This is a genomic window from Nocardioides sp. QY071 (assembly GCF_029961765.1).
In the GTDB taxonomy this organism is placed as follows: Bacteria; Actinomycetota; Actinomycetes; order Propionibacteriales; family Nocardioidaceae; genus Nocardioides.
On record NZ_CP124681.1, the window covers coordinates 5498269 to 5587277 of the forward strand.

102 protein-coding genes, 1 pseudogene and 1 riboswitch (1 of these 104 running past the window's edge) are annotated in these 89009 nt (G+C 72.6%); of the genes and pseudogenes, 44 read left to right on the forward strand and 59 right to left on the reverse strand.

What is annotated here, in order from left to right:
• The 6 genes from alr to QI633_RS26485 form a co-directional block, all read right to left on the reverse strand.
• Positions 1 to 400, reverse strand: partial view of an alanine racemase gene (gene alr / locus QI633_RS26460; RefSeq protein ID WP_282427652.1) — the start only. The gene continues 716 nt to the left of window position 1, outside the view; the window shows 400 of its 1116 coding nt (coding positions 1-400); its start codon is at positions 398 to 400; its stop codon lies beyond the left edge, outside the window.
• Between the two features lie 29 nt (positions 401 to 429).
• A complete protein-coding gene (locus tag QI633_RS26465) occupies positions 430 to 1053 on the reverse strand; it encodes a M15 family metallopeptidase (RefSeq protein WP_282427653.1) in 624 nt (207 codons plus the stop codon).
• A 78-nt stretch (positions 1054 to 1131) separates the two neighbouring features.
• A complete protein-coding gene (locus tag QI633_RS26470; RefSeq protein ID WP_282427654.1) occupies positions 1132 to 3720 on the reverse strand; it encodes a DUF4153 domain-containing protein in 2589 nt (862 codons plus the stop codon).
• Positions 3721 to 3724: 4 nt separating this feature from the next.
• Complete coding sequence (locus QI633_RS26475) at positions 3725 to 4441, reverse strand: response regulator transcription factor (RefSeq protein WP_282427655.1); 717 nt, start codon at positions 4439 to 4441, stop codon at positions 3725 to 3727.
• Between the two features lie 64 nt (positions 4442 to 4505).
• Positions 4506 to 5723 (reverse strand): MFS transporter, encoded by a 1218-nt coding sequence (locus tag QI633_RS26480; RefSeq protein WP_260805692.1) that lies wholly within the window; start codon positions 5721 to 5723, stop codon positions 4506 to 4508.
• Positions 5724 to 5868: 145 nt separating this feature from the next.
• Positions 5869 to 6489: a superoxide dismutase gene (locus tag QI633_RS26485; protein ID WP_141796614.1), complete on the reverse strand. Its 621-nt coding sequence runs from the start codon at positions 6487 to 6489 to the stop codon at positions 5869 to 5871.
• Between the two features lie 152 nt (positions 6490 to 6641).
• A riboswitch (cobalamin riboswitch) is annotated at positions 6642 to 6849 on the forward strand.
• 52 nt (positions 6850 to 6901) lie between these two features.
• Between QI633_RS26485 and QI633_RS26490 the strand changes: the two genes are divergently transcribed.
• The 3 genes and pseudogenes from QI633_RS26490 to QI633_RS26500 form a co-directional block, all read left to right on the forward strand.
• The gene (locus QI633_RS26490; protein WP_282427656.1) at positions 6902 to 7891 is read left to right on the forward strand and encodes an ABC transporter substrate-binding protein; all 990 of its coding nucleotides are present in this window, start codon (positions 6902 to 6904) and stop codon (positions 7889 to 7891) included.
• Positions 7891 to 8952: an iron chelate uptake ABC transporter family permease subunit gene (locus tag QI633_RS26495; RefSeq protein ID WP_141796613.1), complete on the forward strand. Its 1062-nt coding sequence runs from the start codon at positions 7891 to 7893 to the stop codon at positions 8950 to 8952. Before QI633_RS26490 ends, QI633_RS26495 begins: the two co-directional genes overlap by 1 nt.
• A gap of 2 nt (positions 8953 to 8954) precedes the next feature.
• A pseudogene (locus QI633_RS26500) lies at positions 8955 to 9702 on the forward strand (ABC transporter ATP-binding protein); the annotation flags it as partial.
• Between the two features lie 21 nt (positions 9703 to 9723).
• On the opposite strand, the gene QI633_RS26505 reads toward QI633_RS26500, so the two are convergent.
• A complete protein-coding gene (locus tag QI633_RS26505; protein WP_282427658.1) occupies positions 9724 to 10602 on the reverse strand; it encodes a sigma-70 family RNA polymerase sigma factor in 879 nt (292 codons plus the stop codon).
• A 157-nt stretch (positions 10603 to 10759) separates the two neighbouring features.
• Between QI633_RS26505 and QI633_RS26510 the strand changes: the two genes are divergently transcribed.
• Complete coding sequence (locus tag QI633_RS26510; protein WP_260805691.1) at positions 10760 to 11239, forward strand: carboxymuconolactone decarboxylase family protein; 480 nt, start codon at positions 10760 to 10762, stop codon at positions 11237 to 11239.
• 6 nt (positions 11240 to 11245) lie between these two features.
• Here QI633_RS26510 and QI633_RS26515 read toward each other — a convergent pair whose 3' ends face one another.
• Together QI633_RS26515 and QI633_RS26520 are read right to left on the reverse strand one after the other, a co-directional pair.
• Entirely contained in the window at positions 11246 to 11803 is a 558-nt protein-coding gene (locus QI633_RS26515; protein ID WP_141796610.1) for an ester cyclase, read from the reverse strand.
• 34 nt (positions 11804 to 11837) lie between these two features.
• Positions 11838 to 12005, reverse strand: a complete 168-nt coding sequence (locus QI633_RS26520) for a hypothetical protein (protein WP_282427659.1) — start codon at positions 12003 to 12005, stop codon at positions 11838 to 11840.
• On the opposite strand from QI633_RS26520, the gene QI633_RS26525 reads away from it, so the two are divergent.
• A complete protein-coding gene (locus QI633_RS26525; protein ID WP_282427660.1) occupies positions 12004 to 12381 on the forward strand; it encodes a DoxX family protein in 378 nt (125 codons plus the stop codon). The genes QI633_RS26520 and QI633_RS26525 overlap by 2 nt on opposite strands.
• On the opposite strand, the gene QI633_RS26530 is transcribed toward QI633_RS26525, so the two are convergent.
• The 7 genes from QI633_RS26530 to QI633_RS26560 all read right to left on the reverse strand — a co-directional run bounded on the left by QI633_RS26530 (position 12382) and on the right by QI633_RS26560 (position 17440).
• Positions 12382 to 12885: a CAP domain-containing protein gene (locus QI633_RS26530; RefSeq protein ID WP_282427661.1), complete on the reverse strand. Its 504-nt coding sequence runs from the start codon at positions 12883 to 12885 to the stop codon at positions 12382 to 12384.
• Between the two features lie 90 nt (positions 12886 to 12975).
• Positions 12976 to 13365, reverse strand: coding sequence for a VOC family protein (locus QI633_RS26535; protein WP_141796598.1), 390 nt, complete (start codon positions 13363 to 13365; stop codon positions 12976 to 12978).
• Positions 13362 to 13658 (reverse strand): metalloregulator ArsR/SmtB family transcription factor, encoded by a 297-nt coding sequence (locus QI633_RS26540; protein WP_141796597.1) that lies wholly within the window; start codon positions 13656 to 13658, stop codon positions 13362 to 13364. Before QI633_RS26540 ends, QI633_RS26535 begins: the two co-directional genes overlap by 4 nt.
• Before the next feature lie 42 nt (positions 13659 to 13700).
• A complete protein-coding gene (locus tag QI633_RS26545) occupies positions 13701 to 15122 on the reverse strand; it encodes a cytochrome P450 (RefSeq protein WP_282427662.1) in 1422 nt (473 codons plus the stop codon).
• Positions 15122 to 15619 carry a GNAT family protein gene (locus tag QI633_RS26550; RefSeq protein WP_282427663.1) on the reverse strand — a complete coding sequence of 166 codons (498 nt, stop codon included), beginning with the start codon at positions 15617 to 15619 and terminating at the stop codon, positions 15122 to 15124. The genes QI633_RS26545 and QI633_RS26550 overlap by 1 nt, the downstream gene beginning before the upstream one ends.
• Before the next feature lies 1 nt (position 15620).
• The gene (locus tag QI633_RS26555) at positions 15621 to 16859 is read right to left on the reverse strand and encodes an MFS transporter (RefSeq protein WP_282427664.1); all 1239 of its coding nucleotides are present in this window, start codon (positions 16857 to 16859) and stop codon (positions 15621 to 15623) included.
• A 2-nt stretch (positions 16860 to 16861) separates the two neighbouring features.
• Positions 16862 to 17440, reverse strand: coding sequence for a TMEM165/GDT1 family protein (locus QI633_RS26560; RefSeq protein ID WP_141796594.1), 579 nt, complete (start codon positions 17438 to 17440; stop codon positions 16862 to 16864).
• A gap of 416 nt (positions 17441 to 17856) precedes the next feature.
• Between QI633_RS26560 and QI633_RS26565 the strand changes: the two genes are divergently transcribed.
• Both QI633_RS26565 and QI633_RS26570 read left to right on the forward strand, forming a co-directional pair.
• Positions 17857 to 18372, forward strand: a complete 516-nt coding sequence (locus tag QI633_RS26565) for a helix-turn-helix transcriptional regulator (RefSeq protein ID WP_282427665.1) — start codon at positions 17857 to 17859, stop codon at positions 18370 to 18372.
• Positions 18369 to 18944 carry a hypothetical protein gene (locus QI633_RS26570; RefSeq protein ID WP_282427666.1) on the forward strand — a complete coding sequence of 192 codons (576 nt, stop codon included), beginning with the start codon at positions 18369 to 18371 and terminating at the stop codon, positions 18942 to 18944. Before QI633_RS26565 ends, QI633_RS26570 begins: the two co-directional genes overlap by 4 nt.
• Here the strand turns inward: QI633_RS26570 and QI633_RS26575 are convergent.
• Positions 18881 to 19240: a metalloregulator ArsR/SmtB family transcription factor gene (locus QI633_RS26575; RefSeq protein WP_282427667.1), complete on the reverse strand. Its 360-nt coding sequence runs from the start codon at positions 19238 to 19240 to the stop codon at positions 18881 to 18883. The genes QI633_RS26570 and QI633_RS26575 overlap by 64 nt on opposite strands.
• A gap of 104 nt (positions 19241 to 19344) precedes the next feature.
• Between QI633_RS26575 and QI633_RS26580 the strand changes: the two genes are divergently transcribed.
• Together QI633_RS26580 and QI633_RS26585 are read left to right on the forward strand one after the other, a co-directional pair.
• Positions 19345 to 20673 carry an NAD(P)-binding domain-containing protein gene (locus QI633_RS26580; RefSeq protein ID WP_282427668.1) on the forward strand — a complete coding sequence of 443 codons (1329 nt, stop codon included), beginning with the start codon at positions 19345 to 19347 and terminating at the stop codon, positions 20671 to 20673.
• Positions 20674 to 20758: 85 nt separating this feature from the next.
• Positions 20759 to 21187, forward strand: a complete 429-nt coding sequence (locus QI633_RS26585) for an OsmC family protein (protein WP_160158132.1) — start codon at positions 20759 to 20761, stop codon at positions 21185 to 21187.
• A 13-nt stretch (positions 21188 to 21200) separates the two neighbouring features.
• On the opposite strand, the gene QI633_RS26590 is transcribed toward QI633_RS26585, so the two are convergent.
• Positions 21201 to 21887: a helix-turn-helix domain-containing protein gene (locus QI633_RS26590; RefSeq protein ID WP_282427669.1), complete on the reverse strand. Its 687-nt coding sequence runs from the start codon at positions 21885 to 21887 to the stop codon at positions 21201 to 21203.
• Between the two features lie 47 nt (positions 21888 to 21934).
• Here QI633_RS26590 and QI633_RS26595 point away from each other — a divergent pair, with 47 nt between their 5' ends.
• Together QI633_RS26595 and QI633_RS26600 are read left to right on the forward strand one after the other, a co-directional pair.
• Positions 21935 to 22612 carry an aquaporin gene (locus QI633_RS26595; protein WP_282427670.1) on the forward strand — a complete coding sequence of 226 codons (678 nt, stop codon included), beginning with the start codon at positions 21935 to 21937 and terminating at the stop codon, positions 22610 to 22612.
• The gene (locus tag QI633_RS26600; RefSeq protein ID WP_141796586.1) at positions 22609 to 23013 is read left to right on the forward strand and encodes an arsenate reductase ArsC; all 405 of its coding nucleotides are present in this window, start codon (positions 22609 to 22611) and stop codon (positions 23011 to 23013) included. The genes QI633_RS26595 and QI633_RS26600 overlap by 4 nt, the downstream gene beginning before the upstream one ends.
• A gap of 1 nt (position 23014) precedes the next feature.
• Here QI633_RS26600 and QI633_RS26605 read toward each other — a convergent pair whose 3' ends face one another.
• Positions 23015 to 24022: an enoyl-CoA hydratase/isomerase family protein gene (locus tag QI633_RS26605; RefSeq protein ID WP_282427671.1), complete on the reverse strand. Its 1008-nt coding sequence runs from the start codon at positions 24020 to 24022 to the stop codon at positions 23015 to 23017.
• 33 nt (positions 24023 to 24055) lie between these two features.
• Here QI633_RS26605 and QI633_RS26610 point away from each other — a divergent pair, with 33 nt between their 5' ends.
• Complete coding sequence (locus QI633_RS26610; protein WP_282427672.1) at positions 24056 to 24676, forward strand: hypothetical protein; 621 nt, start codon at positions 24056 to 24058, stop codon at positions 24674 to 24676.
• A gap of 10 nt (positions 24677 to 24686) precedes the next feature.
• Here QI633_RS26610 and QI633_RS26615 read toward each other — a convergent pair whose 3' ends face one another.
• Positions 24687 to 26165, reverse strand: coding sequence for a SulP family inorganic anion transporter (locus tag QI633_RS26615; protein ID WP_282427673.1), 1479 nt, complete (start codon positions 26163 to 26165; stop codon positions 24687 to 24689).
• Between the two features lie 68 nt (positions 26166 to 26233).
• On the opposite strand from QI633_RS26615, the gene QI633_RS26620 reads away from it, so the two are divergent.
• Positions 26234 to 26605 (forward strand): MerR family transcriptional regulator, encoded by a 372-nt coding sequence (locus QI633_RS26620; RefSeq protein WP_141796582.1) that lies wholly within the window; start codon positions 26234 to 26236, stop codon positions 26603 to 26605.
• Between the two features lie 9 nt (positions 26606 to 26614).
• Here the strand turns inward: QI633_RS26620 and QI633_RS26625 are convergent, their stop codons facing one another.
• Both QI633_RS26625 and QI633_RS26630 read right to left on the reverse strand, forming a co-directional pair.
• On the reverse strand, positions 26615 to 27061 hold the full coding sequence (locus QI633_RS26625) for a carboxymuconolactone decarboxylase family protein (RefSeq protein ID WP_160158131.1): 447 nt from the start codon (positions 27059 to 27061) through the stop codon (positions 26615 to 26617).
• Positions 27062 to 27132: 71 nt separating this feature from the next.
• Positions 27133 to 27612 carry an Rrf2 family transcriptional regulator gene (locus QI633_RS26630; RefSeq protein WP_282429329.1) on the reverse strand — a complete coding sequence of 160 codons (480 nt, stop codon included), beginning with the start codon at positions 27610 to 27612 and terminating at the stop codon, positions 27133 to 27135.
• A gap of 80 nt (positions 27613 to 27692) precedes the next feature.
• Here QI633_RS26630 and QI633_RS26635 point away from each other — a divergent pair, with 80 nt between their 5' ends.
• Together QI633_RS26635 and QI633_RS26640 are read left to right on the forward strand one after the other, a co-directional pair.
• A complete protein-coding gene (locus QI633_RS26635; RefSeq protein ID WP_282427674.1) occupies positions 27693 to 28295 on the forward strand; it encodes a TetR/AcrR family transcriptional regulator in 603 nt (200 codons plus the stop codon).
• A 63-nt stretch (positions 28296 to 28358) separates the two neighbouring features.
• On the forward strand, positions 28359 to 29615 hold the full coding sequence (locus QI633_RS26640; RefSeq protein ID WP_282427675.1) for an NAD(P)/FAD-dependent oxidoreductase: 1257 nt from the start codon (positions 28359 to 28361) through the stop codon (positions 29613 to 29615).
• Here the strand turns inward: QI633_RS26640 and QI633_RS26645 are convergent.
• The 3 genes from QI633_RS26645 to QI633_RS26655 all read right to left on the reverse strand — a co-directional run bounded on the left by QI633_RS26645 (position 29590) and on the right by QI633_RS26655 (position 32724).
• Positions 29590 to 29925, reverse strand: coding sequence for a YnfA family protein (locus QI633_RS26645; protein WP_282427676.1), 336 nt, complete (start codon positions 29923 to 29925; stop codon positions 29590 to 29592). The two genes, QI633_RS26640 and QI633_RS26645, sit on opposite strands and share 26 nt — an antisense overlap.
• Before the next feature lie 108 nt (positions 29926 to 30033).
• On the reverse strand, positions 30034 to 32424 hold the full coding sequence (locus QI633_RS26650; protein ID WP_282427677.1) for a PQQ-binding-like beta-propeller repeat protein: 2391 nt from the start codon (positions 32422 to 32424) through the stop codon (positions 30034 to 30036).
• 69 nt (positions 32425 to 32493) lie between these two features.
• Positions 32494 to 32724, reverse strand: coding sequence for a hypothetical protein (locus QI633_RS26655; protein ID WP_141796575.1), 231 nt, complete (start codon positions 32722 to 32724; stop codon positions 32494 to 32496).
• 120 nt (positions 32725 to 32844) lie between these two features.
• On the opposite strand from QI633_RS26655, the gene QI633_RS26660 reads away from it, so the two are divergent.
• From QI633_RS26660 to QI633_RS26675, 4 genes are read left to right on the forward strand one after another with little or no spacing between them, the layout of a single operon-like run.
• Positions 32845 to 33651 carry an ATP-binding cassette domain-containing protein gene (locus tag QI633_RS26660; RefSeq protein WP_282427678.1) on the forward strand — a complete coding sequence of 269 codons (807 nt, stop codon included), beginning with the start codon at positions 32845 to 32847 and terminating at the stop codon, positions 33649 to 33651.
• A gap of 7 nt (positions 33652 to 33658) precedes the next feature.
• Entirely contained in the window at positions 33659 to 34420 is a 762-nt protein-coding gene (locus QI633_RS26665) for an ABC transporter permease (protein ID WP_282427679.1), read from the forward strand.
• 12 nt (positions 34421 to 34432) lie between these two features.
• A complete protein-coding gene (locus tag QI633_RS26670; protein WP_282427680.1) occupies positions 34433 to 35200 on the forward strand; it encodes a MerR family transcriptional regulator in 768 nt (255 codons plus the stop codon).
• A 24-nt stretch (positions 35201 to 35224) separates the two neighbouring features.
• On the forward strand, positions 35225 to 35743 hold the full coding sequence (locus tag QI633_RS26675; RefSeq protein ID WP_282427681.1) for a hypothetical protein: 519 nt from the start codon (positions 35225 to 35227) through the stop codon (positions 35741 to 35743).
• On the opposite strand, the gene QI633_RS26680 is transcribed toward QI633_RS26675, so the two are convergent.
• Entirely contained in the window at positions 35712 to 36224 is a 513-nt protein-coding gene (locus tag QI633_RS26680) for a VOC family protein (RefSeq protein WP_141796570.1), read from the reverse strand. The two genes, QI633_RS26675 and QI633_RS26680, sit on opposite strands and share 32 nt — an antisense overlap.
• A 127-nt stretch (positions 36225 to 36351) precedes the next feature.
• On the opposite strand from QI633_RS26680, the gene QI633_RS26685 reads away from it, so the two are divergent.
• Entirely contained in the window at positions 36352 to 36717 is a 366-nt protein-coding gene (locus QI633_RS26685) for an MmcQ/YjbR family DNA-binding protein (protein WP_141796569.1), read from the forward strand.
• A 14-nt stretch (positions 36718 to 36731) separates the two neighbouring features.
• On the opposite strand, the gene QI633_RS26690 is transcribed toward QI633_RS26685, so the two are convergent.
• Complete coding sequence (locus tag QI633_RS26690; RefSeq protein WP_282427682.1) at positions 36732 to 37502, reverse strand: TetR/AcrR family transcriptional regulator C-terminal domain-containing protein; 771 nt, start codon at positions 37500 to 37502, stop codon at positions 36732 to 36734.
• Positions 37503 to 37571: 69 nt separating this feature from the next.
• Between QI633_RS26690 and QI633_RS26695 the strand changes: the two genes are divergently transcribed.
• A complete protein-coding gene (locus QI633_RS26695) occupies positions 37572 to 37973 on the forward strand; it encodes a VOC family protein (RefSeq protein ID WP_141796567.1) in 402 nt (133 codons plus the stop codon).
• Positions 37974 to 38004: 31 nt separating this feature from the next.
• Here the strand turns inward: QI633_RS26695 and QI633_RS26700 are convergent, their stop codons facing one another.
• The 3 genes from QI633_RS26700 to QI633_RS26710 all read right to left on the reverse strand — a co-directional run bounded on the left by QI633_RS26700 (position 38005) and on the right by QI633_RS26710 (position 40156).
• Positions 38005 to 38568: a GNAT family protein gene (locus QI633_RS26700; protein ID WP_282427683.1), complete on the reverse strand. Its 564-nt coding sequence runs from the start codon at positions 38566 to 38568 to the stop codon at positions 38005 to 38007.
• Entirely contained in the window at positions 38565 to 39461 is an 897-nt protein-coding gene (locus QI633_RS26705) for a LysR substrate-binding domain-containing protein (RefSeq protein ID WP_282427684.1), read from the reverse strand. Before QI633_RS26705 ends, QI633_RS26700 begins: the two co-directional genes overlap by 4 nt.
• 299 nt (positions 39462 to 39760) lie before the next feature.
• Entirely contained in the window at positions 39761 to 40156 is a 396-nt protein-coding gene (locus QI633_RS26710; RefSeq protein WP_282427685.1) for a hypothetical protein, read from the reverse strand.
• Between the two features lie 124 nt (positions 40157 to 40280).
• On the opposite strand from QI633_RS26710, the gene QI633_RS26715 reads away from it, so the two are divergent.
• Entirely contained in the window at positions 40281 to 40823 is a 543-nt protein-coding gene (locus QI633_RS26715) for a TetR/AcrR family transcriptional regulator (protein ID WP_282427686.1), read from the forward strand.
• A gap of 46 nt (positions 40824 to 40869) precedes the next feature.
• Positions 40870 to 41214, forward strand: coding sequence for a hypothetical protein (locus QI633_RS26720; RefSeq protein WP_282427687.1), 345 nt, complete (start codon positions 40870 to 40872; stop codon positions 41212 to 41214).
• Positions 41215 to 41223: 9 nt separating this feature from the next.
• On the opposite strand, the gene QI633_RS26725 is transcribed toward QI633_RS26720, so the two are convergent.
• Entirely contained in the window at positions 41224 to 41763 is a 540-nt protein-coding gene (locus QI633_RS26725) for a DinB family protein (RefSeq protein ID WP_282427688.1), read from the reverse strand.
• Positions 41764 to 41779: 16 nt separating this feature from the next.
• The gene (gene dnaB, locus QI633_RS26730; RefSeq protein WP_141796558.1) at positions 41780 to 43189 is read right to left on the reverse strand and encodes a replicative DNA helicase; all 1410 of its coding nucleotides are present in this window, start codon (positions 43187 to 43189) and stop codon (positions 41780 to 41782) included.
• 455 nt (positions 43190 to 43644) lie between these two features.
• On the opposite strand from dnaB, the gene QI633_RS26735 reads away from it, so the two are divergent.
• On the forward strand, positions 43645 to 44991 hold the full coding sequence (locus QI633_RS26735) for an MATE family efflux transporter (RefSeq protein WP_260805684.1): 1347 nt from the start codon (positions 43645 to 43647) through the stop codon (positions 44989 to 44991).
• A complete protein-coding gene (locus QI633_RS26740; RefSeq protein WP_282427689.1) occupies positions 44988 to 45548 on the forward strand; it encodes a hypothetical protein in 561 nt (186 codons plus the stop codon). The genes QI633_RS26735 and QI633_RS26740 overlap by 4 nt, the downstream gene beginning before the upstream one ends.
• On the opposite strand, the gene QI633_RS26745 is transcribed toward QI633_RS26740, so the two are convergent.
• The 6 genes from QI633_RS26745 to QI633_RS26770 form a co-directional block, all read right to left on the reverse strand.
• Positions 45538 to 46179 (reverse strand): hypothetical protein, encoded by a 642-nt coding sequence (locus QI633_RS26745; protein WP_141796555.1) that lies wholly within the window; start codon positions 46177 to 46179, stop codon positions 45538 to 45540. The two genes, QI633_RS26740 and QI633_RS26745, sit on opposite strands and share 11 nt — an antisense overlap.
• 97 nt (positions 46180 to 46276) lie before the next feature.
• Positions 46277 to 46723 carry a 50S ribosomal protein L9 gene (gene rplI, locus QI633_RS26750; RefSeq protein WP_141796554.1) on the reverse strand — a complete coding sequence of 149 codons (447 nt, stop codon included), beginning with the start codon at positions 46721 to 46723 and terminating at the stop codon, positions 46277 to 46279.
• A 28-nt stretch (positions 46724 to 46751) separates the two neighbouring features.
• On the reverse strand, positions 46752 to 46988 hold the full coding sequence (gene rpsR / locus QI633_RS26755; protein ID WP_141796553.1) for a 30S ribosomal protein S18: 237 nt from the start codon (positions 46986 to 46988) through the stop codon (positions 46752 to 46754).
• 100 nt (positions 46989 to 47088) lie between these two features.
• Positions 47089 to 47661, reverse strand: a complete 573-nt coding sequence (locus QI633_RS26760; RefSeq protein ID WP_141796552.1) for a single-stranded DNA-binding protein — start codon at positions 47659 to 47661, stop codon at positions 47089 to 47091.
• 126 nt (positions 47662 to 47787) lie between these two features.
• Positions 47788 to 48075, reverse strand: coding sequence for a 30S ribosomal protein S6 (gene rpsF / locus QI633_RS26765; protein ID WP_139623520.1), 288 nt, complete (start codon positions 48073 to 48075; stop codon positions 47788 to 47790).
• Between the two features lie 160 nt (positions 48076 to 48235).
• The gene (locus QI633_RS26770; protein WP_160158129.1) at positions 48236 to 50233 is read right to left on the reverse strand and encodes an FHA domain-containing protein; all 1998 of its coding nucleotides are present in this window, start codon (positions 50231 to 50233) and stop codon (positions 48236 to 48238) included.
• 65 nt (positions 50234 to 50298) lie between these two features.
• Between QI633_RS26770 and QI633_RS26775 the strand changes: the two genes are divergently transcribed.
• The gene (locus tag QI633_RS26775; protein ID WP_141796550.1) at positions 50299 to 51096 is read left to right on the forward strand and encodes a deoxyribonuclease IV; all 798 of its coding nucleotides are present in this window, start codon (positions 50299 to 50301) and stop codon (positions 51094 to 51096) included.
• A gap of 9 nt (positions 51097 to 51105) precedes the next feature.
• On the opposite strand, the gene QI633_RS26780 is transcribed toward QI633_RS26775, so the two are convergent.
• A complete protein-coding gene (locus tag QI633_RS26780) occupies positions 51106 to 51780 on the reverse strand; it encodes a hypothetical protein (RefSeq protein ID WP_141796549.1) in 675 nt (224 codons plus the stop codon).
• A 58-nt stretch (positions 51781 to 51838) separates the two neighbouring features.
• Here QI633_RS26780 and QI633_RS26785 point away from each other — a divergent pair, with 58 nt between their 5' ends.
• Entirely contained in the window at positions 51839 to 52360 is a 522-nt protein-coding gene (locus QI633_RS26785) for a hypothetical protein (protein WP_282427690.1), read from the forward strand.
• On the opposite strand, the gene QI633_RS26790 is transcribed toward QI633_RS26785, so the two are convergent.
• Both QI633_RS26790 and QI633_RS26795 read right to left on the reverse strand, forming a co-directional pair.
• Positions 52357 to 53367: an IS481 family transposase gene (locus QI633_RS26790; RefSeq protein ID WP_282427691.1), complete on the reverse strand. Its 1011-nt coding sequence runs from the start codon at positions 53365 to 53367 to the stop codon at positions 52357 to 52359. The two genes, QI633_RS26785 and QI633_RS26790, sit on opposite strands and share 4 nt — an antisense overlap.
• A gap of 135 nt (positions 53368 to 53502) precedes the next feature.
• The gene (locus QI633_RS26795; protein ID WP_282427692.1) at positions 53503 to 53910 is read right to left on the reverse strand and encodes a hypothetical protein; all 408 of its coding nucleotides are present in this window, start codon (positions 53908 to 53910) and stop codon (positions 53503 to 53505) included.
• 81 nt (positions 53911 to 53991) lie between these two features.
• On the opposite strand from QI633_RS26795, the gene QI633_RS26800 reads away from it, so the two are divergent.
• Both QI633_RS26800 and QI633_RS26805 read left to right on the forward strand, forming a co-directional pair.
• A complete protein-coding gene (locus QI633_RS26800) occupies positions 53992 to 55122 on the forward strand; it encodes a peptidoglycan bridge formation glycyltransferase FemA/FemB family protein (RefSeq protein ID WP_282427693.1) in 1131 nt (376 codons plus the stop codon).
• A gap of 3 nt (positions 55123 to 55125) precedes the next feature.
• Positions 55126 to 56202 carry an alanine racemase gene (locus tag QI633_RS26805; RefSeq protein WP_282427694.1) on the forward strand — a complete coding sequence of 359 codons (1077 nt, stop codon included), beginning with the start codon at positions 55126 to 55128 and terminating at the stop codon, positions 56200 to 56202.
• A 39-nt stretch (positions 56203 to 56241) separates the two neighbouring features.
• Here QI633_RS26805 and QI633_RS26810 read toward each other — a convergent pair whose 3' ends face one another.
• The 4 genes from QI633_RS26810 to QI633_RS26825 are packed head-to-tail and all read right to left on the reverse strand — an operon-like array spanning position 56242 to position 61325.
• A complete protein-coding gene (locus QI633_RS26810; RefSeq protein WP_282427695.1) occupies positions 56242 to 57678 on the reverse strand; it encodes a glycosyltransferase 87 family protein in 1437 nt (478 codons plus the stop codon).
• 3 nt (positions 57679 to 57681) lie between these two features.
• Positions 57682 to 59934 carry a transglycosylase domain-containing protein gene (locus QI633_RS26815; RefSeq protein WP_282427696.1) on the reverse strand — a complete coding sequence of 751 codons (2253 nt, stop codon included), beginning with the start codon at positions 59932 to 59934 and terminating at the stop codon, positions 57682 to 57684.
• A 24-nt stretch (positions 59935 to 59958) separates the two neighbouring features.
• Entirely contained in the window at positions 59959 to 60462 is a 504-nt protein-coding gene (locus QI633_RS26820) for a sigma-70 family RNA polymerase sigma factor (RefSeq protein WP_282427697.1), read from the reverse strand.
• Complete coding sequence (locus QI633_RS26825) at positions 60459 to 61325, reverse strand: hypothetical protein (RefSeq protein WP_282427698.1); 867 nt, start codon at positions 61323 to 61325, stop codon at positions 60459 to 60461. The genes QI633_RS26820 and QI633_RS26825 overlap by 4 nt, the downstream gene beginning before the upstream one ends.
• Positions 61326 to 61512: 187 nt before the next feature.
• On the opposite strand from QI633_RS26825, the gene QI633_RS26830 reads away from it, so the two are divergent.
• Both QI633_RS26830 and QI633_RS26835 read left to right on the forward strand, forming a co-directional pair.
• Positions 61513 to 62106: a PadR family transcriptional regulator gene (locus QI633_RS26830; protein ID WP_141796542.1), complete on the forward strand. Its 594-nt coding sequence runs from the start codon at positions 61513 to 61515 to the stop codon at positions 62104 to 62106.
• Positions 62107 to 62180: 74 nt separating this feature from the next.
• Positions 62181 to 63266 (forward strand): inositol-3-phosphate synthase, encoded by a 1086-nt coding sequence (locus QI633_RS26835; protein WP_141796541.1) that lies wholly within the window; start codon positions 62181 to 62183, stop codon positions 63264 to 63266.
• A gap of 200 nt (positions 63267 to 63466) precedes the next feature.
• Here the strand turns inward: QI633_RS26835 and QI633_RS26840 are convergent, their stop codons facing one another.
• Both QI633_RS26840 and QI633_RS26845 read right to left on the reverse strand, forming a co-directional pair.
• A complete protein-coding gene (locus QI633_RS26840; protein ID WP_141796540.1) occupies positions 63467 to 64435 on the reverse strand; it encodes an endonuclease/exonuclease/phosphatase family protein in 969 nt (322 codons plus the stop codon).
• Positions 64436 to 64465: 30 nt separating this feature from the next.
• Positions 64466 to 64948 (reverse strand): SRPBCC family protein, encoded by a 483-nt coding sequence (locus QI633_RS26845; RefSeq protein WP_282427699.1) that lies wholly within the window; start codon positions 64946 to 64948, stop codon positions 64466 to 64468.
• 140 nt (positions 64949 to 65088) lie between these two features.
• On the opposite strand from QI633_RS26845, the gene QI633_RS26850 reads away from it, so the two are divergent.
• Positions 65089 to 65859, forward strand: a complete 771-nt coding sequence (locus QI633_RS26850) for an SDR family NAD(P)-dependent oxidoreductase (protein WP_282427700.1) — start codon at positions 65089 to 65091, stop codon at positions 65857 to 65859.
• 7 nt (positions 65860 to 65866) lie between these two features.
• Here QI633_RS26850 and QI633_RS26855 read toward each other — a convergent pair whose 3' ends face one another.
• Complete coding sequence (locus QI633_RS26855; RefSeq protein ID WP_141800795.1) at positions 65867 to 67309, reverse strand: CCA tRNA nucleotidyltransferase; 1443 nt, start codon at positions 67307 to 67309, stop codon at positions 65867 to 65869.
• Positions 67310 to 67399: 90 nt separating this feature from the next.
• On the opposite strand from QI633_RS26855, the gene QI633_RS26860 reads away from it, so the two are divergent.
• The 8 genes from QI633_RS26860 (at position 67400) to QI633_RS26895 (ending at position 77160) form a co-directional block, all read left to right on the forward strand.
• Positions 67400 to 69649, forward strand: a complete 2250-nt coding sequence (locus tag QI633_RS26860; RefSeq protein ID WP_282427701.1) for a DUF6049 family protein — start codon at positions 67400 to 67402, stop codon at positions 69647 to 69649.
• Positions 69646 to 71337: a murein biosynthesis integral membrane protein MurJ gene (murJ, locus tag QI633_RS26865; protein WP_260805681.1), complete on the forward strand. Its 1692-nt coding sequence runs from the start codon at positions 69646 to 69648 to the stop codon at positions 71335 to 71337. The genes QI633_RS26860 and murJ overlap by 4 nt, the downstream gene beginning before the upstream one ends.
• A gap of 64 nt (positions 71338 to 71401) precedes the next feature.
• Positions 71402 to 73318 (forward strand): protein kinase family protein, encoded by a 1917-nt coding sequence (locus QI633_RS26870; RefSeq protein ID WP_282427702.1) that lies wholly within the window; start codon positions 71402 to 71404, stop codon positions 73316 to 73318.
• The gene (gene sigM / locus QI633_RS26875; protein WP_260805680.1) at positions 73308 to 74006 is read left to right on the forward strand and encodes an RNA polymerase sigma factor SigM; all 699 of its coding nucleotides are present in this window, start codon (positions 73308 to 73310) and stop codon (positions 74004 to 74006) included. Before QI633_RS26870 ends, sigM begins: the two co-directional genes overlap by 11 nt.
• A 43-nt stretch (positions 74007 to 74049) precedes the next feature.
• Positions 74050 to 74841, forward strand: coding sequence for a hypothetical protein (locus QI633_RS26880; protein ID WP_141796535.1), 792 nt, complete (start codon positions 74050 to 74052; stop codon positions 74839 to 74841).
• 95 nt (positions 74842 to 74936) lie between these two features.
• Positions 74937 to 75920 carry a thioredoxin-disulfide reductase gene (gene trxB / locus QI633_RS26885; protein WP_141796534.1) on the forward strand — a complete coding sequence of 328 codons (984 nt, stop codon included), beginning with the start codon at positions 74937 to 74939 and terminating at the stop codon, positions 75918 to 75920.
• Between the two features lie 49 nt (positions 75921 to 75969).
• The gene (gene trxA, locus QI633_RS26890) at positions 75970 to 76299 is read left to right on the forward strand and encodes a thioredoxin (protein WP_141796533.1); all 330 of its coding nucleotides are present in this window, start codon (positions 75970 to 75972) and stop codon (positions 76297 to 76299) included.
• 111 nt (positions 76300 to 76410) lie between these two features.
• Positions 76411 to 77160 (forward strand): hypothetical protein, encoded by a 750-nt coding sequence (locus QI633_RS26895; RefSeq protein WP_282427703.1) that lies wholly within the window; start codon positions 76411 to 76413, stop codon positions 77158 to 77160.
• Here QI633_RS26895 and QI633_RS26900 read toward each other — a convergent pair.
• A complete protein-coding gene (locus tag QI633_RS26900) occupies positions 77147 to 77800 on the reverse strand; it encodes a GNAT family N-acetyltransferase (protein ID WP_282427704.1) in 654 nt (217 codons plus the stop codon). The two genes, QI633_RS26895 and QI633_RS26900, sit on opposite strands and share 14 nt — an antisense overlap.
• Positions 77801 to 77864: 64 nt before the next feature.
• Here QI633_RS26900 and QI633_RS26905 point away from each other — a divergent pair, with 64 nt between their 5' ends.
• From QI633_RS26905 to QI633_RS26920, 4 genes are read left to right on the forward strand one after another with little or no spacing between them, the layout of a single operon-like run.
• A complete protein-coding gene (locus QI633_RS26905; RefSeq protein WP_141796530.1) occupies positions 77865 to 79079 on the forward strand; it encodes a pyridoxal phosphate-dependent aminotransferase in 1215 nt (404 codons plus the stop codon).
• A gap of 59 nt (positions 79080 to 79138) precedes the next feature.
• The gene (locus QI633_RS26910; protein ID WP_141796529.1) at positions 79139 to 79918 is read left to right on the forward strand and encodes a lysophospholipid acyltransferase family protein; all 780 of its coding nucleotides are present in this window, start codon (positions 79139 to 79141) and stop codon (positions 79916 to 79918) included.
• A gap of 11 nt (positions 79919 to 79929) precedes the next feature.
• Entirely contained in the window at positions 79930 to 80598 is a 669-nt protein-coding gene (locus tag QI633_RS26915) for a response regulator transcription factor (RefSeq protein ID WP_141796528.1), read from the forward strand.
• A 2-nt stretch (positions 80599 to 80600) separates the two neighbouring features.
• Positions 80601 to 81821, forward strand: coding sequence for a HAMP domain-containing sensor histidine kinase (locus tag QI633_RS26920; protein WP_141796527.1), 1221 nt, complete (start codon positions 80601 to 80603; stop codon positions 81819 to 81821).
• On the opposite strand, the gene QI633_RS26925 is transcribed toward QI633_RS26920, so the two are convergent.
• The 10 genes from QI633_RS26925 to rpmH form a co-directional block, all read right to left on the reverse strand.
• On the reverse strand, positions 81767 to 82303 hold the full coding sequence (locus tag QI633_RS26925) for a hypothetical protein (protein ID WP_141796526.1): 537 nt from the start codon (positions 82301 to 82303) through the stop codon (positions 81767 to 81769). The genes QI633_RS26920 and QI633_RS26925 overlap by 55 nt on opposite strands.
• 172 nt (positions 82304 to 82475) lie before the next feature.
• Positions 82476 to 82943, reverse strand: coding sequence for a GNAT family N-acetyltransferase (locus QI633_RS26930; RefSeq protein ID WP_282427705.1), 468 nt, complete (start codon positions 82941 to 82943; stop codon positions 82476 to 82478).
• 122 nt (positions 82944 to 83065) lie between these two features.
• Entirely contained in the window at positions 83066 to 84106 is a 1041-nt protein-coding gene (locus tag QI633_RS26935) for a ParB/RepB/Spo0J family partition protein (protein WP_282427706.1), read from the reverse strand.
• Positions 84103 to 84951, reverse strand: coding sequence for a ParA family protein (locus tag QI633_RS26940; RefSeq protein WP_282429330.1), 849 nt, complete (start codon positions 84949 to 84951; stop codon positions 84103 to 84105). Before QI633_RS26940 ends, QI633_RS26935 begins: the two co-directional genes overlap by 4 nt.
• 251 nt (positions 84952 to 85202) lie before the next feature.
• Positions 85203 to 86009, reverse strand: coding sequence for a 16S rRNA (guanine(527)-N(7))-methyltransferase RsmG (gene rsmG, locus QI633_RS26945; RefSeq protein ID WP_260805679.1), 807 nt, complete (start codon positions 86007 to 86009; stop codon positions 85203 to 85205).
• Positions 86010 to 86031: 22 nt separating this feature from the next.
• A complete protein-coding gene (locus tag QI633_RS26950) occupies positions 86032 to 86535 on the reverse strand; it encodes a R3H domain-containing nucleic acid-binding protein (RefSeq protein WP_141800792.1) in 504 nt (167 codons plus the stop codon).
• A 59-nt stretch (positions 86536 to 86594) separates the two neighbouring features.
• Positions 86595 to 87671 carry a membrane protein insertase YidC gene (yidC, locus tag QI633_RS26955; RefSeq protein WP_141796521.1) on the reverse strand — a complete coding sequence of 359 codons (1077 nt, stop codon included), beginning with the start codon at positions 87669 to 87671 and terminating at the stop codon, positions 86595 to 86597.
• A 3-nt stretch (positions 87672 to 87674) separates the two neighbouring features.
• Entirely contained in the window at positions 87675 to 87998 is a 324-nt protein-coding gene (gene yidD, locus QI633_RS26960) for a membrane protein insertion efficiency factor YidD (RefSeq protein WP_141796520.1), read from the reverse strand.
• Positions 87995 to 88399 (reverse strand): ribonuclease P protein component, encoded by a 405-nt coding sequence (rnpA, locus tag QI633_RS26965; protein WP_282427707.1) that lies wholly within the window; start codon positions 88397 to 88399, stop codon positions 87995 to 87997. Before rnpA ends, yidD begins: the two co-directional genes overlap by 4 nt.
• A 43-nt stretch (positions 88400 to 88442) precedes the next feature.
• The gene (gene rpmH / locus QI633_RS26970; RefSeq protein ID WP_075018668.1) at positions 88443 to 88580 is read right to left on the reverse strand and encodes a 50S ribosomal protein L34; all 138 of its coding nucleotides are present in this window, start codon (positions 88578 to 88580) and stop codon (positions 88443 to 88445) included.
• Between the last annotated feature and the right edge of the window lie 429 nt (positions 88581 to 89009).

An 89009-nucleotide genomic window follows, 5' to 3' on the forward strand; every position in this document is an offset into this window, starting at 1 on the left:
TGGGCTCGGCGCCGTCGCGCGCCATGCCGGCGTCGACATGGAGGTGGATCCGCGCCTTGCCGGGCGCGGCGGCGACCGCAGCGAGGTGGGCGAGGCTCGGGACGGCGACGTCGACGTCGTGGACGACGGCCGCGGGGAAGTCGGCGTCGACCGGGTTGAGCCAGCTGAGGACAGGTACGACGAGGCCCGCCTCGCGCAGCGCGAACGCCTCGGCGAGGCTGGTGACCCCGAGCCGGGTGGCGCCGTGGGCGAGCGCGGTCCGGGCGACGTCGGCCGCACCGTGGCCGAACCCGTCGGCCTTGACCACGGCCATCAGCTCGCCGGTGGTGCGGGCCGCGAGGGTACTGGTGTTGCGCGCGACGGCGGCCAGGTCGACGGTGAGCCGGGGCGTCGTGGTCATGGCCGCACGCGGGGCCACGGCGAGCCCGCTCACGCCGCGACCGCCGACGCGAGCGGGCCGTACAGCGCGTGCGGCGCGTCGGTGAGCAGTGCCCAGTACCGGTCGCCGAAGCTCCAGTGCCACCACTCCGTCGGATAGTTCACCAGCCCCTGGGAGCGCAGCACCCGCGCCAGCAGGGTGCGGTGGGCCCGCGCGTCCTGGCCGATCCCCGCGGCCGCGAACCAGCACCGCCCGTCGCTCTCCTCGGGGGTCGCGTCGATCGGCGTACCGAGGTCGAGCTCGTCGCCGGTGATGTCGACCAGCGTGAGGTCGACCGCCGCCCCCGCCACGTGCGGCGCCACGTCGACCGGCGCCACGAACCGGCTGGTCAGCCGCTCGAGCGCCTTGTCCCCGATGCCCGGGTGCAGCGCGGCCAGCTCGGCGCCGTACGACGCCACGATGGCGCGCTGCTCCTCGACCGGCCGGAACCCCTCGACCACCCGCAGCCGGATGCCGGCCGGCAGCAGCCGGTCGGCCGCGACCAGCCGGTCCGCCAGGTCCGCGCGGACCAGGGCGCCGGCGGGCGAGAGGTCGTGCGGGACGCGCACCAGCGGCTCGCCGCACTCGGCCACGGGAACCGCACGGACGCGGGGATCGGACAGCAGGATCGTCATGTCGTCCACGCTAGGAATCGGCCGCTCCGGCCGCCTCCGCCTGAGGTGCCGGGTCGCGGTCCTCAGGTGCCGGACGGGTCAGTCCGTGGACGTGGGGCAGGGCAGGTCGGGATCCAGGGCGATCGTGCCGGTGCCCTCCAGCGCGTGGTCGGCCCGGGCCCGCCCCAGGTTCCACTCCAGCCAGTCGTCCCCACCGACCTCGCGGCCCGCGAGCGCGCAGACCCGGTCGTTGCCGGTGAGCTCGGCGAGCACCGGGACGGCGTCGTCGGAGAGGTCGCGGAGGTAGAACCAGTCGACGCGACCGGTCTCGTCGTACCGGTCCAGGTTGTGGCGGGCGATCCAGGCGTCCGGGTTGACGAGGGCCAGACCGAGCAGGCCGACGACGCCGCTGATCAGCGCGAACCGGGCGAGCCAGGCGCCACGCAGCCCGATGCCGCTGACCACGACGGCGAGCACCAGGACTCCGAGCCAGCCCTCGAAGACATCGACGAGCAGGCGCAGCCGGGTGAAGCCGTAGGCCTCCTGGTAGACGTCCATCCGGTACAGCGCGGACGCGACGACGACCAGGGTCTCGGCGCACAGCGCGCCGAGCGCGACCCGCAGCCAGAGCCGGTCGGAGGCCGTCTCGCGCGGGGCCTTGCGGCCGGCGACGGCGATCACGAGCAGGGTGAGGGCGGTGGCCACGGTGAGCTGGGCGAAGCCCTCGTGGACGTACTCGGCGTACGTCAGGCCGGTCGTGCGCTGCAGGTAGGCGTGCCCGCCGAAGACGACCGTCGCCTGCGCGACGAGGAAGACCGCGAAGACGGCGACGACGACGAGGACCGGGGCGAGCCACTCGTAGCGGCGCGCCACCGAACGGGGGCCGGTGGTGGCGCGGTCGACGCGCGGCGGGTTGAGGGAGAGGTACGCCGCGGCGAGCACCGTCCCGCCGACGGCGACGGTCACGAAGGCCCGCAGCACGAAGGTGTCGATGGTGAGGTCGGGCAGCAGCGCGTCGACCCACTCCGCGACGAGGGCGTCGGCGGAGGCGAACAGCGCGCCGAAGACGACCAGCCCGAGCACGGACCAGACCAGTGTGCGCAGCAGCGCCGCGCCGTGCCCGACGACCGGGATCGCACCGATCGTCCGCCCCAGCCACGGCATCCCGCGCAGCCCGGCGACCGGCCACATCAGGCCGGACAGCAGGAACCCGCCCAGGCTGCGCCCGCGGGTCACGCCGATCACGCACACGCCGCCCCCGGCGAGCAGGCAGAGCACCACCACCCATTCGGCGGCGCGTACGACGGACGTCGCGGCGAGCAGCACGCACAGTCCCGCGCAGGCCACCGTGAACGGGTCGCGTCGGTCGCGGCTGGCGCCGAGCACGACGGCACCGGCGGCGAGGAGGACCAGGAAGGTGCCGATGCCCAGCGCCCGCTCGGGCAGGACCAGACCGCCGAGCAGGCCGGCACCGAGCGCGCCGAGCAGCAGGGCCGGGCGGGCCGGGACACCGCGCTCGGGCCAGAAGCCGCCGAGCAGGTCGTCGGTGATCGACGGGGGTGGGGAGACCGGGGCGGGCGACGGGGCGGGCGATGGGGCGGTGGGAGTGGACACGGGTGCCTCCTGGATCGGTACGGCGGCCGGTCGGGCCGCGGGTTCGAGCGGCAGGTCGACCCGGACCCGGGCGCCGCTGCTCCCGTCGGCCGGGTCGAGGAAGCCGATGGTGCCGCCGTGCAGGTCGGTGACCCACCGCGCGATGGCGAGACCGAGCCCGGTGCTCCCCGTCCCGGCGGACGCGGCGAGGGTGCCGAACGGCTCGAAGACGCGCTCGCGGTCGGCCGCGGGGATGCCGGGGCCGGAGTCGCGGACCTCGATCCGGTACCGCTGCCCCGCGACCTCGGCCCGCACGACGACGGACCCGCCGGAAGGACTGTGCCGCGAGGCGTTGTCGAGCAGGTTGGCGACCAGCTGGTGCAGGCGGGCCGGGTCGGCGGTGACGACGAGCCCGGGTGGGGTGACGCGCACGTCGTACGTCACGCCGCGCCCGAGCGCCTCGGCCTCCGCGACCGCGTCCATCAGCAGCGTGGCGAGCGGGACGGGGCGGGCTGCGAGCGGCGCCCGGCCGGCGTCGACCCGGGCGAGGTCGAGCAGGTCCTCGACCAGCCGGCTCATCCGCTCGGCCTGGGTGAGCGCCGTGGCCAGCACCGCCGGATCGTCGGGTGCGACGCCGTCCACCACGTTCTCGAGGACCGCCCGCAGCCCGGCGAGCGGGGTGCGCAGCTCGTGGCTGACGTTGGCGACCAGCTCGCGCCGCTGGCGGTCGACGCCGGCGAGGTCGCGGGCCATCGTGTTGAACGCGCGGGCCAGCTCGCCGACCTCGTCGCGGGCGGTGTCGGGGACGCGGACGGCGTAGTCGCCGGTCGCCATCCGCCGGGCCGCGGCGGTCATCTGCCGCAGCGGAGAGGTCATCCCGACCGCGAGCAGCTGCGTCAGCGCCAGCGCGAGACCGATGGTGACGGGGATCGTCAGCCAGGTGGGGACGCCGTCGGAGCGGCCGAGGGCCGCGACCAGCGCGGCGACCGTGGCGCTGGCAGCGACGAGCAGGCCGAGCTTGACCTTGATCGAGCGGACGCCGACCAGCGGCTGTGCCCTCCGTTCGCCCGCGCCCCCTACGTATTGGTCGCTCATCGGGCTATTCCTCGACCAATCCGTAGGGGGTGCGGAACGCCGGCACCTCGAGCGCATAGCCCACCCCGTGCGCCGTACGGACCAGGTCGGCGCCGACCTTGGCCCGCAGCCCCTTCACGTGGCTGTCCACGGTGCGGGTCCCGGTCGCACCGGCCCACCCCCACACCTCGGCGAGCAGCTTCTCGCGGGTCACGACGGCACCCGGCGTCGCCGCGAGGCACAGCAGCAGGTCGAACTCGGTCGGCGTGAGCCGCACCTCCTCGTCGCCGCGCCACACCCGCCGGGCAGGTGCGTCGACCCGCAGGTCACCCAGCTCCAGCGCCTTGCGGCCGGCCAGCTCCGTGGCGCGGTCCACGCGCCGCAGCAGCGCAGCCACCCGGGCGACCAGCTCGCGCATCCGGAACGGCTTGGTCAGGTAGTCGTCCGCCCCGACCCCGAGCCCGACCAGCACGTCGGCCTCGTCCGCGCGGGCGGTGAGCATCAGCACCGGCACCGGCCGGTCGGCCTGGATCCGGCGGCACGCCTCGTGCCCGTCGTAGCCGGGCAGCATCACGTCGAGCAGCACCAGGTCCGGCGCGTGCTCGGCGTGCGCCGCCACCGCGCCGGGACCGTCGAAGGCGCGGACGACGTCGTACCCCTCGGCCTGGAGGCGGTCCGCGACCGCCTGGTTGATGACCGGGTCGTCCTCGACGACGAGGACCAGGCGGCGCACGCTCTCCATGTCTCCGAGGCTAGGGGCCTCGGCGGGCGGGATGCGGGGACGACGTGTGGAGGTTTCGTGCAGATCAGCCGGCGAGCTCGTCCTCGACGTACCGGTCACCGGTGGCGTAGAGCCCGCACAGGTAGAGCGGCACGCACAGGCCGAGCAGCAGGAGCACCGACGGAGTCCAGGTCCCCGTCGCGGCGTGCAGGGCGCCGACGCCGAACGGGCCGGCGGCGGCCATCAGGTAGCCGGTGGACTGGGTGAAGCCGGACAGTGCGGCGGTGCCCTCGGGAGTCCGGGCACGCAGCCCGATCATGGTCAGCACCAGCGGGAAGGTGCTGGTGCCGCAGCCGATCGCGAGCGCCCACAGCCAGCCGAGGGGTCGCGGGTCGGCGAGGAAGCCGAGGTACCCGACCGGGTAGCAGGCGATCAGGGCGGTCAGCAGCCAGCGCTGGTCGCGCATCCGGCCGGCGAGGATCGGGATGAGCAGCGAGAGCGGGATGCTGGCACCGGTCACGACGCCGAGCAGGATCCCGGACGCCTCCGCGGAGTAGCCGGCGTCGCGGCACATCTGCGCGAACCAGCCGAAGATCGCGTACGCCTGCAGCGACTGCAGGCCGAACGCGCCCGCCATCGCCCACCCGAGCCGGGTGCGGGCGATGGCGCCGACCCCGAGCGAGCGGGTACGACGCCCCTCGTGGAGGTCGTGCCGGATCAGCCCGATCCACGGCAGCACCGCGATCCCCGCCGTCACCGACCACGCGACCAGGCCACGGGTGTAGTCGACCTGGTCACCGCTGCCGGACGCGATCGGCACGCTGAGCGCCGACGACGCCGTGAGCCCGACCGCCATCGACGTCGTGTAGACCGCCGTGACCTGCCCGACGCGGGCGGGGAAGTGCAGCTTCACCAGCGACGGCATCAGGACGTTGGCGGTGGCGGCGCCGGCGAGCGCGGTGAAGGAGAGGACGAGGAACAGCCAGCCCTGGTGGACGTGCCCGCGGGCCCACAGGCACCCGGTGAGCAGCAGCAGGCCGATCAGGGCGACCCGGTGCAGCCCGATCCAGGACGCCAGCCTCGGTGCGGCCCCGCCGACCACGGCGAAGCAGATCACCGGCAGCGTGGTGAGGATCCCGGCCTCCGTGCTGCCGAGTGGGACGCCGGCCCGGATCTCCTCGAGCAGCGGGCCGACGCTGGACGCGGCCGGACGCAGGTTGAACGCGAGGACCACGATCCCGAGGACGACGAGCAGGCGCTGGAGGCGGCTGTCCTGGGCGGCGTCGGCGGAGGTGGCTGTCACGGAGTCATGGAACACCAGGCGTCGGATGTCCATTCCGGCGGGTTCACCTGCCGTACGTCGCCCGCCGCACCAGCACCTCGAACCGGACCGCGGTCGGCGCCGCCCCCTCCGTTGGTCGGTGGGCCCCGGCGTCCCTCAGCCCGCATCAGGCGATCAGTCCGGGGGTCTGGGCGACCGCGGCCTCGAAGCGGCGCTGCACGTCGGCCCAGTTGACGATGTTCCACCACTGCTGGACGAAGGTGGCCTTGTCGTTGCGGTACTGCAGGTAGTAGGTGTGCTCCCACATGTCGAGCATGAGCAGCGGGACCATGCAGATCGGCACGTTCCCCTGGTGGTCGAAGTGCTGGATGATGTAGGGCCGCTGGGCCAGCGTGTCCCAAGTGAGGACCGACCAGCCGGAGCCCTGGACGCCCAGCGCGTTGGCCTGGAAGTGGGCGCGGAACCTGTCGAAGCCACCGAAGTGCTCCTCGATCGCCTGCGCCAGCTCGCCGGTCGGCTTGTCGCCGCCGTCGGGTGACATGTTGGGCCAGAACACGGAGTGGTTGACGTGGCCGCCGAGGTGGAACGCCAGGTTCTTCTCGAGCGTCGAGAGGCTGCCGAAGGACTCCTGCTCGCGTGCCTCCGCGAGCTGCTCGACGGCGGTGTTGATGCCGGTGACGTAGGCGTTGTGGTGCTTGCCGTGGTGCAGCTCCATGATCTCGCCCGAGATGTAGGGCTCCAGGGCGGCGTAGTCGTAGGGCAGGTCGGGCAGCGCATAGACGGACATGTCGCAAGCCTTTCGCTATTGCAAGTTATTTGCAACAATCGGACCGGGACTTGCTACCCCTGCGGGGCGTCCCCCACCACTCGCCCGGGCGGGCACGAGGTGGGGGCGCCCCGCGTCCGTCCAGAACCCCCGGAGCGGCCGGGAGCGCCCGTGCTAGCGTCCGCCCTGCCAGTCGTGCTCACGAGCATCGTGAGTCAGGGAACCCGGTGGAAGTCCGGGACTGACGCGCAGCGGTGAGGGTGACGGGCGGGGCAGCACGCCACTGGCGACGCACGGCAGACACTCGGCCGGCGTTGCTGGGAAGGCGCTCCGTCCGGTCGATCCCGAGTCCGAAGACCTGCTGGCCGTGGATCCTCCAGGGTCCGCGTCACCCACCCACACAGGCTTCGCGCAAGAGCCTCGGACCGAAAGAGTGACCGTGACGTTCCGTCGTACCCGCTTCCTGGCTGCCCTCGCCGCACTCCCCCTGCTCATCACCGCCTGTGCCGGCGCCCCCGAGGCACGGGAGAGGATCGCCACCGCCGCCGGCTTCCCCGTCGAGGCGAGCGGTTGCGGCTTCACTGCCACCGTCGCCGCGCCGCCCGAGCGCGCGGTCACCATGAACCAGGGCGCCACCGAGGTGATGCTGGCGCTCGACCTGTCCGACCGGATGGTGGGGACGGCGTACCTCGACGACGCGGTGCCGGAGAAGTGGCAGGAGACGTACGACGCGGTGCCGGTGCTGTCGAAGGAGTACCCCGACCACGAGACGCTGCTCGCCGCGAAGCCCGACTTCGTCTACGGCTCCTACGCCAGCGCGTTCGCCGCCGAGTCGGCCGGGACGCAGGACGAGCTCGCGGACCTCGGGATCGGCTCCTTCCTGTCCCTGTTCGGCTGCGGCGAGAACCGGCCGAGCGCCGACGTCTCGTTCGACTCGGTCTGGGACGAGATCGAGACGGTCGCCGACGTCTTCGGCGTTCCCGAGCGGGCCGCCGCCCTCGAGAGGGAGCAGCAGGGACAGCTCGACGAGCTGGCCGCGACGAAGCCGGGCGCCGGCCTGGACGTGTTCTGGTACGACTCCGGCGACAAGACGGCGTTCGCCGGCACCGGCGACGGCGGCCCACAGCTGATCCTCGATGCCGTCGGCGCGACCAACGTCTTCGCCGACGTCGAGGGCGGCTGGGCCGACGTCAGCTGGGAGGAGGTCGTCGCGGCCGACCCCGACGTGATCGTGGTGGCCGACGCGGGCTGGTCGAGCGCCGAGGAGAAGATCGCGCTGCTCGAGAAGGACCCGGTGCTCAAGAGCCTGCGGGCCGTCCAGGCGGAGGCGTACGTCGTGCTGCCCTTCTCCGAGACCACGCCCGGCGTCCGGCTCGCCGACGGTGCGGTGTCGGTCGGCACGCAGCTCGCCGAGCTCGGCTGATGCTGCGGCCGGTCCGTCCCGCGCGGAGCCGGCCGGGCGCCGGCCTCGTGGTGGGCACCGCGCTGGCCGCGCTGCTCGCGGTGTCCGTCGTCGTCGCCGTCGGCATCGGCTCGGTCCACGTCCCATCCGGCGACGTCGTCGACGTCGTGCTCGCTCGGCTGGGGCTCCCGGTGGACGGCGTGACGGTGATCGATGACCGGATCGTGTGGCAGCTGCGCCTGCCCCGGGTCGTCGGCGCCGCCGCCACCGGGGCCGGGCTCGCGATCGCCGGCGCGGTGCTCCAGTCACTGACCCGCAACGACCTGGCCGACCCGTACCTGCTGGGCATCTCCGGCGGCGCGACGGTCGGCGCGGTCAGCGTGATCGTGCTCGGCGTGAGCGTGGCCGGACTGGCAGGAGGTGCCGCGCTCGGCGCCGGCGCCTTCGTCGGCGCCCTGCTGGCACTGGCGCTGGTGCTCGTGCTGGCGACCGGCCGCACGGGCGACCTGCCGCCCCCACGCACCGTGCTGGCCGGTGTCGCGATCGGGCAGATCTGCGCGGCGTACACGTCCTTCGTCGTGATGGTCAGCGGCGACCACGACTCCGCCCGCCGCGTGCTCGCCTGGACGATGGGCTCACTCGCCGGCGTCCGCTGGCAGAGCGCGACCCTCCTGCTCGTGGTCGCCGTCCTCGCGCTGGTCGCGATCCTCGCTTGCTCCTCGGACCTGGACGCCTTCGCGTTCGGCGACGCCGCGGCATCGTCGCTGGGTGTCTCGGTGCGGCGCGCGCGCTGGCTGCTGATGGTCGGTACCGCGCTGCTGACCGCCTGCCTGGTGGCCCACACGGGTGCGATCGGCTTCGTGGGACTGGTCGTCCCGCACGTCGTACGGCTGGTCGTGGGGCCGCTGCACCGCCGGCTGCTGCCGCTCAGCGCGCTCGCGGGTGCCGTGCTCCTGATCTGGGCAGACACCGCGGCCCGCTCACTGCTCGACGGCCAGGAGATCCCGATCGGCGTGGTGACGGCGGTCCTCGGCGCACCACTGTTCGCCTACCTGCTGCGCCGGGAGTCGAGGTCGCAGTGAGCCTGCGCGCCGAGGACCTGACCTGGGGTGTCGCCGGCCGGACGATCGTCCACGACGTCGACCTCGACTGCCCCGAGGGCACCGTGACGGGTCTGCTCGGACCCAACGGATCGGGGAAGACCTCGCTGCTGCACGTGCTGGCCGGCCTGCGCCGACCAGGCGGCGGCACGGTCGAGCTCGCCGGCGAGGACGTCCACCGGATGCCGGCCCGCTCCCGTGCCCGGCGGATCGCCTTCCTCGAACAGCACGCCTCGACGACGCTGCCACTCACCGCCCGTCAGGTGGTCGAGCTGGGCCGGATCCCGCACCGCGGCCGGTGGCCGGCGGCACGCGACGAGGGCGCAGCCGAGATCGCGGCGGCGATGCGGCTCGGTGGGGTGGCGCACCTGGCCGAGCGCACCTGGTCCACGCTCTCCGGCGGCGAGCGGCAGCGGGTCCAGCTGGCGCGGGCCCTCACCCAGCGACCCGACCTGCTCGTCCTCGACGAGCCGACCAACCACCTCGACCTGGCCCACCAGATCGACCTGCTCGCCACCGTCCGGGCGCTCGGCCTGACGACCATCGCAGCCCTGCACGACCTCGACCTGGCCGCGGCGTTCTGTGACCGTCTGATCGTGCTGCGCGAGGGCCGGGTGGTGGCCGCGGGGCCGCCGGCCGACGTACTGACCGCGGAGCTGGTCCGCGACGTGTACGGCGTCGAGACCACCGTCGCGCGCCACGACCACTCGGGCCGGCTGCACGTGGTCTGGCACGACCCGCGGGCGGCCCGCGTCAGGGTGCCGTGACCTGAGCAAGCACGTCGGGGTCGGTCCAGGTGTCGACGCCGACGATCCGGCCCTCGGCCACGGTGAACGCCATGACGCTGAACAGCTCGTCGTGCAGCGTGATGACGACGCCCGCTCGCCCGTTGACGAGCACCGGGTGCACGAACCGGTCGGGGTGGGCGAACATGAGGGCGTTGCGGGCGATCGTCTCGGCGCCCTCGTAGGTCACGACGCCGCCGCGCAGTGCACCCAGGTCGGAGTGCAGCACCGCATCGGGGGCGAGGATGCCGAGCAGCCGCTCGAAGTCGCCGGCGTGTGCCGCGGCGAAGAACGCGTCGACCACCTCGCGCTGGCGCGACGGGCTGTCCGGGCGGACGGTGTCGGTGCCGCGGACCCGGCGCCGAGCGCGGCTGGCGAGCTGGCGGGTCGCTGCGGGGGTGCGCTCGACGATCGGCGCGATCTCCTCGAACGGGACGCCGAACAGGTCGTGGAGCACGAACGCGATCCGCTCCGCCGGGGCCAGCTGGTCGAGCACCACCAGCAGCGCCAGCCCGACCGAGTCGGCGAGCAGGGCCTGCTCCTCGGGCAGCGCGCCGTCGTACGGCGTCACGACGGGATCGGGCAACCGCTCGACCCGCTCCTCGAGGGAGTCCTCGCGACGGGTCGCGCGGGAGCGCAGGGTGTTGAGCGCGATCCGGCCGACGACGGTGGTGAGCCAGCCGCCGAGGTTGTCGATCTCGGCGGCGTCGGTGCGGTGCAGTCGCAGCCAGGCCTCCTGGACCGCGTCCTCGGCCTCGGTGGCCGAGCCGAGCACGCGGTGGGCGACCGTGAGCAGGTGACGGCGGTGCTGCTCGAAGGCCGCGGCCAGGGTGACGTCGTCGTTCACGGATGGTCCTCTCCTCAGGGGTCGTCTCTCTGACCCCGAGCGGGCCGTGGATGTGACAGCCCCGATCTTTTCGCAGTCTCTCGCGGATCCCGGTCACACTCGGCCGCCGCCGCGGGTCAGGGAGGCGAACAACCCACCACGATCCGAGGAGAACACGATGACCACCATCGAGCCCCGCATGGCCAACCCCGCCCAGGTCCTCCCCGACGCCTTCAAGGGCATCGGCAGCCTGCTGACCGCCGTCGCAAAGGGCGGCGTCCCGACCTCCACCCTGGAGCTGGTCGCCCTGCGTGCCAGCCAGCTCAACGGCTGCAGCGCCTGCGTCCAGGGCCACCTCGACGCGCTCCAGGGCGCCGGCGAGTCCGTGGACCGCATCGTCGGCGTCGCGGCCTGGGGCGAGTCGCCGTACTTCGACGAGGCCGAGCGCGCCGCCCTCGCCCTCACCGACGCCCTCACCCGGCTCGCCGACAGCCACGACCCGGTGCCGGACGAGCTGTGGCGCGAGGTGACCAAGCACTACGACGAGAAGCAGGTCTCCGCACTGCTGCTGCAGATCGCGACGCTCAACCTGTTCAACCGGGTCAACGTCGCGGTCCGCGAGCGGGCGGACGCGCCGAGCTGGAAGCAGGCCGGCTGAGCAGGCTCAGCCGAGGTCGGGCGGCACCGTCTCCGTGAGCCGGGGATCGGGGTCGCCCGACGCCATGCCCAGCGCCCCCGCCACGACGCGGCCGAGGGTGAGCAGGTCGCCGGGCTTGCGCTTGTCGAGCCCGGCGACCAGCTGCTTGAGGATGGTCAGCTGGTCGAAGTAGATCCGCTCCGCGACGAGGTTCTCGTCCTCGTCGAAGACGAAGTACGCCGTCATCCGGGTCCGGTGCGCGGACCCGGTCGGCGGCATCCTCCCGAGCGGGCCGAGGTGGGTTCCCGTCAGCCAGAACTCCACGACCACAGCGTCGTGGGTGTGCCGCAGCGCGATGATCTCGTGGTCCTGGTCCGGAAAGGCGACCCGCGTGTCGTGGTAGTAGCCGCGCACCTCGTCGTCGCCGTCGTGGACCGTCATCGACGCGATCAGCTCGTAGTGCGGGTGCGGGAAGGTCGACAGGGTAGCGTCCCAGTCCTGGCGCACCTCGTCGTGGAAGTGGTCGAGCACCAGCTTCTCGCGGGCCTCGAGGACCTCGACGGGCGGCAGTGTGAAGCGGGACATCGGCGACTCCTGGCGGTCCTGGGCGGCGGGGCGGTCAGCGTACGCCGGTGCTCCCGACCGAAGAGGCCAGCAGCCGCACGACCTCGCGCGGCTCGTCGACCCAGAACCCCACCCGCTCGGCCACCCGCGCACCGCGGTGGGCGACCAGGGTGGCCCGCCGGTCCGTGGGGTGCTGTTCGAGGGTTCTAGGGTCGGGCCCCATGAACCTCGTCGTGTGGATCGCCACCGGCCTGTTGGCCGCGCTGTTCCTGGTCTCGGGTACGTCGAAGCTGGCCCGGTCGAAGGAGCAGCTCGCCGCCGATCCGCGGATGGGCTGGGCCGAGTCGACGCCCGCCGGCCTGATCAAGCTGATCGGCGCGAGCGAGGTGCTCGGTGCCCTCGGCATGGTCCTGCCCGGCGCGCTCGAGGTCGCGACCGGCCTGGTCCCCGCCGCCGCCATCGGCCTGGCCGTGATCATGCTCGGCGGCATCGTCGTCCACGCCCGCCGCGGCGAGCCGCAGAGCATCGCGATGAACGTCGTCCTGCTCGCCCTGGCCGTCTTCGTCGCGGTCGAGCGGATCGGCCCGCAGGCCTTCTGATCACCCGGCAGGCGCCTGGAAGATCACGCTGACGTAGACGACCCCGCGCCCGTCACGCCACGCACCCACCGCCGCCTGGCGGTACGACGGCCGCACGATCACCTCGTGGTGCGACGGCGAGTTCATCCAGGCGCGGACCACGACGGCCGGGTCACCGAAGCCCTTGCCGCGCGCGATGATCTCGCCGACCCGGCGCCCGCCACAGTGGCCGAAGACCTTGCCCAGCCCGGGGTAGTGCACCATCTCGTCACGCACCGCCATCCTCCGCGACCGCGACTCGGCGAGGTCGTCGACGCAGTCGGAGGCGGTCAGCCCGTGCAGTCCGCGGCGTGCCCGGCGCCGGTCGATCGCCGCCAGCACGGCGGACTCGTAGGCGTCCCCCATCGGTCGCACCTGCCGGTCGGGGGCGGACGCCGAGGCCTCCCGCGGGCCGGCGGCGACGAGCGCGCTCGTGACGATGAGCAGCGCGAGGACCGCGCGAACCGCGCGGGCGATGGCACGCATGGGGACACCTCCGAGTCGGTGTGGTCCCTCCACGCTGGTGCTTGACCACCGTCGGCGTCAACCGCGGCGTCCACGCTCGCGGCGACGGGATCAGGGCTTCATCGCGAGGATCTGGACGAGGTTGCCGCAGGTGTCGTCGAGCACGGCGACGTACGCGTTGCCGATGTCGGTGGGCGGCTGCGTGAACCGCACCCCCAGCGCCGTCAGCCGGGCGTGCTCGGCCTCGACGTCGTCGACGGCGAACTGGGCGAGCGGGATGCCGTCGGCGACCAGCGCGTCGCGGTACGGCTTGACCGCCGGGTGGCCGGACGGCTCGAGCAGCAGCTCCGGCCCGTCCGGGGCATCCGGCGAGACGACGGTGAGCCACGCGGCGTCGCCGAGCGGGATGTCGTGGCGGACCTGGAAGCCGAGGACCTCGGTGTAGAACTTCCGCGCAGCGGCCTGGTCGTCGACGAAGATGCTGGTCAGGTTGATCCTCATGGGGTGTCCTCCGGGTCGGTCGGGGTGGCGGCCCAGCGCTCGGCGATGGCCGCGAGCGGGGTGCGGTCGAAGTGGTGCAGCTTGGTGCGGCCCTGGCGCTCGGTGGTGACCAGGCCCGCCTCCTCGAGCACCGCGAGGTGCTGGGAGATCGCCTGCCGGCTGGACCCGATCCCGTGCCTCATGGCCAGGACCGTGCAGATCTCGAACAGCGACCGGCCGTCACGCTCGGCCAGGGCGTCGAGGATGAGGCGCCGGGTCTCGTCGTCGAGGGCCCGGAACACGTCGGCGGTCATGGCGCGACGATAGGCAAGTCATTGCTTGCATGTCAACGCCGGTCATCGGCGCAGCGCGACCGCCCGGACCCGGCCGCCGCGACCGGGGATCATCGTCACGTTGCGGTGGATCGGCCGTTCCGGCGCGGGATCGTCGAGGACCAGGTCGGCCCGCCGCACGATCTCGGGTACGACGATCCGCAGCTCCTCCATCGCCAGCGCAGCTCCGAGACAGCGGCGCGTCCCGCCACCGAACGGCAGCCACTCGTGCGTGCCCGGCCTGCGGCCACAGAACCGCTCGGGCGCGAACCGGAAGGGGTCCGGGTAGAGGTCGTCGCGGTGGTGGAGCAGCAGGATCCCCACCAGCAGGCGGCTGTCAGGCGGCACCACGACGTCCCCGAGCTGCCACGGCACCCGCACCCGCCGCCCGATCAGGGGAACGACGGGGCGCACCCGCATCGACTCGGTGATCGTCGCCTCGACGTACCCGTCCGGGTCCTCGCCCGAGCGCACCACGTCGCGCAGGCGGTCGTCGGCGGCCGGCGTCCGCAGCAGCCGCTCGAAGGTCCAGGCGATCGAGTTCGCCGTCGTCTCGTGGCCGGCGAGGACCAGGGTCAGCAGCTCGTTGCGCAGCTCGAGGTCGGTCAGCGGTGCGCCGTCCTCGTCGCGGACATCGAGCAGCAGGCCGAGGATGTCGTGCCGGGCGCCCGGCTCGTGGGCCGCGCGACGCGCCGCGATCACGTCGTACATCGCCGTGTCGAGGCGCCGCACGATCCACTTCTGCGGCCCGACCGACTCCTCGCGGTCGAGGTTGAGCAGCTCGGCGAGCTGGGCGAGCGGACCGACCGAGAGCCGCAGCGTCTGGCGTACGACGTGCCGCAGCCGCGCCTCCTCCGGCGCGGCCCGATGGTCGATCCCGAAGACGCCGCTCATGATCACGTCGAGCGTGATCGCCTGCGTGGTGGCGGCCAGCGGGAAAGCCGTAGCCGTGGTCCAGCGGTCGAGATGGCGCCGGGTCGCGGCCTCGATCTCCGCTCGGTAGCGGGCGATCGCGTCGCCGTGGAAGGACGGCATCATCAGCTTGCGGCGGCGCCGGTGCTGGTCGCCGACGGCGGTGAGCACCGACAGCCCGAGGATCGGGCGCACCGGCGACTCGCCCGCGAGCGAGGGCGCCACGTCGGGGTGGGCGGCGAACAACGAGCGGACGTGCTCGGGGTGCCGGGTCACCACGACCGGTCGCGGGTCGAGCAGGCTGGCGAACGAGAACGCCTCGCCGAGGCCGGCGCCGGCGAAGAGCTCCCCGCCGAGGTCGGCGGTGATCCGCAGGCTCTGCCGCAGCCGGTTCGGGTGCCCGGTCGGTACGGCGGCCGGGCCGGTGGCGCCGGGCGCCAGCGGCCCCGCGGTCGAGGACTCCGGTGGGACGGGGTCGAGCGCGCCCCCGGTGGCGGGCCGTGCGTACCAGGGATCCGGACGGCCGCGGCGCATCAGTCCGTCCGCCCGGCCCAGTCCGCGCGCAGGATGCTGTAGGAGTAGCAGTCGTGGAAGGCGCCGGCGCGCCACTGGGCGCCGCGGACCGTGCCCTCGCGGGTGAAGCCCGCCTTCTCCAGGGCGCGCTGCTCGGCGAGGTTCTCCACGTCGGTGCTGGCCTCGACGCGGTTGACGTTGGTGTGCCGGAAGAACAGGTCGACCAACGCCCGCTGAGCCGCCGTCCCCGCGCCGCGGCCGCGCGCCTCCGGACGCAGCCCGATGCCGATCATCGGGTTACGCGACTCGGGCATCGGGCTCCACTGCTGCCAGATCCAGCTGACGCTGCCGAGCAGCAGGCCGTCGGTGTCGCAGACGGCCATCCCGCCGGGCTCGCGCAGCACCGGGGAGTAGGGCTCGGTGCGGGGCACCCGCGGCCCGAAGTCGTCGAACGGTGCCTCGCCGACCGCCAGCAGCGGCAGGTCCTCGGCCACGACGGGCCGCAGCACGACCTCCATCTCATCTCCTCCGGGTCGTCCGCCACAGCAGCACCGCCGCGACCACCTGCAGCACGCCGATCACCACCGCGAGCAGCCTCACGTGGTGGTCGACGAGCGCGCCCGCGACGGCACCGCCGACGAGGGCACCGATGCCCTGCACGGCGGCGAACACACCGTACGCCGTCGCCCGGCGCCCGGCCGGGACCAGATCGGCGACGTACGCCTTCACAGTGGAGTCCTGCACACCGGTCGCCGCACCCCACACCACGACGCCGGCGAGCACCAGCACGAGCTGGTCGGCGAAGACGCACAGCGGCACCGCTGCGACCAGGACGGGTACGACGAGCAGGACCCGCCCGCCCCAGCGGTCGAACATCCCGCCGGTCGCCAGCGCGGCCAGCGCCTCGACACCCATCGCGAGCGCGTAGACGAGCGGGACCGCGGCCGCGGCGACCAGGCCGGCCTCGACGAAGCGGTAGGACATGACACCGAAGGTCATCAGGCCGGCGGTGGTGAGCGCCGCCGACAGCGAGAACAGGTGGAAGGTGCGCGGCAGGTCGGCGCCGACCGCGGCCGCACGGACCTCGGCCCAGGCGCTGCGCGGCTTCCCTGCGGCCGGGAGGTCGGCGGCGTCCGGGTCGGCCCGGGTCGCGATCGGCGCCCGGCGACGCAGCTGGGCGAGCAGCAACATCGCCAGCGCACCGGGGACCGCGAGCACCGCGAAGCCGGGCCACAGCAGCCCGGTGAGGGCGGCGATCCCGGCCAGCAGCAGCGGTCCGGTGAATGCGCCGACCTGGTCGAGCGCCTTGTGGACCGCGAACCCCTTCCCGCGCCCGGTCGAGGTCGCCATCCGCGCCAGGAGCGCGGACTTGGCCGGGCTGCGGACCGCCTTGCCGGTGCGCTCGAGCACGATCAGCGTCGCGGCGACCGCGAGCCCGGCGCTCCCGAGGAACGGCGTGACGGCCAGCAGCGGCACACAGACCGCGGTCATGGCGTACCCGACGACGGTCAGCCGCCAGTGCCGGTTGCTCCGGTCCGCCCACGGCCCGGTGACCAGGCGGAACATCAGTGCCACCGCCTCGCCGGCGCCGGTGACCAGGCCGACCGTCAGCGCCGACGCACCGAGGCTGCCGAGGAACGGGCCCGCCATGGCCCGCATGCCCTCGTAGACCATGTCGGCCGCGAGGCTGACCAGCCCGAACGCGAAGACGGTGCGCCAGGGCGTCCAGACGGGGCGATCCCGCAGGGTGGACCTCACCCTCAGATCCAACCAGCCCCACTGGCGATCAGCACGAGGCCGAAGAGCGCGAAGAGCGCGGCGGCGCCGTACGTGATGACCTTCTCGGGCAGCTGCCTGCCGAGGACCGCACCGACGCCGATGGCCAGCGCGTCCGCCGCGACCATGCCGAGGGTCGAGCCGAGCCAGGTGCCGAACCAGCCCTCCTGGGTGGCGAGGGTGATCGTCGCCAGCATGGTCTTGTCGCCCAGCTCGGCGAGGAAGAAGAACACGGCGACGACGAGGACGGCGCGGCCGGTGGCGCTGGCGGCCTTGCGCTCGTCGTCCTCGGTCAGCTCGTCGCCGCGCAGCGTCCACAGCGCGAAGCCGAGGAACGCGATGCCCGCGCACACCTCGATCGTGCCCTGGTAGTCGGCGAACGCGTCACCGATCGCGTAGCCGATGCCGACCGACACGAGGTGCACGACGGCGGTCGCGGCGGTCAGGCCGATCAGCACGTCGCGGGCGCGGTAGCGGGTGGCGAAGGTCATCGCCATGAGCTGGCTCTTGTCGCCGAGCTCGGCCACGAAGATCACCGCGGTGCTCAACAAGAACGCGTACATCAGGTTTCCTCTCCGGCACCCGGCCGAGGATCCCGTCGCGATGACGTGCCTTCGACCAGGCACGTCCGTTTCACAACAGGTCGCACAACTGGTCGAAAGTCTCGTCCGCCACCTTTCGGTGGCCTGCTGTGCCGGGCCCGCACGCGGTCCAGTGTGTCGACACAGCCGTTGAGGACTACTCCCCTTCGTGCCTCCAGCCTAAGGGGGCGCCGGGCCGCCCGACGAATCCGGCTCGCCGTCGGAGCCCTGTCGGAGCCCTGTCGGAGCCCTGTCGGAGCCCTGTCGGAGCCCTGTCGGAGCCCTGTCAGGCGGCTGTCGGGTGGGTGGCGGGCGGGTGGCGGGTGCCTGTCGTGGTCCCCGGCCGCGCGGTCGACCACGGTTGAATCTCCACGACCGACGCACGAAAGGCGATCGAGATGAACGAACCGAGGATCCGGGACCTCCGCACCGCACGGGGCTGGAGCCAGGAGCGGCTGGCCGAGGCGAGCGGGGTCGCCGTACGCACCATCCAGCGGCTCGAGGCCGGCAACGACGCGAGCCTCGAGACGCTCTCGCTCGTCGCGACCGCGCTCGAGGTGAGCGTGCGGGACCTGTTCGCGTCGGTGGAGAGCGACCGGCTCGGCATCGCCGTCGACGGCCTCGACCAGCGCATCGCCGACGAGCGGGCCGCCCGGGCGAGGGCCGAGCGTGCCCAGCGCGGCTGGCGCTACCTGTACGTCGCGCTCGGGGTCGTCGTCACCGCCGTCGCGATCATCGCGGTCGGCTCGCCGTCGAGCTCGGGCGAGGTGATCCTGCTGGTGCCGGCGTACTGGATCGGCGGACTGCTGGCCCTGCGGTTCCTCGAGCGGTCGGTGCTCGGACCGCGCCTCGACGCCCGCTTCCCGCTGACGGCGCGCGAGGCGCACGGGGCGCACGGGCAGGAGCGCTCGTGAGCGCGCGAGTACGTCGCGCCGCCGGCACGACCGTCCCCGTCGCGCTGCTCCTGTACGCCGGCTGCCGTTGGCTGGACGGCCGCGACCACCACCACGGTCCGGGGCTGTGGTGGAACCTGGGCCACGCCGCGTTCCTGGCCTCGTGGGTCGGGTTCGCGATCCTCGCGGTCGCCATGGCGAGGCCGTCCCGGCCGTCCGGGCGCGCCCGCGGGGCCGGTATCGCGACCCTCGCAGGCATCGGGGCGTTCACCTGGGTGACGCTCACCGACCTGTTCCCCGGCCTGCCCGACCTGCCGGACCCGCTCCGCCTCGTCGGCCCGCTGCTCTTCCTCGGCGGGCTCGTCACGCTGCTCGCCGTCACGGCCCGAGCGCAGCAGCACCGCCGGTGGTGGGCGTTCCCGCTCCTGGCCGTCGCCGCGACGCTCACCGTCTCGGCGAACCTGGACCTGCTGCCCGTCGCCGCCGTGCTGTTCGGCGCGGCGCTCCTGCCGGCCTGGCGCTACCGCCGTCAGCTGCCGACCGGCGCCAGCGCGCCCGCCAAGGAGCGCAGCGCCTCGGGGGCGACGCGGTAGTAGGCCCAGCGGCCGCGCTGCTCGCGGGTGGCCAGGCCCGCGTCGACCAGCAGCTTCATGTGGTGGGACACGGTCGGCTGGCTCAGCCCGACCGGCTCGGTCATGTCGCAGATGCACGCCTCCCCGTCGGGGGCGGCCGCGATCAGCGACAGCAGCTTGACCCGGGTCGGGTCACCCAGCGCCTTGAACATCCGCGCGAGCGTCGCGGCGGCCTCGTCGCTGACGCGTCCCCCGGTGACCGGGGAGCAGCAGGCCGCGAGGTCGTCGGGCTGGAGGACCGGCAGCGATGAGGTCATGGCTCCATTCTGCATCACCCATTGACATCTGTCGATGAATGCCTAGAGTGATCCCATCGAAGAACATCGATGGACCATCGATGGAACAGGATCGAGGAGTGACGATGAACGAGCTGCCCGTCGTGGTGATCGGCGCCGGCCCCCAGGGCCTGGCGGCCGCGGCCCACCTGCTGGAGCGCGGCCTGGAGCCACTGGTGCTGGAGGCGGGCGCCGGCCCGGCTGCGGCGGTCGCCGAGTGGGGTCACGTGCGGCTGTTCTCCGCGTGGCCCGAGCTCGTCGACGCCGCCTCGGCACGACTGCTCGCACCGACGGGATGGACGGCCCCGAGCACGGGCTACCCCACCGGCGCGCAGTGGATCGAGGGCTACCTCGCTCCGCTTGGAGCAGCACTCGGCGACCGGGTGCGGTACGACGCCCGGGTCACCGGCGTCTCCCGCAAGGGCCGCGACCGGCTGGTCGACGCCGACCGGGACGCGCAGCCGTTCACCGTCCACGTCACCGACGCGACGGGCCACGAGTCCCGTCTCGAGGCCCGCGCGGTGATCGACGCGTCCGGCACCTGGCGGCTGCCCAACCCCGCCGGCGCGGACGGCATCCCCGCCCTGGGCGAGCGGGCCGCCGCGGACCTGCTGACCTCGGCCGTGCCGGACCGCGCCCACCCCGAGCGGTACGCCGGCCGGCACACCGTCGTCATCGGGTCCGGCGACTCGGCCTTCAACGCGATCCACGAGCTGGTCCAGATCGCCGAGGCGCACCCGGGCACCCGGATCACCTGGGCGATCCGGCGCGCGGTCGGCACCGGCACCTTCGGCGGCGGCGCCGCCGACCAGCTCCCCGAGCGCGGCGCCCTCGGCCAGCGAGCCCGGCGTGCCGTCGAGTCCGGAGCGGTCGAGCTCGTCACCGGCTTCCGGACAGCCGAGATCAGGACGCAGGACGGGCAGGCCATCGTCCTCGCCGAGGACGGCCGCGCCCTGCCGCCGGCCGGTGCGGTCGTCGTACTGACCGGCTTCCGCCCCGACCTGTCCTTCCTGTCCGAGATGCGCCTGGACCTCGACCCCACCCTGGAGGCCCCGCGCCGGATCGCGGCCGAGATCGACCCCAACATCCACTCCTGTGGTTCGGTGCAGGCGACCGGCGCCGCCGACCTCGCCCAGCCCGAGTCCGGCCTCTACCTGGTCGGCATGAAGTCCTACGGGCGGGCGCCGACCTTCCTCGCCCTGACCGGCTACGAGCAGGTCCGCAGCGTCGTCGCGGCGATCGCGGGCGACCACGAGGCGGCCGCGCGGGTCGAGCTGGTGCTGCCCGACACCGGGGTGTGCGGCGGCGCCGGGGTGTTCGACGACCCGGCGAGCGCGGGCGGCGGCTGCTGCGCCCCGGCCGCCCCGGCCCCGGTCGAGCTGCTCGAGATCGGCCGGGCTCCGGCCGGCGCCTGAGCGGAGCGCTCCTCGCCATGGGTACTGCCCGGCGCAGGACCGAGGTCCCTACCGCCACGGCGGTCCGGCGAGGAGCCTGACCTGTGTGAGCGCACCGACCGAGTACCACGTCCACGCGACGACGAACACCGACCGGGCCCGCGTCACCGTGGGCGGCACCGACCTCACGGTCGACGCGAGCTGGCCTCCCGGCGAGCCCGGCACGCCCGGACCGGCCGAGCTGCTGGCCGCGGCCTTCGCGACCTGCCTGCTGAAGAACCTCGCCCGCTGTCGCGAGCTCGTCGGGTTCGGGTACGACGAGGCAGAGGTCGAGGTGACCGCCCGGCGCCAGGACGCGCCGCCCAGGTTCGTCGAGGTGCGCTACCGGCTCCGCATCGTCACCGACGAGCCCACACGCCGGGTGGACCTCGTGCACCAGAACCTGCGGAAGTTCGGGACGGTCTACAACACGCTCGCCGCCGTGTGCGACGTGGACGGCACGGTCGAGGCCGTCGGCGCGCCGGCCTCGATCTGAGCCCGCCGCGCGGTCAGGACGGCCGCGCCAGGAGCGGTGCGAGGACCTCGACCCGGCGGGCGAGTTCGTCGTGCGCGAGGTCGAACGCGGCCCGGGTGCCCGCGGCCACGGGGTCGGGGACCGACCAGTGCAGCGCGGCGTCGGTGCCGAGCTCCTCGTGGGCGAGGTCGCAGACGGTGACGAGGAGGTCCTCGCCACCGGTCGGCGTACCGATGGCGGAGAGGTGCTGGGGCGCGACGTCGGGCAGGTCGAGGTGGTGGCGGCGAGCGGTCGCGCGCGCGGCGGCGGCGACCCTGGTCGCGGGCCGGGTGCCGGCCGAGGTCACCGGGATCGCGCTGGCGCGGCGCCACAGGGCGGCGGCGAGGTGGGAGCGGGCGGTGTTGGCCGTGCAGACGAACACGACACGTCCCGGGCGGGCGAGCGACGGCCCCGGCGCGGGTACGACCGTCCCGGGGACCAGGCGCCAGTAGCTGCGGCGGCCGTCGCCCTCGGAGCGGTGGCGGGTCACGACCCCGGCGCCCTCGAGCACCTTGAGGTGGTGGGCGAGCAGGTTCGAGGGCGTGCCGAGGCGCACGGAGAGCTCCGACGACGCGGCGTCGCCGACGCTCAGCAGGTCGACGACCCGGAGCCGAGTCGGGTCGGCGAGCGCGGCGTGGACCGCGACCCGGCGATCCAGATCGAGACTTTGCTCAATGTTCATTGTCTCAAGTTTGACTGAGTGATCTCGCCGCGGTCAAGATGTGCGACGTGAACCTCCCCCCTCTGGCCCGCCGCGCCCTCGCCGAGCTGCTCGGTACGGCGTTCCTGGTCGCGGCCGTGATCGGGTCCGGGATCGCCGCGACCCGCCTCTCCCCCGGCGACACCGGCCTGCAGCTGCTGGAGAACAGCCTCGCCACCGGCGCCGCCCTGGTCGCGCTGATCATCGCGTTCCAGCCGGTCTCCGCGTCGTTCAACCCGGTCGTGACCCTGGTCGAGCGCGCTCTCGGCCGGATCGGCAGCGCCGACGCGACGGCGCTCGTCGGCGCCCAGCTGGTCGGCGGCTGCCTCGGCGCGGTCGCGGCCAACCTCATGTTCGACCTCGACGCGGTCGACATCTCCGGCCACACCCGCGACGGCGGCGGCGTGCTGCTCGCCGAGGCGGTCGCCACGTTCGGCCTGGTCCTCGTGGTGTTCGGGGCGCTGCGCTCGGACCGGATCGAGACAGTCGCGTACGCCGTCGGCGGCTACATCGCGGCGGCGTACTGGTTCACCAGCTCCACCAGTTTCGCCAACCCGGCCGTGACGATCGCGCGGACCCTGTCCGACACCTTCGCGGGCATCGCGCCGTCGTCGGTGCCGGCGTTCGTGCTGCTCCAGGTCGTCGGTGGCGCCCTCGCCGCGCTCGCCCTCCACGTCCTCCACCCCGCTACCGAGGAGTCCCGATGACCGCCACCGTCCCACCGACCGTGCTGTTCGTCTGCGTCCACAACGCCGGTCGCTCGCAGATGGCCGCCGGCTTCCTGCAGCACCTCGCCGGCGACCGCATCGAGGTGCTGTCCGCCGGGTCCCAGCCGGCCGACCAGGTCAACCCGGTCGCCGTCGCGGCGATGGCCGAGGAGGGCATCGACATCGCGGCCGAGCAGCCGAAGGTGCTCACCGAGTCCGCTGTCCGCGAGGCCGACGTGGTGATCACCATGGGCTGCGGCGACGAGTGCCCGTTCTTCCCCGGCAAGCGCTACGAGGACTGGGTCCTCGACGACCCGGCCGGCCAGGGCATCGACGCCGTCCGCCCGATCCGCGACGAGATCCGGCGCCGGGTCGAGGCGCTGGTCGCGGAGCTGGTCTGACTCAGTCGGGCACCGGGCTCGACCACACCGGCGCGTGGTCCTTGTCGACCAGCACCGACCGCACGCCCTCGACGAAGTCGGCGCTGCGGATCATCTCCGCCGCGGTCACCAGCTCGGCCCGCAGGCACTCCTCGAGCGAGCGGCCGCGGCCCTCGACGAGGAGGCGGTCGGTGATCGCCAGGCTGTACGGCGACGCCGCCTCCAGCGCCGCGAGCGTCTGCGCCGCCCAGGCCGACGCCGCCCCACCATCCCCGACCAGCCGCGCCAGCCGCTCGGAGATGCCGGCGAGGTCGGGCGAGCTGAACACCCACTCCAGCTCGGGCCGCACCGGCGCCAGCGACCCGGCCGGTCCCGGGGAGGAGGGTGCCAGCTCGCGCAGCAGCTGCTCGAGCGGGCCGTCGTACGCGGCGATCAGGTCGGGAAGGCGGGCCAGGTCCGCGGCCGAGCAGGCGTGGGTGGCGAGGCCGAGGGCGAGGGCGTCCGCCGCGCCGATGCGCGCACCGGTCAGGCCGAGGTAGCGGCCGGTGTGGCCGGGGAGGCGGGGCAGGAAGTGGGAGCCGCCGACGTCGGGGAAGAAGCCGATCTTGGTCTCCGGCATCGCGAAGGAGGCCTGCGGCGAGACCACGACGAAGGTGCCGTGCACCGACAGGCCCATCCCGCCGCCCATGCAGATGCCGCCGACCAGCGCCACGACGGGGACCGGATAGCTGCCGAGCAGCGCGTTGACGGCGTACTCCGTCTCGAAGAAGCGCATGCTCTCGTCGTGCCGCTCGGCCAGCGAGTTCTCGCGGACCCTGCGGATGTCGCCCCCGGCGCAGAACGCGCGGTCCGAGGCACTCTCCACGACGACGGCGCGCAGCCCGGCGTCACGCCACTCCTCGAGCGCGGCGTGGATCCGCTCGACCATCCCGAGGGTGATCGCGTTGAGCGCCCGCGGGCGGTCCAGCACGATCCGGCCCACCGGCCCGAGGCGTTCGATGCGTACGTCGTCAGTGTCGCCCTGCTGCACGTCCTCGAGTCTCCCAGTGGGAGGCTGGACCCTGTGAACGGGGAGCAGCTGGCGGACTGGCTCGAGGGGCTCGGCCTCGCCGACCACCTGGCCGCGGCCGGGCTGCCGACCTTCGAGCGCGACCTCGGTGGCGTGGTGCGCTGGCACGACCCGGCCACCGGCGCTCCACTGAGCGCGGAGCAGCTCACCGACCTCGACCGCATGCTGCACCAGGACGGCGACGACCCGGCGCACGCCGTACCCCTGGCGCTGGTGCAGCTGCGCCGCCAGGCCCAGGTACGCAGCAGCCTGCTGGCCTCGCCGACCCACACCTACGCGAGCCTCGCCGAGGTGCGCGGGGTGTCGGAGAACGCTGCCCGGTTCGCGGTGCACAAGGCGGCCGAGCGCAGAGCCCTGCTCGTGGTGCCCCACGACGGCGCCGTGCTGGTGCCGGCGTTCCAGCTGGCCGGCGACGGCGAGCTGCGGCCCGAGCTGGCGGCCGTCCTCGAGCCGCTGCTCGCCTCGACGATGGACCCGTGGCAGGTGTGGGCATGGCTCACCCAGCCCGCCGGGCTGCTCGGCGGACAGATCCCCCACGAAGCCGCGCGGGACGACGACGAGGTCGCCATCGTGCGGCACGCCGCGGTCCGCCTCGCCGAGCGCGCGAAGGCCTGACCCGCTCCGGTCAGTGGCCCGCGAGGTGCCCGGTCAGACGATCGTGGAACGCCGCGCTCACGTCGTTCAGGCCCTCGATCTCGACCACCGTGCCCTTCCGGGCGTACTTGGTGCTCACGGCGTCGAGGGCGGCAACGGTCGAGGCGTCCCACACGTGGGAGCCCGACAGGTCGATGACGACCCGGTCGGGGTCCTCGGCGTACGCGAACTGGGAGTAGAGGTCGTTGCTGGAGGCGAAGAAGAGTTCGCCGCTCACCCGGTAGCGGGCGGTCGCGGTGCCGTCGGCCGACTCGACGAGCTCGCGCTCCACGCTCACCAGGTGCGCGACCCGCCGGGCGAAGAGCACCATCGCGACCAGCACACCGACGACGACACCGATCGCCAGGTTGTGCGTCGCGACCGTGACCACGACGGTCGCCAGCATGACGGCAGTCTCGGACCTCGGCATCCGGCGCAGCATCCGCAGCGAGTGCCAGTCGAAGGTGCCGACCGACACCATCACCATGACAGCGACCAGCGCCGCCATCGGGATCAACGCGACGACGTCGCCGAAGCCGACGACCAGCACCAGCAGGAACACGCCGGCGAGGAAGGTCGACAGCCGGGTGCGGGCGCCGGAGACCTTCACGTTGATCATGGTCTGGCCGATCATCGCGCAGCCGCCCATGCCGCCGAAGAAGCCGGTGATCACGTTGGCCGCGCCCTGGCCCAGGGCCTCGCGGGTCTTGTCGGAGTGGGTGTCGGTGATGTCGTCGACGAGCTTCGCGGTGAGCAACGACTCGAGGAGACCCACGACGGCCATGGCGAGGGCGTACGGCGCGACGATGCGCAACGTCTCCACCGTGAAGGGGACGTCGGGGACGAACCAGGCGGGCAGGCTGTCGGGGAGGCGTCCCTCGTCCCCGACGTCCGGCACGTCGACCGCCGCGACCAGCGTGAAGGCGGTCAACGCCACGATCGCCACGAGGGGTGCCGGGACGACGGAGCTGATCCGCGGGAAGCCCACGATGACGGCGATCCCTACGGCCGTGAGCGGGTAGACCGCCCAGGGCACGTCGAGGAGGTGGTCGAGCTGCGCTTCGAAGATGAGGATCGCCAGGGCGTTGACGAAGCCGACCATCACCGAGCGCGGGATGAACCTCATCAGCCGTGCCACGCCCAGGCCGGCGAGCACGAGCTGGAGCACACCACCGAGCAGGACCGTGGCGATCAGGTAGTCGTAGCCGTGGTCGCGCATCACCGGGGCGATCACCAGCGCCACGGCTCCGGTCGCGGCCGAGATCATGGCCGGGCGGCCGCCGAGGAACGAGATCGCGACCGCCATCGTGAAGGACGCGAACAGCCCGATCCGCGGGTCGACGCCCGCGATGATGGAGAACGAGATCGCCTCCGGGATCAGGGCCAGCGCCACGACGAGACCGGCGAGCACCTCGGTGCGCAGCAGCCGCGGCGACCGGAGCGCGGCACGGACGGACGGGGAGTCACTCACGGTCGCCGGACTCTACTCTCACGTTACGTGAGAGTAGGCATCGTGGGACCGTGCGGGAGGATCGGCGCATGATGCAGATCGGCGAGGTCGCCACGCGGACCGAGCTCTCGCTGCGCAGCCTGCGCCACTGGGACGAGGTCGGGCTGCTCCGCCCGTCGGGCAGGTCCGAGGGCGGCTTCCGGCTCTACACCGAGGACGACGTCGAGAAGATCTTCGTGATCCGGCGGATGAAGCCGCTCGGCTTCACGCTCGACGAGATGAGCGCCGCGATGCGCGACCTCGAGGTCCTGCGCGACCCGGGTGCCGCCGGCCGTCACGACGCCGCCCGCGCGCGCCTGGACGCGGTCCTCGCCGACGCCACCGCGCGCCGCGCCCGCCTGGAGACGCAGCTCGCGATGGCCGACGAGTTCCTCGACCAGCTCGCCCGGCAGCTCGGCTGAGCTCGAACCTCACTCCGGGGCGAGCGATCCCTCCGGCTGCAGGTGGGTGGTGATGCCGGACATGTTCCAGGTGTTGATGGTGCCCACGGCCACGATCAGGTCGGCCCGCCGCTCCTCGCCGAGCAGCCGGCCGGCCTCGGCCCACAGCTCGTCGTCGACCGCGTCGATGCCGCCGGTGAGCCGCTCGGTGAAGGCGAGGGCCACCCGCTCGGTCTCGTCGAAGAACGGGCTCTCCTGCCAGGCGGCGACGCCGTGGAGCTTGCGGCTCGGCGTACCGCGGCGCTCGAGGTCGCTGGCGTGCATGTCGACGCAGTACGCGCAGCCGTTGAGCTGCGAGGCGCGCAGCTTGACCAGGTCGTAGAGCACCGGGCCCAGCGACTTCTTCAGCCGGTTGTCGAGGGCGAGCAGCGCCTGGAAGGTCTCCGGGGACGCTTCGTGGGTGCGGGTGCGGGTCATTGGTGTTCCTTTCATGGATATCTATTGTCCAGTTCTGGGCAGGAGCGAACGGCGCTCAGCCTGGATCAGGCTCAGGTACGGGCGAAGTGCCGCCGGGCGTCGGCTGCGACGCTGCGCGGCGTCGCGGCCGCGAGGTCGAGGACCGAGGTGGCGGCCAGCTCGCGGCGCCAGGCGAGCTCGGCACCGCGCATGGCGTGGGCGATGCCGCAGGGCTTGGCGAACTCACGGGCCGGGCGGTCCTGGTTCATCCCGCGCTGCCGGATCTCGGTGCAGGCGAAGGCCTCGTCGGGGCCCTCGATCGCCGCGACCACGTCCATCAGGGTGATCCGGTCGGCCGGTCGGGCCAGCCGGACGCCGCCGTTCTTGCCGGGCACCGACTCGGTGATGCCGGCCCGGGTCAGGGCCTGCACCTGCTTGACGAGGTACGGCGCCGGCAGCTCGTAGGCCTCCGCGAGCCGCGCGACCGGGACGGGCGCGGGACGTCCCTCGTCGCCCTGGAGCCAGTGCAGCAGCACGCAGACGTGGGCGGCCCACTCGACGCCCTCGTTCATCCGCACGACCGTGCCTCCTTTATCTGGATACAGAATATCCATGTATCGGTCCGCGAGGCAACCGGCGGTACGGTGCCGACGTGGCGTACATCAGGGCAGCGGACCGGCAGGAGCAGATCGTCGCGGCCACCATCCGGGTGCTGGAGGCCGGCGGCGTGTCCGGTACGACGATGCGCGCGGTCGCCGCCGAGGCCGGCATGCCGCTCGGCACCCTGCACTACACGTTCCCCTCGCGCGACGAGCTGCTGCGCACCGTGATCACCCGGGTCGTGGACGACACCTCCGCCGCCCTGCGGGAGGCGCTGGACCTCGAGCAGGGCGTCGAGCACGCGCTGCGCCAAGGCGTCAGGACCTTCTGGGACAGGCTGCTCGACGGCGGGACCGGCGTGCAGGTCATGCAGTACGAGCTCGCGATGTACTCCGCGCGCAGTGACGCCGGCGGTCTCGCCCGTCTGGAGTTCGCGCGCTACACCGACCTGCTCACCGAGCTGTGCTCCGAGGCCGCGGCCTTCGCGGGCGAGGAGTGCGCGGTACCTCCCGACGTGCTGGCCCGACTCGTCCTCGGCGTCGTGGACGGCCTGGTCCTGCAGCACATCGCGAACCCCGACCTCGCGCGCTCGGAGCGCGACCTCGCGCACGCGCTCGACATGCTCGTCGCCCTCGCGGCACCCCGGCGGCGCTGACCTCCCTCTTGCGCGACGGCCCGGGGAGGCCTACCGTTGCCCGAAATTCGGACGGACGTCCGAGTGGGATGCGAGGAATCATGGACGCACAGGTCGTGGTCGTCGGAGCAGGACTGTCCGGGCTGGTCGCCGCGCGCGAGCTGGTCCGCGGCCCTCGGCTCCCGCCTCGACCTCGGCGGCACCTGGATCGGCCACGACCACCACCGGATCCGCGCCCTGGCCGAGGAGCTCGGAGCCACCCCGTTCCCCATGCACACCGGCGCCCTCCCCCTCCTGGCCGACGGCGAGCGACGGCTCTCCCCCGCCGGCCCCTGGTTGGCCCCCGCCCTCGCCGCGCTGTCTGCCCTCGCCGTCGCAAGCCGGCGCCGGCGCCCGCACCCCAGCCGCCGTCGTACGACGCTCGCCGACCGGCTCCGCCGCGTCCCGGGCCGGCGCTCCCGGCGGCTGCTCGAGGTGCTCGCCGAGGTCTCCTGGACCACCGACCCCGACCGGCTCTCGACCAGCACCGTCGGCGACCTGGTCCGTCTGCAGGGCGGGCTGCGGACCATGCTGTCGACGAAAGGCGGCGCCCAGGACACTCTCGTCGTCGAGGGCATCGGCACCCTCGTCGAGACCCTCGCCGCCGGTCTGGGCGACCGGGTCCGGATCGGCTGCCTGGTCGAGCGGGTCACCCGCCGCGCCGACGGAATCACCCTGGACACGACCATGGGCCCGGTCCGCACAAGCGCCGTCGTCATCACCGCGCCGCCGCCAACTGCCGCCCGGATCGTCCACGAGCCCCCGCTCCCCGCCGCCCGCACCGCCCTCGAGCAGGGCACCGAGATGGGCACCGTCCACAAGGCGGTCGCGGTCTACCAGCGGCCCTTCTGGCGCAGGAGCCGCGGCGGCGAGCTGATCCTGCTCGGCAGCCCCGGCGGCGCGGTCTTCGACACCTCACCGCCCGACGGCCCCGGGCACCTCACCTTCCTCGCCGGCGGTGCCGACGCCCGTGCCCTCGACGCGCTCGACCCGGCTGCCCGTCGTACCGCGATCCTGGACGCGCTCGCGCCCCACCTCGGCGAGGAGGTACGCCGACCGGCCGGGTGGCACGAGAAGTCCTGGCACCTCGACGAACACGCCGGTGGCGGGTACATCGCCCTGCCGCTGCCCGGCACCACCGTCGCCTGGCCGACGGCGACGCCGGCGCTCGGCGGCCTGCACTGGGCCGGCGCGGAGTCGGCCGAGGAGCACCCGGGCTACCTGGACGGCGCGGTCGAGTCAGGCCTGCGCGTCGCGGCGGAGGTGCTCGACGAGCTCAGCCCGACCGCGGCGCGTACATGATGATCGCCACGCCGAGCAGGCAGACCAGGGCGCCCGCGACGTCGTACCGGTCGGGCCGGAAGCCGTCGAGCGCCATCCCCCACAGCAGCGAGCCGGCGACGAAGACGCCGCCGTACGCCGCCAGGATCCGGCCGAAGTGCGCGTCCGGCTGGAGGGTCGCGACGAAGCCGTAGAGCCCGAGCGCGATCACGCCGGCGCCGATCCACAGCCAGCCGCGGTGCTCGCGCACGCCCTGCCAGACCAGCCACGCGCCGCCGATCTCGGCGACCGCGGCCAGCACGAACAGGGGGATCGAACGAACCAGGTCCACGCGCCCGATCCTCGCAGGAAGTCGGGCGATCACTTGTAACTAAGTGTTACAGCACGGTTTTCCACAACATGAGCCCCACCTGTCCCAAATCCCGTACGTAACACTTAGTTACAAGCGAGGCTGGGTCGCCAGGACCTGCCGCGCCAGCGCGATCGCCTGCTGCTCGAGGGCGGCGGCTGAGGAGCCCTCCCGCTGCACGAACACCACGACGCCGAGGTTGCGGTCCCGGACCAGGACCCGGGCCGCGCTCCAGAACCGGCTGACCCCGTCGTCGCGCAGCAGCCAGGTCTTGTCCCAGCCCTGCACGCGCGCCTGGTCGCCGAGTCCCGGGACCGGGGCCTGGCGGTCGGCGTACCCGGTGGCGCCGGCGGTGTAGCGGAACGCCTGGCGGGCCAACCGAGTGCCGGGGGTGCCGGACAGCGTGCTCGACGGCACGGCGTACATCCCGATCTGGACAGCATCGTTGTCGCCACTGCCGTCGGGAGCCTGCCACGCACAGCCCGCCACCCGGCGCTGGTCGTCGGCGCCGGGTCGCAGGTCCCTGCCGCGCAGGCCGGAGACCGCCGACGAGGTCGCGAGCACCTTGCACAGGTCGGGGCGCGGTCGCAGGGCCGGGGTCGCCGGCGCCTCGACGGCAGGGCCGCTCGCCTCCAGGCCCGCCGCGTCCAGGACCTCCACCACGGCCGCCCAGGCGCCGTCCTCCAGGCGGTAGGCGGCCAGGGAGCCGCTGGTGTCGGTGGCCCGGGCGGTGACCTCCACGTCGACGTGGACGACGACATTGGCGACCCGGACCAGCAGGCTGACGTTGCCGTCCCGACCGCCGATCCCGGCGCCCTGGACGAGATAGGCCTCGTCGCCGACGCCGGGGAGCTCGGCCTCGCGCTTGGCGAGCGGCGCGTCGGGGTCGTAGTCGCCCGCGACCATGGACTTCTCCCGGATCACCTTCACCCGCACCTGCGCCTGCTCGGTCGCGGTCGCCTTCTCGACGTCCCCGACGGCCTTGGTCGGCGTACCGACGTAGGTCTCGATGTGGAGCTCACGGTCCGTGCCTCGGGGCTCGGCCCGCTCGACCCAGTCGCAGCCGGCGGGACGCGGCAGGTCGAGGCGGTGGAACCCGAGCGTCGTGAGCGTCTCGTCGCTGACCGGGCAGTCCTCGACGTCGTCAGGACGGACCTCGCCGTCCTGCCAGCCGTCCTCGTCGATCTCGCTGGGGTAGGCCGGGTCGTCCCAGGAGAGGTCGACGTCGCCGGAGACGTGGGGGCCCTTCCCGGGCGCCGGGAGGCGGTACGCCGCCACGCCGGTCTCGGTCGACGCGAGCAGCAGGTCGCCGACCGTGCCCAGGACGCTGCGCCCCTCGATCCGGCCGAGCACCTCGACGTCGGTGACGTCGTCGGGAGCGTGCCGGGTCACGACCGTCGGCGTGGGACCGTCCACGTGCATCAGGTCGCTGGCGACGACCAGGCCCTTGTCGAGGCCGACGAGGCTGCCGCTCTCGGGGAAGCCGCTCCACAGCGTCGGGGCGCCCGCCGGGTCCAGCCCGGCCGCCCGGCCGGTGGTCGCCCCGAGCGGGGTCGGGTACCCGTTGCCCAGCACGATGACGCCGTCCACCGAGCCGAGGGAGCGCAGCTCGCTCCTCCTCTCGTCCGGCAGCTGTCCCCCGGTGGGCGCGATCAGCTCGCCGGTCGCCGGGTCCACCCGCCAGGCCAGCCGGTGTCCCTTCACGGAGAGCTCGATCACGAGCGGGTCGGCCGAGAGGATCTGCCCGAGATCGCCGTCGGTGAACCGGCGCCGGAAGGCCCGCTCGCCGGTGTCGGCGTCGTACAGCGTCAGGAACGAGCGCGAGCCGAAGTCCGGCGTCTCGAGCTGCGCGATCCACTGCCCGTCGACGGCCCACCGGTCGCAGGAGAACCCGTCACTGCCGACGACCTCGATCCGGTCGAGCGGCTTGCCGGTGCGCAGGTCGTAGCGCCGCATCGGACCGCACACCACGGGCTTGACGCTGACCGTGCTGTCGCCGACGGCGACCAGCCGGTCCCAGACCGGCGAGCGGCTCCCCACACCACCGATGCGCCGCTTCCAGACCACCGCGCCGGTGGCGGCATCCACAGCCGCCAGGGTGGGGCACCGGTCACTGCCGGTGTCCTTGCCGCCGGGCTTGTAGCCGATCACGAGCAGCCCGTCCTGCGCCCGCTCGGGGAAGGCGCACACCGCCGCAGCGGGCACTCGCCACCGCTCCTGGCCGGTGGCCGCGTCGAGACCGACCAGCCCCTTGCTCTCCGGCTGCCTGCTCTCCACGACGACGACGTCGTCGGCCCGCAGCAGCCCGCCGTTGCCGACGCCCCGGACGGCGTCGCTGGTCCAGGCCTGCGCGAGAGCGGGTACGACGGGCCCGCCGGCCGGCTTGCTGGCCGGCTCCTCGTCGCTGCTGCACGCCGCGAGCGCGCCCAGCGCGAGGCTCGCCGCCAGGCCGCTGATCCAGGTCCTCCGCCACGTCGTCACGACAGGGGCAGTTCCCCCGCGGAGGGCGGCCGAATCCCGGGCGGGGCTCACCAGTGGGTCAGCGGTGGCTCAGAAGTAGCCGCCGGGCCGCTCGGCGGTGTCACCGGGACGGATGCCGTCCTGCCAGTCGATGATGGTGCTGCGCGCGTCGAGATCGACGTCGGGGTTGGCCCGGATGAACTCGTGGACCACCCGCTCCGGGTCGACCCGCTCGCGGTTGACGATCAGCCGGCCGTAGGCGACCAGCTCCCGCACCGTGAACGTCCGCACCACATCGCCGTAGCCCTGAGCCCGAGTCATGGCAGCACGGTACCTCCGGTCCTCGCCGGACCGTCACCGAGCGTCGTACGACGGCTCACCAGAAACTTCTCCGGATTCGGGCTTGACCTTGACGCAACGTCAACCCCGCACGCTTCTTGCATGACCAACGCAACCACTCCCCCGCAACGCCACGCGGCGGCCATCCGGGTCACCGGCGTGGAGAAGTCCTTCGGCGACCTCGCGGTGCTCCAGGGCGTCGACCTCGAGGTCGCGCCGGGCAGCATCTTCGCGCTGCTCGGCTCCAACGGCGCCGGCAAGACGACGCTGATCCGGATCCTCGCGACGCTGCTGAAGGCGGACGCCGGTACGGCGAGCGTGCAGGGCTTCGATGTCGCGACCCAGCCCGACCGGGTGCGCGAGTCCTTCAGCCTGACCGGGCAGTTCGCCGCGGTCGACGAGATCCTGACCGGCCGCGAGAACCTCGTGCTGGTCGGCCGGCTGCGCCACCTCCCCGACCCGGGGAAGGTCGCCGACGACCTGCTCGCCCGGTTCTCGCTGGCCGACGCCGGCGACCGTCGCGCGAGCACCTACTCCGGCGGCATGCGCCGGCGCCTCGACATCGCGATGAGCCTGATCGGCGACCCGCCGGTCATCTTCCTCGACGAGCCGACCACCGGGCTGGACCCGCAGGCCCGGATCGAGGTGTGGCAGGCGGTGCGCGACCTGGCCGCGAGTGGCACCACGGTGCTGCTCACCACCCAGTACCTCGAGGAGGCCGAGGAGCTGGCCGACCGGATCGCGATCCTGCACCGCGGCCGGATCATCGTCGAGGGCACCCTCGCCGAGCTCAAGCAGCTGCTCGGGCCGGCCAAGGTCGAGTACGTCGAGAAGCAGCCGACGCTCGAGGAGATCTTCCTCGCGCTGGTCGGCGACAAGCCCGTCTCCCCCGCCGGCACGGACAAGTGAGGACCCCATGAGCACCCACGTCGTCAGCGACACCCGTACCCTGCTCGGCCGGTCACTGCGCCACATCCTGCGCAGCCCGGACACCATCATCACCACCGCGATCACCCCGATCGCGATGCTGCTGCTCTTCGTCTACGTGTTCGGCGCGGCGATCGACAGCGGCGACGGGACCTACGTGAACTACCTGCTCCCCGGGATCCTGCTGATCACCGTGGCGTCGGGGATCGCCTACACGTCGTACCGGCTGTTCCTGGACCTGCAGGGCGGCATCTTCGAACGCTTCCTGTCCATGCCGATCGCCCGGTCCGCGGCACTGTGGGGCCACGTGCTGACCTCGCTGGTGGCCAACGCGATCTCCGTCGTGCTGGTCGTCCTGGTCGCCCTGCTGATGGGCTTCCGGTCCGGCGCCGGGATCCTCGCCTGGCTCGGCGTGGCCGGCATCCTGGTCCTGTTCACGCTGGCGCTCACCTGGCTCGCGGTGATCGCCGGGCTGGCCGCCAAGTCGCCCGACGGCGCCGGCGGGTTCGCCTACCCGATCATCTTCCTGCCGTTCGTCAGCTCGGCCTTCGTACCGACCGAGGGTATGCCCGGCCCGGTGCGCTGGTTCGCGCAGAACCAGCCGGTCACCTCGATCGTCGACACGCTGCGCGGCCTGCTCACCGAGCAGGCGGTCGGCGACGACGCGTGGGTCGCGCTGGCCTGGTGCGTCGGCCTGCTCGTGCTGGCCCACGCCCTCGCGATGCGCGCCTACCGCCGCCGCTTCGCGTGACAGGCTGATGCGGTGCTGACGATCGGACAGCTGGCGTCGTACGCCGGGGTGACCATCCGGACGGTGCGCCACTACCACCAGGTCGGGCTGCTGCCGGAGCCGGAGCGGGACCGCTCCGGCTACCGGTCCTACGACGCCGCCGCGGTCGTGCGGCTGATCCGGATCCGCACCCTGGCCGACGCCGGCGTACCGCTGGCCCGGGTCCAGGAGCTGCTCGACGCCGACATCGACACCTTCGGCGTCGCGGTCGAGGAGATCGACCGGCGGCTGCGGGCCGAGATCCGAGAGCTGCAGCAGCACCGGAAGCGGATCGCGCAGCTCGGCTCGGGCGACACCCTCGCCGTACCGGAGGAGGTGGCGGGCTATCTCGCCCTGGTCCGCGCGATCGGCGTCCCCGAGGAGATGCTGGAGGCCGAGCGCGACGCCTGGATCCTCATCGCGGCGCGCTACCCGGACCAGATCGGCGCGTTCATGGCCGACAAGCGGGCCCAGCTGGAGGACCCCCGGACGGTCCGGTTCTACCAGCTCATCGGCGAGCTGCTCCGCGGCTCCGACACCGAGGGCGAGCGCCTGGTCCACGAGATGGCCGACCTGCTGGTCGAGCTGTTCGAGGAGGCCGCCGCCACCGGCCAGCTCGAGCAGCAGGACCTGACCATGGACGACTCGGCCTTCATCCAGCTGCTCGACTCGATGGCCGAGGGGCACCCGATGGTGACCCGGCTGCGCGAGCTCCTGGCCGAGCGCGGCTGGGCCGGCTGGACCCGGGTCGAGCGGGCCTGAAGCCCCTCTGGGTAGCCTCGCCACATGGAGATCCAGCGACTCGTCGAGGCGCTCGCGCCACTGCTGCGCGAGCCCGTGGCCGAGGGCGACTTCGCCTACGGCATGGCCGACCTGCCGGCCGCCGGCACCGACGTCATGGTCAACGTGGACCCCGAGACCGAGGACCGCGACGACGTCGAGGTCAATGACCTCGTCGACCGGGTCGCTGCCTTCCTCGCCCTGACGCCCGAGCAGTGGACGGCGATCGTCGACCGGGTGGTCGCCGAGATCGAGGAGGCCGTCGGCGACCAGCCGGTCGCGGAGACGACCGCCCTGCGCGACGACCTGTCCCTGACCTCGTCGGTCGTCTTCGTCGACGCGGTGCTGCTCTCCTTCGTGGCGCCGCTGCAGCTGCCCGACGCCATCGTCCGGGTGCAGCTCGACGACGAGCACCGCTTCGAGGACCTCGAGGTCGAGATCGAGGGCGTCGAGTCCGTCACCTTCGAGGGCCTCGACGACCTGCTCGACGACCTCAGCGAGGAGCCCGGCCCGAGCGCTCCTTGATCCCGGCGAACATCGCCTGGAGGTCGGGCGAGATCTCCGCGAGCTCGACGTACGACGCCCCCGCGGCCGCCGCGTCGAGGTAGGCGAACCGCATCAGCCCGCCGGCCATGGTGCCGGCCTGCACCACCGAGAAGCCGTCGCGCTCCGCCCGCTCCAGCGCGTCGTCCATCGAGGCGACCTCGCAGCACACGTGGTGCAGCCCGGGGCCGCGCTCGGCCAGGAACTCGGTGTAGATCGACGTACCCGCGACCGGGCGGATCAGCTCGAGCTGCAGGTCGCCGGCGTAGCTGAGGGAGATGTCGGCGGTGAAGTCCGCCGGCTCGCCGCGCAGGGTGCAGGCGTCGGGGCCGAAGTGCACACCCGGCATCCGGGTCCACCCCACCGCACCGAGGGTCGCGCCGAGAGCCTGCTCGGTGGCGTCGAGGTCGTCGGTGACCCAGGCGAGCTGGGTGACGGGTCCGTAGGACGGGCTCGGCGGCATGCGCCGAGGCTAGATGAGTAGGTCGAAGGGCTCGCACGCTGCGCTCGCACGATCCCTTCGACCTACTCATCTAGTGGTGCGTCGCCGCCAGCGATGAGTCCGTGCCGTCGTACCGGTCCGTTCCTGCATGGCGAGCCTCGACGACGTCCGCCCCCTGGCCGACGAGCTGGAGCGGTCCTACCCGGTCTACGTCCGCAACCGGCTGAAGTTCCGGGTCGGCCAGATCGTGTACGCCGCGTTCTCCCTCGACGAGACGATCATGGGCTTCGCGTTCCCGAAGGAGGAGCGGGACGCGCTCGTCGCCGGTGAGCCGGACAAGTTCCACCTGCCGGCCGAGTCGGACCTGCGGTTCCACTGGGTGCACGCCGTGCTCGCCGCCCTGGAGCCGGCCGAGGCGCGCGAGCTGGTGGTCGACGCGTGGCGGATGGTCGTGCCGCAGAAGGTGTCGCGGGCCTACGACCTCACGCACCCCGAGGGACCGGGCGAACCCTGAGGATCCGCTCCCGTTCAGCGCTTGCCGTCGATCAGCGCCGCCAGCCCGTCGAGGGTGCGCGCGAGGCCGAACCGCCAGGCCCGGTCGGCGTTCCACGCACTCCCCTGGGCCTCGCCGGCGGCGGCACCGACCCGGACCGCCCGCGGGTAGGCCTCGGGGTCGAGGGCGCGCGCCAGGATCGGCTGGTTGGCCGCCCACCAGTCGGCGTCGCTCATCGCGCTGTCGGTGCTCGCGCGGGCGGCGTCGTGGGCCGCGCGGCAGTGGGCGTGCACGAAGCCGAGCAGGTAGGTGAGCGCGGCGTCGGTGTCGACGTCGCCGAGCCCGGTGCCGTCGTACGCCGCCAGCTCGTGCTCGTACTTCGCCAGCACACCGGGGCCGAGCGGCGGCCGGCTCAGCGCGGCGACCTCGGTCAACCACGGATGGGTGAGCAGGAGGTCGCGGTTGGCCTCCGCGACGCGGGTCAGCCGGGTCCGCCACGACCGCGCACGCCAGGCCGGTCGTGGCATCGCGAGGTACACCGCGTCGACCATCAGGTCGAGCAGCTCGGGCTTGCCGGGCACGTAGGTGTAGACCGACATCGCCGAGATCCCGACCTGCTCGGCCAGCGCACGGGTGGTCACGGCGGCCAGTCCCTGCTCGTCGGCGAGGCCGAGTGCGGCCGTGACGAGCTGCTCGACGCTCACCGAGCGGCCCGGTCCCTTGCGTCGGAGACCTGCCGACGGGTCGCCCCACAGCAGCGCCAAGGTCCGGCTGGGCTCTCCTGCTCCGGTGCTGATCCTCGCCACGGGAACAGTTTCGCATATCTGTACGTTGTACACTGTACAGTGTATGAAGAAAAGCACCCGAGGAGGACCATGAACATCACCGCCACCGCCGTCTCCCTGAACGTCACCGACGTCGAGGCCTCCGCCGCCTGGGCCCGGCGCCACCTCGGCTTCACCGAGGCGATGGCCGCCGACGGGTTCTGCTCGCTCGAGCACCCGCAGTCCGGGATGAACCTGATCTACCTGCGCACCGGGTTGGCCAGCTTCAAGCCGGCCTCCGCCGCCGGGCACGCCGACGGCCTGCTCGTCGTGTTCACCGTCGACGACATCGACGCGGACCACGCCCGGCTGCGGTCCGAGGGGGTCGAGATCGTGACCCCGATCGAGACAGAGCCGTGGGGTGAGCGCTACTTCCAGATGGCCGACCCCAACGGGGTGATCTACCAGCTCGTGCAGTGGGTCGCCCCGACCGACCCGCAGTACGCGGGCTGACTCCCTCGGCTCCACGCGGCGGGGGTGGTGGTCACCGCAGCCACTCCCGCCGCAGCAGGCCGAACACCCACGAGTCCGACACGACACCGTCGACCACACAGTCCTCGCGCAGCGTCCCCTCCCGCACGAACCCGACCTTCTCCAGGACCCGCGCCGAGGCGAGGTTGCGGGTGTCCGTCTCGGCCTGCACCCGGTTGAGGTCCCAGGTGGCGAACGCCCAGGCCAGCACCTCCCGGACCGCCTCCGTCGCGTACCCGCGGCCCCACGCGGCCTCGGTCAGGCAGTAGCCCAGCACGGCGCTGCGGTACGCCGGGTTCCAGCCGCTCACGCTGCACCAGCCGAGGAACGCCCCGTCCTCACGGCGCTCCAGCGCCAGTCGCGCCCCGGTCCCGTCCGCCGCCAGCTGTCTGCTCCGCTCGACGAACGCGACGGCCCGACCGGGATCGGTCCACGGCGGGGAGTCCCAGTAGCGCAGCACGAACGCGTCGCTGTGCAGCGCGAACAGCTCGTCCGCATCGGCCTCGGCGACCGGGCGCAGGATCAGCCGCTCGGTGGCCAGGGTCGGTGTCGGCAGCAGCGGGCGCCCGGGGGTCACGTGACCACCATGGCCGACGTCGCCGCGTCGGCCGCCGCCGCGAACGCCCGGACCAGCGGCGAGCTGCCCGAGGTCCGCCACACCAGCGCCCAGCGCACCGTGGGCGCGCCGTCGAGCGGGAGGTAGGCGACCCCCGGCCACGGGAAGTAGCGCCGCCCCTCGTCGGGCACGGGGCACACGACCGCGCCGGCCGCCACCAGCGCGAGGATCTCCTGGTACGTCGAGGCCGCCGGCCCGCGCGGGACCTCTCGTCCGGCCGGCGTCCGCTCCGGCAGGACCGCCTCGAGCCACGACTGCGGCGCGGGCCCCCGGACCGTGGGGACCGCGTGGTCGGCCAGCGCCTCGATGTCCACCCGGCCCGCCGCGGCCAGCGGATGGTCCTCCGCCGTCATCACCCGCAGTGGCTCCGCTCTCAGGACCGGCCCGACCGTCAGGTCCGGCTCCTCGACCGGGAGCCACGAGGTGAGCACGTCGACCGCGCCGGACCGCAGGGCGGTGAACGGATCGCTGAACACGACCTCGTGGAAGCGCAGCTCGACGCCGGGGTGACTGGCCCGGAACCGCTCCAGCACGGGCTCCAGCTGGTGCACCTGCGCACCCATGAAGCCGAGCGTCAGGGTGCCGGACATCCCGCGCGCCGCGACCGCCGCCGCGGTGATGGCGGCGCCGATGCCGTCGTACGCCGGCCGGAGGCCGTCGCGGAGCACCTCGCCGACCGAGGTGAGCTCGACGCGCCGGCTCGTACGGGCGAACAGCGCCGCCCCGATCGCCCGCTCCTGCTTGCGGATCGCCTGGCTCACCCGCGACACCGAGACGTGCAGCCGCTGCGCCGTACGACCGAAGTGGAGCTCGTCGGCGAGGGTCAGGAAGATCTCGATCTCGCGCAGCTCCACGTCCACCCTCCGCGTTCTCCGCCACGTGAGGCACGCCCGATCGTGAACCTCACGGTGAACGATCGTAGCGGGATCGCCCGTTGTTCCGGACCGGGGCCGACAGCAGGCTGAACCGCGTGAGACCCCACCCAGCACAGGAGAAGCTCGTCCCCTCACCCGCCGGTGTCGACCGCGCCGTCCCACGCAGGCACGGGCTGCCCCGATGCACGAGGCCGAGGCGACGCGTGGAGACCGCGTCGTGCTCGACCCCGGCGAAGCGATCCGTCCCCGCCCGACCGAGCGGCGCGGTCGCTGCGTCGTCATCCGGCGAGGGGGTTCCTCGAGAACGCGCGAGCGACCGACGGGCGCAGGAGCCCGAGGGCGACGGGCAGGAGCAGGACCCCGAAGCAGGCCTGCTCGACCTTCATCCAGGCGGGATAGCCGGAGTCGGGCGAGACGACCAGCGCGGCGATGCCGAGCGGAGCCAGGATGCCGATCAGCCGGATCCGGACGAACGCCGAGCGGTCGGCTCGGCTGCGCGCCCGCCGCACCAGGGCCACGAGCCACAGCCCGCCGAGTGCATAGAAGGCCGAGCGGACCCAGACCACCCAGTTGACGAGGTCGGACCCGGCGATCTGTAGGACGGCGGCCGCGACGAGCGTCAGCGCGGACACGCCGGCGAGGAAGGCGAACACGCCGCCGGCGTACCGCATCACGGCGTCGGCTCGCGGTGGCAGCGTCGATGTTGTTACTTGCATGAGTAAGTTCTTACCTGTACAAGTAAGATCGGTCAAGTCGCCCTGGCGCCGGCCGGGCACCCGAGCCTGCGAGGATGACGCCATGACCAGTGGTCGTCGCGAGCGCATCCTCGAGGCCGCCCTGGTCGTCGTGGCCCGCGAGGGGTGCCACGGCCTGTCCTTCGCCAAGGTCGTGGAGGAGGCCGGCGTCAGCAGCACCCGGCTGATCTCCTACCACTTCGGCTCCCGTGACGACCTGCTCCGGGAGGCGTTCGGCCTCGTGCTCGCCAAGGCCGGCGCGTTCATGGGGCCGCGCATCGCCGCCGAGTCCTCGATGCGCGGCAAGATCCGGGCCTACGTCGTCAGCAACCTGCAGTTCCTCGAGGAGAACCCCGTCGACGCGCGGGCGGCCATCGAGCTCGCGAGCGCCCTCCCGAGCGACCCGGGAGGCCTCGAGCTCCTCGAGAGCGGGTTCCGGGACGGCCAGAGGTCCGGAGAGCTGCGGGACTTCGACGCGCACGTCATGGCCGTCGCCCTGCGGGGGGCGATCGACGCCTCGGTGCTGGACATCGTCGACCACGGCGCGGACGCTGCCCGGGTCGGCGCCGAGCTCGCCGAGCTCTTCGACCGAGCCGTCCGGGCCTGAGGGCGACCGGGGCTCAGCCTGCGACACCCGCCGGAAAGGAACCGACATGACCACACCCGTCACCGATGCACAGATCAGGGACCTCGCCGCGACCGCGGCACCAGCCACCATCGGCGTCCTCCACTGGACCGCGGACCGGCACCAGGACGGTGCCGCCGAGGTCGAGCTGGAGCACCAGCGCCGGATGGTCACGCTGCGTGCCGAGGGCGTCATCGCGGTCCTCGTCCCGGTCCTCTCCGACACCCTGGCCGGCCTCGCCGTCATGACCGTCGGGGTCGACGAGGCCGCCGCGCTGTTCGCCGAGGACCCCTGCGTCCGGGCCGGCATGATGACCTACGAGGTCCACGCCTGCCTCACCTTCCCCGGCGACGCGGTCCCCGGGGGCGCGTGACCTCTCGGCTCAGCTGCCTTCGCGCAGGTAGAGGTCACGCAGCAGGCCGATCTCACCACCGTGGTGCGCGACCTCGTCGAGCGCGTGCAACGCGAGCTTCAGGTAGCGCTCGTCGGCCCAGCCTCCCGGCCCGCGGCCCATCGGCGCCAGCAGGCGCTCGTCGCCGAGGGCCGCGATGCGGGAGACGAAGCGCTCCCAGTCCTCTGCGAGCGCTCGGACACCCTCCTTCGCGGTGCCCGGCCACGCCAGGCGGTCGCCGAAGTCCGGTTCGTCCTCGAAGAAGTGGATCACGTAGCCCCGCAGGCAGCCGGTGCCGATGTGCATGATGCGCCAGGCGATCGTCGTGACGGGATCCGGCACGTCCGGGACCGACGCGGGGAACAGCTCGTCGACACCGAAGGCGCCGTCCTTGCCGGGCCTGACGGTGAGGCAGTCGTCGGCCGGCTCCCACAGGTACTCGGCGTCGGTCAGGCCATCAAGGCGACCGAAGAGACGCCGCCGCACGCCTTCGAAGGCCGCGAGCAGGTCGCGGGTGACGGGGTCAGGCACTTCGGCTCCACCAGCCTCAGTGGGCCATGTCGACGAACCGGCTGTAGTGACCCTGGAAGGCGACCACGATGTCGCGGGTCGCGCCGTTGCGGTGCTTGGCGACGATCAGGTCGGCCTCGCCGGGGCGGGTCGACTCCTTCTCGTAGACGTCGTCGCGGTGGAGCAGGACGACCATGTCGGCGTCCTGCTCGATGGAGCCGGACTCGCGCAGGTCGCTGACGGCGGGGCGCTTGTCGGCGCGCTGCTCGGGGCCACGGTTGAGCTGGGAGAGCGCGATGACCGGGATCTCCAGCTCCTTGGCGAGGAGCTTGATCTGGCGGGAGAACTCGGAGACCTCGAGCTGGCGGGACTCGACCTTCTTGCCCGAGCTCATCAGCTGGAGGTAGTCGATGACCATCAGCTTGAGGTCGTGCTTCTGCTTGAGCCGGCGCGCCTTGGCGCGGATCTCGGTCATCGTCATGTTGGGGGAGTCGTCGATGAACATGGGGGCCGCGGAGACCTTGGCGACGTGGCGGGCCAGGCGGTCCCACTCCTCGGTGCCCATCTTGCCGTTGCGGATGTGGTTGAGCGGGATCCGGGCCTCGGCGGAGAGCAGGCGCATGACGATCTCGCCGCGCGTCATCTCGAGGCTGAAGAAGGCGGCGGTGAGGTTGTTGTGGATGGCGGCGGCGCGGCAGAAGTCGAGTGCCAGCGTTGACTTGCCCATGGCGGGACGCGCGGCGACGACGATCATCTGGCCGGAGTGGAAGCCGTTGGTGAGCTCGTCGAAGTCGGCGAAGCCGGTCGGCACGCCGTAGATGCCGGCCTCGCGGTTCTCCATCGCCTCGATCTCGTCGAGGACGCCGTCCATGATGTCGGACAGGGGCGCGTAGTCCTCCGACTTGTTGCGGTCGGTGACCTTGTAGATCTCGGACTGGGCCTCGTTGACGATGCCCTCGACCTCGCCCTCGCCCGCGTAGCTGATCTGGACGATCTTGGTGCCGGCGTTGACCAGGCGGCGCAGGATCGCCTTCTCGTAGACGATCTCGGCGTAGAAGCCGGCGTTGGCGGCGATCGGCACGTTGGCCGCGAGGGTGTGGAGGTACGGCGCGCCGCCGATCTTCTGCAGCTGGCCGCGCCGCTGCAGCTCGCCGGCGACGGTCACCATGTCGGCCGGCTCGCCGCGGCTGTAGAGGTCGAGGATCGCCTCGTGGATCTCCTCGTGGGCCGGACGGTAGTAGTCGTTGCCGCGGATGACCTCGACGACGTCGGCGATGGCGTCCTTGGAGATGAGCATCGCGCCGAGCACCGACTGCTCGGCCGCCATGTCCTGCGGGGGCGTGCGACCGCCGGTCGGGGCCTCGCCGGGCTGGTACGGCGCGGGGCCGTCGCCGTACGCCTCGGGCGGCTCGGCGGTCCAGGCCGGCGGGTCGTCCGTGAGGCTCACGGTTGTGGTCCCCTTCCTGGTCGCGGTCTGCTCGGTCGTCCGGTGCCCAGCGTGCCGACCGGGTCCGACACAATCGTCGGGCGGTGGCCGGAACGAGCCACGGTGCGGCAACCTACGGGGCTGACCGGGGGCGCCGAAAGGGGCCTATCCACAAGGGTTGGGGATAACCCGGGGCAGGACGTGGACGACACGCGGACATGGTGTGCACGGGGTGGGGAGGAAGCTGTGGAGAAGGTGCGGTCGAAGTGGCCCGAAGCGCCTCTGACCTGCACAAACGCCGTCCGTGTCTTGTGGAGGGCAAAAAACTCGGGTGTGATCCCGTTCACCTTCTGGCCACCGGTCGGTCGGACCGGGTCCGCCGCGGCGCAGCCGCGGGCTACCACACCGGGACCCGAGTTTCCACAGCAGGACCCCACTTATCCACCGGCCCGTCGGGCAGCTGCTGGCGGCACCCGGTGACCGGCGGCCGCGCCCTCGACCGGGAGATCGCCCGGCTCGCGTTCCCCGCCTTCCTCGCCCTCGTGGCCGAGCCGCTGTTCCTGCTCGGCGACGCCGCCGTCGTCGGCCACCTCGGCACCCCCGAGCTGGCCGGCCTCGGCATCGCCGGCACGGTCGTGACGACCGTCGTGGGCCTGTGCATCTTCCTGGCGTACGGCACCACCGCCGGGGTCGCGCGCCAGATCGGCGCCGGCCACCGCGACGCCGCGCTCGCCCAGGGCCTCGACGGCCTCTGGTTGGCCGTGCTCATCGGCCTGCCGGCCACGGCCCTCACCGCGCTCGCCGCCGACCCGCTCGTCGCCGTGTTCGGGGCGTCGCCGGACGTGGTCGAGCCCGCCACGACGTACCTCCGCGTCGCCGCCCTCGGCCTCACCCCACTGCTGCTCATCCTCGCCGGCACCGGCGTCCTGCGGGGCCTGCAGGACACCCGCACGCCGCTCGTCGTCGCGGTGCTCGGCAACCTCGCCAACCTCGGGCTCAACGTCGCCCTCGTGTACGGCGCCGGGCCGGCCCCGCGCCTCGGCATCGCCGGCTCGGCGCTGGGGTCGGTGCTCGCCCAGACCGCGATGGCGATCGCGCTGGTGCTGGTCGTGGTCCGCGCCGCCCGGGCCGAGGGCGCCACGCTGCGTCCGCACCTGCCCGGTGTCCGGGCGGCGGCGCGCGCCGGCGTACCGCTCATCGTGCGGACGCTGACACTGCGCGCCTCGCTCCTGGTGACGACGTACGCCGTCGTCCTGACCGCCACCGGGGGCGCGGCCAGCAGCGCCGCCGTCCCGGTGGCCACCCACCAGCTGGCGATGACCCTGTGGGGCTTCCTGGCCTATGTCCTCGACGCCATCGCGATCGCCGCGCAGGCGATCACCGGGCGCTTCCTCGGCGCGGGCGACGTCGCCGGCACCCGCGCGGTCACCGGCCGGATGGTCGCCTGGGGGATCGTCAGCGGCGTCGTCACCGGCCTGCTGCTGGCCGCCGCGAGTCCCTGGCTCGGCGCGTTGTTCACGCCCGACGCCGGGGTCCGGGACGCCCTGGTCCCCGTGCTGCTCGTCGCCGCGCTCGCCCAGCCGGTCGCCGGCGTGGTGTTCGTCCTCGACGGCGTGCTGATCGGCGCGGGCGACGGCCGGTACCTGGCCCGCGCCGGCGTGGCCGTCCTCGCGGGCTACGCTCCGCTGGTGCTGCTGACGAGTGCGCTGGGCGCCGGGCTCCCCTGGCTGTGGGCCGTGTTCTGCGCCGTGTTCATGGGCGGACGGCTGATCACGCTGGTCCGCCGCGCCCGCGGGGACGCCTGGCTGGTGGCCGGCGCGTGAAGCCCCTCTACTGGATCGCGATCGGACTGGCCGTCGTCGTCTTCACGGCCGCCCCCGACGACAAGTACGACGTCTCGGAGGTCCTCGGCTGCCTGCTGGTGCTGGTCGGCTACGTCCGCCTCGTCCGGGCCGCGCCCGACCTGCCCCTGCGCCTGACGCTCGGCTACCTCGCGGTCGTCGCGCTGATCGTCGCCGCGGCGCTCAGCCCGCCCGACGCCCGCGCCTGGCTCGACGACGCCGACCCGGCGGTCGTGTGGGCGTCCTCACTCCCGGCACTGGGCTTCCAGGCGGCGCTGTGCCACGCCCTCGGCGCCCGCTCCCGCGAGGCCGGGGCCCGCAGTGGCTTGTGGTGGTTCGTCGCCGAGGCCGCGATCCTGGTCTCGCTCGTCGCCAACGTGCTCTACAACGGCGCGGGCTGGCGCTGGCTGTACGGCGTCGGCACGGTCGGTCTCGCCGGCGTCCTGCTCGTCATCCTGCTCTGCGCGCTCCTGGGCTCGGCGCCGTGGGCCGGGGCCGAGCCGTCGGAGTCCGAGCCGTCGGGGGACCTCAGCCCTTGATCGCGGCCAGCACCTTCTCGGCCAGTCCGACGGACTGGTTGAGCGGGTCGCCCTCGTACTCGACACCCTCGTCGTAGTCGAGGTCGATCTGCAGCAGCACCGCAGGCGTGCAGGCGCGCAGCTCACCCTCGAAGTCCGGCGGGTTGCTCACCTTCCACCAGCCCTTGGTGGCACCGGCGATGTCGTCGGCCGGGTCGACGATGCCGTCGTCGTCACCGGGCTGGGGGCAGCCGAAGGCGCCCTTCGTGAAGTCCTCGGGGCCGGTCAGCTTGACGGTCACCTCGGCGAGGCCCGGGGCCTCGAACGAGCAGTCGTCGCTGGTCCAGGCCAGGCCGCCCTCGGTGTGGTCGTCGCCGCCGACCTCGGGGGCGCCGAACGGCATGCCGTAGGCCTCGGCCAGGTCGTCGGCGCTCACGACATCGCACGCGCCGGGCAGGCCGGCGGCCGCGGACGTCGCCGGCTCGGTGGGCGCCGTCGTCGCAGCGCTGGTCTCCTCGGTCGGCGTCGACGCGTCGGTCGCGCTGGACGCGTCCGTGGGGGTGTCGGTCGCGTCGGGCTCGTCGTCTCCGCAGGCCGCGAGGACTGGGGTCAGCAGCAGGAGGGCGGCAGGCCAGAGCCGTCGTACACGCATGGGAACTCCTGGGTCTAGGGGGAAGGAAGGAGTGCCCCAAAAGTAGCGGCGTGGCCGGCCCCGAGGGGACCGGCCACGCCGTCGTACGTCGATCGGGTCAGCCCGGGATGACGTTGAGGGCCACCGCGGCGGACACCTCGTCGTGGAGCTTGACCGACACCGCGTGGTTGCCCAGCGACTTGATCGGGTTGCCGAGGACGATGGTCCGCTTGTCGATCGCCTCGCCGGCGGCCTCGCCGAGCGCGGCGGCGATGTCGGCGGGGGTGACCGCACCGAACAGGCGGCCGCCCTGGCCGGCCTTGACCTTGACGTCGACCGGCGAGCCCTCGAGCTTCGCCTTCAGGTCGGCGGCGTGGGCCTCGTCGCGGACGGCACGGGCCGAGCGGGCGGCCTTGATCGAGTCGGCCTGCGCCTGGGCGCCCCGGGTCCACCGGATGCCGAAGCCGCGGGGGATGAGGTAGTTGCGGCCGTAGCCGTCCTTGACCTCGACCACGTCGCCGGCAGCGCCGAGGTTCTCGACCTCCTGCGTCAGGATGATCTTCATGAGTTCAGCTCTCCTTCTCTGACTCTGCTCAGCGACCGGCGGAGGTGTAGGGCAGCAGCGCGACCTCGCGGGCGTTCTTCACCGCGATCGCGACGTCCCGCTGGTGCTGGACGCAGTTGCCGGTCACCCGACGGGCGCGGATCTTGCCGCGGTCGGAGATGAACTTCTTCAGAAGGGCGGTGTCCTTGTAGTCGACACCGGTGGCCTTCTCCTTGCAGAACTGGCAAACCTTCTTCTTGGGCTTGCGGACGACTGCCTTCGCCATTGTGGTGCTCCTCCTCAGAGCCCGGCCGCGTCAGTCAGAAAGCGGCCGGAATGGTTGGTTGTATCGGTGGTTGAGGTGCGAGCCTGCGAGCCTCGAGACCTCAGAACGGGGGCTCGTCGTTGGACGAGACACCCGGCGCGGCCCACGGGTCGTTGGCCGGGGCGCCGCCCCCGTAGTTGGAACCGCCACCCTGGTTGCCGCCACCGGACGGGGCGCTGCCCCACGGGTCCTGACCCGCGGGACGGCCGCCGCCACCCTGGTTGCCGCCACCCTGGTTGCCGCCGCCGTACCCGCCGCCACCGCCGGAGCGGCTCGCGCGGGTGACCTTGGCGGTCGCCCAGGTGAGCGACGGGCCGATCTCGTCGACCTGCAGCTCGTTGACGGTGCGCTTCTCACCCTCGCGGGTCTCGTAGGAGCGCGACACCAGACGGCCCTGCACGACGACGCGCATGCCCTTCTGGAGGGACTCGGCGACGTTCTCCGCGACCTGGCGCCAGACCGAGCAGCGGAGGAACAGGGTGTCCCCGTCCTTCCACTCGTTGGTCTGCCGGTCGAAGGACCGCGGCGTCGAGGCCACCGTGAAGTTGGCGACAGCCGCGCCCGACGGGGTGAAGCGAAGCTCCGGGTCGTCGGTGAGGTTGCCGATGACGGTGATGACGGTGTCGCCAGCCATGGTGGTCTCCTGTGCGGTGGGGTTCGAGTGGCCCGCCCGGGCTCAGTCCCGGGCAACGGACCCCATGGTGTCCCGTGGTGCCGACAATGAACAGCCGGCATCCACAGGCACGGGGCCCTGGCTTCCTCAGACGGTGGGTCGCAGGACCTTGGTCCGCAGGACGGACTCGTTGAGGGTCAGCTGGCGGTCGAGCTCGTCGACCGTCGCCGGGGCGGCGGTCAGCTTGACGATGGCGTAGATGCCCTCGGCGTGCTTCTTGATCTCGTACGCCAGGCGGCGCTTGCCCCACACGTCGACGTTGTCGACCGTGCCGCCGTCGTTGCGGACGACGTTCAGGTACTTGTCGAGCGACGGCTGAACCGTCCGCTCGTCGAGGCTCGGGTCGAGGATGACCACGACTTCGTAGTTGCGCAAAGCGGTCTCCACCTCCTCTGGACTCAGGCGGCCGCGGACTTTCCACGGCAGGAGGGCCTTGCTTGTCTGGCTGGTTCGGCCCAGCAGACGGATACGGTGCCAGCGGCACCGGACGGGACAGGCTAACAGCGCCCGCCCGCCCGGACCGAATCCCGCCCGGCTACCCGAACAGGACCGGGTTCTCGATCCGGGTCCCGTCGATGACCAGCGTCGCGATCGCGGCGGAGAGCCCCTCGGGTACGTCGAGCGACACCGTCGCGCAGACGTCGTCGGAGCCGAGGTCCCACGACCCGTCGAGCGAGCCGATCAGCTGGCCCTGGGGGTCGGCGAGCTCGATGGTGAACGGCGTGCCGTCGGGCAGCCCGCTGACGGCGAAGTGCGCGTACAGGGTCGCCGGGAGGCTCACCCCGCTGAGCACCTGCGGGTCGTCGAGCGTGCTGGTGGTCGAGCAGGCGCCGCTGCCGTCGGTGGACCAGCCCTTGGGCGAGGCGGTGGCCTGGCCCATCGGGTCGGCCGGGGTCTCCGGCACGTCGTCGAGGTACGGCGACACGTACTCCGGGTCGCCGCCCTTCTTGGCGATGTCGACGATGTCCTCGGTCAGGTTGACCGGCCGGATCCGGGCGGAGCCGCCGGTGAACGCACCGCCCTCGCCACTGCTGCCCACGGTCGACTCGGTGACGACGGCGCTGTTGATGCCGACCAGCTCGCCGTCGTCGTTGATCGAGGCGCCGCCGGAGTTGCCGGAGCCGATCCGGATGTCGCTGTCGATCCAGGCGCGGTTGCCCGGGACCGCGGCCTCCTTGAGGAAGGTCGACACGACGCCGCGGGTCACGGTCAGCGCCCGGTCGAGGCCGTCGTCGGAGGCGACGTGGGCGACGGCCGGGAAGCCGAGCGCGGTGAGCTCGTCACCGGTGCGCAGGTCGTCGCTGTCGCCGAGCGGCACCGGCGGCGGCAGGTCGAGCTCGTCCTTGCCGATCTCCTTGCCGTCCTCGTCGGCGGTGATCTTGAGGACCGCGAGGTCGAGGACGCCGTCGGCGACGATCGCCTCGGCGGAGTACGACGGCGCGGCCGGCTTGTCGTCCTCGGCCGAGGTGAGCGCGACCAGGAGCCCGGCGGGGTCCTCCTCGTCGCCCTGCTGGCCGGGCGCGCTGGGCTTGCCGACGTGGGCGTTGGTGAGGATCAGCCCGTCGTCGCTGATGATCGTGCCGGAGCCGGTGTAGATCGGCTCGCCGTCGTCGTCGACGGCGATGATGAGGACGCTGGCGAGCTTGGCGCGGTCGAGCTCCTCGGTGCTGAGACCGGCGGCCTCCTGCGAACCGCCACCGCTGCCGCCGGACTCGTCGTCCCCGCCCAGCAGCACCGCCGCCGTGACGCCGCCGCCGACCAGGACCAGCGCCGCGACGATGCCGCCGACCAGGGCGGCGGTGCGCCTGCGCTTCTTCTTGGCGATCGACTTCTGCGCGACGCCGGTCGCGACGATCGGGACCACCTCGACCTCGGCGCCCGCGGTGGGGTGGCCGAGCATCAGCGTGGTCGGATCCTCGAGCTTGCGCTGGGTGACCCGGTCCTCCTCGAGGAAGGTGCCGGCGGTCGACCGGTCGACGTACCACCACCCGTCGGGGCGCCCCTCGACCACGCCGTGGAGCCGGGAGACCGACGGGTCGTCGACGACGACCTCGCTGGCCGGGTCGCGGCCGATGCGGACGACGACGCCCGGCGGGAACCTCTTCGAGACGCCGCCGGCGCGCACCAGCAGCCCGGGGCCGCTGACGTAGCCGGGGCCGGCGGGGCCGACGCCGGGCAGCACGGTCTGCTGGAGGCCCGCGGGCGGCAGCGTCGCCGGGTCGGGGGCGGCGGGGCGCGAGACGCCGGCCGGCGTCAGCTGGACCTCCTCGCCGTTCACGCCACCGAACCGCACCGTCGTCGGCCCCGTGACGCGGACCTCCGTCACGCGGTTGCCGTTGAGGAAGGTGCCGCCGCTCGAGCCGGTGTCGACGAGCACCCAGCCGGAGCCGTCCGAGCGCAGCTGCGCGTGCTGGCGGGACGCGGAGGGCGCCGTGAGGACGATGTCGGAGCCGGTGTCGCGTCCGATGCTGACGACGCGCGGCTCCTCGAACGACCAGGTACGGCCGCCGCTGGAGACGTGAAGGGTGGTCACGCGAGGAAGGTAGTGCCCCGGCGCCCGATCCACGAGTGTCGCCGCCGGTCGATACGGTGACGACCATGAGCGAGCTGCGCATCGGAGCCCACGTCGACCAGACCGACCCGATCGCCGAGGCGGCCGCGCGCAACGCCCCGCTCGTGCAGTTCTTCCTCGGCAACCCGCAGTCCTACAAGGGCCCCGTGCTGTCGTACGATGGCGGCCCGGCCGCCCTCCGCGCCGCCGCCGAGGCCGCGGGTGTCGACCTGTACGTGCACGCGCCGTACCTGATCAACGTCGCGACCACCAACAACCGCCAGCGGATCCCGAGCCGCAAGCTGTTGCAGCAGCACATGGACGCCGCCGCCGAGCTCGGCGCCAAGGGGCTCATCGTCCACGGCGGCCACGTCACCGACGAGGACGACCCTGCCAAGGGCTTCGACAACTGGCGCAAGGCGGTCGAGGCGACCGACATCAAGATCCCGCTGCTCATCGAGAACACGGCGGGCGGCACCAACGCGATGACCCGCTACCTCGAGCGGATCAAGGGCACCTGGGACGCGATCGCGTCCGCCGAGGGCGCCGACATGGTCGGCTTCTGCCTCGACACCTGTCACGCCCACGCCGGCGGCAACGCCCTGGAGACCATCGTCGACGACGTCCTCGCGATCACCGGCCGGATCGACCTGGTCCACGCCAACGACAGCCGCGACGCCTTCGACTCCGGCGCCGACCGGCATGCCAACTTCGGCGCCGGCCAGATCGACCCGGACCTGCTCGCCCAGGTCGTCCGCGACGCCGGCGCGCCGGTCGTGTGCGAGACGCCCGGCGGGGCCGAGGAGCACGTCGCCGACTTCGCGTGGCTGCGCGAGCGCCTGTGACCGCGTCCCTCAGCCGAGCGCGATCCGCTCGACCACCCGCGACCTGAGGACCAGGTCGTCCATGGTCTCGGTCAGGTGCACCTCGTCGACCCGCAGCGGTACGACGAGCCGTTCGCGGTGGTGCGCGACGAGGCTCCGCAGACCGTCGTACGCGGCCGCCGTGACGTCCTGGCGCAGCTGGACGAACCCGGCGAGCAGCGGCCGGAACGGAGCGCCCACGTGGGTGGCGAGCGCGGCGAGCGCGGCAGTGGTCGCCGCGTCGGCAGGCTCGACCGGCAGGTAGATCCGACCCCGGTTGTAGCGACCCACCCACGGTCCGCGGACCACCATGTCGAGCGGCCTCCTGGCCGCGTCCGGGAGCACGCCGCCGACGTCGCTCACCCCTGGTGCGAGCGTCGCATGCATCCGGTCCGCGCGCGCCTGGATTCCGGCGAACCAGACCGCGGGCGCCGCGGCGCTGGCCGCGAGGTCGGCGAGGAACGCCCGCACCGACGGCGCCTCGAGCAGGCTCTTCGGCAGCGGTACGACGACCGAGCGGACCGGCGGCCAGAACTCGCCCGGTCCCAGCGAGCGGGGACCGAGCGGCGGGCGCGGTCGGTCGTGGAGGAGCGGCAGCTGGCGGGTGCGGTACCGCTCGTCCAGGGTGAGCGCATCCCGCTCGGCCCACGGGAACGCGTCGAGCATCCCGGCACGGTAGCGAACCGCTCTTGCGCTCTTTCGGATCACGCGTAATCTGAATTACATGATTACAACCGACCAGCGCGACCAGATCCGCGGCTGGTTCGCGGGACGCCTGCCGGAGGACCTCTTCGAGTCCGAGGTGGAGGTCACCGTCGACCGCGAGGAGATCACCGTCATCGGCCGCATCGCGGCCCCGAAGCTCGCCGAGGACGCCTCGGCGACCGAGCGCGAGGCCGCCGCCCAGGGCCGCATCCAGGAGTTCCGCGGGCGCACCCGCGACGCGCGGATCGCCATCGCCCGCGAGGCCGAGCGCCAGTTCGACCAGAAGGTCGCGTGGGGCGTCGAGTGCGACGGGACCAGGGCCCTGTTCACCCACCTGGCCGTCCCCGTCATGACCCGGCTGCGCCAGCCCGAGCGCGTCGTGCTCGACACGCTCATCGCCGGCGGCGTCGCCCGCAGCCGCAGCGAGGCGCTGGCCTGGTGCGTCCGGCTCGTCCAGCAGCACGCCGACGACTGGCTGGGCGAGCTGCGTGACTCGCTCGAGCACGTCCAGCGGGTCCGCGCGGCGGGCCCGGACGCCTAGATGTGATGCCCAGCCAGGTTGTCCAGCCTGGTGATGGGTGCGGCCTTCCCGATTGCTGAGTGGGGCCGGTGGTGGTTGTACTCGTGGATCCATGCTGGCAGAGCGGCGAGCCGGGCTGACTCGGAGTTGTAGAACTTCTTGAATGCCCAGCCTTCGGCCAGGGTGCGGTGGAAGCGCTCGATCTTGCCGTTGGTCTGCGGACGGTAGGGCCGAGTCTTCTTCGGCGTGATGCCCAGATCGGCACAGGTGTCGCGCCACAAGTGGGACTTGTAGCAGCTGCCGTTGTCGCTGAGCACGCGCTTCACGACGACGCCGCGTTCGGCGAACCAGGCGACCGCGTTCTTGAGGACCTCGGCCGCGGTCTCCTTGGTCTCGTCGTCGTGAGCCTCGACGTAGGCCACGCGGGAGTGGTCGTCGACAACGGTGTGCAGGTAACAGGTCCCGATCACCGGGTTGCGCCACTTGTTGCGAGGCACGCCTGTTCGCGCGACTGTGGCCGACCGGTTCTTCTCGCCCTGCTGACGCCCGACGTAGCGCCAGCCGCCGCCGTCGGGGACCTTGCCGAGTTTCTTGACGTCGACATGCATCAGGTCGCCGGGCTTCTCGTGCTCGTAGCGGCGGATCGGCTCGCCGGTGGCGCGGTCGATGTGGGAGAGGCGGTTGATCCGGCAGCGGACCAGGACCGCGTGCACGGTCGAGGCAGGCATGTTGAGGCGGTCGGCGATCTCGACGGGGCCGAGTCGCTGCTTCCAGCGCAGGTGCACGATCTTGCGCACGATCGGCGCCGGTGTGCGGTTCGGCTGCCGATGCGGGGCTGAGGACCGGTCGAGCATTCCGTCCGGTCCCTCGTCGCGGTAGCGATCGGCCCACTTCTTCGCTGTGCGCCACGAGACGTCGTAGCGCTCGGCAGCTCGAGCTGGCGGCCAGCCGTGATCGACGATCAGGCGCGCAAGACGTAGGCGCGCACGTGGGGTCAGGGCTGCGTTGGCATGGGTAGCGTGTGACACGAAGGCCTCCTGCGGTGGGAGCGGTTCCTAGACAGCTCCACTCCACACCCGGGAGGCCTTCGTCCATCTACAGCTCAGACCGTGTCGTCACACGATCTCGACCAACGTGCCTGGGCATCACACCTAGATGGGCAACTAGGGCGTGTCGCGGCCCGGGCGGTCGCCGAGCCAGCCGAGGTTGGTCGCGACCTGCTCGAGCGAACCGAGCAGTGCGTCGTACTGCTCCGGCGAGAGGCCCTCGGCGGCCCGCTCGGCGACCGCCTGAACCGGGCCGTCCTGGACCTCGCTGACCAGCTCGCTGCCGGACTCGGTCAACCGGTACTCGCCACTGCGGTGCTCGACCAGCCCCGCCGCCACCAGTCCCTCGGCGGCGGGGAGCAGCTCGACGGCGACGTCATCGGCGACGGCGCCGTGCTCGAGGCGCCCGAGGGCGTGCCAGTCACGACGGCTCAACCCGCGCTCGGCCAAGGCATCCGCGACCTGGTCGTCGAGCAGGCGGTCGAGCGTGGTCAGCCAGTAGCCGAGCGGGCGCGGTGCGGTCATGGCCCCGCGGTACCCCGCTCGCCGGGGCTCACCCCGCCGCACCCGTCCGATAGGCCCGATAGGCCCGATAGGTTGGTCCCCATGCCCAGCGTGCGCCCGATCAGCCCGACCGAGCACCGCGACCACCTCGCCACCCTGCCGTCCGCGAGCTTCCTGCAGACACCCGGCTGGGCGCGGGTGAAGAGCGAGTGGCGCAGCGAGTCGCTCGGCTGGTTCGACGACGCGGGGAAGCAGGTCGGCGTCGCGCTGGTGCTCTACCGCAAGCTCCCCAAGCTCAACCGCTACCTCGCCTACCTGCCCGAGGGGCCGGTCATCGACTGGGGAAGCGACGACCTCGGCGCCTGGCTGGACCCGATGGTGCGGCACCTGAGGAAGCAGGGCGCGTTCGCCGTACGGATCGGGCCCCCGGTGGTCACCCGGCGATGGACGACGGCGCAGGTCAAGGACGGCATCGCCGACCCGGCGGTCCGTCTCCTCGGCGAGATCCCGCCCGCCGAGCGCACCCCGGCCGGCGCGCGCGTGGTCGCCCAGCTCCACGAGCTCGGCTGGCGCCACCAGGGCGTCGAGGGCGGCTTCGCCGCGGGCCAGCCGCAGTTCGTGTTCCAGGTCCCGCTCCGTTCTGCCGACGGCACCCAGCTCAGCGAGGACGAGGTCCTCAAGGGCATGAACCAGCTGTGGCGCCGCAACATCAAGAAGGCCGCGAAGGAGGGCGTCGAGGTCACCCGCGGCACCCGCGAGGACCTGGCGGCGTTCCACGAGCTCTACGTCCACACCGCCCAGCGCGACCACTTCACGCCGCGTCCGCTGAGCTACTTCGAGACGATGTACGACGCCCTCTGCGCCGACGCCCCGGAGCGGTTCACCCTCTGGCTGGCCCGCCACGACGGCGACCTGGTGGCCTCGACGATCGCGATCCGCGTCGGCGAGCACGCCTGGTACTCCTACGGCGCCTCGTCCACCGAGAAGCGCGAGGTGCGCGGCTCCAACGCGATCCAGTGGGCCATGATCCGCGACGCGATCGCCGCCGGCGCGGCCGTCTACGACCTGCGCGGCATCACCGAGACCCTCGACGCCGACGACGCGCACGTCGGGCTGATCCAGTTCAAGGTCGGCACCGGCGGCGAGGCGGTCGAGTACGCCGGCGAGTGGGACCTGCCGGTCAACCGGGCGCTCTACAAGGCCTTCCAGGTCTACCTCCAGCGAAGGGGCTGACCGATGAGCCTGACCCTCACCGTCGACGGGCCCCGCTGGCGCACCCACCTCGAGTCGGTCGCCGACGCGCAACCCGGGCTGGTCCCGGTCGCGAAGGGCAACGGCTACGGCTTCACGCTGGGCCGCCTGGCCCGCAAGGCGCAGTGGCTGGCCGAGCGCGGCCACGACGTACGCACCCTCGCCGTCGGCACGTACGACGAGCTGCCGGAGGTCGCGCAGCGCTGGCACGGCGACCTGCTGGTGCTCACCCCGTGGCGGCCCTGGGTGCCGCTCCCCGACGCCGCGACCGGCCGCCGGCTGGTCCACACCGTCAGCCGCCTGGCCGACCTGCGCGACCTGCTGCACGCCGACCCGGCCGCGCGGGTCGTGCTGGAGCGGATGACCTCGATGCGCCGCCACGGCATGGCCGCACGCGAGCTGTGGGAGGCCGGCGACCTGCTCCGCAAGCACCCCGGCGCCCGGGTCGAGGGCCTCGCCCTGCACCTGCCGCTCGGGCAGGGCACCCACCTCGGCGAGGTGACCCGCCTGGTCAACGACTTCGTCGCCGCCGAGGTCCCCACCCGCGGCACCCCGGAGGTGTGGGTCAGCCACCTCACCGACGCCGAGCTGACCACCCTGCGCAGCCAGTACGGCGACTTCACGGTCCGCCCCCGGATCGGCACCGGGCTCTGGCTCGGTGACCGCGGCGCCCTCCGCGTCACCGCGACCGTCCTCGACGTGCACCCCGTCGAGCGGGGTGACGCGTTCGGCTACCGCGGCCGCACCGCCCCGAAGTCGGGCCACGTGCTCGTCGTCAGCGGCGGCACCGCTCACGGCATCGGCCTCGAGGCGCCCACCGGCGAGCAGTCGATCAAGGCGCGGGCGGCGACGCTGGCCCGCGGTGGCCTCGACGCGGTCGGGTTCGTGCGCTCGCCGTACGCCATCGACGGCAAGCAGCGCCTGTTCGCCGAGCCGCCCCACATGCAGGCCTCGATGCTGTTCGTGCCCCACGGCGCGCGGGTGCCCGAGGTCGGCGAGGAGGTCGACGTCCGGGTCCGCTACACCGCCACGGAGTTCGACCGGGTCGTCGTCTCCGGCTGATCCCCGCGCCCCATGCGTTCTGGTCGCTGAATCGGCCGATCAGCCGCCAATTCGAAGGGGGCGCGGTTCCACGGCCACCCCCGGCTCGACCCGCTCCAGCGCGGCCGGGTCGTGCGCGGGCCGGTAGAGGTCGCGCACGATCACCGCGGCGAGGTAGAGCTCGCCGAGCACCCGGACGACGATGCCGACCCAGTAGAACCCGGCGTCCCCGCCGCCGGCCGGGGCGAGGTAGCCGCCGAGGTACCACCACACCGTGCAGAAGTAGAAGACCTCGCTCGCCTGCCACACGATCTGGTCGCGCCAGCGCGGCCGGGCCAGGGCGGCGAGGGGGAGCAGCCACAGGACGTACTGCGGCGAGTAGACCTTGTTGACCAGCAGGAAGCCGACCACGATCAGGTAGCCGAGCTGGGCCAGGCGGGGGACCATCGCCACGGGGCCGCGGCGCCCGGCGGTCATCCCGATCGCGAACACCCCGAGGCACCAGGCGCCGAAGAGCACCCACGACCACACGTTGACCGTGTGCGCCGAGATGCCGAGGTCGCCCGCCTGGTCGACGAGCAGCCACAGCGAGCCGAGATCGGCCTTCCGCTCGGCGTTGAACGACCAGAAGACCTTCCACTGGTCCGGACCGGAGAGGTACGCCGGCGCGTTGGCCACCACCCAGGCGACCACCGCCCACAGCGCGGCCAGCGCGAACCGCCCGACCCGACGCTGGCGCAGGCAGATCACCAGCAAGCCGCCGAGCAGGAACAGCGGGTAGAGCTTGGCGGCGGTGCCGAGGCCGATCAGCACGCCGGTGAGCACCGGCTTGTCCCGCGACCAGGCCCACAGCGCCCCGGCCACCAGAGCGACGGCGAGCAGGTCCCAGTTGATCAAGCCGGTCAGCAGCAGCGCGGGGGAGAGGGCGAACGCGGCCGCGTCCCAGGGCCGGGACCGGTTCGCGCCCGCCAGCAGCCAGGTCGCCAACAGCGCGAGCGCGGCGAAGCCGACGGCGTTCACGAGGAGGAAGAGGTTCTCCTCGTCGTTGACCTCCGGGTCGCCGTACAGGTCGGAGACGGGCGCCTTGTAGCGCGCCGCGACGTCCGGTGACCCGTTGAGCCAGTGCGTGACCCACGCGGTGCCCCACGCCCAGTAGGAGATGCCGACCGGGTACTCCATCACCTGGTACCGGGCCCGGGTCTGGTCGTCGTCGGAGTACGGCCAGGCGTGCTCGGCCATCCCCCGCGGCACGTACAGCGGCTTGAGGTCGGTGTAGCACATGTGGGAGTAGACCCAGTTCTGGTCGTGTCCCTGGGCGAGCGAGCACGGCGCCTTCTGCACGAGCCCCGCCGCGAACACCACCGCGGTGAGCAGCAGCAGGACCCGCGCCGGCGTCCACCACCGGTGCGGTCGCGCGTGGTCGCCCATCGGGCCGCCGACGACCTCGCTCAGCGCCGTGACGACCGCGTCGTCACGGGTGGGGTGGACGTGGGTCACCGGTCAGGGCCGGACGCGGGGGTTGTTCCCGTTGCCCGGGTTCCCGATGGTCGACCCGGTGGGGAACGTCGGCTGCGTCGGCTGCGTCGGCTGCGTCGGTGTCGGGGTCGGCGGTGGGACGAAGGTCGGCGGCGCCGTCGGCGGAGGAGTGACCGGAGGCGGAGCCTGCTCGGTCGTCTTCTTCTCCTTCGGCTTCTTGGACTTCTTCGGCGGCGGGGGCGGCGGCGGGACGTACTCGTGGCCCTCGGTCGGCGCCTCACCCTTGACGTACGCCGCGCCCGGCAGGTCCTCGACCTCCTCGCCGTCGAGGGCGCGCAGCATGACCGCGGTCCAGGTCTTGGCGGGGTAGGCACCGCCGAAGTACGACGGCAGCCAGTCCTTGAGCTGCTCGTTGCCCTTGCCGCGCACGTACATCACCGCGGTCGCGAGCTGCGGCGTGTAGCCGACGAACCAGGCCGAGGAGACGTCACCGTTGCCGTTGGTGGCGGTGCCGGTCTTGCCGCCGGCCGGGCGGTGCAGGCCGAGGGCCGCCGTACCGGATCCGGACTTGACGACCTGCTGGAGCGCGTAGCCCACGTCGTCGGCGATACCCTCGGGGACCGCGTCGTGGGTGGCGACCTTGTGGTCGAAGCGCACCACGCCGTCGCGGTCGACGACCTTCTCGATGATGTAGGCGTCGGCGGCGACCCCGCGGTTGGCGATGGTGGCGTAGCCGTTGGCCATGTTGATCGGGCTCACGGTCTGCGAGCCCAGCGAGACGCCGGTGTTGGGCTGCAGGCCCGGGCTCGAGGTCGGGATGCCGTACGCCGGCGTGGCGGCCTCGGCCGGCGGGATGCCCATCGCGTTGGCGGTGGTGATGATCTGCTGCGGGCCGTCGGGCATCGCCAGCGTCATGTCGATGAACGCGGTGTTGATCGAGTCCTCGGTGGCCTTGATCAGGTTGACCCGGCCGTAGCTGTGGTCGCCCTGGTTCTCGATCTCGCCGCCGCCCTCGAGCTCGTAGGGCGAGTTGCCGTCGAAGGTGTCCTTGAGCTCGAAGCCGGACTCGATGCCGGCGGCCAGCGCGAACGGCTTGAACGTCGAGCCGGCCTGGCCGCCGGACACGGCCCAGTTGATCTGCGACTCGAGGTAGTCCTGGCCGCCGTAGAACCCGCGCACCGCCCCGGTGCCGGGCTGGACCGAGGCGACCGCGACGTGCAGCTGCTTGGGCCCGAAGCCCTCCGGACGCTGCTCGGCGACGCCCTCGGCGGCCGCGGCCATCGCCTTCTTGGTGAAGGTCGTGGTGACCTGGAGGCCGCCGCCGTTGATCTCCTGCTCGCTGAAGCCGAGCCGGGTGAGCTCCTTGTGGACCATGCTCAGCACGTGGCCCCGCTGGCCGCCGTACTGCTCGCTCTGCTTGATCTGCGGGAACTTCGGCAGCGCCTCGCGCGCCTGGGAGACCTCGCCGGCGGGGGCCGTGCCCATCTTGGCCATCGAGTCGAGGACGTACTGGTAGCGGCCGAGCAGGCGCTGCGCCACGTCCTCGCCGTCGGCCGGGTCGAGGCCGTTGGGGTTGTTGAGGATCGCGGCCAGGGCGGCGGACTGCTTGAGGTTGAGCTGCGCGGCGTCCTTGGCGAAGTAGGCCTGCGCCGCGGCCTGGATGCCATAAGCGCCACGGCCGAAGTAGATGGTGTTGAGGTAGCCCTCGAGCACGTCCTGCTTGCTCAGCTGGTTCTTCACCTTGAGCGAGAGGATCGCTTCCTTGAGCTTGCGCTTCCAGGTGCGCTCCTGGGTCAAGTACAGGATCTTGACGTACTGCTGGGTGATCGTCGACGCGCCCTGGGTCGCGTTGCCCTGGGCGTTGCTGAACGCCGCGCGCAGGATGCCCTTCGGGTCGAGGCCGTTGTCGGTCCAGAAGGTCTGGTTCTCGGCGGCCACGACGGCGTCCTTCACCGTCTGCGGCATCTCGTCGTAGTCGATCGAGTCACGCTTCTGCACCGCGAACTGGCCGAGTTGGCTCTTGCCGTCGGAGTAGTAGACCTGCGTGGTCTCGGTAAGGAAGTCGGCGTTGGGGTCGGGGATGTCGATCGACCGGTAGGCGACGAAGAAGCCGGCGGCACCCAGCAGGGCCATCACCATGCAGGCGATCAGGCCCCAGATCGTGTACCGCTTCAGCCGCTGCTTCCAGGTCCGCGGCGTGCGGTCCTTCGAGCGGCCCTTCGAGCGCGCCTTCGCCCTGGTGGGCGACGCGCCGGACTTCCGTTTTCCCTGAACCACGCAGGACAGGGTACGGCGCGGGTGTCAGCCGACCCGATTTTCCGAGATCTGTCCACGCAGGGCCGCCAGCGCTCGCGACGACTGGCTCTTGACCGTGCCCTCGGCGATCCGCAGCTCGGCAGCGGTCTCGGCGACCGACAGTCCGAGCCAGTGGCGCAGCACCACCACCCGGCGCTGCATCGGCGGCAGCGCGCGGACGGCGGCGAGCAGGTCGGTGCGCTCGCCCGGCTCCAGCCCGGGCCGGGCCACGGGGTCGTGGCCGTCCAGGCCCGGCCGCTCACGACGCCACGGCCGGCGCCGCTCGTCGAGGTCCGCGTTGACGATGATGCGTCGTACGTAGGCCAGCTCGGCACCGGCGGCGTGCAGCCGCGGCCAGCTCACGTAGAGCTTGGCCAGGGCGGTCTGCAGCACGTCCTCGGCCCGGTCCCACTCGCAGCCGCACACGGCGTACGCGATCCGGCGCAGCCGGACCTGGTGGGCCTCGACGAACGCGGTGAAGGCGGCGTCCCGCTCCTCGCGGCTGCTCATCGCAGTCCCTGGCCCGAGGCGATCCGCGCGCGGGCGTAGGACAGGAACGCCGCGTACGTCGGCTCGGGCAGCACGCTGACGTCGACCGGGATCGCCTCGGACGGGCCGCCGGGGGAGCGGCGCACCAGCACGAACGAGGTCAACCCGTCAACGAGCACCTCGGCGACCGCGGTGTCGTCACCGGGTGCGGCGAAGCCGGGGACGTTCGGGTCCGGCCACTGGCGCAGGATCCGCACGCCCACGCCGGGCACCAGGTCGGTGCCGCCCTCGGCGAACGTGACGTACGCCGCCGGCTCGCTCCCACCCGCGAGGTCGACCATGTCGGCCAGCCACTGCTCGAAGCGCGCGTGCATCGAGCCCGCCGGGTCCCACGTCGCCCCGCCGCCGTCCGCGGTGTCGTCGAGGAGGTACCAGTACCTCTCCTCGCCGTTCGTCACCACCAGCCCGACCGACGCCTCGGGCGCGACCCGGTGCAGCGGGTTCGGCACCTCCCGCACGATCCGCCAGCCCCGCCGCAGCACGACCGCGCCCTGGTCGTCGTACCCGACGTGCTGGCCGGGGACCAGCACGTCGGAGATCCTCTGCTTCGGCCGCACCGTCGCCGTCTCGACGGGAGTCGGGGACGGCTGCTGGACCACCGGCGTCGGGTCCGGGGTGCTGCGCGGGCCGGCGCCGTCGGGGAGCAGCGCGACCGTCGTCGCCGCGGCCAGCACGACCGCCCCCGCCGCGCCGTACCGCAGGCGGCGGTTGCGCTGCCGCCGGCGACCGCTCGTGACGTACGCCGCCGCGGGGCGCGGGGCCGGCTCGTCGTCGTACCCGGCCTCGAGAGCGGCCGCCACCTCGTCCCACACGTCCGTGCTCATGCTCCCTGTACGTAGCCGGTCGCAGATCCGTTGCCCCGCGAGTTTCACCGGTCGGCCGGTGAAACTCGTGCTGGGACGAGGAACCTTCCTCGTCCAAGCGCCAGTTTCGTCGTCCAAGCCCCCCTGTTCGACACTCCCGATCCATCGGAAGTTCACGTCCCGCGGATATATCGCTACGATAGATCGCATGGCACGGCGCGGGGACACCATCGAGCTCGCAGTCCTCGGACTGCTGCACGAGGGACCCATGCACGGCTACGAGCTGCGCAAGCGGCTCAACCTGATGCTGGGCTGGGGCCGGCTGCTGTCGTACGGCTCGCTCTACCCCGCGCTGAAGAAGATGCTCCGTGGCAACCTCATCGAGGAGACCGTGCCCTCGGGTCCCCAGACCCGCCGGCAGCGGATCGTCTACCAGGTGACCGACCTGGGCACCGAGGAGTTCTCGCGCCTGATGTCGGAGGTGGGTCCGACCGCGTGGGAGGACGACACGTTCGACATCCGGTTCCGGTTCTTCTCCTCCACCGACATGGAGATCCGGCTGCGCGTCCTCGAGGGACGTCGCTCCCGGCTCCAGGAGCGGCTCGACCGCGTCCAGCGCGAGCTGGCCATGACGCAGGCCGAGGCCGACCGCTACGCCGCCGAGCTGCAGCGTCACGGGGTGGAGTCGGTCGAGCGTGAGGTCCGGTGGCTCTCGGAGCTCATCAACGCCGAGCGCAGCGGCCAGCAGGCACCATCCGGACCGGAGACGCCGACGTCAGCAGCACCGTCGACGCCGTCCTGACCGGCACCGCACAACGGTTCAGGTCAGCACCTGATCATTCACGAGATGTCATGAGTACCAAGGAAGGAAACCCCATGGGTTCGGTTCGAGTAGCGATCGCCGGCGTGGGCAACTGCGCCACGTCCCTCATCCAGGGCGTGCAGTACTACCGGGGCGCCGATGCCGCGAGCACCGTCCCGGGGCTCATGCACGTCCAGTTCGGCGACTACCACGTCGGCGACGTCGAGTTCGTCGCCGCGTTCGACGTCGACGACAAGAAGGTCGGCAAGGACCTGTCCGAGGCCATCAACGCCTCGGAGAACAACACCATCAAGATCAGCGACGTCCCCACCCTGGGTGTCGAGGTCCAGCGCGGCCCGACCCTGGACGGTCTCGGCAAGTACTACCGGATGACCATCGAGGAGTCCGCGGCCGAGCCGGTCGACGTCGTCCAGGCCCTCAAGGACGCCCAGGTCGACGTCCTCGTCTCCTACCTCCCGGTGGGCTCCGAGGAGGCCGACAAGTTCTACGCCCAGTGCGCGATCGACGCCGGCGTGGCCTTCGTCAACGCGCTGCCCGTCTTCATCGCCTCCGACCCGGTCTGGGCCAAGAAGTTCGAGGACGCCGGCGTCCCGATCGTCGGCGACGACATCAAGTCGCAGGTCGGCGCCACCATCACCCACCGCGTGATGGCGAAGCTGTTCGAGGACCGCGGCGTCGTGCTGGACCGCACCTACCAGCTCAACGTCGGCGGCAACATGGACTTCAAGAACATGCTCGAGCGCGAGCGCCTGGAGTCCAAGAAGATCTCCAAGACCCAGGCCGTCACGTCGAACCTCAACGGCCCGCTGGCCGGCGTCGGCGCCGACGACCGCAACGTCCACATCGGCCCGTCCGACTACGTCGCGTGGCTCGACGACCGCAAGTGGGCCTACGTGCGCCTCGAGGGTCGTGCCTTCGGTGACGTCCCGCTCAACCTCGAGTACAAGCTCGAGGTCTGGGACTCCCCGAACTCCGCCGGCATCATCATCGACGCCGTCCGTGCGGCCAAGATCGCCAAGGACCGTGGCGTCGGCGGCCCGATCATCCCCGCCTCGGCGTACCTCATGAAGAGCCCGCCGGTGCAGATCGAGGACACCGAGGGTCGCGCCCAGCTCGAGGCCTTCATCAAGGGCGTCTGACGCTCCCAGCTCCACCGGCTCCGGCCCGGCTCGCACCCGCGAGCCGGGCCGTTGCATTCCCGGTGGTCGAGGAGGTCGGGCCGCCGCGCCCCGGTGGTCGAGGAGGTCGCGCAGCGACCGTCACGAGACCCCTGGCCATGCTTCCGGGACTGTCCGCACGCAGTACCGGCAGCACCTCACCCGGTCTCGTGACGCGCCTCTCAGCAGGCGGGCGGCGGCTGCAGCTGCATCCGGGTCCACACGGCGCGGTGGTCGGACACGGTGGAGAAGAGGACCTCGGCCTGGACGGGGGTGAACCAGCCGTCGTGGAGGATGAAGTCGATCCGGCTGCCGGGGCGGTCGGCGGGAACGGTGGCGCCCTTGCCGGAGCCGACGGCCCAGGAGTCGCCGAGGCCGGAGCCCTTGAGGATGGCGATGGGGCGGGAGTCGGGACCGGTGTTGAGGTCGCCGCCGAACAGCTTGGGCAGCGGGTCGGCGGCCATCAGCTGGACGACGGTCTTCGCCTGCACCCGGCGGGCCTTGCGTCCGCGGTGGTCGAAGTGGCTGGCATAGACGCTGACAGGTACGCCGGCCACGTCGAGCTGGGCGTGGAGCAGTCCGCGCAGCTCCTTGCCGCCGGCCATCGGCAGGTGCGTGTTGGTGGCGGAGGTGATCGGGAACCGGGTCAGGATCGCGTTGCCGCGCGGGCCGGCGCCGGTGTTGCGCGAGTTGCCGCCGTACACGTGGTTCAGGCCGGTCCTGGTGCCGAGGACCGCGGCCTGGTCGAGGTTGCCGCTGACCGGGCGGCCCTTGTCGACCTCCTGGAGCAGGACCACGTCCGGCTTCCAGCCGCGGATCTCCTCGGCGATCCGGTCCAGCTCGACCCGGCCGTTGTGGGCGGTGCCGAAGTGGATGTTGAAGGTCATCACCGTCAGCTGTGCCGGCGCGGGGGTCGGGCAGGTCGGTGGGGCCGTCGGCGGTGGCGTCGGAGTCGGCGGCGGCGGCTCGGTCCGGGTGGGGGTCGCGCCCGAGGAGGGCGGCGGGGGCACCGTGGTGACCGGCTCGCCCGGACCGGCACCCGGCGGCGGCCGGGACGGCCCCTGCACCAGGAGCACGACCACGACGGCGACGAGGACCACCGCGGCAACCGCGACGGTGGCGACCTTCGTCGCCCGGCTGCCCTCGGTCACGCGCCTATGAGACCAGACCCGGGATCAGGCTCAGGCCTCGGCCTCGGCCTTGATCCGCTCCAGGGTCTGCCGGATGCCGCGGCGCAGCTCGTCGGTGAACGGCTTCTGGCCGCCGAGGACCAGCTTGGTCAGCGCCATCGACAGCCCGGAGATGCCGTCGGGGGTCTCGCGGCGCTCGGTGAGGCGGGTGCCGCCGTCGGCGGTCGGCGCGAGCTCGAAGGACCACACGGTCCGGTTCTCGCGGATCCGGAACGCGAAGTCGCCGGGCGTCGAGGCGGTCGGCGGCTGGAAGCGGATGACCTTGCCGCCGGTCGGCCAGCGCTTGATGCCCTGCTTGTTGAGGTTGCTGAAGACCGCGCCCTGCTTGACCACGCCGCCCTTGACGGTCGACTTCACGACCTGCGGGCTCCGCTTGGACATCGCCGGGATGTCGGTCACGAGCGACCACACCTTCTCGGCGGGGGCGGAGATCTCGATCGAGTCCTCGAGCAGCTTCTCGTACGTGTCGGCCATGGCGGTGCCTTCCGTGGGAACAGGGCGGTCCCCGGCAAACTACCCGCAGGTAGCAGACCGGCGGTATGTGACGCCGCGCACACGATGCGACGTCCGATTGCCGCCAGACCCGGCCCGCCCGGTCCGAGCAGGCTGGACGCATGACGACAACGAACACGAAGCCCACGACGAACGAGAGGGTCGCCCTCGTCACCGGCGGCAACCGCGGTCTCGGCCTCGCCACCGCCAGGCGCCTCGGACGCGAGGGCGTGACGGTGGTGATCGGCGCGCGTGACGAGACGCGAGCCCGGGCCGCGGTGCTCGGGCTGCGCGAGGCGGGGGTGTGGGCCAGTGCCGTGCCGCTGGACGTGGACGACGACGCGAGCGTGACGGACGCGGCCGAGCGGATCCGCCGCGAGCACGGCCGGCTGGACATCCTGGTCAACAACGCCGGGATCCTGCCGGAGGCGACCGCGACCGACGCGGTCGATCCCCTCGACCCCGACCTCTTCTGGCGCACCTTCCGCACGAACGTGCTCGGCGCCGTCGCCGTCACGGCGGCCGTGCTCCCGCTGCTCCTGGAGTCCGATCGCGGCCGGGTCGTCAACGTGTCGAGCCGGATGGGCTCGCTGAGTGATCAGCTCGACCCCGCCTCGCCGTACCACTCCCTGGTGGTGCCGGCCTACCAGTCGTCGAAGGCGGCGCTCAACGGACTGACGATCGCGCTGGCCAAGAAGCTGGCGGGTACGACGGTCAAGGTGAACGCGGTGTGCCCCGGCTGGGTGCAGACCGACCTGGGCGGTCCCGACAACCGGGCGGCCGCGCCGACGCCCGCCGACGAGGCGGCCGAGGTCGTGGCGCGGGCGGCACTGATGGGCGAGGCCGGTCCGTCGGGCAGCTTCTTCGACGCCGACGGTCCGGTGCCCTGGTAGCGACCGGTCAGCCGCGGGCGGCCCACCAGTCCCGCAACGCGGCGGCGGCGTCCTCCTGTGACATCGGGCCGTTGTCGAGGCGCAGCTCGAGCAGGAACCTGTACGCCTCGCCGACCTCGCGGCCCGGCCCGATGCCGAGCAGCGTCATGATCTGGTTGCCGTCGAGGTCGGGCCGGATCGAGGCCAGCTCCTCCTCGGCGGAGAGACGGTCGATGCGGGCCTCCAGGTCGTCATAGGTACGACGCAGCCGGTCGGCCTTCTTCTTGTTGCGGGTCGTGCAGTCCGCGCGGGTGAGCACGTGCAGTCGCTCGAGCTGGGAGCCGGCGTCGCGGACGTAGCGGCGTACGGCCGAGTCGGTCCACTCGCCCGAGCCGTAGCCGTGGAACCGCAGGTGCAGCTCGACCAGGTCACCGACCGCGTCGATCTGCTCGTTGCTGAACTTGAGCGCCTTCATCCGCTTGCGGGTGAGCTTGGCGCCCACGACGTCGTGGTGGTGGAAGGTGACCACGCCGTCGTCCTGGAAGCGGCGGGTGCGCGGCTTGCCGACGTCGTGCATGAGCGCGGCGAAGCGGGACACGAAGTCGGGGCCCTCGGGGGCGCCGGCGCGCGCGGCCAGCCGCGGCTCGAGGTCGATCGCCTGCTCGAGCACGGTCAGGGTGTGCTCGTAGACGTCCTTGTGGCGGTGGTGCTCGTCGCGCTCCAGCTTGAGCGCGGGCAGCTCCGGCAGCACCCGCTCGGCGAGGCCGGTCTCGACGAGCAGCTCGAGGCCGAGCCGGGGGTGGGGCGCGCAGACCAGCTTCACCAGCTCGTCGCGCACCCGCTCGGCGGAGATGATCTCGATCCGGTCGGCCATCTCGGTCATCGCCCGCACCACGGCCGGGTCGACCGCGAAGCCGAGCTGAGCGGCGAACCGGGCGGCCCGCATCATCCGCAGCGGGTCGTCGGAGAAGGACTGCTCGGGGGTGCCGGGGGTGCGGATCACGCGGTGCGCGAGATCCATCACGCCGCCGTACGGGTCCTCCACCTCACGACCCGGCAGCCGGACCGCCATCGCGTTGACGGTGAAGTCGCGCCGGCCGAGGTCGCCGGCCAGGCTGTCGCCGTACTGCACCTCCGGCTTGCGGGAGTCGGGGTCGTAGGCCTCGGAGCGGTACGTCGTCACCTCGACCACCCAGTCGCCCTTGCGGCAGCCGATGGTGCCGAAGTCGCGGCCCATGTCCCACCAGGCGTCGCCCCAGGCCTTGAGGATCCGGTCGGTCTGCTCGGGGCGCGCGGAGGTGGTGAAGTCGAGGTCGTTGGACCGGCGGCCGAGCATCGCGTCGCGCACGGGGCCGCCGACGAGCGCGAGCTCGTGGCCCCCGGCGGCGAAGAGCGCACCGAGCTCGTCGATCACCGGGGAGATCCGGTCGAGCTCGGCGGCGACCGCGGCCTGGACGTCGACCAGCCTCAGCGGGGCACTGGTCGGCGTCTGGTCGGGCGTGTCGGTCACGGGCGGAGAGTCTAGGCGGAGGCACTCAGGCGGCCCTACTACCCTCGGTCCGTGGTCCGCCGTCGTTCTCGCCTGCTCGCAGGTCTGGCGACCGCTCTCGCGCTGGGTGTCGCGCTGCCCGGTGTCGCGCTGCCCGCGCACGCGATCCCGGACGCTGCGCCGAGGCACGCGGAGTACGACCCGCCGCTCGAGATCAGCATCGACGCGCTCACGCCCGGGCTGCTGCCCACCAGCGGCCCCCTCGTCGTCAGCGGCACGGTGACCAACGTCGACCTCGAGACCTGGCAGCGGATCAACCTCTACCCGATGTTCGGCTCGACCGCCCCGGCGATGACGACCGAGGAGGAGCTCAGCTCCGCGGTCGCCACCGACCCGGAGGCCGAGGTCGGCCAGCGCTACACCGACGACCTCGCGGTCCGCGCCGAGGTGGACTCGCTCGGGCCGGGGGAGAGCACCGACTACACGATCCGGATCCCCCAGCGGGTCCTGCGCCTGATGTTCGCGACACCCACCACCGGCGTCTACTGGTTCGGCGTGCACGCGCTCGGCGAGAACGCCGACGGGCGCGACAAGCTGGCCGACGGACGGGCCCGGACCTTCCTGCCGTACGTCGCCCCGGGCGCCGGCGAGCCCGTCGACACCGCCGTCGTGGTGCCCCTGCGCGGCCGGGTCGCGCACTCGGCCGACGGCGAGCTGGGTCGCACCTCGTGGTGGGAGGAGGCGCTCGCGCCGGACGGCACGCTCGGCGGGCCGCTCGCGTTCGGTGCCGCCGGCAACACCCGGCCGGTGACCTGGCTGGTGGACCCCGCGCTGCCGGACGCGGTGAGCCAGCTCGCCGCCGGCAACCCGATCCGCGAGATCGCCCCGGTCGCCCCCGTCGACGAGCCGTCCGAGAGCGACAGCCCGTCGCCCAGCGAGTCGCAGAGCGACGACGCCGGCGAGGGCGGCGACGACGGGGCCGAGGTCGGCGGCGCGACCCTGGAGCCCGACAGCACGCTCGTGCGGGCCGCCCAGACCTGGCTCGACAAGGCCGGCTCCGTGCTGCCCGACGACACCGTCGCCCTGCTCCCGTACGGCGACCCCGACCTCGCCGCCGCGGCGCACGCCCTGCCGAGCCTCTACGACACCGCACGCAAGCACCCGTCGCCGACGCTGGCCGCCTGGGGCATCGAGGGCACCCCGGTCGTCGCGTCGCGCAATGGCTACCTCGACGCCGGCGCGATCGAGAACGTCGACGACGACGCGACCGTGCTGCTCGGCGAGCAGATGTTCGGCGCCGAGGACTATCCCGACGGCCCGCCCGTGGGCGGCCTGGTGGGCAGCCGGCCGGTCGTACCCACGAGCACCGCCACCGCCAAGGGTGGCCCGGGACCCGACCGGGCGCTGGCTCCGGTGGCGCTGCGCCAGCGGCTGCTCAGCGAGGCGGCGATCCGCATGATCGCCGCCCACGGGGGACGGCCGGCCCCGATCGTCGACGTCCTCCCGTCCGGCATCGACGCGGCCGACGCCTCCGAGTTCTGGTCGCAGCTGGACCCGGCGCTCGTCTCGCTGGTGTCCCTGCCGACGATCACGCACACCAACGACCTGGCCGCGGGCGCCGACGGCGCCGGGCGCCAGATCGACCCCGACGACCTCACCTACCCCGAGGGCCAGGTCGCCGCGCAGCTCGACACCAGCGTGTTCAGCGAGGCCGGCGCCTTCATCCGCGCGGGACGCTCGCTGCAGAGCATCCTGGGCGAGGGCTACACGATCGGCGACACCGTCGTGGGCGAGGCGCTGGCCGGCACGTCGTACGCCATGCGCGACGACTCCGACGCCGCGCCGCGGCTGGGCCGCTCGCGCGACTGGGTGACCGGCCAGCTCGACATGGTGACCCTCGACGCGCCCCAGGGGGTCACGCTGTCGAGCAGCTCCGGCAGCTTCAACGTCGCCATCGCCAACACCCTCGACCACGCCGTGACCGTGCGGATCGAGGCGGCCACCGACTCCGAGGCCACCATCAGGGCCGCGAACCCGATCGTGCTGGCGGCCAACAGCCGCTCGTCGGTCCCGATCAGCGCCGACATGCACGGCACCGGCGTCCACAACGTCCGGCTCCGCCTCACCGACGCCGACGGTACGCCGATCGGTGCCGAGGACGAGCTGCCGATCCGTTCGGGTCAGGTCGGGGTGGTGATCTGGGCGATCATCGGCACGGGCGCCGGCATCCTCTTCGTCGCCATCGGCATCCGCCTGGTCCGCCGCTTCCGCTCGCGCGGCCAGGGCAGCGGCCCCGGCGAGCCCGGCGAGGTCACTGCGTGAGCGAGACCGACGACGCGGCCGGCGGGGAGCAGAGGAGGATCCTCGCCAACACCGCCGTGATGGCGGCCGGCACGATCGTGTCGCGGTTCAGCGGCTTCATCCGCTCGACCCTGCTCGCGGCCGCCCTCGGCATCTCGCTGCACGCCGACATCTTCACCGTGGCCAACACGGTGCCGAACATGCTCTACATCCTGCTCGCGGGCGGCGTCTTCAACGCGGTGCTGGTGCCGCAGCTGGTCCGGTCGATGAAGAACGACCCGGACGGCGGCGCGGCGTACGTCAACCGGGTGATGACCCTCGCCGCCTGCTTCCTGGGCCTGGTGACGGTGCTGCTCGTGGTCGCCGCGCCGCTGGTGATGCAGGTGCTGGTGCCGAGCTACAACGCGCCGCACCTCGCCGAGCAGCGGCAGTCGGCGATCGACTTCGCGCGCTACTGCCTGCCGCAGGTCTTCTTCTACGGCATGTTCGTGCTGGTCGGCCAGGTGCTCAACGCGCGCGGCCGGTTCGGCCCGATGATGTGGGCGCCGATCGCCAACAACATCATCTCGGTCGGGGTCCTGGTCGCCTACCTGGTCGCCTTCGGCCCGGCGACGCCCGCCGAGCAGCGCGGCGCGTTCACCCCCGGTCAGGAGGCCCTGCTCGGCATCGGCTCGACGGTCGGCATCGCCGCCCAGCTGCTCATCCTGGTGCCCTACCTGCGCGCGGCCGGGGTGCGGGTGCGACCGCGGTTCGACTGGCGCGGCGTCGGGCTCGGCCACACCCTGCACCTGGCGATCTGGACCGTGCTCTTCGTCGTCGTCAACCAGATCGCGTATGTCGTCGTGGTGCGCCTCGCCTCGGGCGGCACCGCCGCCGCCGAGGACGGCACCGGCATCACGATCTACTCGAACGTGATGCTCGTGACGATGGTCCCGCACTCGATCATCACCGTCTCCCTGGCGACCGCGATCCTGCCGCGGCTCTCGGCCGCGGCCGCCACCAGCGACATGGGCCGGCTCGCGACCACCCTCGGCGCGACGCTGCGCACGGCGCTGTCGGTCGTCGTACCGTTCGCGGCGCTGCTGCCCTCGATCGCGCTCCCGTTGGCCCAGGTCGTGTGGGGCCACGGGGCGACCGCGCCGTACGTGCACCGGTTCGAGTCGTCGATGGTGCTCTTCGGCTTCGCGGTCGTCGCGTTCACCGTGCACTACCTGGTCCTGCGCGGGTTCTACGCGCTCGAGCTCAACAGGCTGGTGTTCTTCGTGCAGTGCGCGATCGCGGCCACCAACATCGGCCTCGCGGTGCTGTTCGTCAGCCGGGTCGACCCGTGGGACACCTCCCCGATGCTGGTGCTGGCGTACGGCGGCGCGTACACCGTGGGCGCGACCCTCTCCTCGGTCGTGCTGCTGCGCACCCTGCGTCGCGGCGGCATGCCGCGCGGCGCGGTGTGGCACCGGCGCGGGTTCCTGCTGCGACTGCTCGCCGCGAGCGTGGTCGTGTTCGTGGTCGGCCGGTTCCTCGACATCGTGGTCACCGACACCGTCGTCGAGCTGGTCGGGCCGGACCCGCACTGGCTGTGGGCGGCTCTGGAGGTGGCGATCGTCAGCGCCGGTGCCGGAGGCGTCCTGCTGGCCCTCGCGCGCCCGCTGGGCCTCGACGACGTGACGTCGGTCGCCGACACCGTCAGCAGGCGGCTGAGCCGCCGCTAGTTCCGGCGCCGGCCGGACTAAGGTGACCGCAGGGACCACGAGGGCGGATCGGCAGGGGGACGAGGTGGCGACGTCGACGCGGTCGGGCGATGTCCTCGCCGGCCGCTACCGGTTGATCGACCTGCTCAGCGAGAGCGGCGGGGGACGGTTCTGGCGTGCCCACGACCGGGTCCTGGAGCGGTTCGTCGCGCTGCACGTCATCGCCCAGGACGACCCCCGCGCCCACGAGCTGATCGAGGCGGCCCGCACGTCCGCCCAGGTCCTCGACCCGCGGATCCTGCGCGTGCTCGACGCCGAGGAGGAGGACGGGCGCTGCTTCGTGGTCAACGAGTGGGGGACCGGGATCTCGCTCGACATCCTGGTCACCCACGACGGGCCGCTGACGCCGCGCAACGCCGCCTGGCTGGTCGCCGACGTCGCCGACGCCCTCGCGCGGGCGCATGCCGCCGGCGTCACCCACGGGCGGCTCAACCCCGAGAACGTCCTCATCGACAGGTACGGCGCGGTGCGCATCATCGGGATGTGCGTCGACGCCGCCCTGCACGGCCTCTCGCCCGGCGACGTCCAGGGCGACCTCGAGGACCTCGGCGGCCTGCTGCACTGCGCGCTGACCGGCACCTGGCCGGGCCCGTCCGGCTCGATCGTGCCGGCCGCACCTCGCGAGAACGACACCACGCTCAGCCCCCGCCAGGTGGTGGCGGGCGTGCCGCAGCCGCTCGACGTGCTGTGGCGCGAGCTCGACCAGCGCAGCGGCGCACCCCGCTGGCGCCGGCGCAGCGCCGACCACCCCGACGTGTCCTCGGCCGCCGGCATCGCCGGCGAGCTGCTGGCGTTCGTCGGTGACCCGACCGGGGCACCCACCCGGCTGGCCCGCGCCATCCCGCCGATCAACGAGCTGCGCCCGGTGTGGCTGCCCGCCCTCGCCGACCCGCTGCCGCATGACGCCTCCCGCGACGACATCCCCGTCGTAGCGCCGGCCCCGGAGCCGGACCCCGAGCCCGACCCCGAGCCCGACCCGGAGCCTGAGCCCGAGCCGGACTCCGAGGACGAGCCGCCCATCCCCCTGGTGACCGAGCTGCCCACCGAGGCCGGGATGCCGGTCTTCGGCGACGACGAGGACGTCACCTGGCTGCGCACCCGCAGCACCCCGCCGCCCCCGCCCCCGCCCTTCGAGGACCTGCCGGAGCGACCGCTGTTCGCCCCCGACCCGCCGGGCGGCGGCCGGCGCCGGCTGCCCCCGGTGCCCTCCGAGCCCGAGCCCGGCGCACCGCCTCCGGGCGTCACACCCACCGGGTTCTGGCCGTGGGACACCGACACCGGTCCCGACGAGCACGACTCCACCGACAGCCTGGAGACCGTGCCCGGCCGCAGCTGGCTGCGGCTCGCCATGGCCGTCGCGCTCGCGGTGCTGCTGCTCGTGGCGGTGGCGATCGCGTTCAACCTCGGCCGCGGCCGCACCGCCCTCGGCGGCGACCCGAAGGACACTCCGAGCACCGCCGAGACCAGCGCGGGCCGGGCCGCGGCCATCGACGGGGTCCGAGTCAGTGCCTTCGACCCGCTCGGCACCGACGGCGACGAGAACGGCTCGCTGGCCGAGGCCGTGGTCGACGGCGACACGCAGACCGGCTGGCGCACCGACACCTACTTCGACCAGCTCGGCCCCACCGGCCTCAAGACGGGCGTCGGCCTGGTCCTCGACCTGGGACGGACCCGCACGGTGGCCTCGGTCGACGTACGCATGATCGACGAGGGCCTGATGAGCCCCGACCAGGTCGGCCTGTACGCCGTCGACGGCGCCACCGCACCCACCGAGGCACCCATCGGCAGCCCGCTGGCGACCGCGAAGGGCGGCGGCCGGTTGACCCTGTCGCCTGCGGCCTCGGTGAGGGCTCGCTACCTTGTCCTGTGGTGGACGGCCCTGCCGGAGGTCTCCGGTGGCTTCCGGGCCGAGGTCTCCGAGGTGGTGGTCCGTGGTGAGTGACGAGGTGCTGACCGATCACGAGCTGCTCGCTGCGCACGTCGCGGGCGACGCCACCGCCTTCGGCACCCTCGTCACCCGGCACCGCGACCGGCTGTGGGCCGTCGCGCTGCGCACCTGCGGCCACCCCGAGACCGCCGCGGACGCCCTGCAGGACGGCCTGGTCTCCGCGTTCCGCCGCGCCGGCACCTTCCGCGGCGACGCCGCCGTGACCACCTGGCTGCACCGCGTGGTGGTCAACGCCTGCCTGGACCGGCTGCGCGCCGAGAAGGTACGCCGAGCCGAGCCGCTCCCCGACGACCTCGACGACCTCGAGCCCGGCCGCCGGCACCGCGAGACCGCCGGGCACGCGACCGACCCGGCCGAGCACGGTGTCGTGGTCGAGCGCCGCGAGCGGGTCCTCGACGCGCTGCGGACCCTGCCCGAGGAGCAGCGGGCCGCGATCGTGCTGGTCGACATGGAGGGGTACCCCGTCGCCGAGGTGGCCCGGATCCTCGACTGCGCCGAGGGCACCGTCAAGAGCCGGTGCTCCCGCGGCCGGGCCCGGCTGGCAGTGCTGCTGGCCGACGTCCTCGAGCCCGCCGACGACGACACGGTCCCCCCGCCGCACGCCGCCGGGAACCCGACGGGCGCCCCGGACGTCGGATCGGTGACGCCCCGCGGACCACCCGCCGGGACCGCCGTCGACTGACCACCCACCCGTCCCTCCGCGACGCCCTGCCAGGAACCCCCACATGAACGACGCCCACCAGCCGCTGACCTCCGCCGAGGAGGACGCCGTCCGGCGCGCCCTCGCGGACGCGGGCGGCCCGGTGCCGATGCCGGCGGACGTCGCCGACCGGCTCGACGGCGTGATCGCCGACCTGGCCGCCGAGCGCACCTCCGGCACCCGCCCCCTCGGCGGGGTGCACGAGTCGCATCCCGAGGCGGTCGTCGTACCTCTCGACCCGGCCGCGCTGCGTCGCCGGCGCCGGGTCCGGGTGCTGTTCGCCGCGGCCGCGGCGGTCGCGGTGGTCGCCGTCGGCGTCGGGATCGTGTCCGACCACCAGTCCGGGGAGGACCTGTCCGCGGCCAGCGAGGCCGCCAAGGACGACTCGGCCCGCGGCACCGCCACCGGCGAGGCCGGCGGCACCGCCCTCAAGGAGGCGCCGGAGGCCGCAGCCGTCCCCAGCGGCACCACCGCCGACTCGAGCGGACCGCACGTCGAGGCACGCCGGGTGCCCACCGACGAACCGCTGCGCGAGGTCCGGATCGCCCACCTGCGCGAGGACCTGGTCGCCCTCCAGCACGTCACGCTGCCGCACCCCAGCAGCGCCGACTACTCCGGCGCCACCCTCGCGGCGCCTGACGGCTTCGTGTGCGACCCGGCCTCCTTCGGGCCCGGCCACCTCGTCGGCATCGAGTACGACGGCAAGCCGGCCGTCGTCGCCTTCCGCGCCCCGGTCGGCTCGACCCAGGTCGCCGAGGTGCTCGCCTGCGGCACCGGTGACGTGCTGCACTCCACCAGCCTCGCCGCGACCGGCTGACCCTCTGCTGGACCGGGACGGGCGCCCGGGAATCCGGCGGCCTACGATCTCGTTGTCGAAGTTGTCCGTCGTACCAGATCCAGGTCGGGAGTCCCATGTCCGAGTCCGCCACGTCCGAGCCCCGCAACGTCATCGTCATCGGGTCCGGGCCGTCCGGCTACACCGCCGCGATCTACGCCGCGCGGGCCCAGCTGAACCCGCTGGTCTTCGAGGGCTCGGTCACCGCCGGCGGCGCGCTGATGAACACCACCGAGGTCGAGAACTTCCCGGGCTTCCGCGACGGCATCCAGGGCCCCGCCCTGATGGACGAGATGCGGGCCCAGGCCGAGCGCTTCGGGGCCGAGCTGGTCGCCGACGACGTGGTCGAGGTCGACCTCACCGGCGACATCAAGATCGTCAAGACCGCCACCGACACCTACACCGCCCGCGCGGTGATCCTGTCCACCGGCTCCGGCTACCGCAAGCTCGACCTCCCCAACGAGGAGCGGCTCTCCGGTCGCGGTGTCTCCTACTGCGCGACCTGCGACGGCTTCTTCTTCCGCGAGCAGCACATCGCGGTCGTCGGCGGTGGCGACTCCGCCGTCGAGGAGGCCACCTTCCTCACCCGCTTCGGCTCGAAGGTCTCCCTGATCGTGCGCCGCGACGAGCTGCGCGCCTCGAAGATCATGCAGGAGCGTGCCTTCGCCGACCCCAAGCTCGAGATCGTGTGGAACTCCGTCGTCGAGTCAATCAACGGCGAGGACTCCCTCGAGTCCCTCACGCTCAAGGACACCGTCACCGGCGAGACCTCCGAGCTGCCCGCGACCGGCCTGTTCATCGCGATCGGCCACGAGCCGCGCTCCGAGCTGCTGGTGGGTCAGGTCGACCTCGACGACAACGGCTACGTCCTGGTCCAGCCGGGCTCGACGGCCACCAACATCCGCGGCGTCTTCGCCGCCGGTGACCTGGTCGACCACACCTACCGCCAGGCGATCACCGCCGCCGGCACCGGCTGCGCCGCCGCCCTCGACGCGGAGCGCTTCATCGCCGAGCTCGACCACGCCGCCGCGACCGCCGGGAATGTCCCGGCCGGCGCGTAGGTTCAACTACACAGACTTCACGTTCACCAAGATCCGAAGGAGCGCCCCCGTGGCCGACAACATCTCCGCCGTGACCGACGCCGAGTTCGACGCGCAGGTCCTCAAGTCCGACAAGCCCGTCCTCGTGGACTTCTGGGCCGAGTGGTGCGGCCCGTGCCGCCAGGTCGCCCCGATCCTCGACGAGATCGCCGGCGCGCACGGCGACAAGATCACGTTCTTCAAGATGAACGTCGACGAGAACCCGGTCACCCCGGCGTCCTACCGCGTCACCGGCATCCCGACGATCAACGTCTACCAGGGCGGCGAGGTCGTGAAGACCATCGTCGGCGCCCGTCCGAAGGCCGCGATCCTCAACGAGCTCGCCGACTTCATCGCCTGACATCCCCCCGCAAGGCCCCCGGTCCTCGGACCGGGGGCTTTCGCATTCCCCACCGGGTTCGGTCCGCAGCGCCCACAATGTCCTCGCTCCCGACCGAAGACCGGAGGACTCATGGGGAACCACTCGTCGGTACGACGGCGCCCACCGGACCTCAGGCAGGTGCTCGCCCGGGTGCTCGTCCGGGTGCTCGCCGTGCGGCTCGTCGCCGGCACGGCCGTGGTGCTCGGGCTGCTGCTGACCGGGCGGGGCGTGCCCCCGCCGGAGGTCACCGGGCCGGTGCCCAGCGCCGGGACGACGCCGGTCGCCGTACCCGTGCAGGTCGGGGACGAGGAGCGTGCTGCCGTGCTCAGCCTCGCCGCGACCGCCACGGCGCAGATCCTGGACCGGACCGCCGACCCGAACGCGCTGATGACGCCGCGCTACGCACGCCTCTACCGGCGGGCCGTCGACGACGGCTCGGTTCCGGTGGCGGCCGCGACGGTCGTCGGGACCGGGCTGATGGGCATCGACCGCGACGAGGCCGACGTCCTGGTGCTCCTCGACCGGGCGCCCGCCGAGCCGGCGGACATCGCGCTGCACCTGCGCCGCGACCGCGGGAGCTGGCGGGTCGACGACCTGGGCCAGGTGACCGCCGCGGTCTCCCACCTCGACGAGCCGGACCCGGAGCGTCAGGACGTGCTGGCAGCCGCCGGTCAGGCGGTGCCGGGGGAGGTGCTCGCGGCCGGGCTGGCGTCGTACGGACCCTCGGCGGCGAGCGTCCTCGTCACGACCGACGGCGGTCGGCTCCGGGTGAACCTGACCCTGGTCGACGGGACCTGGCAGCCGAAGGTGTCCGAGCTGGAGCCGGTCAGCGCCGGCTGACCGGCGTCGGGGCGTGCTTGGGCCGTCGTACGACGCCGACGAGCCGCTCCCACGCCGCCTCGACCTCGCCGCGCCAGGTGACCAACGAGCGCATCTCCATCCGCATCCGCGGCGTGACCGGGTGCGCACGCTGCGTCTTGAACCCCACCCGGGCCAGGAAGTCCGCCGGTACGACGCAGTCGGGGACCCGGCCGGGCAGGCGGCGGCCGGTGCTGGCGAACGCCTCCACCGCGCGGATCCCGTCGCGCCCGACGAGGTCGCGGGCCATGCCCTGCACGAGCAGCCGGCCGATCCCGCCGCGGCGGTGGTCGGCGCGCACCCACGCCGTGGTCAGCAGTACGGCGTCCACGGACACCGGGGCGGTGGGGAAGGCCGCCGCACCCGGCACGTACGAGGCGGGCGCGTAGACGAGGTAGCCCGCCGGCTGGCCGTCGACGACCGCCACCCGGCCGCAGGAGCCCCACTCGCGCAGCAGCTCGGAGACCCAGGCCTCCTTCTCGGCCGCGCGCTCCTCGGCGTCGAGGCGCTGGCGGTGCACCGGCTCCCGCTCCCAGAACAGGCAGGAGCGGCACGGCGCGTCCGTGTCGTCGAACAGCGCGTCGAGCAGGTCGAGCGTGAGGGGGACCGTGGTCCGGGCCACTCCTCGATCCTACGTCGGTGAGCGAGCCGGAAACCGGTGGCGCGGACCTGAGAGAATGCGGTTCGTGCGCAAGATCCGCCAGAGCCAGAAGCTCCGCAACGTCCGCTACGACGTCCGGGGACCGATCCTCGTCGAGGCCCAGCGCCTCGAGGCCGAGGGTCACAAGATCCTCAAGCTCAACATCGGGAACCCGGCACCGTTCGGCTTCGAGGCACCCGAGGCGATCGTGGCCGACATGGTGCACAACCTGCCCGAGGCCCAGGGCTACTCCGACTCGCGCGGCATCTACTCCGCCCGCACCGCGGTCGCGCAGTTCTACCAGTCGCGCGGCCTCAAGGACACCGCCGTCGAGGACGTCTTCATCGGCAACGGCGTCTCCGAGATGATCTCGATGGTCCTGCAGGCGTTCCTCGACGACGGCAACGAGATCCTCGTGCCGGCGCCCGACTACCCGCTGTGGACGGGCGCGGTGTCGCTGTCCGGCGGTACGCCGGTCCACTACCGGTGCGACGAGGAGAACGGCTGGATGCCGGACCTCGAGGACATCGAGTCGAAGATCACCGAGAACACCCACGGCCTGGTGATCATCAACCCCAACAACCCCACAGGTGCGGTCTACAGCAAGGAGATGGTGGCCAAGCTGGTCGACATCGCCCGGCGCCACGACCTGGTGGTCTTCGCCGACGAGATCTACGAGAAGATCCTGTTCGACGACGCCGAGCACCACCACGCGGCCGCGGCCGCCGGCAACGACGTCCTGTGCCTGACCTTCAGCGGGCTGTCCAAGGCCTACCGGGTGTGCGGCTACCGCGCCGGCTGGGTGATGATCTCGGGTCCCAAGGAGCTCGCCGAGGACTTCCTCGAGGGCCTGACCACGCTCTCCAACATGCGCATGTGCGCCAACGTCCCCGCCCAGCACGCGATCCAGACCGCGCTGGGCGGCTACCAGTCGATCAACGAGCTGATCGTCCCCGGCGGCCGGTTCTACGAGCAGGCGATGCTCGCCGACAAGCTGCTCAACGAGATCCCCGGCGTCTCCTCGGTCCGCCCCCGCGGCGCCCTCTACTGCTTCCCGCGCCTGGACCCCGAGGTCTACCCGATCGACGACGACGAGGCCTTCGTCATCGAGCTGCTGCGGGCCAAGAAGATCCTGGTCACCCACGGCACCGGCTTCAACTGGTTCGCTCCCGACCACTTCCGGCTGGTCACGCTTCCGGACGTGGAGGTGCTCGAGGAGGCGATCGGCCGGATCGCGGACTTCCTCGCCGCGCGGCGCTGACCCTCCCGCACCTCAGACGCCCTCTGGGCCGGCCCCCGCCCGCCTGTCAGACTCTCGTCATGCTCGACATCACCTACCCGCCCGTCATCGTCACCGCCAAGGTGCTGTTCAAGCTGATGCGGCAGAAGGTCGTCGTGTCGGGCTCGGAGAACGTGCCGCGCAAGGGCGGCGCGCTGATGGCCATCAACCACACCGGCTACATCGACTTCATCTACGCCGGCGCGGGTGCCGAGCCGCGCAAGCGGCTGGTCCGGTTCATGATCAAGAAGGAGATGATGGACGCGCCGGGCGTGGGTCATCTGCTCCGCTCCTTCCACCACATCCGCGTCGACCGGTCCTCGGGCCTGCAGGCCATGAAGGACGCGCTGGCCTACCTCAAGGCCGGTGAGGTCGTCGGCATCTACCCCGAGGCCACCATCTCGCGCTCGTTCGAGATCAAGGAGCTCAAGTCCGGTGCCGCGCGGATCGCTGCGGACGCCGGCGTACCTCTCATCCCGGTCATCGTGTGGGGCGCCCACCGCTTGATGACCAAGGACCACCCGAAGGACTTCTCCCGCTCCGCCAAGACGATCATCGTCAAGGTCGGCGAGCCGATGTATCCCACCGGCGAGGACACCGACGCCGAGACCGCCGAGCTGCGGGTCGTGATGCAGCGGATGCTCGACGAGGTCATCGCGGAGTACCCCGAGGCCGAGAAGGCCCCGGGCAGCTGGTGGACCCCGGCCCGGTTCGGCGGCTCTGCCCCGACCCCGGACGAGGCCGACGCGCTGGACAAGGCCGAGCTGCGGGCCCGGGCGGCCAAGCGGGCCGCCAAGGCCGCCGAGAAGAAGGCCGGCTGAGCGGTCCCGCCGTGGACGCGCCACTGGTCCTGCTCGTCGAGGACGACGACGACCTGCGGACGACGACCCGCCTGGTCCTCGAGTCCCGCGGGTTCCGCGTCGTCACGGCCGCGGACGGCGAGGCCGGTTGGACGGCGTACCTCACCCAGCCGGTGGACCTCGCCGTCGTCGACGTCGTGCTCCCGAAGCTCGACGGGCTGCGGCTGACCGAGCGGATCCGCACGGACGGTGAGCTGCCTGTGCTGCTGCTCACCGCACGCGACCTGCCCCGCGACCAGGTGGTCGGCTTCGACGCGGGTGCCGATGACTACGTCGTGAAGCCGTTCGACGGCGACGTGCTGGAGGCCCGGCTGCGCTCCCTGCTGCGCCGGCGCGGTGGGGCCGCGCCCTCGCGGGTGGTGGAGCGCGACGGGCTGCGGATCGATGTCGACGGGATGACCGTGGAGCGCCACGGCGTACCCGTGGACCTGTCGGCCACCGAGTTCCGGCTGCTGACGGCCTTCCTCGACAACGCCGGCATCGTGCTGGGCCGCACCCGGCTGCTCGAGTTGGTGTGGGGGAGCACCACGTGGGGCGACGCACACGTCGTCGACGTCACCGTGCAGCGGCTGCGCGCGAAGATCGGGGCCGAGCACGTGGTCACCGTGCGCGGGGCGGGCTACAAGATGCTGCGGGACTGACGGTGCCGTCCGCGCTGTCGGGCTGGCGCCACTCGCTGCGCACCCGGATCACCCTCGCCGTCCTCGGCGCGGCCCTCGCGACCCTGCTCGGCGTCGGGGTGGTCGTCGACCACCAGTCGGCCGTGGACGCCCGCGACCGGCTGCGCACGCAGGCGCTGACCGAGCTCTCCGCCGGGATCGCGGTGCTCGAGGTGACCTCCACGCTGCGCTACGACCTGTCCCTCGACCCCGTCCGGCTGCCCGCCCCCCTCCGGACCTCTCTGCCCGCGGCGGGGGAGGATCGCGCGGCGACGTACTACGCCGACGGTCGGATGTGGGCGGCCCGCCGCCTCGGACCGGACCGGGTCGCGAGCGTGGCACTGGACGACGGGCCTGTGCGAGCCGCGCGGTCGTCGCTGCGTCGGCGCATGCTGCTCGCGGCGGGCGCCGTGCTACCGCTGACCGCGCTACTGGGCCTCCTGGTGGGTGCCGGACTCAGCCGGAGACTCCGCCGGGCCGCGGCTGCAGCCGAGGTGATCAGCCACGGCGGCACGGCGCGCTGCACCGTCACCGGCCGCGACGAGGTGGCCGCGCTCTCGCGAGCGGTCGACGACATGGCTGACGCGCTCGAACGAAGGTTCCACGTGGAACAAGCGTTCTCCGCCGACGTCGCCCACGAGCTACGCACCCCCGTCGCCGGGCTGGTGAGCGCCAGTGAGCTGCTCCCGCCGGGCGAGCCCACCGACCTGCTCCGCGGCCTGGTCGCCCGGCTGCGACATCTGGTGGAGGACCTTCTCGAGGTGGCCCGCCTGGACAGCGGCACGGAGGAGATCGCCCTGTCCGTGCACCACCTCGGTGCCCTGGTGCCAGGCGCGGCGGTCGAGCGCGACGCCAAGGTCCTCGTCGACCCTCGCCGCGTCGAGAGGATCGTCACCAACCTGGTGGCCAACGCCGAGCGGCACGGCGGCGGGGTCACGAGCCTGGTCGTGGACGGGCCACGGGTCGTCGTACGCGACGGGGGAACGGGCTTCCCGGCCGACATCCTGACCGCCGGCGCGATCAGGTTCCGCAGCACCGGGCAAGGCACCGGCCTCGGGCTCACCATCGTGCACGGCCAGGCCCGCACTCTGGGCGCCACGGTCACCATGGCGAACCTGCCGGCCGGCGGCGCAGAGGTCGTGGTGAGCTTTCAGGAGCCGGGGCCCAGCTCCGGTTCCACCGGGTCGACCGTCTGCAGCGGGTAGGTCTGCGTCGCCAGCATCCCCTCCGGCACCTTCCCCTCGACCGTGATGGTGATCGTCCCGTACGTCGCCGATGCCTCACCCTCCACGATGTCGGACACCACGACCTTTGCCGGCACAGTCACGTCGGTGCCCTCGGCGCAGCTCGGGTCGCAGTTGTTGGCAACCAGCTTCCCGATGGCTGTGGCCTCGTCGGCACCCCAGTCGCTCCACGCGAGGTCGGTCAGGCTCTGGTTCCCGTCGGCGCAGGCCACGGTCACCGACGCCGGGCTCGCCACCGGCTCGCCGACACAGTCGAGGAGGTAGGTCACCGCGGCCCGGGCGGCGATCGCCGGGTCGGTGGCCGTGCCCGTCGTACCCGATCCGGCGCCGGGGGTCGCCTTCACCGGCGCTTCGTCCTCGACACCACAGGCAGCGAGCGCGCCGAGGGAGAGGACCAGTGCCCCGGCGAGGGCGGCGGTACGGCTGTTACGGCTGGGGTTCATGATCGTCCGTTCTGCTGGGAACCGGCGGATCTCACCGGCCTGAGCAGCGTCACGTCCCAGCCTCACACGAGCCCGGCACGAAGGTCACAGCAGCCTCACAGATCATGTATCACTTTGGCGATATATCGCTTTCTCGATCTATCTCTTTGTCGACAAAAGGAGTGCGTGCAGGTCAGAGCACCAGCTTGAGGCGGGGAGCCGAGGTGCGCACGAAGCCTGCGCGCTGGTAGACGCCGAGCGCCGCGACCGTCGCGCTGAGGTCGACCCGGTCCGCACCCACGCTGCGCGCCCAGGCGACGACGTCGTCGACGAGCCGGCTCGCATGTCCCTCGCCTCGGTGCTCGGGCCGCGTGACGACGTTGACGAGCCGGACACTGCGGCCGGTCGGGCAGTGCGGATCCGGAACGCCGACCTCCAGGTTCCCGGTCGCCGTCGCCACGACGACACCACCAGCATCGACGACCACGACCCGGGCACGCGCCGGGTCGTTCGAGGCGGTCCGCAGCCAGGCTGCCGCGTGGTCGCGCCATCCGCCGATGCCGGACGCCTCACCGGCGGAGATCAGGTCCCACAGGCTCAGCACCTGCTCCGCATCCTGCGGTGTGGCGGAGCGGAGCACAGGCTGGGGGCGGCGGGTCATGGCCGGCAGTCTCGCAGTGCGCGGTTCGTCCTGTCCGGGGCCTGGTGCCGTTCCACGTGAAACAGGGCGCGACCGGCGTAGCGGTCGCGCCCTCTCGCGCGTTCCGGTGACCGGATGATCGGTCAGATCGGGCGATCGTTCCGGTTGCGCGGGTCGATCAGGTCGACGATGCGCTGCAGGTCGCCGGTGTTGGCGAACTCGATCGAGATCTTGCCCTTGGCCTTGCCCAGGTCGATCTTGACCCGGGTCTCCAGCCGGTCGCCGAGCCGCTCGGAGAGCTCGCCCAGGCCGGGCGCCTGCGGCTTCGCGCGACGCGGGCGGGGCGTCGTACCGCCGGCGCCGTCGCCGACCGCGACGATCTCCTCCAGGCCCCGCACCGAGATGCCCTCGGCGACGACCCGCTGGGCCAGGCGGTCCTGCTGGTCGGCGTCGCCGACGCCGAGGAGCGCCCGGGCGTGGCCGGCGGACAGGACGCCCGCCGCGACCCGGCGCTGGACGGCGGGGGAGAGCTTGAGCAGGCGCAGCGTGTTGCTGATCTGCGGGCGCGATCGACCGATCCGCTGGGCCAGCTCGTCGTGCGTGCAGGAGAAGTCCTCGAGCAGCTGCTGGTAGGCCGCAGCCTCCTCGAGCGGGTTCAGGTTGCTGCGGTGCAGGTTCTCGAGCAGCGCGTCGCGCAGCATGTCGGTGTCGTCGGTCTCGCGCACGATCGCGGGGATCGTGGCGAGGCCGGCGGCCTGGGTGGCACGCCAGCGGCGCTCACCCATGACCAGCTCGTAGCTGTCAGCGGCCGTCCTGCGGACCACGACGGGCTGGAGCAGGCCGATCTCCTTGATGGAGTGGACCAGCTCGGCCATCGCCTCCTCGTCGAAGACGGTGCGAGGGTTGACCGCGTTGGGGGAGATCTGCTCGACCGGCAGCTCGGCGAAGTAGGCACCGTCGACGGGCGCCAGAGCCGAATCCGCGATCTGAGCGCCGTTCTCCGACCCGGTGGACCTGGGGTCCGCCGTTGCGCTGGAAGTCGCTCCAGCGGCAAAGTCCGAATTCTGAGCATCCCGGTTGACATCCCCGTCCGCGACCGGGGCAGGTACGGGCGTCGGAGGGGCGGTCGGGATGAGCGAGCCGAGGCCGCGACCGAGGCCGCGGCGGGGGGCTTGAGCGTTCACGAGAGACTCCCTCGGACGACGATCTCGCGCGCCGCTTCGAGGTAGCTGAGCGCGCCCGGCGAACCCGGATCGTAGGTCATCACGGTCTGGCCGTACGACGGCGCCTCGGACACCCGCACCGACCGAGGGATCGCGGTCTTGAGCACCTGGTCGCCGAAGTGCTCGCGCACCTCGGTGGCGACGCCGGCGGCGAGCCGGGTGCGGGCGTCGTACATCGTGAGCACGATGGTCGACACGGCGAGCTCGGGGTTGAGGTGCGCGCGGACCATGTCGACGGTCGCGAGCAGCTGGCCGAGACCCTCGAGCGCGTAGTACTCCGCCTGGATCGGGATGAGCATCTCCGCTCCCGCGACGAGCGCGTTCAGGGTGAGCAGGCCGAGCGAGGGCGGGCAGTCGATGAAGACGTAGTCGAACCGGTCCTCGCCGACGGACTCGGCGGTGCCGATACGCGGGTGGGCGTCGAGCGCCTTCTTGAGGCGCTGCTCGCGAGCCACGACGCTGACCAGCTCGATCTCGGCACCGGCCAGGTCGATGGTCGCCGGGACCACCCACAGGCCGGACGCGTCGGGGCAGGGCTGGGAGATGTCGGAGATGGCGACCCCGTCGACGAGCAGTTCGTACGACGAGGGCGTGCCCTGCCGGTGCTCGATGTTGAGCGCCGTCGACGCATTGCCCTGCGGGTCGAGGTCGATGACCAGGACGCGCTGGCCGAGCTGGGTCAGCGCGGCCGCCAGGTTGACCGTGGAGGTGGTCTTGCCGACGCCGCCCTTCTGGTTGGCGACCACGAAGATCCGGGTCTCCGACGGGCGACTCAGCTGCTCCTGCGGGATGCCGGCGCGGACCATGACCGTCGCCTGCGCAGCCCGGGCCAGCGGAGTGAGGTCGTCCTCGAAGCCGGCTGCGCGCTCGGCGAGCTGGGCCGCGGTGAGCGGGCCGGTGGCTACAGCTGGGCCTGTTTCACGTGAAACGTGGTCCTTGGTCATGCCAGCCCCCTCTGACCCAGCCTGTGGATAACTTCCGGCGTTCTGTGGAGACTCACGCTCAGCACCCGCCTCCGGACCGGTGGAAAACCCGGGACCAGGACCCAACGAGTCGCTCACGACTTCCTCCTCTTCCTACGCGACGAGCCACCACGCGATCCCCGAGAACCGCGCTGGCCACGAAGCGGCAACGATACGCGGGCCGGATCGGCCCACGACAGACGGACGATGCGGATCGGCTCGACGGCACCGTCGGCCGCGAGCTCCGCGCCCAGCTCCTCCACGACTGCTGGGGCACAGCCCAGCCGGCGGGTGATCTCCTCGGCCTCCGCGACCTCCTCGGCCGCGCTGCTGCCCTTCATGGCCAGCAGGGCGCCCTCCGGTGCGACCAGCGGCATGCACCAGGCCGCCAGCTTGTCGAGGGCGGCGACGGCGCGTGCCGTGACGACGTCGTAGGTCGCCACCCCGTGTACCGCGTCCGCTCGGCCACGGACCACCGTGACGTTGTCGAGGCCGAGGCGCTCGACGGCCTCCTCGAGGAAGGTCGTACGCCGCAGCAGGGGCTCGATCAGCGTCACCTGTACGTCGGGGCGGGCGATCGCGAGAACCAGGCCGGGCAGGCCCGCTCCGGACCCGACGTCGGCAACGCTGGCGTCGGCGGGCAGGGCGGCGGCCAGCAGGCCGCAGTTGATCAGGTGGCGCTCCCAGAGCCGGGGGGTCTCGCGGGGGCCGATCAGGCCACGGACGACACCATCGGTCGCCAGCAGGTCGGCGTACGCCAGCACGAGATCGAGGCGGTCGGCGGAGAAGACCTCCGCCAGGACCGCCGGGGGAGTAGGGAGGGCAGCACGCAGCACCCCCGGGTCCGCCCGGCCCTCAGGGCCGGGGGACACCGGGGGTGTGGTGCCGTCGTCGTGTTTCACGTGAAACGTCGACAGGGGGTGGTCACGCCGGCAGAACCACGACGTAGCGCCGCGGCTCGACACCGGCGGACTCCGAACGCAGGCCCGCGGCGGCGACCGCGTCGTGCACGATCTTCCGCTCGAACGGCGACATCGGCTCCAGCGAGACGGGCTCGCCCGACTTCGCGACCTCGGCGGCCGTCTCGGCACCGAGCTGGGTCAGCCGGGTCCGCTTGTCGGCCCGGTAGCCGGAGATGTCGAGCATCAGGCGCGAGCGCTCACCGGTCTCCCGGTAGACCGCGAGACGGGTGAGCTCCTGCAGCGCCTCGAGGACCTTGCCGTCGCGGCCCACGAGCTGGGAGAGCTCGCCACCGACGATCGACACGGCGGCCCGGTCGGCTTCCACGTCGATGTCCAGGTCGCCATCGAGGTCGGCGATGTCGAGGAGCTCCTCGAGGTAGTCGGCCGCGATGTCGCCCTCCTGCTCGAGGCGGGAGATGCGGTCGCCCTCGCCGGCGGGGGCGTCGGCCTGGTCGGTCTCGACCACCGTCTCCTCGGTCTCCTCGGTCTCGGTCACGACCTCGGTACCGGTCTCGGTCTCGGCGCTCACTTGCTGTCTCCCTCGCTCTTCTCGGTTCCGGCCTCGGGGTCGTTGCCGTCCCCGTCGGCCGATGGGTTCTTGGCGCCGGCGCCGGCGGCAGTGCCGCCCGGCTTCGGCGTGGTGGTCCTGCGCTGGGCCCGGGTCTGCCGCTTGGGCTGCTGGCGCGTGCTCGGCCGCTGCTCCGGCTCCGGCACGGCTTCGGTGATCGTCTCGGTCGCGCTGTGGCCGTGGCGGGCCGCCTTGGCCTTGTCGCGGTCCAGCTTGGCCTGGAACGCGGGCGTGCCCGGCGCCGGGTTGTTCCGGATCACGTAGAACTGCTGGCCCATGGTCCACAGGTTCGAGGTCGTCCAGTAGAGGAGCACGCCGATCGGGAACGCGATGCCACCGAGGCCGAAGGCCACCGGGAGGATGTAGAGCAGCATCTTCTGCTGCTGCGCGTAGGGACCGCTCATCGCCTCGGCCGGCATGTTCTTGGCCATCAGCTGACGCTGGGTGGTGAAGGTGGTCGCCGTCATCGCCAGCACCAGGATCGCTGCCACGATCATCACGCCCGCGTGCGGCGTGGGGCCCCACGTGCGCGAGGCCCAGAAGTTCCCGTCGATCGGCAGCTCGCCGAAGATCTTCGCGTGGCCGAACTCGTGGGCCTTCGCCGCGGTGAGGAAGCCGTGTGGCTTGTCCGCCTTCGCGGCCTGCGAGAGCAGCCGGAACAGGGCGAAGAAGATCGGCATCTGGAGCAGGATCGGCAGGCAGGACGCGAACGGGTTGGTCCCGGCGTCCTTGTAGAGCTTCATCGTCTCCTCGGCCAGCTTCTGCCGGTCGTGGCCGTACTTCTTCTGCAGCTCCTTCACCTTGGGCTGCAGCAGCTGCATGTTGCGGCTGGACTTGATCTGCTTGACGAACAGCGGGATCAGCGCCGCACGGATCACCAGGGTCAGGCCGATGATCGACAGCGCCCAGGACAGACCGCCCTTGGGGTCCAGGCCGAGGATGTCGAACAGCTTGTGCCAGCCGAGGAGCACCGCCGAGATGATGTAGTACAGCGGCACCATGATGAAGTGGCCGATGTCGCCGATGATGCCCACGAATCAGGCTCCTTGCTGGAAGGGGTGACGCCCGGCGGTCGCCGGGCGGAGTTCGGAGTCGCGCTCAGCGCGCGTGGGGGAGAGGGTCTCGTCCGGCCCGTGATCGTGACCGCGTCGCGGCGGGACGTGGTCGACGCCGCCGGGGGACCAGGGGTGACAGCGCAGCAGCCGCCGCACCGCCAGCCACGTGCCACGCAACGCCCCGTGCACCTGGAGCGCCTGGACGGCGTACGCCGAGCACGACGGGTAGTAGCGGCAGGTCGGGCCCAGGAACGGACTGACGACGAGCTGGTAGCCGCGCACCAGGCCGATCAGCAACCACTTCATCGCGCCTCCTGACCGGCCGGGTGACCCTGCGAGGTCACGCGGTCCAGACAACGTGCGAGGTCGCCCACCAGTTCCGGGTACGACGCCGCCGCGGCCGCTGCCTGCGCACGCACCACGAGCACGGAGCCCGCGGGCAGACCCTCGAGCGCCGGTCGTACAGCGTGCCGCAGCCGCCGCTTCACGCGGTTGCGGACGACGGCGTTGCCGACGGCCTTGCTGACCACGAAGCCCGCTCGCGCGGGATCGGCCGGCTCCACACGGACCCCGGACATGCCGACAACCTGCAGCTCGTCAGGGAGCAGCAGGTGGGCGACGAGGGTGCGCGAGCCACCACGACGACCCTTGCGACTGGCGGTCCGGAACAGGTCCGGTTCGGTCAGCCGGTGGTCGGCGGCAAGCACGTCAGCCCCACGGGAACCGCTGGGCGGACACGCTGGTCCGTCCTCAGACGGACAGGCTCGAGCGGCCCTTCCGGCGACGGTTCGCCAGGATGGCGCGACCGGCGCGGGTGCGCATGCGCAGTCGGAAACCGTGCACCTTGTGGCGACGACGGTTGTTGGGCTGGTACGTCCGCTTGCTCACGATCGGCCTCTCAGGATGATGCAGATGTCGGGAAGGGTCTCCGGCAGCCGGGAGCGAGCTCCGATCGGGAGCCGCGCAGCATGTCGGCCGGCACCGCGCAGCCACGATGACCGGGGGATCCCGGGGCTTCGTGGACATGCGGCACCGGTCGACGCCGGTTGACCAATCAACGGTACGCGGACGCTGGATCGGGGGTCAAACCGGCGACGCCCGGACCGCCGCCGGGCGCGTCGGATGAGAGCGACATCAAAACCTGTGGATAGCGGGTTGATCCACAGGCACCTGGCAGTTAGGTTCGACGGATCCGGGATTCCCCGCCGGTGCCGGCCGCCTCGGTCGACGTACGTCGCACAGCAGCTCCGTCCTTCTCGGGAAAGTGCCGCTGACCTGCGCAAACAGTCGGCTCAGGACGATCCGGACCGGCCTCGG

Bases quoted from the DNA above. Each gene is read 5' to 3' on its own strand.
- QI633_RS26545 (WP_282427662.1), bottom strand. From the start codon at position 15,122: ATGCGCCGCGGCCGTCCGGATCCCTGGTACGCACGGCCCGCCACCGGG.
- QI633_RS26565 (WP_282427665.1), top strand. From the start codon at position 17,857: ATGAACGAACCGAGGATCCGGGACCTCCGCACCGCACGGGGCTGGAGC.
- QI633_RS26845 (WP_282427699.1), bottom strand. From the start codon at position 64,948: ATGGCCGACACGTACGAGAAGCTGCTCGAGGACTCGATCGAGATCTCC.
- QI633_RS26680 (WP_141796570.1), bottom strand. From the start codon at position 36,224: ATGCCGCCGAGCCCGTCCTACGGACCCGTCACCCAGCTCGCCTGGGTC.
- QI633_RS26625 (WP_160158131.1), bottom strand. From the start codon at position 27,061: ATGACCCGCACCCGCACCCACGAAGCGTCCCCGGAGACCTTCCAGGCG.
- QI633_RS26550 (WP_282427663.1), bottom strand. From the start codon at position 15,619: ATGGAGGTCGTGCTGCGGCCCGTCGTGGCCGAGGACCTGCCGCTGCTG.
- QI633_RS26930 (WP_282427705.1), bottom strand. From the start codon at position 82,943: ATGACCCGCCGCCCCCAGCCTGTGCTCCGCTCCGCCACACCGCAGGAT.
- QI633_RS26475 (WP_282427655.1), bottom strand. From the start codon at position 4,441: ATGGAGAGCGTGCGCCGCCTGGTCCTCGTCGTCGAGGACGACCCGGTC.
- rpsR (WP_141796553.1), bottom strand. From the start codon at position 46,988: ATGGCGAAGGCAGTCGTCCGCAAGCCCAAGAAGAAGGTTTGCCAGTTC.
- QI633_RS26780 (WP_141796549.1), bottom strand. From the start codon at position 51,780: ATGCTCGACGCGTTCCCGTGGGCCGAGCGGGATGCGCTCACCCTGGAC.
- QI633_RS26620 (WP_141796582.1), top strand. From the start codon at position 26,234: ATGATGCAGATCGGCGAGGTCGCCACGCGGACCGAGCTCTCGCTGCGC.
- QI633_RS26895 (WP_282427703.1), top strand. From the start codon at position 76,411: ATGGGGAACCACTCGTCGGTACGACGGCGCCCACCGGACCTCAGGCAG.
- QI633_RS26665 (WP_282427679.1), top strand. From the start codon at position 33,659: ATGAGCACCCACGTCGTCAGCGACACCCGTACCCTGCTCGGCCGGTCA.
- QI633_RS26580 (WP_282427668.1), top strand. From the start codon at position 19,345: ATGAACGAGCTGCCCGTCGTGGTGATCGGCGCCGGCCCCCAGGGCCTG.
- yidD (WP_141796520.1), bottom strand. From the start codon at position 87,998: ATGAAGTGGTTGCTGATCGGCCTGGTGCGCGGCTACCAGCTCGTCGTC.
- QI633_RS26465 (WP_282427653.1), bottom strand. From the start codon at position 1,053: ATGACGATCCTGCTGTCCGATCCCCGCGTCCGTGCGGTTCCCGTGGCC.
- QI633_RS26515 (WP_141796610.1), bottom strand. From the start codon at position 11,803: ATGTCCCGCTTCACACTGCCGCCCGTCGAGGTCCTCGAGGCCCGCGAG.
- QI633_RS26675 (WP_282427681.1), top strand. From the start codon at position 35,225: ATGGAGATCCAGCGACTCGTCGAGGCGCTCGCGCCACTGCTGCGCGAG.
- QI633_RS26495 (WP_141796613.1), top strand. From the start codon at position 7,891: ATGCTGCGGCCGGTCCGTCCCGCGCGGAGCCGGCCGGGCGCCGGCCTC.
- QI633_RS26560 (WP_141796594.1), bottom strand. From the start codon at position 17,440: ATGTACGCGTTCTTGTTGAGCACCGCGGTGATCTTCGTGGCCGAGCTC.
- QI633_RS26685 (WP_141796569.1), top strand. From the start codon at position 36,352: ATGGCGAGCCTCGACGACGTCCGCCCCCTGGCCGACGAGCTGGAGCGG.
- QI633_RS26510 (WP_260805691.1), top strand. From the start codon at position 10,760: ATGACCACCATCGAGCCCCGCATGGCCAACCCCGCCCAGGTCCTCCCC.
- QI633_RS26540 (WP_141796597.1), bottom strand. From the start codon at position 13,658: ATGACCGCCGACGTGTTCCGGGCCCTCGACGACGAGACCCGGCGCCTC.
- QI633_RS26925 (WP_141796526.1), bottom strand. From the start codon at position 82,303: ATGAACCCCAGCCGTAACAGCCGTACCGCCGCCCTCGCCGGGGCACTG.
- QI633_RS26785 (WP_282427690.1), top strand. From the start codon at position 51,839: ATGATTACAACCGACCAGCGCGACCAGATCCGCGGCTGGTTCGCGGGA.
- QI633_RS26470 (WP_282427654.1), bottom strand. From the start codon at position 3,720: ATGAGCGACCAATACGTAGGGGGCGCGGGCGAACGGAGGGCACAGCCG.
- QI633_RS26795 (WP_282427692.1), bottom strand. From the start codon at position 53,910: ATGACCGCACCGCGCCCGCTCGGCTACTGGCTGACCACGCTCGACCGC.
- QI633_RS26630 (WP_282429329.1), bottom strand. From the start codon at position 27,612: ATGAACGAGGGCGTCGAGTGGGCCGCCCACGTCTGCGTGCTGCTGCAC.
- QI633_RS26940 (WP_282429330.1), bottom strand. From the start codon at position 84,951: ATGGTCCGCGCCGGCATCCCGCAGGAGCAGCTGAGTCGCCCGTCGGAG.
- QI633_RS26520 (WP_282427659.1), bottom strand. From the start codon at position 12,005: ATGGGGCCCGACCCTAGAACCCTCGAACAGCACCCCACGGACCGGCGG.
- QI633_RS26820 (WP_282427697.1), bottom strand. From the start codon at position 60,462: ATGAGCAGCCGCGAGGAGCGGGACGCCGCCTTCACCGCGTTCGTCGAG.
- rplI (WP_141796554.1), bottom strand. From the start codon at position 46,723: ATGAAGATCATCCTGACGCAGGAGGTCGAGAACCTCGGCGCTGCCGGC.
- QI633_RS26910 (WP_141796529.1), top strand. From the start codon at position 79,139: ATGCTCGACATCACCTACCCGCCCGTCATCGTCACCGCCAAGGTGCTG.
- QI633_RS26715 (WP_282427686.1), top strand. From the start codon at position 40,281: ATGACCAGTGGTCGTCGCGAGCGCATCCTCGAGGCCGCCCTGGTCGTC.
- QI633_RS26575 (WP_282427667.1), bottom strand. From the start codon at position 19,240: ATGACCTCATCGCTGCCGGTCCTCCAGCCCGACGACCTCGCGGCCTGC.
- QI633_RS26745 (WP_141796555.1), bottom strand. From the start codon at position 46,179: ATGCGTGTACGACGGCTCTGGCCTGCCGCCCTCCTGCTGCTGACCCCA.
- QI633_RS26835 (WP_141796541.1), top strand. From the start codon at position 62,181: ATGGGTTCGGTTCGAGTAGCGATCGCCGGCGTGGGCAACTGCGCCACG.
- QI633_RS26535 (WP_141796598.1), bottom strand. From the start codon at position 13,365: ATGAGGATCAACCTGACCAGCATCTTCGTCGACGACCAGGCCGCTGCG.
- QI633_RS26850 (WP_282427700.1), top strand. From the start codon at position 65,089: ATGACGACAACGAACACGAAGCCCACGACGAACGAGAGGGTCGCCCTC.
- QI633_RS26800 (WP_282427693.1), top strand. From the start codon at position 53,992: ATGCCCAGCGTGCGCCCGATCAGCCCGACCGAGCACCGCGACCACCTC.
- QI633_RS26825 (WP_282427698.1), bottom strand. From the start codon at position 61,325: ATGAGCACGGACGTGTGGGACGAGGTGGCGGCCGCTCTCGAGGCCGGG.
- QI633_RS26760 (WP_141796552.1), bottom strand. From the start codon at position 47,661: ATGGCTGGCGACACCGTCATCACCGTCATCGGCAACCTCACCGACGAC.
- QI633_RS26485 (WP_141796614.1), bottom strand. From the start codon at position 6,489: ATGTCCGTCTATGCGCTGCCCGACCTGCCCTACGACTACGCCGCCCTG.
- trxB (WP_141796534.1), top strand. From the start codon at position 74,937: ATGTCCGAGTCCGCCACGTCCGAGCCCCGCAACGTCATCGTCATCGGG.
- QI633_RS26720 (WP_282427687.1), top strand. From the start codon at position 40,870: ATGACCACACCCGTCACCGATGCACAGATCAGGGACCTCGCCGCGACC.
- QI633_RS26525 (WP_282427660.1), top strand. From the start codon at position 12,004: ATGAACCTCGTCGTGTGGATCGCCACCGGCCTGTTGGCCGCGCTGTTC.
- QI633_RS26695 (WP_141796567.1), top strand. From the start codon at position 37,572: ATGAACATCACCGCCACCGCCGTCTCCCTGAACGTCACCGACGTCGAG.
- QI633_RS26660 (WP_282427678.1), top strand. From the start codon at position 32,845: ATGACCAACGCAACCACTCCCCCGCAACGCCACGCGGCGGCCATCCGG.
- QI633_RS26530 (WP_282427661.1), bottom strand. From the start codon at position 12,885: ATGCGTGCCATCGCCCGCGCGGTTCGCGCGGTCCTCGCGCTGCTCATC.
- QI633_RS26775 (WP_141796550.1), top strand. From the start codon at position 50,299: ATGAGCGAGCTGCGCATCGGAGCCCACGTCGACCAGACCGACCCGATC.
- QI633_RS26590 (WP_282427669.1), bottom strand. From the start codon at position 21,887: ATGAACATTGAGCAAAGTCTCGATCTGGATCGCCGGGTCGCGGTCCAC.
- QI633_RS26880 (WP_141796535.1), top strand. From the start codon at position 74,050: ATGAACGACGCCCACCAGCCGCTGACCTCCGCCGAGGAGGACGCCGTC.
- QI633_RS26805 (WP_282427694.1), top strand. From the start codon at position 55,126: ATGAGCCTGACCCTCACCGTCGACGGGCCCCGCTGGCGCACCCACCTC.
- QI633_RS26655 (WP_141796575.1), bottom strand. From the start codon at position 32,724: ATGACTCGGGCTCAGGGCTACGGCGATGTGGTGCGGACGTTCACGGTG.
- QI633_RS26830 (WP_141796542.1), top strand. From the start codon at position 61,513: ATGGCACGGCGCGGGGACACCATCGAGCTCGCAGTCCTCGGACTGCTG.
- QI633_RS26600 (WP_141796586.1), top strand. From the start codon at position 22,609: ATGACCGCCACCGTCCCACCGACCGTGCTGTTCGTCTGCGTCCACAAC.